The 115343-nt window shown below is 71.1% G+C and carries 99 protein-coding genes and 1 riboswitch (1 of these 100 running past the window's edge); of the genes, 47 read left to right on the top strand and 52 right to left on the bottom strand.

Translation table 11 applies throughout. The annotated features are described in order from the left end of the window. Positions 1-72 precede the first annotated feature (72 nt). Positions 73-918: an alpha/beta fold hydrolase gene (locus ACQPWZ_RS03885; RefSeq protein WP_433570635.1), complete on the top strand. Its 846-nt coding sequence runs from the start codon at positions 73-75 to the stop codon at positions 916-918. A 14-nt stretch (positions 919-932) separates the two neighbouring features. Then, positions 933-1748 carry an inositol monophosphatase family protein gene (locus ACQPWZ_RS03880; protein WP_433570634.1) on the top strand — a complete coding sequence of 272 codons (816 nt, stop codon included), beginning with the start codon at positions 933-935 and terminating at the stop codon, positions 1746-1748. Positions 1749-2067: 319 nt separating this feature from the next. Here the strand turns inward: ACQPWZ_RS03880 and ACQPWZ_RS03875 are convergent, their stop codons facing one another. The 7 genes from ACQPWZ_RS03875 to ACQPWZ_RS03845 form a co-directional block, all read right to left on the bottom strand. After that, positions 2068-3531, bottom strand: coding sequence for an extracellular catalytic domain type 2 short-chain-length polyhydroxyalkanoate depolymerase (locus ACQPWZ_RS03875; RefSeq protein WP_433570633.1), 1464 nt, complete (start codon positions 3529-3531; stop codon positions 2068-2070). Between the two features lie 404 nt (positions 3532-3935). Then, a complete protein-coding gene (gene sbnA, locus ACQPWZ_RS03870; protein ID WP_383234046.1) occupies positions 3936-5018 on the bottom strand; it encodes a 2,3-diaminopropionate biosynthesis protein SbnA in 1083 nt (360 codons plus the stop codon). Positions 5019-5054: 36 nt separating this feature from the next. Continuing rightward, entirely contained in the window at positions 5055-6125 is a 1071-nt protein-coding gene (gene sbnB / locus ACQPWZ_RS03865; RefSeq protein WP_356702795.1) for a 2,3-diaminopropionate biosynthesis protein SbnB, read from the bottom strand. Beyond that, the gene (locus tag ACQPWZ_RS03860; protein WP_356702797.1) at positions 6122-7126 is read right to left on the bottom strand and encodes a TauD/TfdA family dioxygenase; all 1005 of its coding nucleotides are present in this window, start codon (positions 7124-7126) and stop codon (positions 6122-6124) included. The genes sbnB and ACQPWZ_RS03860 overlap by 4 nt, the downstream gene beginning before the upstream one ends. A 13-nt stretch (positions 7127-7139) precedes the next feature. Next, positions 7140-9845 carry a non-ribosomal peptide synthetase gene (locus tag ACQPWZ_RS03855; protein WP_433570632.1) on the bottom strand — a complete coding sequence of 902 codons (2706 nt, stop codon included), beginning with the start codon at positions 9843-9845 and terminating at the stop codon, positions 7140-7142. 5 nt (positions 9846-9850) lie between these two features. Continuing rightward, positions 9851-12475: a Pls/PosA family non-ribosomal peptide synthetase gene (locus ACQPWZ_RS03850; protein WP_433570631.1), complete on the bottom strand. Its 2625-nt coding sequence runs from the start codon at positions 12473-12475 to the stop codon at positions 9851-9853. Positions 12476-12844: 369 nt separating this feature from the next. Then, on the bottom strand, positions 12845-14257 hold the full coding sequence (locus ACQPWZ_RS03845; protein ID WP_433570630.1) for an MFS transporter: 1413 nt from the start codon (positions 14255-14257) through the stop codon (positions 12845-12847). Positions 14258-14440: 183 nt separating this feature from the next. On the opposite strand from ACQPWZ_RS03845, the gene ACQPWZ_RS03840 reads away from it, so the two are divergent. Beyond that, entirely contained in the window at positions 14441-15637 is a 1197-nt protein-coding gene (locus ACQPWZ_RS03840) for an MFS transporter (RefSeq protein WP_433570629.1), read from the top strand. A 262-nt stretch (positions 15638-15899) separates the two neighbouring features. On the opposite strand, the gene ACQPWZ_RS03835 is transcribed toward ACQPWZ_RS03840, so the two are convergent. Continuing rightward, entirely contained in the window at positions 15900-16622 is a 723-nt protein-coding gene (locus tag ACQPWZ_RS03835; RefSeq protein ID WP_433570628.1) for a transporter substrate-binding domain-containing protein, read from the bottom strand. Positions 16623-16945: 323 nt separating this feature from the next. On the opposite strand from ACQPWZ_RS03835, the gene ACQPWZ_RS03830 reads away from it, so the two are divergent. After that, positions 16946-19765: a carbohydrate-binding protein gene (locus tag ACQPWZ_RS03830; protein WP_433570627.1), complete on the top strand. Its 2820-nt coding sequence runs from the start codon at positions 16946-16948 to the stop codon at positions 19763-19765. Between the two features lie 27 nt (positions 19766-19792). Beyond that, positions 19793-21955: a ThuA domain-containing protein gene (locus ACQPWZ_RS03825; RefSeq protein ID WP_433573763.1), complete on the top strand. Its 2163-nt coding sequence runs from the start codon at positions 19793-19795 to the stop codon at positions 21953-21955. 90 nt (positions 21956-22045) lie between these two features. On the opposite strand, the gene ACQPWZ_RS03820 is transcribed toward ACQPWZ_RS03825, so the two are convergent. From ACQPWZ_RS03820 to ACQPWZ_RS03810, 3 genes are all read right to left on the bottom strand, one after another. Next, entirely contained in the window at positions 22046-23308 is a 1263-nt protein-coding gene (locus ACQPWZ_RS03820; protein WP_433570626.1) for a globin domain-containing protein, read from the bottom strand. Positions 23309-23510: 202 nt separating this feature from the next. Next, a complete protein-coding gene (nagB, locus tag ACQPWZ_RS03815; RefSeq protein ID WP_340477718.1) occupies positions 23511-24293 on the bottom strand; it encodes a glucosamine-6-phosphate deaminase in 783 nt (260 codons plus the stop codon). Between the two features lie 153 nt (positions 24294-24446). Next, positions 24447-24662, bottom strand: a complete 216-nt coding sequence (locus ACQPWZ_RS03810) for a hypothetical protein (RefSeq protein ID WP_313947907.1) — start codon at positions 24660-24662, stop codon at positions 24447-24449. A gap of 492 nt (positions 24663-25154) precedes the next feature. Here ACQPWZ_RS03810 and ACQPWZ_RS03805 point away from each other — a divergent pair, with 492 nt between their 5' ends. After that, a complete protein-coding gene (locus ACQPWZ_RS03805; RefSeq protein WP_433570625.1) occupies positions 25155-28421 on the top strand; it encodes an ATP-binding protein in 3267 nt (1088 codons plus the stop codon). A gap of 1 nt (position 28422) precedes the next feature. Here ACQPWZ_RS03805 and ACQPWZ_RS03800 read toward each other — a convergent pair whose 3' ends face one another. The 6 genes from ACQPWZ_RS03800 to ACQPWZ_RS03775 form a co-directional block, all read right to left on the bottom strand. Further along, positions 28423-29055 (bottom strand): class F sortase, encoded by a 633-nt coding sequence (locus ACQPWZ_RS03800; protein WP_433570624.1) that lies wholly within the window; start codon positions 29053-29055, stop codon positions 28423-28425. 11 nt (positions 29056-29066) lie between these two features. Then, positions 29067-29627 (bottom strand): hypothetical protein, encoded by a 561-nt coding sequence (locus ACQPWZ_RS03795; protein ID WP_383246143.1) that lies wholly within the window; start codon positions 29625-29627, stop codon positions 29067-29069. A 121-nt stretch (positions 29628-29748) separates the two neighbouring features. Further along, positions 29749-30156, bottom strand: coding sequence for a PTS-dependent dihydroxyacetone kinase phosphotransferase subunit DhaM (locus tag ACQPWZ_RS03790; protein WP_340471697.1), 408 nt, complete (start codon positions 30154-30156; stop codon positions 29749-29751). Further along, positions 30153-30758 (bottom strand): dihydroxyacetone kinase subunit DhaL, encoded by a 606-nt coding sequence (dhaL, locus tag ACQPWZ_RS03785; protein ID WP_356702823.1) that lies wholly within the window; start codon positions 30756-30758, stop codon positions 30153-30155. Before dhaL ends, ACQPWZ_RS03790 begins: the two co-directional genes overlap by 4 nt. A 34-nt stretch (positions 30759-30792) precedes the next feature. Beyond that, positions 30793-31785 carry a dihydroxyacetone kinase subunit DhaK gene (gene dhaK / locus ACQPWZ_RS03780; RefSeq protein WP_340471695.1) on the bottom strand — a complete coding sequence of 331 codons (993 nt, stop codon included), beginning with the start codon at positions 31783-31785 and terminating at the stop codon, positions 30793-30795. Between the two features lie 260 nt (positions 31786-32045). Beyond that, the gene (locus ACQPWZ_RS03775) at positions 32046-32936 is read right to left on the bottom strand and encodes an ATP-grasp domain-containing protein (protein WP_433570623.1); all 891 of its coding nucleotides are present in this window, start codon (positions 32934-32936) and stop codon (positions 32046-32048) included. 101 nt (positions 32937-33037) lie between these two features. On the opposite strand from ACQPWZ_RS03775, the gene ACQPWZ_RS03770 reads away from it, so the two are divergent. Next, positions 33038-33799: a class E sortase gene (locus ACQPWZ_RS03770; RefSeq protein WP_433573762.1), complete on the top strand. Its 762-nt coding sequence runs from the start codon at positions 33038-33040 to the stop codon at positions 33797-33799. Between the two features lie 37 nt (positions 33800-33836). On the opposite strand, the gene ACQPWZ_RS03765 is transcribed toward ACQPWZ_RS03770, so the two are convergent. From ACQPWZ_RS03765 to ACQPWZ_RS03750, 4 genes are all read right to left on the bottom strand, one after another. After that, positions 33837-34964, bottom strand: a complete 1128-nt coding sequence (locus ACQPWZ_RS03765; protein WP_433570622.1) for an LCP family protein — start codon at positions 34962-34964, stop codon at positions 33837-33839. Between the two features lie 387 nt (positions 34965-35351). After that, positions 35352-37409 carry a phosphocholine-specific phospholipase C gene (locus ACQPWZ_RS03760; RefSeq protein ID WP_433570621.1) on the bottom strand — a complete coding sequence of 686 codons (2058 nt, stop codon included), beginning with the start codon at positions 37407-37409 and terminating at the stop codon, positions 35352-35354. Positions 37410-37764: 355 nt separating this feature from the next. After that, positions 37765-38223 carry a VOC family protein gene (locus ACQPWZ_RS03755; protein WP_433570620.1) on the bottom strand — a complete coding sequence of 153 codons (459 nt, stop codon included), beginning with the start codon at positions 38221-38223 and terminating at the stop codon, positions 37765-37767. A gap of 162 nt (positions 38224-38385) precedes the next feature. Continuing rightward, positions 38386-39390 carry a PHP domain-containing protein gene (locus tag ACQPWZ_RS03750; RefSeq protein ID WP_433570619.1) on the bottom strand — a complete coding sequence of 335 codons (1005 nt, stop codon included), beginning with the start codon at positions 39388-39390 and terminating at the stop codon, positions 38386-38388. Positions 39391-39527: 137 nt separating this feature from the next. Here ACQPWZ_RS03750 and ACQPWZ_RS03745 point away from each other — a divergent pair, with 137 nt between their 5' ends. From ACQPWZ_RS03745 to ACQPWZ_RS03690, 12 genes are all read left to right on the top strand, one after another. Then, positions 39528-39836, top strand: a complete 309-nt coding sequence (locus ACQPWZ_RS03745; RefSeq protein ID WP_340471687.1) for a gas vesicle protein — start codon at positions 39528-39530, stop codon at positions 39834-39836. A 41-nt stretch (positions 39837-39877) separates the two neighbouring features. Further along, on the top strand, positions 39878-40315 hold the full coding sequence (locus tag ACQPWZ_RS03740; RefSeq protein ID WP_340471686.1) for a gas vesicle structural protein GvpA: 438 nt from the start codon (positions 39878-39880) through the stop codon (positions 40313-40315). After that, positions 40312-41028, top strand: a complete 717-nt coding sequence (locus ACQPWZ_RS03735; protein ID WP_433570618.1) for a GvpL/GvpF family gas vesicle protein — start codon at positions 40312-40314, stop codon at positions 41026-41028. Before ACQPWZ_RS03740 ends, ACQPWZ_RS03735 begins: the two co-directional genes overlap by 4 nt. 3 nt (positions 41029-41031) lie before the next feature. Next, complete coding sequence (locus ACQPWZ_RS03730; RefSeq protein ID WP_340471684.1) at positions 41032-41274, top strand: gas vesicle protein GvpG; 243 nt, start codon at positions 41032-41034, stop codon at positions 41272-41274. Beyond that, positions 41274-41870 (top strand): DNA primase, encoded by a 597-nt coding sequence (locus ACQPWZ_RS03725; RefSeq protein WP_433570617.1) that lies wholly within the window; start codon positions 41274-41276, stop codon positions 41868-41870. Before ACQPWZ_RS03730 ends, ACQPWZ_RS03725 begins: the two co-directional genes overlap by 1 nt. After that, complete coding sequence (locus ACQPWZ_RS03720; RefSeq protein WP_433570616.1) at positions 41863-42948, top strand: SRPBCC family protein; 1086 nt, start codon at positions 41863-41865, stop codon at positions 42946-42948. Before ACQPWZ_RS03725 ends, ACQPWZ_RS03720 begins: the two co-directional genes overlap by 8 nt. Next, positions 42945-43304 (top strand): gas vesicle protein, encoded by a 360-nt coding sequence (locus ACQPWZ_RS03715; protein ID WP_340471681.1) that lies wholly within the window; start codon positions 42945-42947, stop codon positions 43302-43304. The genes ACQPWZ_RS03720 and ACQPWZ_RS03715 overlap by 4 nt, the downstream gene beginning before the upstream one ends. Then, complete coding sequence (locus ACQPWZ_RS03710; protein ID WP_433570615.1) at positions 43301-44062, top strand: GvpL/GvpF family gas vesicle protein; 762 nt, start codon at positions 43301-43303, stop codon at positions 44060-44062. The genes ACQPWZ_RS03715 and ACQPWZ_RS03710 overlap by 4 nt, the downstream gene beginning before the upstream one ends. Further along, positions 44059-44262 (top strand): gas vesicle protein, encoded by a 204-nt coding sequence (locus ACQPWZ_RS03705; protein WP_313947929.1) that lies wholly within the window; start codon positions 44059-44061, stop codon positions 44260-44262. The genes ACQPWZ_RS03710 and ACQPWZ_RS03705 overlap by 4 nt, the downstream gene beginning before the upstream one ends. Then, the gene (locus ACQPWZ_RS03700; protein WP_327685595.1) at positions 44259-44543 is read left to right on the top strand and encodes a gas vesicle protein K; all 285 of its coding nucleotides are present in this window, start codon (positions 44259-44261) and stop codon (positions 44541-44543) included. Before ACQPWZ_RS03705 ends, ACQPWZ_RS03700 begins: the two co-directional genes overlap by 4 nt. 97 nt (positions 44544-44640) lie before the next feature. Then, complete coding sequence (locus ACQPWZ_RS03695; RefSeq protein ID WP_433570614.1) at positions 44641-45246, top strand: flavodoxin family protein; 606 nt, start codon at positions 44641-44643, stop codon at positions 45244-45246. A gap of 41 nt (positions 45247-45287) precedes the next feature. Then, entirely contained in the window at positions 45288-45968 is a 681-nt protein-coding gene (locus tag ACQPWZ_RS03690; RefSeq protein WP_433570613.1) for an HAD family hydrolase, read from the top strand. Positions 45969-46112: 144 nt separating this feature from the next. Here the strand turns inward: ACQPWZ_RS03690 and ACQPWZ_RS03685 are convergent, their stop codons facing one another. Beyond that, a complete protein-coding gene (locus ACQPWZ_RS03685; protein ID WP_433570612.1) occupies positions 46113-47150 on the bottom strand; it encodes an NAD-dependent epimerase/dehydratase family protein in 1038 nt (345 codons plus the stop codon). A gap of 172 nt (positions 47151-47322) precedes the next feature. On the opposite strand from ACQPWZ_RS03685, the gene ACQPWZ_RS03680 reads away from it, so the two are divergent. The 5 genes from ACQPWZ_RS03680 to ACQPWZ_RS03660 all read left to right on the top strand — a co-directional run bounded on the left by ACQPWZ_RS03680 (position 47323) and on the right by ACQPWZ_RS03660 (position 51542). Further along, positions 47323-47562 carry a CDGSH iron-sulfur domain-containing protein gene (locus tag ACQPWZ_RS03680; protein ID WP_313947934.1) on the top strand — a complete coding sequence of 80 codons (240 nt, stop codon included), beginning with the start codon at positions 47323-47325 and terminating at the stop codon, positions 47560-47562. A 24-nt stretch (positions 47563-47586) separates the two neighbouring features. Beyond that, complete coding sequence (locus ACQPWZ_RS03675) at positions 47587-48813, top strand: FUSC family protein (RefSeq protein WP_340471676.1); 1227 nt, start codon at positions 47587-47589, stop codon at positions 48811-48813. A 129-nt stretch (positions 48814-48942) separates the two neighbouring features. Beyond that, positions 48943-50478, top strand: a complete 1536-nt coding sequence (locus ACQPWZ_RS03670) for an MFS transporter (protein WP_433570611.1) — start codon at positions 48943-48945, stop codon at positions 50476-50478. 213 nt (positions 50479-50691) lie between these two features. Continuing rightward, complete coding sequence (locus ACQPWZ_RS03665) at positions 50692-51087, top strand: STAS domain-containing protein (protein WP_433570610.1); 396 nt, start codon at positions 50692-50694, stop codon at positions 51085-51087. 11 nt (positions 51088-51098) lie between these two features. Continuing rightward, positions 51099-51542, top strand: coding sequence for an ATP-binding protein (locus tag ACQPWZ_RS03660; RefSeq protein ID WP_327685602.1), 444 nt, complete (start codon positions 51099-51101; stop codon positions 51540-51542). Here ACQPWZ_RS03660 and ACQPWZ_RS03655 read toward each other — a convergent pair. Continuing rightward, positions 51502-52380, bottom strand: a complete 879-nt coding sequence (locus ACQPWZ_RS03655) for a SigB/SigF/SigG family RNA polymerase sigma factor (protein ID WP_433570609.1) — start codon at positions 52378-52380, stop codon at positions 51502-51504. The two genes, ACQPWZ_RS03660 and ACQPWZ_RS03655, sit on opposite strands and share 41 nt — an antisense overlap. A 317-nt stretch (positions 52381-52697) precedes the next feature. Here ACQPWZ_RS03655 and ACQPWZ_RS03650 point away from each other — a divergent pair, with 317 nt between their 5' ends. Continuing rightward, a complete protein-coding gene (locus ACQPWZ_RS03650; protein ID WP_433570608.1) occupies positions 52698-55661 on the top strand; it encodes a HAMP domain-containing protein in 2964 nt (987 codons plus the stop codon). Between the two features lie 61 nt (positions 55662-55722). Here the strand turns inward: ACQPWZ_RS03650 and ACQPWZ_RS03645 are convergent, their stop codons facing one another. The 4 genes from ACQPWZ_RS03645 to ACQPWZ_RS03630 form a co-directional block, all read right to left on the bottom strand. Further along, positions 55723-58023 carry a PP2C family protein-serine/threonine phosphatase gene (locus ACQPWZ_RS03645; RefSeq protein ID WP_433570607.1) on the bottom strand — a complete coding sequence of 767 codons (2301 nt, stop codon included), beginning with the start codon at positions 58021-58023 and terminating at the stop codon, positions 55723-55725. Between the two features lie 123 nt (positions 58024-58146). Further along, entirely contained in the window at positions 58147-58524 is a 378-nt protein-coding gene (locus ACQPWZ_RS03640; protein ID WP_433570606.1) for an ANTAR domain-containing protein, read from the bottom strand. A 200-nt stretch (positions 58525-58724) separates the two neighbouring features. Next, positions 58725-59552, bottom strand: coding sequence for a VOC family protein (locus ACQPWZ_RS03635; protein ID WP_340471668.1), 828 nt, complete (start codon positions 59550-59552; stop codon positions 58725-58727). A 181-nt stretch (positions 59553-59733) separates the two neighbouring features. Next, positions 59734-60855 carry a Vms1/Ankzf1 family peptidyl-tRNA hydrolase gene (locus ACQPWZ_RS03630; protein WP_433570605.1) on the bottom strand — a complete coding sequence of 374 codons (1122 nt, stop codon included), beginning with the start codon at positions 60853-60855 and terminating at the stop codon, positions 59734-59736. A gap of 97 nt (positions 60856-60952) precedes the next feature. On the opposite strand from ACQPWZ_RS03630, the gene ACQPWZ_RS03625 reads away from it, so the two are divergent. Next, positions 60953-61216 (top strand): DUF6158 family protein, encoded by a 264-nt coding sequence (locus ACQPWZ_RS03625; protein WP_313947945.1) that lies wholly within the window; start codon positions 60953-60955, stop codon positions 61214-61216. 163 nt (positions 61217-61379) lie between these two features. On the opposite strand, the gene ACQPWZ_RS03620 is transcribed toward ACQPWZ_RS03625, so the two are convergent. Both ACQPWZ_RS03620 and ACQPWZ_RS03615 read right to left on the bottom strand, forming a co-directional pair. Further along, positions 61380-61925: a type 1 glutamine amidotransferase domain-containing protein gene (locus tag ACQPWZ_RS03620; RefSeq protein WP_433570604.1), complete on the bottom strand. Its 546-nt coding sequence runs from the start codon at positions 61923-61925 to the stop codon at positions 61380-61382. 37 nt (positions 61926-61962) lie between these two features. After that, on the bottom strand, positions 61963-62382 hold the full coding sequence (locus ACQPWZ_RS03615; RefSeq protein ID WP_433570603.1) for a CBS domain-containing protein: 420 nt from the start codon (positions 62380-62382) through the stop codon (positions 61963-61965). A gap of 366 nt (positions 62383-62748) precedes the next feature. Between ACQPWZ_RS03615 and ACQPWZ_RS03610 the strand changes: the two genes are divergently transcribed. From ACQPWZ_RS03610 to ACQPWZ_RS03585, 6 genes are all read left to right on the top strand, one after another. Beyond that, positions 62749-62970 carry a DUF6458 family protein gene (locus tag ACQPWZ_RS03610; protein ID WP_356702873.1) on the top strand — a complete coding sequence of 74 codons (222 nt, stop codon included), beginning with the start codon at positions 62749-62751 and terminating at the stop codon, positions 62968-62970. An 89-nt stretch (positions 62971-63059) separates the two neighbouring features. Next, positions 63060-64385, top strand: a complete 1326-nt coding sequence (locus ACQPWZ_RS03605) for an NAD(P)/FAD-dependent oxidoreductase (RefSeq protein ID WP_433570602.1) — start codon at positions 63060-63062, stop codon at positions 64383-64385. Position 64386: 1 nt separating this feature from the next. Further along, positions 64387-66231, top strand: a complete 1845-nt coding sequence (locus ACQPWZ_RS03600) for a transketolase (RefSeq protein ID WP_433570601.1) — start codon at positions 64387-64389, stop codon at positions 66229-66231. A gap of 40 nt (positions 66232-66271) precedes the next feature. Beyond that, complete coding sequence (ligD, locus tag ACQPWZ_RS03595) at positions 66272-67174, top strand: non-homologous end-joining DNA ligase (RefSeq protein ID WP_433570600.1); 903 nt, start codon at positions 66272-66274, stop codon at positions 67172-67174. 241 nt (positions 67175-67415) lie between these two features. Beyond that, entirely contained in the window at positions 67416-68207 is a 792-nt protein-coding gene (locus ACQPWZ_RS03590; RefSeq protein ID WP_340471661.1) for a SigB/SigF/SigG family RNA polymerase sigma factor, read from the top strand. Between the two features lie 40 nt (positions 68208-68247). Next, positions 68248-68769, top strand: coding sequence for a DUF6328 family protein (locus ACQPWZ_RS03585; RefSeq protein WP_433570599.1), 522 nt, complete (start codon positions 68248-68250; stop codon positions 68767-68769). Positions 68770-68856: 87 nt separating this feature from the next. On the opposite strand, the gene ACQPWZ_RS03580 is transcribed toward ACQPWZ_RS03585, so the two are convergent. Further along, complete coding sequence (locus ACQPWZ_RS03580; protein WP_433570598.1) at positions 68857-69762, bottom strand: cation diffusion facilitator family transporter; 906 nt, start codon at positions 69760-69762, stop codon at positions 68857-68859. Between the two features lie 260 nt (positions 69763-70022). Here ACQPWZ_RS03580 and ACQPWZ_RS03575 point away from each other — a divergent pair, with 260 nt between their 5' ends. After that, positions 70023-70646, top strand: a complete 624-nt coding sequence (locus tag ACQPWZ_RS03575) for an LAETG motif-containing sortase-dependent surface protein (protein WP_433570597.1) — start codon at positions 70023-70025, stop codon at positions 70644-70646. 94 nt (positions 70647-70740) lie between these two features. Here ACQPWZ_RS03575 and ACQPWZ_RS03570 read toward each other — a convergent pair whose 3' ends face one another. From ACQPWZ_RS03570 to ACQPWZ_RS03545, 6 genes are all read right to left on the bottom strand, one after another. Next, positions 70741-71637, bottom strand: a complete 897-nt coding sequence (locus ACQPWZ_RS03570) for a TauD/TfdA dioxygenase family protein (protein WP_340471657.1) — start codon at positions 71635-71637, stop codon at positions 70741-70743. Positions 71638-71716: 79 nt separating this feature from the next. Beyond that, a complete protein-coding gene (locus ACQPWZ_RS03565; protein ID WP_433570596.1) occupies positions 71717-73051 on the bottom strand; it encodes an LLM class flavin-dependent oxidoreductase in 1335 nt (444 codons plus the stop codon). A 12-nt stretch (positions 73052-73063) separates the two neighbouring features. Continuing rightward, a complete protein-coding gene (locus tag ACQPWZ_RS03560) occupies positions 73064-73978 on the bottom strand; it encodes an ABC transporter permease (protein WP_433570595.1) in 915 nt (304 codons plus the stop codon). Beyond that, positions 73975-74784 carry an ABC transporter ATP-binding protein gene (locus tag ACQPWZ_RS03555; protein WP_433570594.1) on the bottom strand — a complete coding sequence of 270 codons (810 nt, stop codon included), beginning with the start codon at positions 74782-74784 and terminating at the stop codon, positions 73975-73977. The genes ACQPWZ_RS03560 and ACQPWZ_RS03555 overlap by 4 nt, the downstream gene beginning before the upstream one ends. Before the next feature lie 3 nt (positions 74785-74787). Then, positions 74788-75801, bottom strand: a complete 1014-nt coding sequence (locus ACQPWZ_RS03550) for an ABC transporter substrate-binding protein (protein ID WP_433570593.1) — start codon at positions 75799-75801, stop codon at positions 74788-74790. 210 nt (positions 75802-76011) lie between these two features. Next, positions 76012-76155: a putative leader peptide gene (locus ACQPWZ_RS03545; protein ID WP_383233353.1), complete on the bottom strand. Its 144-nt coding sequence runs from the start codon at positions 76153-76155 to the stop codon at positions 76012-76014. Positions 76156-76349: 194 nt separating this feature from the next. Here ACQPWZ_RS03545 and ACQPWZ_RS03540 point away from each other — a divergent pair, with 194 nt between their 5' ends. Continuing rightward, complete coding sequence (locus ACQPWZ_RS03540) at positions 76350-79832, top strand: phosphodiester glycosidase family protein (protein ID WP_433570592.1); 3483 nt, start codon at positions 76350-76352, stop codon at positions 79830-79832. A gap of 218 nt (positions 79833-80050) precedes the next feature. Here ACQPWZ_RS03540 and ACQPWZ_RS03535 read toward each other — a convergent pair whose 3' ends face one another. Continuing rightward, positions 80051-81097 (bottom strand): enoyl-CoA hydratase/isomerase family protein, encoded by a 1047-nt coding sequence (locus tag ACQPWZ_RS03535; RefSeq protein ID WP_433570591.1) that lies wholly within the window; start codon positions 81095-81097, stop codon positions 80051-80053. A 161-nt stretch (positions 81098-81258) separates the two neighbouring features. On the opposite strand from ACQPWZ_RS03535, the gene ACQPWZ_RS03530 reads away from it, so the two are divergent. From ACQPWZ_RS03530 to ACQPWZ_RS03520, 3 genes are all read left to right on the top strand, one after another. Continuing rightward, positions 81259-82425: a serine hydrolase domain-containing protein gene (locus tag ACQPWZ_RS03530; RefSeq protein ID WP_433570590.1), complete on the top strand. Its 1167-nt coding sequence runs from the start codon at positions 81259-81261 to the stop codon at positions 82423-82425. Positions 82426-82571: 146 nt separating this feature from the next. Then, positions 82572-83762: an acyl-CoA dehydrogenase family protein gene (locus tag ACQPWZ_RS03525; protein ID WP_340471650.1), complete on the top strand. Its 1191-nt coding sequence runs from the start codon at positions 82572-82574 to the stop codon at positions 83760-83762. A gap of 265 nt (positions 83763-84027) precedes the next feature. Next, on the top strand, positions 84028-84600 hold the full coding sequence (locus ACQPWZ_RS03520; protein WP_433570589.1) for a dihydrofolate reductase family protein: 573 nt from the start codon (positions 84028-84030) through the stop codon (positions 84598-84600). Between the two features lie 101 nt (positions 84601-84701). Here the strand turns inward: ACQPWZ_RS03520 and ACQPWZ_RS03515 are convergent, their stop codons facing one another. Both ACQPWZ_RS03515 and ACQPWZ_RS03510 read right to left on the bottom strand, forming a co-directional pair. Continuing rightward, positions 84702-85400, bottom strand: coding sequence for a sigma-70 family RNA polymerase sigma factor (locus tag ACQPWZ_RS03515; RefSeq protein ID WP_433570588.1), 699 nt, complete (start codon positions 85398-85400; stop codon positions 84702-84704). A gap of 138 nt (positions 85401-85538) precedes the next feature. Then, positions 85539-86315: a hypothetical protein gene (locus ACQPWZ_RS03510; protein WP_433570587.1), complete on the bottom strand. Its 777-nt coding sequence runs from the start codon at positions 86313-86315 to the stop codon at positions 85539-85541. Between the two features lie 185 nt (positions 86316-86500). Between ACQPWZ_RS03510 and ACQPWZ_RS03505 the strand changes: the two genes are divergently transcribed. Both ACQPWZ_RS03505 and ACQPWZ_RS03500 read left to right on the top strand, forming a co-directional pair. Beyond that, positions 86501-87718, top strand: coding sequence for an MFS transporter (locus ACQPWZ_RS03505; RefSeq protein ID WP_433570586.1), 1218 nt, complete (start codon positions 86501-86503; stop codon positions 87716-87718). Next, positions 87715-88806, top strand: coding sequence for a sugar ABC transporter permease (locus ACQPWZ_RS03500; RefSeq protein ID WP_433570585.1), 1092 nt, complete (start codon positions 87715-87717; stop codon positions 88804-88806). The genes ACQPWZ_RS03505 and ACQPWZ_RS03500 overlap by 4 nt, the downstream gene beginning before the upstream one ends. On the opposite strand, the gene ACQPWZ_RS03495 is transcribed toward ACQPWZ_RS03500, so the two are convergent. Next, complete coding sequence (locus tag ACQPWZ_RS03495) at positions 88793-90001, bottom strand: acyl-CoA dehydrogenase family protein (protein ID WP_433570584.1); 1209 nt, start codon at positions 89999-90001, stop codon at positions 88793-88795. The two genes, ACQPWZ_RS03500 and ACQPWZ_RS03495, sit on opposite strands and share 14 nt — an antisense overlap. Positions 90002-90142: 141 nt before the next feature. Between ACQPWZ_RS03495 and ACQPWZ_RS03490 the strand changes: the two genes are divergently transcribed. The 3 genes from ACQPWZ_RS03490 (at position 90143) to ACQPWZ_RS03480 (ending at position 94459) form a co-directional block, all read left to right on the top strand. Continuing rightward, positions 90143-91921 carry a CoA transferase gene (locus ACQPWZ_RS03490; RefSeq protein WP_405567839.1) on the top strand — a complete coding sequence of 593 codons (1779 nt, stop codon included), beginning with the start codon at positions 90143-90145 and terminating at the stop codon, positions 91919-91921. Next, on the top strand, positions 91918-93636 hold the full coding sequence (locus tag ACQPWZ_RS03485; RefSeq protein ID WP_433570583.1) for a class I adenylate-forming enzyme family protein: 1719 nt from the start codon (positions 91918-91920) through the stop codon (positions 93634-93636). The genes ACQPWZ_RS03490 and ACQPWZ_RS03485 overlap by 4 nt, the downstream gene beginning before the upstream one ends. 70 nt (positions 93637-93706) lie before the next feature. Continuing rightward, entirely contained in the window at positions 93707-94459 is a 753-nt protein-coding gene (locus tag ACQPWZ_RS03480) for a DJ-1/PfpI family protein (protein WP_433570582.1), read from the top strand. A gap of 89 nt (positions 94460-94548) precedes the next feature. Here the strand turns inward: ACQPWZ_RS03480 and ACQPWZ_RS03475 are convergent, their stop codons facing one another. The 7 genes from ACQPWZ_RS03475 to ACQPWZ_RS03445 form a co-directional block, all read right to left on the bottom strand. Further along, positions 94549-95358: an ABC transporter substrate-binding protein gene (locus ACQPWZ_RS03475; protein ID WP_433570581.1), complete on the bottom strand. Its 810-nt coding sequence runs from the start codon at positions 95356-95358 to the stop codon at positions 94549-94551. Beyond that, on the bottom strand, positions 95316-96182 hold the full coding sequence (locus ACQPWZ_RS03470; RefSeq protein ID WP_383246746.1) for a metal ABC transporter permease: 867 nt from the start codon (positions 96180-96182) through the stop codon (positions 95316-95318). Before ACQPWZ_RS03470 ends, ACQPWZ_RS03475 begins: the two co-directional genes overlap by 43 nt. After that, the gene (locus ACQPWZ_RS03465; protein ID WP_433570580.1) at positions 96179-96814 is read right to left on the bottom strand and encodes a metal ABC transporter ATP-binding protein; all 636 of its coding nucleotides are present in this window, start codon (positions 96812-96814) and stop codon (positions 96179-96181) included. The genes ACQPWZ_RS03470 and ACQPWZ_RS03465 overlap by 4 nt, the downstream gene beginning before the upstream one ends. Positions 96815-96921: 107 nt before the next feature. Then, a complete protein-coding gene (locus ACQPWZ_RS03460) occupies positions 96922-97791 on the bottom strand; it encodes an SDR family NAD(P)-dependent oxidoreductase (RefSeq protein WP_433570579.1) in 870 nt (289 codons plus the stop codon). Positions 97792-97894: 103 nt separating this feature from the next. Continuing rightward, complete coding sequence (locus ACQPWZ_RS03455) at positions 97895-98722, bottom strand: alpha/beta fold hydrolase (RefSeq protein ID WP_433570578.1); 828 nt, start codon at positions 98720-98722, stop codon at positions 97895-97897. Between the two features lie 267 nt (positions 98723-98989). Next, on the bottom strand, positions 98990-99589 hold the full coding sequence (locus ACQPWZ_RS03450; protein WP_340471635.1) for a dihydrofolate reductase family protein: 600 nt from the start codon (positions 99587-99589) through the stop codon (positions 98990-98992). Positions 99590-99757: 168 nt separating this feature from the next. Next, on the bottom strand, positions 99758-100729 hold the full coding sequence (locus ACQPWZ_RS03445; protein WP_433570577.1) for a pyridoxal-phosphate dependent enzyme: 972 nt from the start codon (positions 100727-100729) through the stop codon (positions 99758-99760). 433 nt (positions 100730-101162) lie between these two features. Between ACQPWZ_RS03445 and ACQPWZ_RS03440 the strand changes: the two genes are divergently transcribed. Beyond that, on the top strand, positions 101163-101438 hold the full coding sequence (locus tag ACQPWZ_RS03440; RefSeq protein ID WP_356702939.1) for a hypothetical protein: 276 nt from the start codon (positions 101163-101165) through the stop codon (positions 101436-101438). Positions 101439-101493: 55 nt separating this feature from the next. Here ACQPWZ_RS03440 and metE read toward each other — a convergent pair whose 3' ends face one another. Together metE and ACQPWZ_RS03430 are read right to left on the bottom strand one after the other, a co-directional pair. Then, the gene (gene metE / locus ACQPWZ_RS03435; RefSeq protein WP_433570576.1) at positions 101494-103812 is read right to left on the bottom strand and encodes a 5-methyltetrahydropteroyltriglutamate--homocysteine S-methyltransferase; all 2319 of its coding nucleotides are present in this window, start codon (positions 103810-103812) and stop codon (positions 101494-101496) included. A 153-nt stretch (positions 103813-103965) separates the two neighbouring features. Further along, a riboswitch (cobalamin riboswitch) is annotated at positions 103966-104191 on the bottom strand. 116 nt (positions 104192-104307) lie between these two features. Continuing rightward, the gene (locus tag ACQPWZ_RS03430; protein WP_433570575.1) at positions 104308-105225 is read right to left on the bottom strand and encodes a hypothetical protein; all 918 of its coding nucleotides are present in this window, start codon (positions 105223-105225) and stop codon (positions 104308-104310) included. 180 nt (positions 105226-105405) lie between these two features. On the opposite strand from ACQPWZ_RS03430, the gene ACQPWZ_RS03425 reads away from it, so the two are divergent. Together ACQPWZ_RS03425 and ACQPWZ_RS03420 are read left to right on the top strand one after the other, a co-directional pair. Continuing rightward, entirely contained in the window at positions 105406-106398 is a 993-nt protein-coding gene (locus tag ACQPWZ_RS03425; protein WP_433570574.1) for an ATP-binding cassette domain-containing protein, read from the top strand. Continuing rightward, entirely contained in the window at positions 106395-107186 is a 792-nt protein-coding gene (locus tag ACQPWZ_RS03420) for an ABC transporter permease (protein ID WP_356706536.1), read from the top strand. The genes ACQPWZ_RS03425 and ACQPWZ_RS03420 overlap by 4 nt, the downstream gene beginning before the upstream one ends. On the opposite strand, the gene ACQPWZ_RS03415 is transcribed toward ACQPWZ_RS03420, so the two are convergent. Both ACQPWZ_RS03415 and ACQPWZ_RS03410 read right to left on the bottom strand, forming a co-directional pair. After that, entirely contained in the window at positions 107167-110319 is a 3153-nt protein-coding gene (locus ACQPWZ_RS03415) for an ATP-binding protein (RefSeq protein ID WP_433570573.1), read from the bottom strand. The genes ACQPWZ_RS03420 and ACQPWZ_RS03415 overlap by 20 nt on opposite strands. A gap of 134 nt (positions 110320-110453) precedes the next feature. Then, positions 110454-111167 (bottom strand): serine hydrolase, encoded by a 714-nt coding sequence (locus ACQPWZ_RS03410; protein ID WP_383244137.1) that lies wholly within the window; start codon positions 111165-111167, stop codon positions 110454-110456. Positions 111168-111683: 516 nt separating this feature from the next. On the opposite strand from ACQPWZ_RS03410, the gene ACQPWZ_RS03405 reads away from it, so the two are divergent. Further along, positions 111684-112265, top strand: a complete 582-nt coding sequence (locus tag ACQPWZ_RS03405; RefSeq protein WP_433570572.1) for a sigma-70 family RNA polymerase sigma factor — start codon at positions 111684-111686, stop codon at positions 112263-112265. 102 nt (positions 112266-112367) lie between these two features. Here the strand turns inward: ACQPWZ_RS03405 and ACQPWZ_RS03400 are convergent, their stop codons facing one another. After that, complete coding sequence (locus ACQPWZ_RS03400) at positions 112368-114641, bottom strand: ATP-binding protein (RefSeq protein ID WP_433570571.1); 2274 nt, start codon at positions 114639-114641, stop codon at positions 112368-112370. Between the two features lie 649 nt (positions 114642-115290). On the opposite strand from ACQPWZ_RS03400, the gene ACQPWZ_RS03395 reads away from it, so the two are divergent. Then, positions 115291-115343 carry the beginning of an ArsR/SmtB family transcription factor gene (locus ACQPWZ_RS03395; RefSeq protein ID WP_313947991.1) on the top strand. 304 nt of this gene lie beyond the right edge of the window, so only the first 53 of its 357 coding nucleotides appear in the window; the start codon lies at positions 115291-115293; the stop codon falls past the right edge of the window.

Genomic DNA, 115343 nt, shown 5'->3' with positions numbered 1-115343 from the left:
CTGCGGTCCGTGCCTCTGCGAGGGCCAGGAATTGAGTTGCCGGGAGCGGATGCCGCTGACAAGGTCGTCGCCATGCCCACCCTCCCCGCGTACGACGGCACCGAACTCGCCTACCACGTGGTCGGCGACGGTCCTCCCGTGGTCTGCCTGCCCGGCGGACCGATGCAGGCGTCGGCCTACCTCGGTGACCTCGGCGGCCTGCCCGCGCACCGGCAGCTGATCCTGCCGGACCTCCGGGGGACCGGGGAGTCCGCGGTGCCGCAGAGCGCCGACTCCTACCGCTGCGACCGGCTGGTCGATGACGTCGAGGCGCTGCGCGAGCATCTCGGCCTCGACCGGATGGACCTGCTCGCCCACTCCGCGGGCACGAACCTCGCGGTGCTCTATGCGGCCCGTCACCCCGAGCGGGTCGGCAGGCTCGCGCTGATCACACCGAGCGCCACGGGCCTCGGTATCGCCGTCCCCGGAGAGGCCCGACGCGAGACCGCGCAACTGCGCAGCGAGGAGCCGTGGTTCCCGACCGCCTTCGCGGCCCTGGAGGCGATCACCTCGGGCAAGGCGACGGACGACAGTTGGCAGGCCATCGAGCCGTTCTTCTACGGCCGTTGGGACGACACCGCCCGCGCCCATCAGGCGGCGAAGGACGGTCAGAAGAACGAGGAGGCAGCGGCCGTCTTCGGCGCCGAGGGTGCCTTCGATCCGGATGCCACGCGTGCGGCGCTCGCGCGCTTCGGTGGGCCGGTGCTGGTGCTCGCGGGAGAGTTCGATCTGAACTCTCCTCCCGGACCGACGGCTGAGTTCGCGACGTTGTTCCCGGACGCCGCATACGTCGTCCAGGCTGGAGCCGGTCACTTTCCGTGGCTCGACGACCCGGACCGTTTCGTCGCGACCACCGCCCGCTTTCTCGGCCGGCAGTAGTGACCGGACCAGTCATGACCGACTCGACTGCGCGCCGGGACGATGCCGAGGTCGCGACGGCTGCGGCGCGTGCCGGTGCGGAGGTTGTGCTCGCCAGGTACGGGCGGCGGCTCTCCCGCATCGACAAAGGTGCCGGGGACTTCGCCACCGACGCCGATGTGGCGGCCGAGGAGGCGATCCTCGGCGTCATCCGCGCCGCCCGGCCCGACGATGCGGTGCACGGCGAGGAGGGCGGCCGACGGGGCCCGGCGGACGCGTCGCGCCAGTGGTTGGTGGATCCCCTGTGCGGGACGCTCAACTACGCGGTCGGCAACATGCTGGTCGCGGTGAACGTGGCGCTGCGCGACGGCCCGGCGGCGGTGGCCGATCCGTTCAGCGGCGAGGTCTTCTTCACCGACGGCACGACGGCGTGGGTGCGGCGCGACGGGGTGGACGAGCTGTTGGCACCCACGGCCGCCACCGGGTTGGTGGACGTGAACCTGGATCCGCCCTTTCCGAGCGCCCCCGGATTCAGGGCGGTGGACCTGCTCGCTCACCCGGATTTCGTCGCGGGGTTCCGACCGCGGGTGGTGTCGAGCACGCTGGCGCTTGCCTGGGTCGCGGCCGGCAAGCGCGCCGCGTACGTCACCGACGGCGGTGACCTGACCGAGAGCGTGCACTTCGCGGCCGGAATCGCCCTGTGCCGGGCCGCCGGCTGCGTCGTCACCGGAGTCGACGGCGCACTGATCGGACAGACCGGTTCGGCCGGCCAGGGAGGCCGCGGTCTCGTGGTGGCCTCGGACGCGGAGACGCACGGGCTGCTGCTGTCGATGATCCGCGGACAGCGCTAGGTCGTGTCCGCAAAGTCTCGTCTGGTTCGCGACGCCCTGCACTCCCCCGTAGCCCTTCGGGCACGGGAGGTGCCCCCATGCCGCGTTGCCGATACGCCCAAGTGGTTCCGCTACGAGGGCGCACCGGCGCCTTGCGATCGCACGCACCGGACGCCGCGACCCCCGCCCTCCGGGCGGACGACGATACTTTGCGGACACTCCCTGCTACGTGCCGCCACAGCTCGTCGCACGGGCGGCAGGTCCGCGTGGCCCCGGAGCCCACTGCCGGTGCCTCGGCATCCCCGACGGCACCGGCAGGCCCTCCGCACCGCCGTAACCCCTACTCGTACTCCACCGTCAGTGTGGCCCTCGTGTCCTTGTTGACGAACACATAGGCGTTCGACGTCTGGTTCGCCGCGAAACGCAGTCGCAGGTGTGTCACCCCCGTACGGTTCACCGCCGCAAGTCCCGCCGTCGACAGGTTCGTCGAGGATCTGGTGCCCGCGGTGAACGCGGTGACCTCCGCCGACCCCGGGGCCGTCGCGGTGGCCGACCAGTCCGCTGGTTCGACCGCGCAGGCGCCCAGGCAGCCATGGTGGACATCGACCAGCAGGCGGTTGCCCGTGGGGCTGGTCCACGGGGAACCGGAGCCGCTGCTGTGGGTGAGCGTCACGTGGGCGCGGGTGAGCTGTTTGCCGGCCGGGATGCGGGAGGTGTCGAAGGACAGCACGCTCCGGTTGTACTTGCCGTCGCTTCCGCGGCCCAGAGCGAGACCGTACGTGGTTTCCAGCGTGCCGACGGACGGGCCCGAGCCGTCCGCCGCGGCCTTGATGTAGCCGTCCTGCGCGTCCGTGCTCTCCAACGTCATCCGGTTCCCGGCCGGCGGCGGTGTGCCGTCGCCGCCGAGTGCCCTCACCATCGCCATGACGGTCTCGATCTGCTTGCCGCCGTGCCGGGCGTAGGCGGAGTCGCCCTGGTAACCCCACCAGTTCCAGCAGCCGTTGGGGTTGTCGAGCGTGGTGGTCGGGACGGCCTGCGGGTACAGCACGATCAGGTTGTTGGTGTCGGCGTACTCGTTGAGATACGCCTTGTCGATGAACTGGCTGCCGAAGCCCTGGTAGGAGTAACCCTGCTTGCAGCCGTGCAGCGCGACCACCAGTTTGCAGGCGGCGCCGTCCGCGCAGCTGTCGGGTACGTACACGAAGCCCTTCTCGTCCAGGGAGATCGACCGTGCCTGGCCACCGGGGGCGTACGCATTCTGGTCGAACTGGGTCAGGGTTCCGCCGGGTGTGCCCGCGGGGGCGGTGACGCTGCCGAGGAGATGGCCGAGCAGGTCGCGTTCCGCGTCGAAGCCGCAGTTGTTGATCCACGGATTCGCCGTGACCGTACAGGAGTTGGGGCCGAGCGGGCTGATCCACGCGTGGCCGGCCGCCGTGCTGTTGTTGTAGCGGACGCGCGCGCCGAACCGGCCGTAGTACTCGGACAGCGCGTCGGCCACCGGGCGCTTGACGGTGGTGTCACCCGATCCGCTGAAGACGTAGACCGGGTCTCCGGCGAGATGGGACACCGGGTCCACGAGTCCCTGCGCCGACCAGTCGCGTGTGGTCTGTTCGAGTGTGTCGAGCTGGAGATCCTGAAGGGTGTCCATGCAGGCCAGCAGGGCCTTGTTGAGGTCGTTCTGGGCGCAGTGGTTCGGGCCGGACGCGAATGCCGCCGAGCCGTCGAACGTGCCGGAGTACGCGACATGCAGCTGGGTGGCCATGTAGCCGCCGGACGAGATGCCGACGCTGTAGACATCGCTCACGTCGTGCGGCCGGAGCGCTCCCGGTACCGGCGCAGGGGCCGATGCGGGCGCAGATGCCGGTACCGGTACCGGGGCGGCGGCTGGCGCGGAGGTGGGGAACACGAGCGCCGCGACCATCAACACCATGAGCGCGGCGGGCCGGAGAAGACGGGCAGCGGGCGACGATCTCATGGACCCTCCCGGGTGAGGTGCGGCTCACGTCGGAATCCCGTCCGTGGATTCCGTGGATGCCGGGAGATTAGGAGCCCGTCACCGGGCCGGATATGTCGCTCGCACCTACAAAGCACCGAGGAGCCATGTGCCCACCGCGTGGACCATGACGACGAAGTGGCGCACCGGGCAAGTCACTTGGCGCCGCAGCGGGCGGCCGAGGCACCAGCGCCCCGGCCGCCGCCCTCAGCTCCTCACCACGCCCCGCGGCGTGGCCGCCCCTCCGGTGAGGCGGGGGTCCAGGAGTCGTCCCTCTCCTGCCGGGAGCGCGTGTTCGGGCCCGGAGATCGCACGGGCTCCGAGGGGCCCGCGGCCTGTCCGTCGGGGTCCAGTACGTCCGCGCCGTACAGGGCCTGCACCCAGTTGGCCTGGTACACGGTGTCGAGGTAGCGCTCGCCGAGGTCCGGGGCGACGGCCACGGCCGTGAGGTCGCGCGCGTCGTGCCGGGCCAGCCAGCCCATGGCGCCGCTGACCACCGTGCCCGTCGAGCCGCCGAACAGGAATCCGCGTTTGGCCAGGCGGCGGCACGCGCGAACGGTGTCGGCCTCCTCGACGCGGACCGCCTCGTCCACGAACGACTCGTCCAGCAGGGGCGGACGGACGCTCATGCCGAGGCCCGGGATCATCCGGCGCGCCGGAGGGCCGCCGAAGCTCACCGAGCCGACACTGTCCACGGCGACGATGTGCACCGGCCGGCGCGACTCGCGGAAATACCGTGCGCAGCCCATCAGGGTTCCCGTGGTGCCCGCGCCGACGAACAGGACGTCGAGCTTCGGGAAGGCGCGGGCGATGGCGGGGGCGGTCCGCTGATAGTGCGCCTTCCAGTTGGCCGGATTGGTGTACTGGCTCAGCCATACGTAGCGGTCGTCGGACGCACACATGGCGCGGACGTAGTCGAGGCGCGCGCCGAGGAGTCCGCCGTTGGACCGCTGGCCGGCGACGATGTGCACCTGGCTGCCCAGGGCCTCCATCATCAGCCTGGTCGCCAGATTGCAGCGGGAGTCCGTCACGCACAGAAACCGGTAGCCCTTGCTGGCGGCGATCATGCTCAGTGCGACGCCGAGGTTGCCGGACGAGGACTCGATCAGGATCGAGTCCGGCGTCAGGATGCCCTCCCGCTCCGCGGTCTCGACCATCTCGGTCGCCGCCTTGAGTTTGATCGAACCGGCGAAGTTGAAGCCCTCGCACTTGAGGAAGAGTGAGCGCCCGTAGATCGCTGAGAGGTCGACATAGAGCTCCTCCTCGTTGAAGGCCTGGGGTACGGAGATGACAGGCACGATGGCCTCCGTGTGGTGGGGGGCGCGGTGGGCTGCTCAGCCGTACCGGCGCAGTTCGTGGAAGAAACCGTCGGCGACCCGGAGTTCTCCGGTGCGGGCCACCTCGTCGTACACGTATTTGCCGACCGCCAGATCGAGTACTCCGAGGCCGAAGGGAGAGAACACGACGGGCCGGTCCGGCGGTACCGTGACCCGTCCGGCCATCACGTCGTCCAGCGTGCCGTGCACGAAGTCCCGGTTACCGGTGCGCTGTTCGGTCAGGTGCGGTGAGGTGCCGGCCCGCAGACAGTGCTCGATGTCGTCGACGATGTTCGTCGACGCGAGCAGGATCTCCGGGTCGAGGTCGCGCAGCGACACATGCAGGACCACGGGGTTGTGGTCGAACCACGACAGGTCGCTGACATGCGGCTGGCCCGCGACGGTCGCGAAGACCACCAGGTCGCTGAGCCGGATCAGGTCCTCGGCGCTGCTGTGCACGGTGACACGTCCGCCGCTGCCCGACTGTTCGAGGTAGACGCGGAAGCCCGCCGCACTGTCGGCCGACAGGTCGTGCACCCCGATCTCGTCGAACGACCAGCCGGTCCCCACCAGGAAGCTGTGGATGTACCGGGCGATCAGACCCGCCCCGAAGAAGCCGACGCGCAACGGACGCGGCCGGTCACGGGTGAGCCGGTCGGCGGCCGACGCGGCCGACGCGGCGGTCCGGGTGGCGCTGATGATCGAGCTCTCCAGACAGGCGAACGGATAGCCGGTGTCCGGGTCGTTGAGGATCAGCACGGCCGAGGCCCGGGGGATACCGGAGGCCACGTTCTGCGGGAAGCTGGAGATCCACTTCAGTCCGTCCACCCGATCCCGGCCGCCGATCGACGCGGGCAGCGCGATGATCCGGGAGGTGGGACGGTCGTGGAAACGGAGGAAGGACGACGGCGGGTTCACCGACTCGCCGGCCCCGTGCAGCCGGTACGTCCCCTCGACCACCTCCACGATCTCCTTTTCGCGTCCCTCCAGAGCGCGTTGGACCTGGTCGCCCGTGATCACGGCGAAGGACGGCGCGGAAAGCGGTTCTGGCATGGCGGGCTCCGTTGCGGGAGAGGGGGTGGTGGTCATCGGACAGCCGCTTCGACGGTCGGCGAACAGTCACCCAGGCGCACCGGGTCGGCCATCGCCACGACCACGTCCCGGGGCCCTTCGAAGGGCTCCCTGCTGTGCGCGGTACGGATGTTGTCGACGAGCAGCAGGTCACCGGCCAGCCAGGGCTGCCGGGCGGTGTGGGTCTCGTACACCGCGTTGATCAGCTGGACGGTGTCCTCGGTGAGGGGATCGCCGTTGCCGTAGCGGGTGTTGAACGGCAGACCGTCGGCGCCGTACTCGTCGATCAGGTACTCCCGCACCTCGGGGGCCGTCGTCCACTCGTTGAGGAACGCGATCTGGTTGAACCAGCAGCGCATGCCGGTGACCGGGTGACGCACCACGGCGCTGCGCAGCTGCCGGGTGCGCAGCCCGCCGTCGGGCTGCCAGGCGAACTCGATCGCGTTGGCGCGGCAGTAGTTCTCGACGGCGACGCGGTCCTCGGTGCCGAACGCCTCCGCGACGGAGGCCCCGATCTCGTCGTTGTAGCTGCGGGTGAGCAGCCATCCCTCGCGCTCGAACCGTTCGGTCAGGGCAGGGGGCAGGTCGTCGAGCACGGCAGCCGAGTCGGCGACCGCGGTGGCCCCGCCCTCGGTGGGTGCGGTCAGACACGCGAACATCATCAGGCCGGGGAACTCCTGTGTGTAGCTCAGCTCGTGATGCATGCACATCGGCTGGTTCGACGGCCAGGCCGTCGACGAGTAGACGCCGTCGGAGTAGGTCTCCCGCAGTGCGAAGGCCTCCTTGTCGGCCGCCGGCCCGGTGGCGAGCTGCCGGAGCACCGCGGCGACGTCGTCCGCGTCGCGCAGCCCGAGGCCGCGGACCAGGACCGCGCCGTGCTCGGCGACGGCGGCGCGCAGTGCGTCCCGCTGCTGGACCGGCCAGCTCATGGTGTCGGTGCCGGGTTCCAGTTCCAGCACGGGAGGCCGGCCTGGGCGCGATTCCAGGCCCGGCAGCGTGGTGGTGAGCGAGGAGGGCATGGTGGGCTTCCTTTCAGGCGGGGGGCCGGACGGATGCGGCGGAGGGTTGGTCGTGCCGGGAGACGGCACCGTCCTGTGGACCGTCCGGCACCGGCACAGGCCTCAGCAGTGGCGAGTTCCGTGGGGAGGGGGCGTCGGCGGTATCGGCGGCCGCGGCTCGTTCGTCGACGAGGGCGGCCAGGTCGGCGAGGACCGGGTGACGGGTGATGTCCTTGAGGGAGACGACGCGGTCCAGGGACACCACGAGCTTGACCGCCGTCAGCGAGGTGCCGCCGTGGTCGAAGAAGTGGTCGAGCCGGCCGACGCGCTCCTGCGGTACGCCGAGCACCGGGGCCCAGGCCGCGGCCAGCCGCTGTTCGGTCGGTGTCTGCGGTGCGCGGTCGCCGTTGTCGGTCGCCTCGGGCGGCCCGGCCGCGTCGAGCTGTTCGGCAAGGGCCGTCAGCGCCTTCTTGTCGATCTTGCCGTTGGCGGTCAGGGGCAGGCTCTCCTGCCAGTGGAAGGACGACGGAACCATGTACGGGGGCAGTGACCGGCTCAGCCGGTGGCGCAGGTCGTCGGCCTCCAGCGGGCCGGGGCCGGAGTAGAACGCCACCAGGTGCGCACTGCGGCCCGCGGATCGGGTGATGACGACCGCACCGTCGCGGACACCGGGTGCCCGCAGCAGGGTGTTCTCGATCTCGCCGATCTCGATCCGGAAGCCGCGGATCTTGACCTGACTGTCCCGGCGGCCGAGGAACTCCAGCTTTCCCCCGGGCAGCCAGCGGCCGTAGTCGCCGCCGCGGTGCAGCCGCAGGCCGGGACGGTGCGGATCCTCCATGAAGGCGGGCCGGGTGCGTTCCGGGTCGTTGATGTAGCCCCGGCCGACGCAGACGCCGGAGAAGACGATGGCGCCGGGAGCCCCCAGCGGCACCGGGGAGAGGTGCTCGTCGACGACGTAGATGTGCACGTTGTTGACGGGGCGGCCGAGCGGTACGCGGTCGGTGTCCGGCGCCCGGTCCATGACCTCGTGGTTGGTGTCGTCGGAGGTCTCGGTCAGTCCGTAGGCGTTGACCAGTGCGATCCCCGGCTGCGCGGCGAACCAGCGCTGGACGAGTTCCGTCTTCAGCGCCTCGCCGGTCACCGACACCCGTCGCAGGTCCGGGAGTTCGCGGGGGTGGCGCTCCAGAGCGGAGAGCACGGCGTCGAGGTAGGACGGCACGACCTGGAGCACGGCGACCCGGCCGTCGACGACGGTGTCGAGGAACTGCCGGGCGTCGAGGACCGCTTCCTGTCCGACGAGCAGGGTGCGCCCGCCGGCCAGCACGGGCGCCAGCAACTGCCACAGGGAGATGTCGAAGCACTGGGGCGCGGTCTGGGCGACGACATCTCCCTCGTCGATGCCCAGGTCGTCGATCTTGGCGTAGAGGTGGTTGAGCATGCCGGCGTGCTCGCACATCGCGCCCTTGGGTTCACCGGTGGATCCGGAGGTGAAGAAGACGTAGGCGAGCTGGTCGGGCGCGACGCGGACACCGGGGTCGGCGTCGGAGTGGTCCTCCGCGTAGGCGGCCTCGATGAGGAGCGTCTGAACTCCGGAGCGCGACTCTGCGGCCGCCGACCGGCCGGGCTGCGATGCGTCGGACCCCGCCTCCCGGGCCCCCGACTCTCGGCGCTGCGACTCCAGCGCCTCGTCGAGCGTCGCGGTGCTGCCGGGTTCGGTCAGGACGAGCCGGCATGCGGCGCGGTCGAGCATGGCGGCGATCCGGCCGGCGGGGAAGTGCGGTTCGACGGGCAGATAGACGCCGCCCGCCTTGAAGACGGCGATCACCGCCGCCATCCAGTCGAGATTGCGCTCGGTCACGACCGCGACGACGTCCTGGCGGCGCAGTCCGCGCGCCAGGAGGGCGCCCGCCAGGCGATTGGCGCGGGTGTTGAGTTCCTCGTACGTCCACTGCCGCTCGCCCTGTTCGGCGGCGACCGTGTCCGGACGGATCCGCACCTGCTCTTCGAACAGTTCGTGGAACCGGCGGTCCGGCAGCTCCCGGTGGGGTCCGGCGAGCCCGTCGAGCTGGAGATGGAGTTCCCCGGCGGACAGCAGGCTCTGCCGCCCGTGATCGGCGTTCGGATCGGCGGCGACGAGCGCGAGCGCGGTGAGGTGGTAGCCGGCGATCCTGGCGGCGCACTCGGCGTCCAGCACATCGGTCCGGTACATCAGCCGCAGGCCGCGACCGGCGCCGTGGTGGGGGAGTGCCACGCGCAGTACGGTGTCCCGCTCCCGGCCGTCGCCGTCGCCGTCGCCGTACGGATCGAAGAGGGTCTCGGGCAGCGGCTCAACCAGACCCAGCTCGCGCCTGAACTCGTCGACGGGGAAGTCCTGGTGCGCCAGCAGCTCCGTCTGCGCCCGGTCGGTGTCCTCGATCAGCGCACGCCAGGAGCCTGACGCGGTCGACAGCCGGCACGGCAGCGGCGTGCCGTCCGGCGTGCGGACGTACGTCGCGACCGCCTGCTCGCCGGACAGTGCCGCGAGCACCTTGGCGTGCGCGGCCAGCAGCACCGAACTCAGTGGCAGGCCCGCCTCGTCCGCCCACCGGCGCAGCGATGCCAGCAGCTCGTCCGGTACGGCCGTCCGGTACTCGGCGGTCCCCGGCACGCGGTCGCCCGACCAGCGGGGGATCGCGGTGAAGGTGCCGGCGGTGAGCACCCCGCGCCAGAACTCGGCGTCGGTCTGCGTGGACGTTGCCATCACTCCTACCTCCCCTGCTCGCCGGTGTCCCGGCCGACAGGCCGAGCCGGATTCCCGGTCCACCGGGCGTTCTGCGGGACTGCCTCGCCCTTCATGAGGAAGGAGTCGGGGGCCAGCTCCGCGCCGTCGCCCACCGTCACGCCGTAGTGGACGAAGGCGCCGACCCCGAGCGTGCAGCCGGCGCCGATGCTGCTGCGGTCGGACTTGAACGTGCCGTCCTCCTGGGAGTGGCACTGGAGGACGCTCCCCGCGTTGAGCGTGCAGTGGTCGCCGACGGCGACCAGGGGGCGCTCCGTGAACGAGCAGCCGTCGTCGAAGACCCTGCGGCCGAGCCGGACTCCCAGCAGCCGCCAGATCAGGTTCTTGTACGGGGTGCCGTTGTAGATGCGCAGCCAGGTCTCGTTGGGCACCTTCCAGTACCGCTCACGCCGCCAGAAGCGGCGGTCGTAGATCGAGCAGAACACCGGACTCAGCGGGTGCAGAGCGGTGACGGCCCGCTCGACCAGTACGTAGTACACGGCGCCGGACAGGAGGAGGAGGACGTTGCCCAGCGCGATCGACAGCGCGCCGAGCGATGTGTAGAGCTCCGCGGTCACCGCGACGAGGAGCGTGAACCAGGTGAAGTAGAACCACCGCACCAGCAGATACAGCACCATGGTGACGACGTTGTGCTTGCTCTTGGCGGCGAGGTTGGCGGGCAGCTCCTGTTCGTTCTTGAGCTGGTCGAACGTGCTGTCCCGGTGGACGGATCGGGGGATCTCGAAGCTGGGTGAGCCGAGCAGCCCGACGCCTTCGCGGACCGTTCCGTCGATGGGGACCATCACCTTCGTGGCGAGCAGGCAGTTGTCGCCGGTCCGGCCCCGTGACGGGTAGGCGATCCTGTTCCCGAGGAAGTTGTGGGGGCCGATCGAGGTGCGGGAGACGCTGAAGGATGTGTTCGAGAAGTCGGCGTTGACCATCGACAGGCCGTCGGCGATCATCGTCCCGGTTCCGACGGAACTCATGTACGGCGTTTCGTGCTTCACGTCCGTGCCGAAGTTCGATCCGGTCTGTTCGACCGGCGAGAGGCTGTACCCGAGCGTCCGCAGATAGTGGACGATGGCGGAGCTGTCGCCGAACAGCCGGGTCATGAATTTCCTGTTGGTGATGAGGACGATCGCCCGGTGCATCCCGTAGTGGATTCCGTACAGGGGATAGACGCGGCCAGGTGTCATCGCGCGGTTGAACAGCCGGGGCACCGTGGTCATGATCAGCAGGCCGACGGGTATGGCACCGAAGAAGAGGACGACAGAGGCCACCAGCGCCTCGACGTAGAACGTCCAGCTCGTCAGCGCCGCGGGCCCGGGCTCCAACGCCGCGGCGAACTGGGGCACCTCGGCGAACATCACGCCGACGACGCCCACCGCGAGCGGCATGTAGACGAGCAGCGCTGTCAGCAGTTGAAGGACGCTGTGCACGGCCCGTCGCAGGACACCGCAGCCGGCCGGTCCCACTCCACGGAAGTCCACCGCGCTGTCGGCCGGGACGGCGGGGGACCCGTGCCAGTGTTCTCCGGCTGGGACGGTCTGTCCGCTGTGCAGCGAGGAGGCGTGGGCCAGTTGGGCCCCGTCCTCCATGGAGCTCCCGATGTCGAGCACGGTCGCCTCGCTGACGGTCACGTCCCGCCCGAGTGTGACCGGGCCCGTCTGGATCCGGCCGGCGTGGGCCCGGTAGCAGGCGAAGAACGAGTCCTTGCGGATGACGGTTCCGTCGCCGACCGCGAAGAGGTCGGTGCACACCGGCATGTTCCGGGAGAAGATCACGACACCCCGGCCGACCTTCGCTCCCAGCAGCCGCAGATAGAAGGTGTAGAGCGGTGACCCGACGAACAGCACCAGCGGGTTCGCCCGCACCAGCGTCTTGACGAGCCAGAAGCGTACGTATCCCAGGCTCCAGACCCGGATCTCGCGCGGCTTCCACCGGCCGATGACCGTCCACTTCACCACGACCGGAAGGGCGCACAGCACCAGGAAGCCGACGGCGCCGAACACGACCGACCGCAGATAGACGTCGGCGACTCCCGACGCGGCGGAGATCCACTCGTAGCCCTGCGCGGTGATGTACGCGATGACGCAGGAGTAGCCGACGAACGCGAGCAGTTGCAGCGCGCCGCACAGGACGTACTCCCGCAGGCTCGTCCGGGCTGCCGGTAGGGGGGCAGGCGGTGGTTCGACGGGTGCGGAGGGCTGTGGTGCGTCGGTGAGCGCCGTGGCGAGGCTGTGGATCGTCGGATTCCGGTAGACGTCCTTCATGGAGACCGACGGCAGGTCCGCCCGCTTTCTGATGCGGGCGCAGAAGTGTGCCATCACCAGTGAGTCGGCGCCGAGTTCGTCGAAGAAGTGGCTGTCGGCCGACACCTCCGGGAGGCCCGCGACGTCGGCCAGCATCTCGGCGAGGATCTGCTCGGTTCCGACGGCGGACAGTTCGGCCGGCGCGGTGGGTGTCTGCCCGGCCGGGACTGCTGAAGTCTGTTCGCTGGGGACGGTGGCGGTGTCGTACCCGTTTTTCCGGACCACGGCGGATTTCGCCGTTCCGGGTGCCGGGCCGGGTGTCGGTCCGGGGGCCAGTGCTTCAACGGGCTTTCCCACCATGCGAGCTCCTCGGAAGGTCGTGACGGCCGGACCGCTACGGGCCCATGCGCCTGGCCCGGGCGTCGCCCCCGCGACGCGTTGAGCGTGCGATCCGTACGGCGGGTGGCGTATCGAGCACGGACGGCAAGCCGGTCGGCACTTCACCCGACCCGGTGCCCATGGGCTCGACGCCGGACTCTGCCGGACGTCTTGACCTGTATTCGACACGGGCAGTGGGACGGATTGGCCAAATCATCACTTGTCTCGCATATCGGTCTTGATCTCGAAGCGTGGACGGTGCGGGGCCGTCCCGGGGGTGGAGGCGGCGGGAAGCCTGTACCGTCCGCGCAGCGCCTGGACCCGGGGCGACGAGAGGTGCGCGGGCGTCCCTCAGTCCCGCCCGCGCAGCAGCAGGGTCTGGGTGACTGCCGCCGCGGCCAGGACGCCGGCCGTGACGAAGAAGCCCCCGGCGAAGGCCTCGCCCGGCAGCGGCGGCGGCCCCGAGTGGGCCCGCACGAGCATCGCCCCCACGAGCGCGGTGCCGAGCGTCCCGCCCACCTGGAGACAGGTCTCGAGCAGCCCCGACGCGCCGCCGCGCCGACCGGCCGGCGGGGCCGCCATCGCGACCGACATGGCCGGGTTGTAGACAAGCGGGATGGAGGTGCCCCACACCAGCAGCGCGGCACCGAACGGCACGTAGCTGTGACTGCCCACGGCCGCGCCCATGAGGGCGAAGCCGAGCGCTCCGCCCGCAGCACCCGCCACCGTCAGGCGGCGGGCGCCGAAGCGGCGGGACAGCGCCCCGGTGGCCGGCGCCAGAGCCACGGTGGGAGCCATCGCCGGAAGCATGGCGAGTCCGGCGACCGCGGGGCTGAGCCCCAGTGAGTCCTGCACATAGACGGCGCCGTAGACGACGGCGGCGAGAAAGCTGAACTGCGCGCAGAGCACCAGCACCGCCGAACCGAGAAACCGCCGGTCGGCGAGCAGGTCCAGATCCACCAGCGGCGCCCGGTTCCGCGTCTCGACACGGACGAAGGCGTACAGCAGCACCAGCCCGGCCGCGAGCAGGGTGAGGACGACGGTCGTGGGCAGGCCGGGGCCGCCGGACTCCATCACCGCGGTCACCACCAGGCCGAGGCCCGCGACCAGGGTCACCATGCCGCAGGTGTCGAAGCCGCTCCGCGACCGGGAGGGCGGCGTCCGGGGCACCGTTCGCCAGGCCAGGAGGAGGACGGCCGCCGCCGGAACGAGGTTCAGGAGGAAGACCGAACGCCACCCGAGATCCTCGGTGAGCACCCCGCCCACCAGCGGACCCGCGGCCAGGGCGACGGACGCGGTACCGACGTACATCCCGATCGCCCGTCCCAGACGCTCCGGCGGGAACGTGTTCGTGATGATCGCCATCGTCTGGGGCAGCATGGCGGCCGCGGCGGCCCCCTGAACAGCGCGTGCCGCCACCAGCGCTCCACCGCTCTCGGCGAACGCGCAGAACAGCGACGCGGCGGCGAAGCCCAGGGTGCCGAGCAGGAAGATCCGCCGCGACCCGAAGAGATCGCCGAACCGGCCCCCCGCGGCGGCGAGGGCGGCGAAAGCGAGGATGTACGCGTTGGGCACCCAGTGGGAGAGCGGGACGCTCATCCCGAGGTCGCCCCTGATCGTCGGAAGCGCCACGCCCACGACCGTCTCGTCCAGAAACGTCATGGCGAGGGCGAGACTCGTCGCCGCGAGCACCACGTGCTGCCGACGGCGGCCGGGCTCGGCCTCCCCCTGCTGTGGTGTGAGCGGCGGCGGATCCGGAACCATGGGCCGACTCTACGAAGACCGACCGCAATGCGCCGTATGTCCTGTAGGGGACGTCATGCCTGCGTGTGCCTATTGGTTCGTTTGCGGCACAGGCGCGGCGTGGTCATGCTGGACAGGACGCCTCAAGCGTCGGGCCCGCGCCGGGCGGACGCCATCCCTTTCGGAGCGGACCAGGAGGCCGACGTGGTCGTGACGGCCGGGCGCCGACGCCGGGACTTCGCGCTGCTGGCCGGAATCCTGGTCATCGTGCTCACCGGGGCGAACATCCCCGCCCCTCTCTACGTCGTCTACGAGTCCCTCTTCCACTTCCGGCCCGACCTCACGACACTGATCTTCGCCGTGTACGCCGTCGGCGTGCTGATGTCGCTCCTCTTCTTCGGCAGGGCGTCGGACCACCTGGGCAGACGGCCGGTGATCGGAGCCGCGCTGGCGCTGATGGCGGCGAGCGCGGCGGTGTTCCTGGCGGCCGAGAACGTCGCCATGCTCTGTCTGGCCCGCTGGGTCTCCGGTCTCGCCATCGGTCTCGTCGTGGCGCCCGCGACCGCGGGGCTCAGCGAGCTGGAGCCCACGGGGAACGCACGCAGGGCCGCGCTGACGGCGACCTGCGCGAGCATGCTGGGTCTCGGATTCGGCCCGCTGCTCTCCGGCATTCTGAGCGAGTACGCCCCGGCTCCCACCCGCCTGGTGTACGCGGTCTATCTGGGACTTCTCGCACTCGCGGCGCTCGCGCTCCTCCTGCTTCCCGAGACGGTGACCGGGCGGGAGCGGCGCTATGTGCCCCGTATCGACATCCGCCTCCCGGCCGCGGTCCGCACGGAGTTCCTCCCTGCGGCGATGGGGGTGTTCTCGGGCTTCTTCGTCCTGGGCCTCTTCGTCGGGCTGATCCCGTCCTTCCTCGGCAACGATCTGCACTGGACGAGCCACGCGCTCGGCGGAGCCGTCGTGTTCCTGCTCTTCGGCGTCGCCGCGGCGGCCGAACTCCGGGCACGCGAACTGCCCGACCGGCGCGCCCTCGGCCGGGGACTGCTGGTGCTGCCGGTGGGCCTCGTGGTGATCGTGCTCGCCTTCGCGCACGCCAGTCTGCCCGCCTTCCTCGTGGGCACGGTGCTGGGCGGCACCGCTGTGGGCCTGGTCTTCATCGGCGGCCAGGCGACCGTGAACCGCATCGCCCCCGCGGCAGCACGTGCCGGTGTGACCGCCGCACTGTTCACCGCCGCCTACACGGGCTTCTCCGTGCCGGTGGTCGTGGTGGGGGTGGCATCCGTGCAGGTGGGCACATTGCGCGCCACGACGGGGGCGACGATCGGCTTCGCGGTCATCTGCTCCATCGCCCTGTGGGTGCTCAGCCGGGCGGGCCGTCGTTCCTCACGGACAGGGTGAAGGCCGCCGCGCACGGAACCGGCCGCGCCTTCCCGCGACCGACCGGAAAGGCGGCCACACGCTGTGCCCCGACCGGGCGGGGTCGACGCAGAACGTCGCCCCGCCCGCCGACGAGCCCCTCGCGAGAGGCCGTGCACGGCGCGCTCATCCCCGAGCTGCGGTCACTGCCGGCCGTGCAAACCCCGCGTGCCCCCGGGGCGCGGCATCAGGCGCGGCCGATCAGGTGAATCCCGGAGGCCGCCTGCCACCTGGCGGACCGTGCCTACGCGGGAGGGGCGACCAGACTGTCCGCCTGGTTCGCCCTGCGCAGCGCATCGGCGATGAACCCGCGCGCTTTGAGATCCTCGACGAGCTCCCGGAGGAACTCGACGGTCTCGGTCCGCCGGGTGACGGTCGTGCCCACCGCCTGCTGGATCTGCATGAACCGGTCCTCGATCAGACGCACGTCGGGATGCGCGGCGACGAACTCGGTCATCGGCTGCCTGATGCCTGCCGCGACCTCCAGTCCCTCGCTGCGGAACGCGTCGGTCCCCTCGTCTGCGCGCACCACCGTCGCGTGCTGGAGCGTGCGGGAGAGGAAGAGGTCGTAGGCCGATCCCTTCTTCACTCCGATGCGCACACCGGGGCGGTCGATGTCGGCGGCCGAGGTGAAGGCCGAGTCGCGCGGGACGGCGTACACGCCCTCGATCACGACGTACGGGGCGGTGAAGGCCACTTCGGCCTCCCGTGCGGGATCGACGGCGAGGAAGCACAGGTCGGCGCGGCCCGAGGTCATCGCCTCGTACGACTTCCGCGCCGCGTCGAAGCAGAGGAGTTCCACCGCGACGCCCAGCCGCCTGCCGACCTCACGCGCGATGTCGACCGTGATGCCGGACGGCGCCTCCGGCGTGCCCTGGGCCAGTACCGGGTTGCCCAGATTGATCGAGGCCCGCAACACGCCACTCGGGGCCAGGTCCTCGGTGATGGCAGCAGTCGTGATCCTCATGAAGGGGAGTGTAGGTGCCGGACCGGCGCCACCGGCCGGGCGGACGGTCCTCCACCCCGACCGGACGATCACCGCGCTCCGGCAACGCTCCTGGACGCCCCAACTCCCCACCGCCACAAACACGGTGGGGGTCGGAACGGTGATTTTGACATAGCCTTGACAAATTACGATTGCGTTGCGAACATGCAAAACACTCGCACGAGGTAGACAAGAATCTTGCGATCCATGCAAGAACTCCGCAGGGCCGTATGCCCCTTGACGGTGGACGCATGCCGTCGCGCGCCTTGCCTGACGCACCCCCACCAGGTCAGGAAGGAACCTCCATGTCCTTACGCCGTCTTTCGGCATGGGCGGCACCACTCGCCGCCCTCGCGCTGGTGCTGTCCGGCGCACCCGTGACCGGCGCGGCTGCCGCAGCACCGGCCGCCATCCCGCCCTCCGACTACCAGCAGGTCCAACTCGCCTACGGGGCAGCCGAACTGGGCGAGGCGATGTCCCTCGCCGTCCTTCCGGACCGCTCCGTCCTGCACACCGCGCGCGACGGCACGGTCCGGTACACGGACCCCGCGGGCAACACCAAGGTCGCCGGCAAACTGGACGTCTACACCCATGACGAGGAAGGTCTCCAGGGCGTGGCGGCCGACCCCGGCTTCGCCGCCAACCGTCAGGTCTACCTCTACTACTCGCCCAAGCTGAGCACCCCCGCCGGCGACGCCCCGGTCACCGGCACCGCCGCCGACTTCGAGCGGTGGAAGGGACATCTGAATCTGTCCCGGTTCACGCTCAGGAGCGACGGCACACTCGACCCCGCCAGCGAGAAGGTCGTCCTCGAAGTCCCCAACGACCGTGGACAGTGCTGCCATGTCGGAGGTGACATCGACTTCGACGCTGCCGGGAACCTCTATCTGACCACCGGCGACGACACCAACCCGTTCGAGTCCAGCGGCTACAGCCCCATCGACGAACGGACCGACCGCAACCCGCAGTTCGACGCCCAGCGCTCCTCCGGGAACACCAACGACCTGCGTGGCAAGGTCCTGCGGATCACGCCGCAGCCCGACGGCAGTTACACCGTCCCGGCCGGCAACCTCTTCGCGCCCGGCACCGCCAGGACCCGGCCGGAGATCTACGCGATGGGATTCCGCAACCCGTTCCGGATGTCCGTCGACCGTGCCACCGGAGTCGTCTACCTCGGCGACTACGGCCCCGACGCCGGCGGTACCGACCCCAACCGGGGCCCCGGCGGCCAGGTGGAGTTCGACCGCATCACCGGTCCCGGCAACTACGGGTGGCCGTACTGCACCGGCACCAACACCGCCTCGGAGACGTACAACGAGTACACCTTCCCGAGCGGACCGGGCGCCGCCAAGTACAACTGCGCCGGCGGACCGGCCAACAACTCCTTCCGCAACACCGGACTCGCCACCCTCCCGGCTGCGAAGTCCAGTTGGATCAAGTACGGAGACGCGGGCTCCCCGCCCGAGTTCGGCAGCGGCTCCGAGTCGCCCATGGGTGGTGAGGTGTACCGGTACGACGCGGGCCTCAACTCCTCGGTGAAGTTCCCGCAGTCGCTCGACGGGCGCTACTTCGCCTCCGAGTACGGACGCCGCTGGATCAAGGCCGTGGAGGTCAAGTCCGACGGCTCGTACGGCCTGATCGAGGACTTCCCCTGGACCGGCACGCAGGTCATGGACTCCGACTTCGGACCCGACGGCGCCCTGTACGTCCTCGACTACGGCTCAGGCAGCGGCAATCAGGCGCTGTACCGCATCGAGTACATCGGCGGCAGCAACCGCAACCCCATCGCCAAGGCCGCCGTCGACAAGACATCCGGGCCCACACCGCTCACGGTCGCCTTCTCCTCGCAGGGCAGTTCCGACCCCGAGGGCAAAGCGCTGACGTACTCCTGGAACTTCGGTGACGGCACGACGTCGACGGCCGCCAACCCCAGCCACACGTACACGACGTCGGGTACCTACCGGCCGACGCTGACCGTACGCGACCCCGAGGGGCTGACCGGAACCGCGAGCCTCGTCGTCACGGCGGGCAACACCGCACCGACCGTCACGCTGACAACTCCCGCGGACGGAGCGCTGTTCTCCTTCGGCGACACCGTGCCCTTCGCCGTCACCGTCACCGATCCCGACGACGGGCCGGTCGACTGCGCCAAGGTGAAGGTCACCTATCTGCTCGGCCACGACAGCCACCGGCATCAGATCACCTCGAAGAACGGCTGCTCCGGTTCCATCGCCGTCCCGGCCGACGGCGAGCACGACAGCGCCGCCAACCTCTACGGCGTCTTCGACGCCGAGTACACCGACAACGGCGGACTGACCTCCCACAGCGTCCGCATCCTCCAGCCCAGGCATCGGCAGGCGGAGCACTTCAGTGCTCAGTCCGGTATCCAGACGGCGGACCACGGGGCCGCCGAGGGTGCCAAGACGGTCGGCTTCACCGACAACGGGGACTGGGTCTCCTTCCAGCCGTACGCGCTGTCGAACGCCAGGAGCGTGACGGCCCGGGTCTCCTCCGGCGGCGTCGGCGGAACCATCGACGTGAGGGCGGGCTCGCCGACCGGCACCCTGCTGGGCAGTATGGCCGTCGCGCCGACCGGTGGCTGGGAGAACTTCACCGACGTGTCGACGAACCTGGCGAACGCCCCTGCCGGCACGACCACCCTGTACTTCGTGTTCAAGGGAGTGACGGGCCAGGGGAACCTCTTCGACGTCGATGCGTTCACCTTCGTCACCGGCGCGCCCACCGGACCGAAGACCGTCGAAGGTGAGGCGTTCACCTCCGGGTCGGGCGTGCAGCCCGCGGCCCACGGCAACGCGAGCGGCGGCCAGACGCTCGGCTACATCGAGAACGGTGACTGGGCCGGCTACGCCTCCGTCGCCACGGCCGGCGCGAAGACCTTCTCCGCCAAGGTGTCGTCCGGCGGAGCCGGCGGCACCGTCGAGATCCGCGCCGGCTCCGCCACCGGCACCCTGCTCGGCACGGTCGCGGTCGCGCCGACCGGCGGCTGGGAGACCTTCACCACCGTCTCCACCACGCTCACCGCCACGGGCACCGGACCCCTGTTCCTCCGGTTCACCGGCGGGTCCGGCTCCCTCCTCGACATCGACACCTTCACCCTCGGCTGACGGGTGGAAGGAGACATCGTGAAACGCATCCACCGCACGCCCGGACGCCGCTCCCTGGCGTTACTCGCCACCCTGGCGCTCGGATTCGCCGGGGCAGTGACCATGCCCGCCACCGCGGCCGCGGCCGACTACGACGTGCTCGTGTTCTCCAAGACGGCCGGCTTCCGGCACGACTCCATCCCGGCCGGCATCGACGCCGTCCGCTCGCTCGGCACCGCCGACAACTTCTCCGTCACCGCCACCGAGGACAGTGCCGCCTTCACCGCCTCCAACCTCGCGGGCTACGAAGCCGTCGTCTTCCTCAACACGACGGGCGACGTGCTCGGCGACGCGCAGCAGAACGCGCTCCAGTCGTACGTCGACGGGGGCGGCGGCTTCCTCGGCGTCCACGCGGCCGCCGACACCGAGTACGGCTGGCCGCACTACGAACAGCTCGTCGGCGCCCGCTTCCAGAGCCATCCCGCGATCCAGCGGGCCACGGTGAGGACCGAGGACCGGTCGCATCCCGCGACCGCCCACCTCGGAGCCGACTGGAGCCGGACCGACGAGTGGTACAACTACCGCTCGAACCCCCGTGCCGGGGTCCGCGTCCTGCAGAGTCTCGACGAATCCTCCTACAGCGGCGGCGAGATGGGCGGGGACCACCCCATCACCTGGTGCCATCCGCAGGGTTCGGGACGCTCGTTCTACACCGGGCTCGGCCATACCGCCGAGTCGTACGCCGACCCCGCGTTCCGCTCGCTGCTGCTCGGCGGCATCCGCTACGCGGCAGGCACCGCCCCCGCCGACTGCAGCCCGCGGGGCGGTACCGGGCCGAAGACCGTCGAGGGGGAGTCCTACACCTCGGGGTCGGGCGTGCAGCCCGCGGCCCACGGCAACGCGAGCGGCGGCCAGACGCTCGGCTACATCGAGAACGGTGACTGGGCGGGCTACGCGTCTGTCGCCACGGCCGGCGCCCGGACCTTCACCGCGAAGGTCTCCTCGGCAGGAGCCGGCGGCACCGTCGAGCTACGGGCGGGGTCCGCGACGGGCACGCTGCTCGGCTCGGTGCGCGTCGCGCCGACCGGCGGCTGGGAGACCTTCACCACCGTCTCCACGACCCTCACCGCGACCGGCAGCGGACCCCTTTTCCTCCGCTTCACCGGCGGCTCGGGTGCCCTGTTCGACATCGACACCTTCACCCTCGCGACGGCGCCACCCGTGACCGAGGCCCTCTCGCAGAACGTGCACCTCTTCTACTACCCCTGGTACGGCACGCCCGCGGGCCAGGGAAGCTGGCGGCACTGGCAGCAGGGCGGCCGCACCCCGCCCGACGACATCGGCGCCGACCTCTACCCGGCCCTCGGGCCGTACGACTCCGGGGACACCGCCGGAGCGGTGGACCAGCACATGCGCTGGACGGCGCAGTCGGGTGCGGGCGTGCTCGTCTACAGCTGGTGGGGCCGCGGCGGTTACGAGGACGGCATCGCCCGCCGGGTCATGGATGCCGCCCAGCGACACGGGATCAAGGTGGCCTGGCACATCGAGCCGTACGCCGGGCGCACCGCGCAGTCCGTCGTCGACGACATCCGCTACCTGAACTCGACCTACGGCAGCCACCCCGCCTTCTACCGGGACGCCGCCCACGGCGACCGCTCGGCCTTCTACATCTTCGAGAACCTGCGGATCGCCGACTGGACGGCGCTCGACCAGGTCACGGCGAGCAGCATCGTTCTCGCCCAGACCACCGACACGACGAAGATCGCCCACTTCTCCGGTCTCTACACCTACGACGGCATCGCGGGGGCCACCGCCCCCGGCTGGAAGCAGGCCGGTGACTACGCCCGCGCGAACAACCTCATCTGGGCTCCCTCGGTCGCGCCCGGCTATGTCGACGACCGTGCCGTGCCCGGCAACACCACACCGACACTGGGCCGTTCGAACGGCGCCACCTACGACAAGGAGTGGAACAACGCGCTCGATCCGGCGATCGGCGGCTCCCCGGCATGGGTCTCCGTGACGTCCTTCAACGAGTGGCACGAGGGCAGCTCCATCGAGCCCGCCAAGGCCGACCCGCCTGCCGGGCACGGCTATCAGACCTACTCGGGCGCATACGGGAAGACCGGCGCCGCGGCCGAGACGGCATATCTCGACCGTACGAAGTACTGGGTCGGTGAGTTCGAGAAACAGCGAGTCGCGCGACGCCCCTGAGATGAGCCCGTCCGGTCCTGCCGCGGCGCCGGATTCCGTATCCGGCGCTGCGGTGCGCCTGTTGGTGCCGCGCTGTCCGGGGCCGGCCGGTCAGTGACCGATCGTGCTCTGTGGCAGGGGGAGCGGGAGATCGAGCGGGCGGGTGCGGGCGTCCGGGTCGATCCAGTTCACCGGCGGCGGGTCGAGAAAGGCTTCCGCGTGGGAGACGTGACCGCGCGCTCTGACCGACGCGGGCAGCGGATCACGGATGAGTGCGCCCTCCGGCAGCCCGCATTCGTGCAGTAACTCCGCGGTCTCGTGCACGAACATCACCGGCCCGCAGAGATAGACCGTCTCGTCGGCCCAGTCCCGGCGTTCCCGCAGATGTGTGTGCAGCCGTTCCGCGGCCCGCATCCGGCCCTCGCCGCGTTCCTGGTACCACCAATAGGCGCTCAGACAGGGGTGCTTGCGCAGGATGTCGTCGAGCGCGGCGCCGTCGTAGAAGTGCGCCTCGCCGCGCGCCACGACGTCGATACGGATACGGGGTGCGGGCCTGCGGGAGAGCAGTGCGTCCAGAACGGACTTGACCGGGGACCAGCCCGTGCCGGCGGCGACGAGGGTGACGGCGCCGGTGTCGGGCGGCGGGGTGAGCGCGGAACCCGAGGCGGCGCCGAGCCGCAGCACCTGGCCCGGCTCGGTCCGGTCGCACAGCACATTGCTGAGCTGTCCGTCCGGCACGCGGCCTACATGGAATTCGAGCACATGGCTGTCGCCCGGGCGTCCCGCGAGCGAGTAGGGCCGCCACACACCCGGCAGCTCCGGGTGTTCGATCGTCGCGTACTGGCCGGGGAGCCAGGGGTAGGGCTCGGACACGGAAGCGTGCACGACGGCCGTGTGATCGCCGTGGAGCCGGTGCGACAAGACGGTCGCCTCCCACCAGGCCGGCTCGCCGGTGACTGAGGACCGGCGCGCCCCGCCGGTCATGGCGCCGGCGGCGTAGTCGTAGACCCGTTGCCAGGACGCCTCGGTGCGACGGTCCCACGAACCCGGGCTGTGGTGGCCTATCGCGGCGACGAGGCTCTCGCCGACCGCCCGGTAGTCCTCGTCCAGAATCCCGAACTTGCGGTGGTCGCGGCCCAGGAGCTCCAGATGTGCGGGGAGTCCCGGGTGCCCGAGGTGCTCCACGACATGGACGAGGGCGGTGAACAGCCGGTCGTACTGGTCGTCCATGGCGGTTGGGAACAGCGGGCGCAGCTCGGGATGGTGGGTGAACAAATGTGCGTAGAAGTACCGGACCACATGAGCGGCCCGGCGTCGGACCCGCTCCAGACTGGCTCTGACCACATGAATGTCGTCATATATGTCGTCGTCCATGGAATTCCCCCGGGGCTGCACGTACGTGCGTCAGTTGAACGCGCGTCAAGTGCCGAGCCAGCGCACCGTATCAACTGGGGGGCGGATAAGGGCCGTTCGGAGCGGAATATGTTCTGAACAGGACAATATTGTGAGCGGTTCGGACAGGGCGGCCGTCTGCCGTTCGGATCGGCCCGGCGTGATCCGAACGACGGGACAGCCCTTAGAGCCCCTGCCAGGCGGGCTTGGCGGCGTAGGTCGCGCGGAAGTAGTCGCCGAGCTTCAGCCGGGACGCCGCCGCCTCGTCGACCACCACCGTGGCGTGCGGATGCAGTTGCAGGGCGGAGGCCGGGACCAGCGCGGACAGCGGGCCCTCGACGGCGAGCGCCACGGCGTCTGCCTTGGCCTCGCCGGTGGCCAGCAGGACCAGATGGCGGGCTTCCAGGATGGTGCCGATGCCCTGGGTGATCACGTGGTGCGGGACCTCGTCGAGACCGCTGAAGAACCGGGCGTTGTCCTGGCGGGTCTGCTGCGTGAGCGTCTTGATCCGGGTGCGCGAGGCGAGCGAGGAGCACGGCTCGTTGAAGCCGATGTGCCCGTCCGTGCCGATGCCGAGGAGCTGGAGATCGACTCCGCCCGCCTCGGCGAGCGCCCGGTCGTAGTCGGCGCAGGCGGCGGCGACATCCTCGGCGGTGCCGTCGGGGCCCATGAACGCCTCGTCGGTCAGTCCGAGCGGTTCGACGACCTCGCGCAGAACCACCGACCGGTACGACTCGGGGTGGCCGTACGGCAGGCCCACGTACTCGTCGAGCTGGCAGATCCGGGCCCGGGAGGTGTCCACCTCCCCGGCGCGCACCTTGGCGGCGAGGGCTTCGTAGACCGGCAGCGGGGTCGACCCCGTGGCGACCCCGAGCAGGGCGTCGGGCTTGCGTCGCAGCAGGTCGGCCATGGCTTCGGCGATGAGATCGCCGCCCGCGGCGGAATCCGGAACGATGACAACTTCCACGAAGATCCCTGTCTCTGAAGACATCACTGGTGTAGACCAATCTACCCGGTGAGCGGGGGTGCTGTCGCGCGAAGTCCTGCGGTACCTCCGGGGAACGCGGGATGGCCGGTCCGGAACACTCGTGGGCACGGCCGCGGATGTCCCGCCGTGCGGTCAGAACAGCGGCAGCTGGCCGGGGAAGGCGGGCACCACGGAGCCGTCGAGCGACGGTTGCACCGCCGGGTCGTACGGCGCCTGCCGCAGCGAGCCGGGGCAGGAGACCAACTCGGCGGCGGTGCGCGAGGCGGCGGGGTCGTGGCGGGCGAAACGGCCGCCGACGACGGCGATCTCGCGGCGGCAGACCGGGCACAGCCGGCGGGGAGCGGACATGCGTCCAGTCTGCCAGCACGGTCGGAGGAGGGGCGTTGCCGGACGCGCGCGACGTGCGGGTGGCTGCACGGGGGGACGCCCGCGCGGCCTGCCGGTGCCCGGCCCCGGACGCCCGCGAGCTGCCGGTGCCCGGCCCCGGACGCGCTGCCCGTTCCCGTACCCGGACGCCCGGCCCGCCGGTGCGGCGTATCCGGCCCGCCCGCTCTCCCATCCCCGCGCACCCGGCCCGCCCGCTCCCTCTTCCCCGCGCACCCGGCCCGCCCGCTCTCCCATCCCCGCGCACCCGGCCCGCCCGCTCCCTCTTCCCCGCGCACCCGGCCCGCCCGCTCTCCCATCCCCGCGCACCCGGCCCGCCCGCTCCCTCTTCCCCGCGCACCCGGCCCGCCCGCTCCCCCTTCCCCGCGCACCCGGCCCGCCCGCTCCCCTCCGCCGCGCGCCTCGCACCCGGCAGGCCATGGACCGACCGCACCGATCAACGGGGACAATGGGCCCGTGACCCACCGCTACCACGTGCTCGGCCCCACGCAGGTGCTGCGCCCGGACGGCACCGAGGCCCGGCTCGGCGGGGCGCGGCTCCGGGCGCTGCTCACCGCGCTCGCGGCCGGCGGCGGGCGTGCCGTCTCCCCGGCCGAGCTGAGCGCACAGCTGTGGGAGGACGACGAACAGCGGCCCGCCGACGCGCCGGCCGCCCTTCAGGCGCTGGTGGGACGGCTGCGCCGGACGCTGGGCGCCCCATCCGTGGATCTTCTCCCCGGCGGATACCGGCTCGCCGCCGTCCGGGACGACATCGACCTCTTCCGCTTCGAGCGGCTGGCCGCGCAGGGTGCGGCGGCGCTCGACGCCGGTCACGCCGAGGAGGCGGCCGCCGTGCTGGACGAGGCGCTCGCCCTGTGGCGCGGTCCGGCCCTCGCCGATCTGCCGGGCCGGGAGTCCGATCCGCTCGCGGTGCGGGCGGAACGTCGGCGGACGGAAGCGCGCCGCGCCAGGATCGCCGCCGACATCGCGCTCGGCCGCGCGGCAGCCGTTCTCCCCGAGCTCGCCGCGCTCGCCGCCGAGTCCCCGCTCGACGAGCCCCTCCAGGTGCTGCACATCCGAGCCCTCGCCGCGACGGGCCGCACGGCGCAGGCCCTTCAGGAGTACGAGGGCGTACGGGTGCGCATCGCGAAGCAGCTGGGCGCCGATCCGGGCCCCGAACTGCGCACTCTGCACAGCCGGTTGCTGTCCGGGGACGCCCGGCCGTCCCCGCCCGCGGCCACAGCCCGCCGGGGAAATCTCCCCGCCGGGCTCACCTCCTTCGTGGGCCGCACGAACGAACTCGCCGAACTGGCCGGGGCGTTGGAGGCCCGGCGACTGGTGACACTGACCGGCCCCGGCGGCGCGGGCAAGACCCGGCTCGCCCTGGAGGCCGCCCGCGCCGCCGCCGCGACCTGGCCCGACGGCGTGTGGGTGGCCGCGCTGGCCAGTGCGGGTGACGAGAGCACCGTCGCCGAAGCCGTGCTGACCGCACTCGGCGCCCGCGAGACCCAGGTCCGCGGGCCGTCCGCCGCCGAGAGTGTCGTCCGCGACCCGCTCACGCATCTGATCGAGCACTGCGCACGGCGGCGGATGCTGCTCGTCCTGGACAACTGTGAGCATGTGATCGGCGCCGCCGCCCGGCTGGCCGAAGCACTCCTCACCGGCTGCCCCGGCGTACGCGTCCTGGCCACCAGCCGCGAGCCGCTCGGCCTACCCGGAGAGACCGTGCAGGGCGTCGGGCCGCTGCCGCAGGACGTCGCTCTCGTCCTCCTCGGCGACCGCGGCGCGGCCGTGCGCGCGGGTTTCCGTACGGACGAGGACCCGGCGGCCTGCGCCGAGATCTGCCGACGGCTCGACGGCCTTCCACTTGCCCTCGAACTGGCCGCCGCCCGGCTGCGCGCCCTGACGCCGCGGCAGATCGCCGACCGGCTCGACGACCGGTTCCGCCTGCTCACCGGCGGAGGCCGCACGGTGCTGCCCCGTCAGCAGACGCTGCGTGCGGTTGTCGACTGGTCGTGGGACCTGCTGGACGCTCAGGAACGGACCGTACTGCGCAGGCTCGCCGTCTTCTCCGGTGGCTGCGCGCTGCCCCAGGCCGAGGAGGTGTGCGGTCCGTCCGCCCTCGACGGGCTGGCCGGCCTTGTCGACAAGTCGCTGGTGGTCGCCGTCCCGGACGGACCGGACGGGATGCGCTACCGACTGCTCGAGACCGTCGCCGAGTACGCGGGGGAGCGGCTCACCGAGGCCGGCGAACGCAGCGCCGTGGAACGGCGCCATCTGCGCACCTACCGGGAGCTGGCCCGCGCCGGCGAGCCGGAGCTGAGAGGTCCGGGGCAGGCCGACTGGCTGGACCGGTTCGAGGCCGAGCACGACAACGTACGCGCCGCCCTTCGCACCGCGGTGCGGCTGCACGACGAGCAGGAAGCGCTCTGCCTGGCGCTGTCGATGAGCTGGTTCTGGCAGCAGCGCGCCCACCAGGCCGACGCCCGCGCCTGGTCGGCCGCCGTGGCGGAGCTCGGACCCGACCCGTTCCGGGCACCGGTCCGGGCGGCGGAGCCCATGCCCGCACGCTGCACGGACCTCGCCCCGCCCTGGCCCGATGAGGTCCTGTGGGAGGCCCGGCGCGGCCTACGGCTGATGGTGATCGCGAGCGACGACCGGATCGGCACGGCCATGGACGATCCGGCGACCCAGGAGTATCTGCGCGCAGTGGTCGCCGCGTACCGGCCCGGCCTGCCGCAGCTGTGCCGCCAGCCGGCCACGATGTGGTTCTTCGCGCGTCTGATGACCGGTGAGTTCGCTGGGCTCGCCGAGACCTTCGACGCCATCGTCGCCGGAAGCGACGGGCAGGCCGAGGGCTGGGATCTGGCCCTTCTGCTGCTGATGCGGGCCAAGGTGATCGGACAGAACCCCGCCGACCCGGCACGGCCGGCCACGGACGCCGACCGCGCGCTGGCACTCTTCCGGCGGTCAGGGGACCAGTGGGGCATCGCCGAGTCGCTGTCGGCGCGGGGCGAGGAGTACGACAGACGGGGGAGGTACGAGGAGGCCGCCGCGGACTTCGAGGCGGCCATGCGCAGTTCCGCCCGTGTCGGGGCCGGCGCCCAGGTCCTCGTGCTCCGGTCCCGGCTCGCGGGCCTGGCGCTGAAGACCGCGGGGAACGACGAGGAGCGCGCCGACGCCGAGCGGCAGCTCCTCGAGGTGATCGACCGCTCCGAGGGCTTCACCGGGGAGGTGCTCAGCACCGCCCGTATGGCGCTGACCCGGTACTACGGCGCGATCGGCCGCACCGGACCCGCACGCGGTCAGCTGGAGGGGATGGAGCGGGAGCTGTCCGCCTCCGCGCCCGCGCTGTTCCGCGGCCTGCTCGTCGGTATGCACGGCTGGCTGGCCTGCGTCGACGGCGCGTACGCGCAGGCCAGGGACCGGATCAGGGACGCGGTGGGGCTACTGGACACCATGGCGCATCTCGTGGCCCCGCACCTGGTCGCCGATCAGTTCCTGTGCGCGGCCTGGGCGATGGCCCACCTCGACGCGGCCGAGGACGGAGCGCGGCTGCTCGGCGCCTACGACAGCACCGGCCGGCAGCCCGGCGGGTTCGGCTTCCAGCCCTTCGACGACCAGCACGAAGTGCGCCGGCTTGCCGAGAGCGACCTCAGAAGGGTGCTCGGCGACGAGCGCTACACACGGGCCCACCGCGCGGGCCGCGGACTGTCCGGGCAGGAGGCCTGCGTGCTGATCTGAGTCAGCGCACGTCGACGAGGCGGGCGAAGGCGACCACGTTGGCGTCGTAACCCGTCTTCGCGGAGTAGCCGCCACCGCAGGTGATCAGGCGGAGTTCCGGGTCCGGCCCGTCCCGGTAGACGCGGTCGGCGGGGAAGTCCTTCTTGGCGTACATCTCGACGCCGTAGACGGAGAAGACCGCGGTGCGTCCGTCCTCGCGGGCGACCTCGATCCGGTTGCCCGGCTCCAGCGAGCCGAGCAGATAGAACACCGCGGGGCCGGTGGCGTTGTCGACATGACCCACCATCACGGAGGTGCCGCGCTCGCCGGGGGAGGCGGCGCCCATGTACCAGCCGGTCAGGTTGTTGTCCGTCAGCGGCGGTGTCGCCACCCAGCCGTCGTCGTCGAGCCCGACACGGGTCACCGGGGCGTCGAGCCGCAGGGAGGACACGCTGATCCGCCTCGGCGGCGAGTGCGGCAGGGGACCGGGCGCGGGCGGCAGCGGTCCTGCGGCCCGGTGCGGGGCGGCGGCAGCGGCGACGGGGCGGGGTGGCCCCTCGGCGGTCTCCGTCGACCCGTTGCGCAGGAAGAACAGGCCGAGCAGCAGCACACACACGAGGGTGAACCACGAACTGCGCCGGGCGGTCGCGTGCACGGATGCGCCGCTCAGACGCCGTCCCCGGCACGCCGGCGCAGCATGACGACGCCGCCGCCGAGCGCACCCGCGACCAGCAGGGAACCCAGGGCGATCTGCGTCGGGCTGAGGCCGGAGAGACTGCCGCCCGACCCGGCCTGCACACCGCCGCCGGGCTTCGTCAGCCCGCTCGGGGCGTGCGTGGGACCGGTGTGCGTCCCGGCGGAGGGAGTCGTGTGGGGGACCCCGGCGGCGCCGACGCTGAGCGTCGTCGTGCCCTTCTCACCCTCGCAGTCGAAGGTGACGTCGTACTCGGCACCCGGCTTGGCGTCCTCGAAGACGGTCGCCGTGGCGGGCAGACCCTCGGAGAGCGTCACGGTGTCGAAGACACCCGACGAGGCGGTGACGGTGGGCGATTCGCACTCCGTGGCGTTGAGCGTCACGGTGCCGCCGGGCTCGACGTCCTCGGGGCTGACGGTGAAGCCGAACGAGGAGACGGTGCCCTCGTCCTCGGCGAGAGCGGCCGGGGCGCCGAGGGCCAGCGCGGCGGCGGTGCCGGCGAGGGCCAGGGACGCGACACGTAGGGCACGCATGGTCAGGTCTCCGTTGGTAGGAAATGCACCACAACGAGACCGACGCTAGGAGCGCCGTCCGGCCCCTGCCACTCCTGGGGGGCCGAACGGCCCCCACGCCCCCGGGCGTGGGGGCCGCGGCTCACACCTTCCGGTAGCCGTACGCCTCCGAGGCCGCGGCCTCCACCGCGTCCAGGTCGCCCCCCGCCGACGCGGTGACCACCGCGGCCACCGCCCCCTCGAGGAACGGCGCGTCGATCAGCCGCGTGGCGTCCGGGAGTTCGTCGCCCTCGGCGAGCAGGGCCTTCACCGTCAGGACGGCGCTGCCCAGATCGACGAGTACGGCCACCCCGGCGCCCTCGTCGACCGAGGCCGCCGCCTCGGCGATCAGTTCGGAGCTGGTGCCGAGACCGCCGTCGGGCGTGCCGCCGGCCGGAGCGACGGGCGCGGCCCGGCCGCCCGCCAGACCGGTGGCCAGGGCGGCGACGGCCGCCGCCACCTCCTTGCTGTGCGAGACGAGGACGACCCCGACCGTGCCCCCCTCGCTCATGCCGCCACCTCCGCGAGGGCCGCCAGCAGGAGCGCCGACGAGGTCGCCCCCGGATCCTGGTGCCCGATGCTGCGCTCACCCAGATAGCTGGCCCTGCCCTTGCGGGCCTGCAGGGGCACCGTGGCCAGGGCGCCCTCCCGCGCGGCGTCGCGGGCCGCGGCGAAGGACGCGGTCGTGTCGCCGAGCGCCGCGACCGCCGGTTCGAGCGCGTCCAGCATCGTCTTGTCGCCGGCCTTGGCACCACCGAGCTGCGCCACGGCTGCGACGCCTGCCCGCAGCGCCTCGGCCAGCTGTGCCGGAGTCACCTCGGCGTCATCGCCGAGGGCTTTGCCGGTGCGCCGCAGCAGCGTCCCGTACAGCGGCCCGGACGCGCCGCCCACGGTGGAGATCAACTGCCGCCCGGCCAGGGTCAGTACGGCTCCGGGCGTCTGCGGCGCGTCCTTGTTCAGCGTCGCGGTCACCGCCGTGAAACCGCGCTGGAGGTTGCTGCCGTGGTCGGCGTCGCCGATCGCCGAGTCCAGCTCCGTGAGATGCGCCGCCTCGCGGTCGACCAGTACCGCGACCGCGGTCAGCCAGCGGTGGAAGAAGTCGGCGTCGAGCACATGTACTCCCTGAGGTGAGTCGGTCCCGGTCGGTTCAACGGCCCCAGCGGAGCGCGGGGGTCTCCACCGGTGCGTCCCACAGCCGCAGCATGTCCTCGTCGACCTGGCACAGCGTCACCGAGCAGCCCGCCATGTCGAGCGAGGTCACGTAGTTCCCGACGAGCGTACGGGCGACGGACACACCGCGCTCCGCCAGCACGCGCTGGACCTCGGCGTTGAAGCCGTACAGCTCCAGCAGAGGCGTGCTGCCCATGCCGTTGACGAGCACCAGCACCGGACCCGTCGGCGGCCGGTCCACGAGAACGGCGTCGACGGCGAAGTCGGCGATCTCCCGCGAGGTCATCATCGGGCGCCGCTCACGGCCCGGCTCGCCGTGGATGCCGATGCCCAGTTCCAGCTCGCCCGAGGGGAGATCGAAGGTCGGGGAGCCCTTGGCGGGGGTGGTGACCGCGGTGAGCGCGACACCGAAGCTGCGGGAGTTCTCGTTGACCTGCCGGGCGATCGACTCCACCCGCTCCAGCGGCATCCCCGCCTCGGCGGCCGCCCCGGCGATCTTCTCGACGAAGAGGGTCGCGCCGGTACCGCGCCGGCCCGCCGTGAACAGGCTGTCGATCACCGCCACATCGTCGTTGACCAGGACCTTCGCCACCTGCACGCCTTCGTCCTCGGCAAGCTCGGCGGCCATGTCGAAGTTGAGCACGTCCCCGGTGTAGTTCTTCACGATGAACAGCACGCCCTGGCCGCTGTCGACCGCGGCTGCGGCGCGCGCCATCTGGTCCGGGACCGGGCTGGTGAAGACCTCCCCGGGACACGCTGCGGAGAGCATGCCGGGCCCGACGAATCCGCCGTGCAGCGGCTCGTGGCCGGACCCGCCTCCGGAGATCAGACCGACCTTTCCGGCGACCGGCGCGTCCCGCCGTACGATCACCCGGTTCTCGACGTCCACGCTCAGCTCGGGGTGCGCTGCCGCCATCCCGCGGAGGGCGTCCTCGACCACGGTCTCCGGGACATTGATGAGCATCCTCATGGGTTCCTCCTGATGACGCGGACGGCTGGGACTCTGTACAGAAACCCAGCACTGTCGGGCCCCGCCGTCAAGCGCGGGAACCTTCGCGGCGTGCCCGGCGATCCCGGTCATGGGTCCCGTCACACATACCCAGGATCGCGGCGGCGCGGGCGTTCGTCCAAGGGAAGGACCGCGGCGCGGCTCGCCGATCGGTCCGAGGCCCCGCGCGCTGCCCCCGGCGCGGAGCCCGGACTCACCTGTCTCCGCCCCTGTACGGCGCCTCAGTCGCCGCGCGCCTCGTCCACCAGCAAGCCCGCGAGCGCCGTGTCCGCCACGTCCTGGTGGACATCGCTCACCTGGCCCTCCCCCACCTCCACCACCCGCCAGACCCCGTCCGTGCGCAGGGCGAGGTCGGTGGTGACGAAACGGCAGCCGAGACGCCGCACCGCGGCCCGCACATGCCCCAGCTCGGGCTCCGGAGCATGCGGGGAGACGCTGTCGGGGTGCGCCGTCACCAGGCGGGGTTCGCCGTCCAGCCACCACACCCGCGCCTCGGTCGCGGTGGACCGGGGCGCCACGAACGACTCGTACGCGCGCAGGACGAGCCCTCCGGCCAGATCGTCGCCCTGGAGATCCATGAAGCGCCGCACGACCTGCGCCAGCCGGGCGGTGTCGGCGAGGTCGGGGACGAAGCACGCCTCGTCCCACTCGTGCTTGCGGGACTTCACGTAGTCCTTCACGATCCCCGGCCCGCCGGGCAGTTTCCCGGCAGCCGCGGCAAGGTCCTCCTGCGCCGGGACGCGGCCAGGCGTGGACGGGAGCCACACGCTCTCGGGGGTGATCCCGGAGAACGCGGCGTACCAGCCCGGCAGCTCATGGGCGGACCGGTACTGCCCGGGCGCGACGACCAGGCTGCCGCCTCGCAGGCGTAGGGCTTCCGCCAGTGACTCGTACCGGTCGGACGGCATCATCCAGCCCCGGTACCAGGCCGCGGCCGGCCCACGCGGGACTCTGGCGACCGCCTGTTCCATGTCGCCGCCGATCAGCGCGTCGTGGTCGATCAGCGCCACCTCGCCGCCGCGCTCACGGACCGCGCGCGCCTCCGCCGCGAAGTGCTCGTCCACGCGGCGGGGTGCGAGGACATCGCTGCAGTACAGGACCGCTCTTGCCATGGCGGCCACCCTATGGGGAACGCCTGATCGAGTCCGGGCGTTTTATGCTCGAAGTGGCGGCCACGCCGTGGCCGGCCCTCTACCGGATCCCCGGGAAGTTCATGCACCTGTCCCGAGCAGTCCCCGCAGCCCTCGCCGGCGCACTCGTCGTGGTGATCGCCGGCTGTTCGACGGGCGCCGCCGACACCTCCGACGCGCTGCGGACCGCGACCACCACGGCTCCCGCGGCCGCTGCCGCGTCCGAGCCCCCTGCGCCCGCCCCGGGCGCGGCGAAGGAGCCGGTGAAAGCGCCGGCGACGAGCTCTGCGTCGGCGGAGCCCGCCGACCGGACCACCCCGCGGACCGAGACCGCCCTGCTGTCCATCCCGGCGATCGGACTCGAGGACCTCCGTGTCGTGCCCTACGAAGGCACGACCGACGACTGGCCGGGCACCCGCATCCAGAACCGTGGCGTAGGCGCCAGCCCGTACGGCGAGAACGGCGGCGTCGGCCCCGGCGACATCGGAAACTACCTGGTCACCGCCCACCGGCTGTCCTCGGGCGGACCTCTGCGGGACCTTCCCTCGCTCAAGAACGGCGACTCGGTGATCGTCGAGGAGGACGGTCTCGTCTACGAGTACGAGATCACCGGCACCCGGCAGACGTCCTTCCGCTCGGACAGCTCCCTCGCCGCGCAGCGTGCCCCCGTTCCGGGGAAGCCGGGCGAGAAGCCCACACAGGCGATGATCACGGTCTCGACCTGTGCCACCCCCGAGGACGACGCCGCCGGCAACTTCTGGCGCGACGACCGGCACAACCCCGAGCACCGCATCGACAAGATCGGTGTGCTGAAGAAGGCACCCTCCCCGGCCGCGGGCAACTGACCCGGCAGCAAGCGGTCGGCTCAGGCCATCGCCGTCGTCAGCCGGCCGGCTTCACGGCCTTCGGCGCGCACCGCAGTTCGTTCCCGTGGACCGGTGCGCCCTCCACGCTGCTGCGGTCGTGGACGACCTTGATCACGGTCGACGCCCTGGCGCCGACCCGCACATCGAAGATCGGGCCCTGGCCGGGAAGGGCACGGAGCCGGGCTCCCGGGATCGCGGCGGCGAGCGAGGCCGCGTAGCGCTCCCGGTGAGGGTCGTACGTGATCACGGTCGGACCCGGCGGCCGCGGCCTTGCCGGTGCATTTTCGATGACGAAGCCGCTGGCCCGCAGAGCCCTCGCCACGGCGGGATCGTCGACCCGAGCGTGGATCGAGTCCGGTGCCATCTCGACGGGCGTGTCCGTACTGGGCCGGATGTGCGTGTCACCGACGATGGACCGGTCCTCGCGCAGTGCCGCCCACAGGGCCGCCGACCGGGGCTCGTCCCACAGCAGCGTCGAGCCCCATGCGGGCACCGGGTGGTCGAAGTCCGCGATCGGCACGGTCGCGAACTCCGTCTGCTCGGCCGTCAGCCGCCCGAGCGCGACTCCGAGATGCATCAGATCGTCGAGCCCGGTGTGCGCGTCGGTGCGGACCGCCTTCGTCAGCTCCAAGGCGGTGAGCACCGAGGACGCCGGGTTCGCGAAGGCCCCCTCGCCGCGCAGCCGGGTCACCATCTCGATCAGCAGACGCTGCTGGCGGCGTACCCGGCCGAGGTCGCCCGGCGGTGTGACGTGCCGGGCGCGGGCGTAGCGCAGAGCCCGGTTGCCGTCCACATGGTGGGTGCCCCTCGGGAGTCTCAGCCCGGAGCCGGTGTCCACCAGGGTCTTGTCCGTGCACACCGTGGCGCCGCCCAGCCGGTCCACGGTGTCGGCGAAGCCGGTGAAGTCGGTCTCCAGATAGTGGTCGATCCGCAGCCCGGTCGCCTTCTCCACCGTCCGTACGGCCAGGTCGCCGCCACCGTGCTGGAAGGCGCCGTTGATCTTCCCGGAGTGGCGGGGATGGTCGTGGTCGGCGAACTCGACGTACGAGTCGCGGGGGACGGACACCACGGTCGCCCGCCGCTCGTCCTCGGCGAGATGGACCACCATCATCACGTCCGTGCAGTTGCACTCCTTGCCGCCCACATGGAGGCGTTTGCGGTCCTCGGGGGAGATGCCGGTACGGCGGTCCAGCCCGACGACAAGGATGTTGGTGCCGTTGGCCTTGTCGCCGATGTCCCGGGGGATGGGGCGCCTTCGGCCGCAAGGAGGGAGCCACCCGACGCCAGGGCGGCGATCAGAACAGCCGTGACAGCGAAACTGCGCATGGATGACTCCTCCGGCACCGGGTCTCGGGTGGACCGATGAAAGGAAGAAATCATGAAGGTGGTGCAAAAGGTGCGTCGGCACGCCAGGAGCCGCCTGCCGGGCGCCGCGCAGGGGGCCGTCCGCCGTAACGGAGAACGGCCCCCTGCCCGGTGAAGAGCGGCCCCGAGCGGAAGAGCTCCGCGCAGAGGGGCCTGTGACAGCGGCTCAGGCGGTGAGGATCGCCGGGTCGCTGACGCCGGGGCTGCCGTTCTCGACATGACCGGCGAAGCGCCGCAGGAAGCCCGCGTCCTTGTCGGACACCACGCTCAGGTCGTACCAGCGCTTACCGGCCTTGAGGTCCACGACATGCACGACGCGTCCGCCGGCTCCCACGGTGAACGTCTGCTTCTTGCCGTCGTAGGCGTTCGTGACCGTCAGCCGGCAGGTCGTGCTGCCCGCGTTCGTCAGGGTGAGTTCGACGGAACCGGTACCCGCCACATGGCGGGCCGTCACCTCGGGGCCGGCCGTCGTGCCCGGCCCCTTGAAGCCGCGCACAAAGCCGTTCGGGCCGTACACGGTGAGGTCGTACGCGCCCTTGGAGTAGGAGGTGTTCCAGGTGTCGGAGACCTTCTGGCCCGCGGCCGTGGTGTACGTCCACGGCCCGTCGGTCCGGTTGCCGGCCGCCACCAGGAAGAAGGCACCCGCCGTCGCTCCACCGCTGAACGTCAGCGTGAAACGCCCGGTGGACGGCGTCGAGGCGCCGTCGACCAGCGGTGCGTACGGCAGCGGACGCGCCGGCCTCGACCCCTTCTCCTGCCGGGGCAGCACGGCCGTGGCGGGCGGCTTCGGCACATAGTCCGGGTGCCGGTCGTTGTCCGGCGGTTCGTAGGCGTCGGTGTCCGGGAGCCCGGCGGGATCGGTGTTGCGCAGGCCGAAGTCGAAGGCCGAGGTGAGGTCGCCGCAGATCGCGCGCCGCCACGGCGAGATGTTCGGCTCGGCCACGCCGAAGCGTGCCTCCATGAAACGGAGGATCGACGTGTGGTCGAACGTCTCCGAGCAGACGAACCCGCCCGTGCTCCACGGGGACACGACGAGCATCGGAACGCGCTGGCCGAGGCCGTAGGGACCGGCGGCGTAGCTGCCGTTGCCGGCGAACCGGTCGAGTGCGGTGTCCACCGTCGAGCGCCCCTGCGCGGCGGAGGCCGGCGGATAGGGCGGGGTCACATGGTCGAAGTACCCGTCGTTCTCGTCGTACGTGATGAACAGCGCGGTCCTGCTCCACACCTCCGGGTTGGAGGTGAGCGCGTCCAGGATCTGTGCGATGTACCAGGCGCCGTAGTTCGCGGGCCAGTTGGGGTGTTCGGTGAAGGCCTCGGGAGCGGCGATCCAGGAGATCTGCGGCAGCTTCCCGGCCTTGACGTCGGCCTTGAGGTGATCGAAGTAGCCGTCGCCGTTCTTGACGTCCGTTCCGGTACGGGCCTTGTCGAAGAGCGGGTCGCCGGGCTTGGCGTTGCGGTACTTGTTGAAGTAGAGCAGCGAGTTGTCGCCGTAGTTCCCGCGGTACGCGTCCTCGATCCAGCCCCAGGAACCGCCGGCGTCGAGGCCGTTGCCGATGTCCTGGTAGATCTTCCAGGAGACACCGGCCCGTTCGAGACGCTCGGGGTAGGTCGTCCAGTCGTAGCCGAGTTCGTCGTTGCCGAGGACCGGGCCGCCGCCCTTGCCGTCGTTGCCCGTGTGACCCGACCACATGTAGTAGCGGTTGGGGTCGGTGGCACCGATGAACGAGCAGTGGTAGGCGTCGCACACGGTGAAGGCGTCGGCCAGTGCGTAGTGGAACGGGATGTCCTGGCGGGTCAGATAGGCCATCGTCCCCGCGGACTTGGCGGGGATCCACTGGTCGTACTTGCCGTTGTTCCAGGCCTTGTGGCCGCCCGCCCAGTCGTGGTTGAGACCCGCGATGAACTGCATGCCGAGGTCTTCGGCGTCCGGGTGGTAGGGGAGCACGTCCTTCGTGCCGTTCGACTGGTGCCACACCGACTTGCCCGGGCCGGTGGTCACCGGACGGGGGTCGCCGAATCCCCGCACTCCCTTCAGCGCGCCGAAGTAGTGGTCGAAGGAACGGTTCTCCTGCATCAGGACGACGATGTGCTCGACGTCCTTGATGGTGCCGGAGCGGCGCCCGGCCGGGATGGCCGCCGCGCGGTCGATGCTGCTCGACAGTGCGGAGAAGCCCGCGGTCGCGCCGGCGATCTGGAGAAAACGGCGCCGATTGAGTTCAGGCATGAAGATGGGCCCTCTTGGAGTAGGGGGAAGGGTCTGGCGGAGTGTCCAAGAGGAGCGAAGGGAAGGGAAGGGACGCGGCGGTGTCAGGGGTGTGAAGGACCGCGGTACGGGCCGCGAACAGCCGTCCTGAGCCGCTGGTCAGGGAGGTGGGGGAGCGCGTCGCGGGGCCGGTCGCCCGGTCCGTTCGGGCCCGCGCGCGGCCTCCACGTGTGGGCGCGCAGGCGGGCGGTCCCACAGGCGCGGCGCGGGCAACGACAACGGGCCGACCGTCACACGGTCGGTCCGTCGCGCGGGACGTCGGGACGGTGGACCGGATGGTGCCGGCTCTGCCCGACCCCGTTCAGTACTTCGTCGGTCACGTGGCGGTGCCCCGTTCGGCCTCGACGATCGCCGTCAGCTCGTCCTTGCGCGTCTGGCGCGTACTGCGGCGCGGCTGCGGCGAGACGGCCAGCGAGAACGAATGACCGGCCGGGTCGGAGTAGATACGGACATCGCGCGGACCGCTGTTGTCCTTCGTGTCCACCGGCCTCGCCCCGAGACTCACGGCTTCACGCTCCGCCTCGTCCATGTCGCCGCGCTCCACGAGGATGCGCAGATGGGCCTGTTGGGAGTCCTCGGGCCGCGGCCAGCTCGGGGGTGCGTAGCCGAAGTCGCGGTGGATGGCCATGTGGACACCGTCGTGACCGACGATCTCCACGAAGTCGGGATCGGTCCCGACGTGAACCTCTGCGCCGAACAGGCCGGCGTAGAACTCCGCCAGTTCCATCGGTTCGGCGCAGTCCAGTACGAGCACGCTTGTCTTGTGGACTGTCATGCGCCTCGCGTACCCGCGGTCGTCGCGGACACACGGCGCGTGCACCGGACGGTCATTCCTTCGGCAGCCGGTTCTCGGCCCGGAGCATCCGGCTCTGCTGCTCCGGCACAGCGGTCAGCCCGATGATGTCGTTCCTGGCTCACACTCTGCGCGAGACAGACCCTAAGCCACCGTGTCGAGCAGATCCGCCGCACTCAGGGTGTTGATGACACGCTCCGCCGGAACGCCCGCGCGCTCCGCCCGGTCGCAGCCGAGGATCTGCCAGTCCAGCTGGCCCGGCGCGTGCGCGTCCGTGTCGATGGCGAACCGCACACCTGCCTCGACCGCGGTCCGCAGCAGACGCATCGGCGGATCCAGCCTCTCCGGCCTGCTGTTGATCTCCACGGCCGTATCGTGCGCGGCGCAGGCCTCGAAGACCGCGGTCTCGTCGAACCGGGACTCCGGCCGGCCCCGGCCGGTGACCAGCCGGCCCGTGCAGTGGCCGAGGACGTCGACCAGCGGATTCTGTACCGCCCTGATCATGCGCGGGGTCATCTTCGCGGGCTCCATCCGCAGTTCCGAGTGGACGGAGGCCACCACGAGATCGAGCCTGTCCAGCAACTCGTCCTCCTGGTCGAGCGAGCCGTCCAGCAGGATGTCGCACTCGATGCCCGTGAGAAGCCGGAAGGGCGCCCACTGCCGGTTCAGCTCGGCCACCACCTCCAGCTGCTCGCGCAGCCGCTCGGCGGACAGCCCCCGCGCCACCGTCAGCCGGGGCGAGTGGTCGGTGAGCACCACCCACTCGTGCCCCAGCGCGATCGCCGCCCGGCCCATCTCCTCGATGGAGCTGCCGCCGTCCGACCAGTCCGAGTGCACATGGCAGTCTCCGCGCAGCAGGGCCCGCAGCTCGCCGCCGCCGTCCGCGAGGGGCGCGGACGCCTCCTCCTCCAGGCGCTCCAGATAGGACGGCACCCCACCGGCGAGGGCCTCCCGGACGACCTTCGCGGTCTTCGGGCCGATGCCCTTGACCGCTTCCAGAGTCCCCGCCTCGGCCCGTTCGGTGATCTCTTTCCGCGGCATCGTCGCGAGGGCCGCCGCCGCGTTGCGGAAGGCACGGACCCGGTAGGTCTCCGCGAGCGAGCGCTCCAGCAGAAAAGCCACTCTGTCCAGCGCCTCCACCGGATCCATCACTGCTCCTTCCTGTGCGGCCGTCGTTGCCTCCACTCTCGCCCGCACCAGCGGTGACGGCATGCCGAAAGAACGCGACCGGTGCTTGTCCAGGGTTTGGACGGGCGCAGACGTGCAACACGCAGTCGGGAGGAGCCATGGCGAATTCAGCAGAGAACACAGACAACAAGAGCCGGAGCGAGGCTTCCAGGCCGGGCCCGATGGATGTGCTGCGCCAGGCATGCGCACAGCTGACGGAGCTCACCGGCCGGGAAGCCGAATCGGTCTCGTCGTTCGAGCGGACGGAGGACGGCTGGAAGCTGGAGGTGGAGGTGCTCGAAATGGAGCGCGTGCCCACCACGACCAGCCTTCTGGCCACCTACCAGGTGACGCTCGACGAACAGGGCGAGCTGAGCGGATACCGGCGCATACGCCGATACGAGCGCGGCAGGGCCGACCCCAAGTAGGCGGCCGCCGTGCATCACTTCATTGAGGAGGGCTGACGGCAATGACCGTTGTGCCGGCACAGCAGCAGCAGGGACGTGGCGGTGGCTCGAGTGGCCTCTACGACGTCCTGGAACTCATTCTCGACCGGGGGCTCGTCATCGACGCGTTCGTGAGGGTCTCCCTCGTCGGTATCGAGATTCTGAAGATCGACATACGTGTCGTGGTGGCCAGCGTGGACACGTATCTGCGCTTCGCCGAGGCGTGCAACCGCCTCGACCTGGAGTCCGGACCGCACAAGGACCCGGGTCTGCCCGAGCTGGTCGGCGAGATGACCGAGTCGGGTGCCCGCGGCAAGACCAAGGGCGCGCTCTCGGGTGCCGCACAGACGATCTCGGACTCCTTCCAGCAGGCACGTGACGAGGGCCAGACCGAGTCCAAGCCGCGCACGTCCCGTACCCGCCGCCCGGCGGCACGCAAGAAGGAGGAGGAGACGGAGTGAGTACCTATGTCTACGGCATAGCCAGGAGCTCGCACCCGAGCCTCCCGGACAAGGCGGACGGCATCGGTGACCCGCCGCGGCCCGTACGGGTCATCCGCCAGGGGCAGCTCGCCGCGCTGGTCAGCGACGCCCCCGACAACCTGAGGCCCAAGCGGCGCGATCTGCTGGCGCACCAGAACGTGCTGCGCCAGGCCGGTGAGGCCGGCTCCGTCCTCCCCTTGCGGTTCGGCGGAGTGTCACCCGACGACGAGACGCTCGCCGCCGTCCTCGCCGAGCGCGAGGAGCACTATCTGGAGCGCCTGGGCGCACTCGACGGCAAGGTCGAGTACAACGTGAAGGCCTCGCACGACGAGGAGTCCGTGCTGCACCGGGTACTCGCCGACGACGCCGAGCTGCGCTCCCTGGCCGAGGCGAACCGGGCCGCGGGCGGCGGCTCCCACGAGCAGAAGATCCAGCTCGGCGAGCGCATCGCGGCGGCCGTGCAGCATCGCGAGGCCCGCGACGGCGATCTGGTGCGGGCGACGCTGGAAGGCGTCTGTGAGGAGGCGAGCGCCGGGCCGCAGAGCGTCGGCTGGCTCGCGAACCTCTCCTTCCTGGTGAACCGCGAGCGCAGCGCCGACTTCGTGAACGCGGTCGACGCGCTCCGTGTGGATCAGCCGCACCTCGTCCTGACGGTCACCGGACCGCTTCCTCCCTACAGCTTCGTGGAGTGAGTCATGGGCCTCATCTCCGAACTGCTGCTCCTGCCCGCCGCCCCGGTGCGCGGCACCTTCTGGGTGCTGCAGCAGGTGGTGGACGAGGCCGAGCGGCAGTACTACGACCCTTCGGCCATTCAGAGCGAACTCGCCCGGCTGTCGGACCAACTGGACGCGGGCGAGATCGACGAAGCCGAATTCGACCGCCGGGAGGACGAGCTCCTCGACCGGCTCGAGACGATGCAGAACAGAGAGCAGGGATGATGAACAACAGGCTGGTTCTTGGCCTCGCGATGGGGGCGGGGTACGTGCTCGGGCGTACGAAGAAGGCGAAACTGGCGTTTGCCGTCGGCACGCTGGTGGCGGGCAAGCGACTCCAGCTGAGCCCCAAGGCCATCGGGGAGTTCGTCACTCATCAGCTGCAGAACAACCCGCAGTTCAAGGAGTTGGGCGATCAGCTGAGGCAGGACCTCGGCGGCGTGGGCAAGGCCGCGACCGGCGCGCTCGTCAACCGGCAGCTCGAAGGGTTCGCCGACCGGCTGCACGGCCGCACCCTGGGCGTCCAGGACCGGCTCCAGGGCGTCGTCCCCGGTCCCCGGGACGAGGACGAGGGACACGCAGAGGACGCAGAGGACGCAGAGGCGCGGGACAGCGCCGATGACGAGGACGGCGGCGACGAGGAAGAACGCCGCGAGCGCCGGGAGCCGCAGAAGAAGGCGGCCCCGCAGAAGAAGACCGCCGCACGACGGACGACGGCCAAGAAGACGGCCGCGCCCGCGCGGCGCGCCACGAAGAAGACGGCGTCCAAGACGACCGCCGCGAAGCGGGCCGCCTCGAAGGGAGGCCGGGACCGTGGCTGAGAAGACGTCGCCGCTGAGCGGGGACAACCCCGCTGTCCAGCGGGTGAAGGAAGAACTGCAGAGCTTCCTGGCGGCGCAGGCACAGCATGCGCTCATGTCCGCCGGCCGGAAGCTCGGCCAGAGCACCAACAAGCTCAACGACATCGCGGAAGGCAGAAGCCCCGGCTTCGCCAAGCTCGCGCTGGAAGGCGGCCGCAAGGCGATGGAGGGCAAGGGCCCGGTCCGCAGCGCGGTCGAGCTCGGCGCCTCCCACCTCAAGGACAAGGTCACTGGCGTGTTCAAGAACCTCGGCGGCAAGGGCAAGTCCAAGAGCGGCGGCGGCAACAAGCCGATCGTCATCATCGAGTCCATCGACGTCGGCGTATCCGTCCGTGACGCGTACGACCAGTGGACCCGTTACCAGGACTTCTCCACCTTCGCCAAGGGCGTCAAGAGCGCGACGGTGGCCGACGACACCTCGTCCGACTGGCAGCTGAAGGTGTTCTGGTCCAGCCGCAGCTGGAAGGCCCGGACGACCGAACAGGTGCCGGACAGCCGCATCCAGTGGACGTCCGAGGGCGCCAAGGGCAGCACCAAGGGCGTCGTCACCTTCCACTCGCTCGGCGAGAACCTGACCCGGGTGCTGCTGGTCATGGAGTACTACCCCAAGGGTCTCTTCGAGAAGACCGGCAACATCTGGCGCGCCCAGGGCCGCCGGGCCCGGCTCGACCTCAAGAACTTCGCCCGCCACATATCGATGCGCGGCGAGGCCGAGGACGGCTGGCGCGGTGAGATCCGGGACGGCGAGGTCGTCGTCAGCCACGACGACGCCGTCGCCGAGGAGCAGGAGCAGGAGGAGCAGGACCAGCGCGACGAGGCCGAGGGCGACGAGCCCGAGGAGGAGTACGCGGACGAGGACCTTCCGGAGGAGGAGGAAGAGGAGCCGGAAGAGGAGTACGTCTACGAGGGCGAGGACGAGGAGCCCGTGGACGAGGAGGAGCCGGCCGAGGAGGACGGGCTCCGCGAGGAAGAAGAGGAAGACGTCGAAGAGGACGCGGTGCGTGAACCGGCCGGGTCCGGAGGCCGTGGACGCCGATGACCACTGCAAGCAGGCTCCCTGATCCCTACGGCTCCGGCGGAGGCGCGAACCTCGCCGACATCCTCGAGCGCGTGCTCGACAAGGGGATCGTCATCGCCGGTGACATCCGTATCAATCTGCTCGACATCGAGCTGCTCACCATCAAGCTGCGGCTGATCGTCGCCTCCGTCGACAAGGCGAAGGAGATGGGCATCAACTGGTGGGAGGACGATCCCGGACTGTCCACCGGTGCCCGCCGCAACGAACTGGCCGCCGAGAACGAGCGGCTCCAGCGCCGTATCGCCGAGCTGGAAGAGGCGGCGCATCCGGCGGTGGACAGCGCCGAGACGAAGAAGGAGCGTAGGGAATCCGCATGAACGAACTGCGCTATGTGTACGCCGTGTCCCGGCCCTTCCAGGCCGCGCTCCCCAAGGACCTCCTGGGGGTGGCCGGGGCCCCGGTGTACGCGCTCGGCCACGGCGACCTCGTCGCCGTGGTGTCGGCGGTGTCGCCCGACGACTTCGACGAGGCTCCGCTCAAGGCGCATCTGGAGAACCTGGACTGGCTGAGCGACACCGCCCGGGCACACGAGTCCGTGGTCGCGGCCCTCGCCTCGGTCACCAGCCCGCTGCCGCTCCGGCTCGCGACCGTGTGCCGGGACGACGACGGGGTGCGGCGCCTGCTGGACTCCGGGCACGCCCGGTTCCTGCGCACCCTCGAGCGGCTCGACGGCCGGGTGGAGTGGGGCGTCAAGGTCTACGCCGAGGCGCCCGCGCAGTCGCCGGACTCGGCCGGGCCGGCCCCCGCGACCGGCCGCGACTATCTGCGCCGCCGGCTGCAGGAGCGCCGGACGAGCGAGCGGTCGTGGGAGTCGGCGGACGTGGTGTCGCGCCGGCTGCACGAGGAACTGGCCCGCCACGCGGAGGCGGTACGGCTGCACCGGCCGCAGCAGGCCCAGCTCTCCCAGGCGGCGGGCCACAACGTGCTCAACGCCGCCTACCTCGTACCGCGTGAGGAGAGTGCCGCCTTCGTCGAGACGGTGAACCGTCTGAAGCCCGAGGAGCCGGGGCTGAGCGCGGAGCTGACGGGTCCCTGGGTGCCGTACTCCTTCGCCGGCGACGAGGACGAGCAGTGACCGCCGGTGACGGGTCGCCCCTCGCGCAGCGTCAGGTCGCCCTGGTCGACCTGCTGGACAGGCTGCTCGCCGGCGGTGTCGTGATCAGCGGCGACATCACGCTGAGGATCGCGGACGTCGACCTCGTCCGCATCGATCTCAAGGCCCTCATCAGCTCGGTCACCGAGCAGGTGCGGTCGCCCTGGGAGGGAGCACCATGAGCGAAGAATCGCGGAAACTCGATCTCGACGCCGACACCGTCGAACGCGACCTGGCGAAACTCGTCCTGACCGTGGTGGAACTCCTCCGCCAGCTCATGGAGCGCCAGGCACTGCGCCGGGTCGACCAGGGAGACCTGAGCGAGGAGCAGGAGGAGCGGATCGGCCTGACGCTGATGCTCCTGGAGGACCGGATGGGCGTGCTGCGGGACGAGTTCGGGCTCAAGCCCAGCGACCTGAACATCGACCTCGGCCCGCTCGGCCCCCTGCTGCCCAGGTCGTGACCGCCGCCCGCCGCTCGGGTTCAAAGAGCCCCCGGCACCGTTCGCTCCGGAACCGATTCACCCGTCCGGACGCCCTTTCGCGGGGAAGGAAGGCTGCATGAAGGCACTCGTCGTCAACTGCACCCTCAAGCAGTCGCCCGACCCCTCCAACACGCATGCCCTCGCGGAGGTCGTCGGTCACCGCCTCATCGAGCTGGGGTGCGACGTCGAGTACGTCCGGGCGGTCGACCTGGACATCAGGCCCGGGGTCGTCTCGGACGCGGGGGACGGGGACGAGTGGCCCGCGGTGCACCGGAAGCTGCTCGGCGCACAGATCCTGATCCTGGCGTCGCCGACCTGGGTCGGCAGGCCCTCGTCCGTGGCGCAGCGCGTCCTGGAGCGGATGAGCGCGCTGATGTCCGAGCAGGACCACGAGGGGCGGCCGGTCGCCTACAACCGCGTCGCGGGCGTGGTGGTCACGGGCAGCGAGGACGGCGCGCACCATGTCATCAGCGAGATCACGGGCGCGCTCGGCGACATCGGCTACACGATCCCGGGTCAGTCCTGGACGTACTGGCATCTCGGCCCCGGACCGGGACCCGACTATCTCGACGACGAACGCGGGCACGAGTGGGCCCACCGGACCGGACGCACGATGGCGGCCAATCTGTACCGGACCGCCTACGCGCTGATCGCCCACCCGCTCGACGTACCCGAGCAGTAGACCTGCCGAGCAGCACCCCCGAGCGGAAGAAGGAGCAGACCATGGATCGCGCGGCGGTCTTCGACGTGGACGGCACCCTTGCCGACACCAACCACCTCCATGTGACGGCCTGGTGGGAGGCGTTCAGACAGTCCGGCCACCGGGTGGAGATGTGGGACATCCATCAAGCTCTGGGGCTGCCGAGCCGTCAACTGGTCGCCCGGCTGCTCGGGGACGACCGGGACACCGACGGGGACGACGCCGTCATCACCGCGCACAAGGTGCTCTACGCGACCTTCTTCGACCGCATCGCGCCGCTGGAAAGAGCGCCCGACCTGCTGCGGGAGCTCGCCGAGTCCGGGTGGAAGGTGGTGCTCGCCACCTCGGCGGCGGGGGACGAACTCGCGGCGCTGCGGCACGCGATCGACGCCGACGACGCCATCACCGCGACGACGAGCGCGGATGACGTCCAGCAGGGCAAGCCCGCCCCCGAACCGGTGGAACGCGCCCTGGAGCTCGCGGGGGTGTCCGCGGACCGTGCCGTGTTCATCGGCGACTCCGTGTGGGACATGAAGGCGGCCACAGCCGCGAACGTCGTCGGGGTGGGGCTGCTCAGCGGTGGCATCTCACGGGCGGATCTGGAGACGGCCGGCGCGAGGGCCGTCTACCGGAACCCCGCGGACCTGCTGGAACAGCTGGGCAGCAGCCCCATCGCGAACATCGAGCGGCGCCGGAGCAGCTGAGCGGGCCCTCGGCCCGGTGACCTGATGCCGCAGGCTCGCGACCTCTCCCTCGGCTGATCGCGGTGTCCTGGTGTCAGTACCCGCCTCGGCTGATCCCGGGCTTGAAGAGGGCGAAGAGGGCTGGGTCTCCTTGCCGCCTGCGCCTCAGGCCGCCTTGTGCCCCTGAAGCGGTTCGGTCGCCTCGCCGGAACCCTTCCGCACGCCGCGCAGGAACTCCTCGATCGCCTCGGTCGCGGACCACTCCGGCCGCCACCTCAGCTCTTCCCGCGCGCGGGTCGTGTCCAGCAGCGGCAGACGCAGCACCGCGTCGAACAGATGCGGTGACGCCGGCACGGCATGCAGCCCCCAGGCCGCCGCCAGTGCCGCGCGTACCGCCCGGCGGGGCAGCCGTACGATCCGGGCGTCCAGCAGTTCGGCCAGCACCTTCGCATCGACGGGCGGATCGGCGGCGAGATTGAACGCCCCGCGCACGTCGTTCAGCAGTGCCAGCCGGCAGGCCTCGGCGGCGTCGTCGGTGTGCATCACCTGGAATCGCAGTCCCTCCAGGTCCGGAACGAACGGCAGCAGGTCGGGCCGGATCAGCGGCCCCGGCAGATGGCGGCCGCCGAAGATGCGGCGCTGTTCGCTCGCCGCTGTCTCCTTGAAGAGGAACCCGGGCCGCATCCTGACGACCCGGATCTGCGGATGCTGCCGCTCATAGGTGTCCAGCACCCGCTCGAGGTAGGCCTTCTCCCGGCAGTACGCGGCGTCCGGCCACCCGTGCGTGGGCCAGGACTCGTCGACTCCCGGGGCGGTCTTCGGGCCGGGGGAGTATGCCCCCACCGATGAGGCGTGGACCAGGGCGGGCACGCCCGCGGCCACGACGGCGTCGAACACGGCGAGCGAGCCGAGGACGTTGCTCTGCCAGGTGACCACGGGGTCGTGTGTCGGCTGGAAGCGCCAGGCGAGATGGACGACCGCGTCGGCGTCGGCGAAATGGCGGCGCAGCGCGCCCGGTGCCGACGTCTCGGACAGGTCGACGGACGCCCAGGTGGTCCGGGGAGCGGTCATGTCGGGGATCCGGCGCGCCAGCCCGAGGACGGAGGCGATCCGTGGATCGGTGCCGAGGGCCCTCACCACACTGGTGCCGACGTTCCCGGTGGCTCCGGTGACCACCACCCGCAGTCCTGTTTCCGCGCTCATCAGGCACTCCGTACTGTTGGGGCGGTATCGGGGAGACAGGTGCTCCGCGCGCTCCGAGTCCCCCGCGCGCAGCCGGTGAAACGGGGCCATCCGGAGGATCGGCCGCTTGTAGGTTCATCCGAAAACCCGCCGCTCACCGTGACGGCGCCATCTCAACGGGCACCTCAGTCACATGAGGAACGCGAACGAGCCGCACCCGACGGACCGGCGGGACGACGAGGCGGCCGAGCGGCCGCGCCGTGTGACCGTGACCGAGAACGGCCCGGTGCTCGTCGAAGGTCCGGTCGAGGTCGTCCTCGACGACGGCACCACGGTGACGTCCGACCGGTTCACCGTCGCGCTGTGCACCTGTCGGCGCAGTCGGACCTACCCCTGGTGCGACACCAGCCACCGACGTCGCACCAAGCGGTGAGCGCGCCCGGTCCACGTGCCTGACATGCGCGAATCCGCACGAACGCCGGTCGTCGAACTCTTCCACCGGTACCGCGAGCCTGTCGTCGTCCAGACCGTCCGGTCGACCGCCGCCGCTACCATCGCCTACGTCGTCGCCCTCCAGCTGAGCAGCGAACCGGCCCCGCTCACCGCACCGCTGACGGCCCTTCTCGTCGTCCAGGTGACCCTGTACTCCACGCTGACCACCGGCGTCCGACGGGTGAACGCGGTCGTCGCGGGGGTGCTCCTCGCCATCGGCTTCAGCGTGCTCGTCGGCCTCAGCTGGTGGAGCCTGGGGCTGATCATCCTGGCGTCCCTGGTCGTCGGCCGGGTGGTCCGGGTGAGTGAATTCGTTCCCGAGGTGGCGATCAGCGCCATGCTCGTCCTCGGCGTGACCCAGGTGGCCGACACCGCCTGGGACCGCATCCTGGAAACGGTCATCGGCGCCGCCGTCGGGCTGGCCTTCAACGTGCTGTTCGTGCCACCGGTGTGGGTGGGCACGGCGGGGGAGTCCATCTCGGATCTGGCCCGGCGGATGCGGCAGCTGCTGCTGCGCCTCGGTGAGGAGCTGACCACCCCCACTCCCGTCGCGGCCGCCGCGGCCCGGCTCCACGAGGCGCGCCGGCTCGACCACGACATCGCCGACGTCGACGCCGCCCTGCGCCAGGCCGAGGACAGTCTCAGGCTCAACCCCCGGGTCAAGGAGGGCCTGCTGCACCGCGTCGTGCTGCGGACCGGACTCGACACCCTGGAGATCTGCGCCGTCGTCCTGCGCGTCCTCGCCAGGACCATGACCGACCTCGCCAAGGCACGGGACGAGGAGGACCTCTTTCCCCCCGAGGTGGGCCGCGAGCTGGAGGACCTGCTGGGGCATGCCGCCGACGCGCTCGTCAGCTTCGCCGTCCTCGTCACCACACAGACGAGCGAGGCCGCCGAAGCGGCGGAGAGCCGGCTGGCCGGTGACCTGGCGGCGGCCGCCACCCGTCGCGAACGCGCGGCTCAACTGCTCCTCCAGGGCGTGCAACGCCACCCGCGCCACTGGCAGCTCCACGGCGCACTCCTCACCGAGATCGACCGCATCCTCGATGAACTGGCCCCGGAACACCGCTCCCAGCGTCTGATGGAGGAGCTCGACCGCAGCGCACGTGAGCAGCGCGAGAAGTACCCGAGGATCGCCGCGGCCCGCGAGTGGGTCAAGGAACGGCGGCGCGAGCGCGCGGCGGCCCGCTGATCCGTGAGGGCCCGGTGAGGGCCCGGCCCACGGCCCGTGTGCGGCCCCGTTTACCGGGTTTGGCCCTCGGGTACCCGCATGCGGCGCCATGGGCGGTGACGGAAGGCCGCCCCCGAGGAGGCACTGCCCATGAGCTCTGGCGGAGAAGCGACCACCGGGACCATCACCACCAAGGTCCCCGCGAGACTGGACCGGCTGCCCTGGTCGCGCTGGCACTGGATGATCGTGATCGGCCTCGGCACCGTGTGGATCCTCGACGGTCTGGAAGTGACCGTCGTCGGCAATATCGCGAGCCGGCTCTCCGAGGACGGCAGCGGACTGCCCATCAGCGACGCCCAGGTCACCGGTATGGCCGCGGCCCTCTACGTGGCGGGCGCCTGTTCGGGCGCCCTCTTCTTCGGCTGGCTGACCGATCGCTACGGCCGCAAGAAGCTGTTCCTGATCACCCTGGCCGTCTACCTCGCGGCGACCGCGCTGACCGCCGTCTCGTTCTCCGTCTGGTGGTTCTTCCTCTTCCGCTTCCTGACCGGCTTCGGCATCGGCGGTGAGTACGCGGCCATCAACTCGGCCATCGACGAGCTGATCCCCAGCAAGTACCGCGGGCGCGTCGACCTGATCATCAACGGCAGTTACTGGCTCGGCGCCATGGGTGGCGCGCTGCTGTCGGTCCTCGCCCTGAACACCGACATCTTCCCCAAGGACCTCGGCTGGCGGCTGACGTTCGCCCTCGGGGTCGTCCTCGGCCTCGTCATCCTGCTCGTACGCCGCCATGTGCCGGAGAGCCCGCGCTGGATGTTCATCCACGGGCAGTCGAAGGATGCGGAGAAACTCGTCGACCAGGTCGAGCGCGAGATCGAGGAGGAGACCGGCCGGCCGCTGCCGGAGCCGGCGACCGAGATCACCATCGAACAGCGGCGCAGCGTCGGGTTCGTCGAGATCGGCAGAAGCGTTTTCCGCGACTATCCCCGGCGGGCGACCCTCGGCTTCGCGCTCTTCATCGGCCAGGCGTTCCTCTACAACGCGATCACCTTCGGTTTCGGCTCGATCCTGGTGAAGTTCTTCGACGTCTCCAGCAGCACGACCGGCTACTTCTTCGCCGTCATCGCCTTCGGCAACTTCCTCGGCCCGCTGCTGCTGGGCCGGCTGTTCGACACCTGGGGCCGGCGCCCGATGATCGCGGGCACGTACATCCTCTCCGGTGTCCTGCTGTTCGTCACGGCCTGGCTGTTCGGGGCCGGCTGGCTCAACGCGACGACGATGACCCTGTGCTGGTGCGTCGTGCTCTTCTTCGCGTCGGCCGGCGCCAGCTCGGCGTACCTCACGGTGAGTGAGATCTTCCCGATGGAGACCCGGGCCATGTCGATCGCGTTCTTCTACGCCATCGGCACGGCGGCCGGCGGTATCTCCGGCCCGCTGATCTTCGCCGAACTGACGGAGAGCGGAGTCGTCGCCGACGCTGTGCTCGCCTTCTGCATCGGAGCCGCGCTGATGGTGCTGGCGGGCCTGGTGGCCGTGTTCTTCGCCGTGGCCGCCGAACAGAAGTCCCTGGAGGACATCGCCACCCCGCTGTCCGCGGTGAAGGCCAAGGGCGGCGAGCTGCGGGGCAAGGCCGGCGACCTGCGGCCGAAGGAGCCCGGTGGACCTCCGAGTGCGCCGGCCGTGTGACCGCGCGTCAGGAGGCGGGTCCGGCGTGCGCTCCCGGGCCCGTACGCGGTCGGCGCGTTTTGAGGCAGCCGTGCCGGGCACTGTTGCGTACATCCGGGGAAGCACCGGGAGCGCTGTCCCACCGGTGACGGCGGGTGCGTTCTGCCGGTCTCGACGCGGCGCGCACGGTGCGGGTGCGCGGCCGGATTCGCGGCAGAAAGGCGGGAGAGCCCCATGGTCTCGGGAGTATCCGGGCAGCCACCGGGGGAGGGCGCGGCGGACGGACGCTTCGGCGTCGAGGTGCGCCCCGGCGGGACGACCGTGGTCGTGCTGCTCACGGGCGAACTCGACCACGACACCGCCGAGCCCCTGCGGGAGGCCCTTCAGCAGTGTCTGGAAACCGCTCCTGAGCGCGTCGTGGTGGACTGCGGGGATCTCCAGTTCTGCGACTCGACCGGCCTGAACGTCCTGCTCCGGGCGCGTCTGACGGCGCGCGAAGCGGGGAGCCGCTTGGAGCTCGCCGCACTCCGCCCCCCGGTGGCACGCATGTTCGACATCACCGGCGCCCATGCGGTGTTCCGGGTGTACGCCGGCCTGGACGAGGCTCTGGCGGACGACCGGCCGACCTAGCGGAGGATCTTATGGGTGCAAGCCTCCGTGGACAGGGGCAGACACGTCGTCTCGCGCTGTTCGGGACGAAGGGCGTGGTGAGCCGATGCCGCGACTTCACCGCCGAAGCCCTCGACGACTGGGGATGGACGCCCGCGGTGGGGGAGCGGGGAGCAGTGGTCGAGGATGTGCTGCTGCTCGTCTCCGAAATGGCCACCAATGCCTGTCTGCACGCCGGCGGGCCGACCGAGCTGGTGCTGCGCCACGGCCCCGACGGTCTGCGGATCGAGGTCGCCGACGCCAGCGCGCAGCCGCCGCATCCGCGGCCCAGGGAGGTGTCCCTGCCGGGTGGTCACGGGCTGATCGTGCTGGAGCGCCTGTCGCAGAGCTGGGGCTGGGCCCCGACGGACGGCGGAAAGATCGTCTGGGTCCAGGTCACGTCGCCGGACCGGCAGGCGGGGCCGCCGGATCGGTAGGGCCGTCGGCGGGAGGCTCGTCGCTCAGCAGCCCGGCGCGCAGCGCGGCGAGGATGCGGGCCAGCAGACGCGACACATGCATCTGCGAGAGGCCGAGCCGGTCGCCGATCTCCGACTGCGTCAGCTCGTCGCCGAAGCGCAGGGACAGCACGAGCCGGTCCCGCTCGTCCAGCGCGGCGATGAGCGGTTTCAGGGATTCCAGGGAGTCCACGATGTCGTAGGACCTGTCCTCGCAGCCGAGGCTGCGGGTGAGCGTTCCCACCGTGCCGTCGTCCTCGTTCGCCGGGACGTCCAGGGAGCGTGCGACATAGCCGTTCGACGCCCGCTCGCCCTCGACGATCTCCTCCTCGGTGACGTCGAGCCGCTCGGCGAGCTCGGCGGTCGTCGGGCGGCGCCCCAGGTCCTGTTCCATCACATCGACGGCCTTGGCCAGGTCGATCCGCAGCTCCTGGAGCCGGCGCGGCACTCTGACGGCCCAGCTGGTGTCCCGGAAGAAGCGCTTCATCTCGCCCACGATGGTCGGCAGGGCGAAGCACGCGAATTCCACGCCGCGGCCGGTGTCGAACCGGTTGATCGCCTTGATCAGCCCGATCGTGCCCACCTGGATGATGTCCTCCATGGGCTCCGCCCGGTTGCGGAACCGGGTCGCGGCGAACTTCACCAGGCTGAGATTGAGCTCCACGAGGGTGTTCCGGGCGTAGGCGTACTCCGCTGTTCCCTCGTCCAGCGTTGACATGCGCTCGAACAGTGCCGCCGAGAGTTCCTTGGCGTCCGTCGTGCTGAGGGAACCGGGCTCGGGGAGGTCCACGGTCGCCGGTACGGCGAGGGTGCTGGACATGCGGCTCCTTCGACGGGGCGGAGGCCGGCGCTGTCGGATACAGCGGGACCGTCGTCTGAGCTACCTGCTGAGAAACTCCTATTTTAGACGCTTCGCCATGTTTCGGTCGTGGTTCGTGCCTGAGCGGGCGCCCCACGGGACGGCACGGGCCGAGGCGCCGCCCGGAGGGGAACATCTGTACGCAGTTCCGGGTGTCGCGGGGATGGCGGCGTGCCACAGTGGAGTCGAAAACCGCCGTTCACCGCGGTCAACCCCAGGACAGTCCTCTCACGGCCGGGCCGGTGCGGCGCCGTGAATGACGACAGGCGAGGTCGACGATGGATGTGCCGGACCGGACGCCCGATCCGCGCCGGACACCCCCCGCTGCCCAGCTCAGCGAGGAGGGGCTGCGCAAGCTGCTTGCCGGGCTCACGGCCGTACGCGACGGCGATCTCTCCGCCCGGCTGCCCGACGACGCCGAGGGTCTCCTGGGCGAGATCGCGATCGTCTACAACGGCATGGTGGAGCAGCTCTCGCTGGTCACCTCCGAGGTCACCCGCGTCGCCAACGAGGTCGGGGGCCAGGGGCTGCTCGGCGGCCACGCGCGCGAGCCCCGCGTCAGCGGTGTCTGGAAGGAGCTGACGACCGGCGTCAACACCATGGCGGACAACCTCACCTCGCAGGTCCGCAACATCTCGCAGGTCGCCACCGCGGTCGCGCGCGGTGACCTCACCCAGAAGATCAGGGTCGACGCCCGCGGGGAGATCCTGGAACTCAAGGAGACCATCAACACGATGGTGGACCGGCTGTCCTCGTTCGCCGAGGAGGTCACCCGGGTCGCCCGCGAGGTGGGGACCGAGGGAAACCTGGGCGGTCAGGCGACCGTCCGCGGTGTGTCCGGGACCTGGAAGGACCTCACCGACAACGTCAACTCCATGGCGAACAACCTCACCAACCAGGTCCGCAACATCGCCCAGGTGACGACGGCGGTGGCACGCGGTGACCTGACCCGCAAGATCGACGTCGACGCCCGCGGGGAGATCCTGGAGCTCAAGACCACCATCAACACCATGGTCGAGCAGCTCTCCTCGTTCGCGGCCGAGGTCACCCGGGTGGCCCGCGAGGTCGGCCGGGAGGGCCGTCTCGGCGGCCAGGCCGAGGTCGAGGGTGTCTCCGGCACCTGGAAGCGTCTCACCGAGAACGTGAACGAGCTGGCCGGGAACCTCACCCGGCAGGTCCGTGCCATCGCCGAAGTGACCAGCGCAGTCGCCGAGGGCGACCTCACGCGGTCCATCACCGTCGTGGCGCCCGGCGAGGTCGGAGACCTCAAGGACAACATCAACGCCATGGTCGAGTCGTTGCGGCAGACCATCCGGGCCAACGAGGAACAGGACTGGCTGAAGACGAACCTGGCCCGCGTCTCCGGCCTGATGCAGGGCACCCGCAGCCTGCCCGCCATCGCCGAACTCATCATGGACGACGTACCGCCGCTGGTCTCCGCACAGTACGGCGGCTTCTTCCTCACCCACGAGAGCGACCGCGGTCCGGAACTTGTCATGACCGCCGCCTACGGCTCACCCGACGACCCCTCGTCCGGCCCGCGCCGCTTTCTGTTCGGGCAGTCCCTCGTCGGACAGGCCGCCCGCAGCCGGCGCACCATCGCCGTCGACGACGTTCCGTCCGGATACTCCACCATCGCGTCCGGCTCCGGCAGCATGGAGCCGAGCAGCCTCCTCGTCCTCCCCATCGTGGTCGAGGACCAGGTGCTGGGAGTCATCGAACTGGCGGCCCTGCGCCCTTTCACCCGCATCCACCGCGACTTCCTCGACCAGTTCATCGAGACCGTCGGGGTCAACGTCAGCTCGCTGATCGCCAACCTGCGCACCGACGAGCTGCTGGAGCAGTCCCAGCGGCTCACCGCCGAACTGAGTACCCGGTCCGCGGAGTTGCAGTCACGGCAGGAGGAACTCCAGCGCTCCAACGCGGCGTTCCGCGAGAAGGCGGCGCTGCTCGCCGACCGCAACCGTGACATCGAGCGCAAGAACCTGGAGATCGAGCAGGCCCGGCAGGAACTGGAGGACCGCGCGCAGCAGCTGTCGCGGACCTCGATGTACAAGTCCGAGTTCCTCGCCAATATGAGTCATGAGCTGCGGACACCGCTCAACAGCCTGCTGATCCTGGCCCAGTTGCTCGCCCAGAACCTGGAGGGCAACCTCACGGAGAAGCAGGTCGACTACGCCGAGGTCATCCACTCGGCCGGCTCCGACCTGCTCCAGCTGATCAACGACATCCTGGATCTCTCCAAGGTCGAGGCAGGAAAGATGGACGTCCACCCGGAGGCGTTCGAGCTGGCGCAGCTCCTCGACTACGTCGAGGCGACCTTCCGGCCGGTGGCCGGCGAGCGCGAGCTGGAGTTCCGGGTGACGGCCGCCGCGGACATACCGGCCCAGCTGACCACCGACGAGTCCCGGCTCCGCCAGGTGCTGCGCAATCTGCTGTCGAACGCGCTGAAGTTCACCGAGCGGGGCCGGGTCGAGCTGCGCATCGAGAACGCCGACGCCGACGAACTGCCGCTCGCCCTGCGCGACAGCGGGGCGACCCTGGCCTTCCGGGTCACCGATACCGGCATCGGTATCCCCGCGGACCGGCTGCAGACCGTCTTCGGCGCCTTCCAGCAGGGGGACGGCACCACGTCACGGCGGTACGGCGGCACCGGTCTAGGGCTCTCCATCAGCCGCGAGGTCGCCCAGCTCCTCGGCGGCACCATCACCGCCGAGAGCACCCTGGGAGAGGGCAGCCGCTTCACCCTCTATCTGCCGGTCCACGCCCTGGCCGCACCGCGGGTGCCCGTCACTGCGGAACGGGCACAAGCGCACGCCCGGGCCCTCCCGCGGACGGGCCGTCAGGCTTCGGGAGCCACGGTCCTGGTCGTCGACGACGACACCCGCAATGTCTTCGCCCTCACCGAAGTCCTGGAGCACGAGGGAATGCTGGTGCTCCAGGCGGCCGGCGGCGAGGAGGGGATCGAGGTACTGCAAGCCCATGAGGACGTCGATCTGATCGTGATGGACGTGATGATGGCCGGCATGGACGGCGTCGCCACCATGGGCGCCATCCGGCGGATCCCCCGGTTCGCCGAGGTGCCGATCATCGCGGTCACGGCCAAGGTCATGCCCGGTGACCGGGCCGAGGTGCTGGCCGCGGGAGCCAACGACTATGTGGCCAAGCCGGTGGACACGGACCATCTGATGACGAAGATCCGCAGCTGGCTGGCCCGGGACGGCCACGGCTCCGCGGAGTGAGCACCTTCGGCGGGACCGTCGGACGCATGTGCCGCTCCCGGCAGGATCCGAGCGACGCTCCTCAGCGGACCCGTACCGCGATCAGGCTCGTGTCGTCGTCGGTGTCGCCGGTCGCGGCGCCCAGCAGCCGGTCGACCTGGTCGTCGATCTCCCGGCCGGCCAGTTCCTCCGCCGTGCGCAGCAGCGCCTGGAGGCCTTCGTCGAGGGCGTCGTGCCGGCGCTCGATGAGACCGTCGGTGAACAGCAGCAGGGTGTCGCCCGGCTTCAGTTGGGTCGTGATCTCCTCGTACCGGGCGTCCGGAGTCGCCCCCAGAAGGATGTTCTTCGGCGGGGCCAGCAACCGCGCGTGCCCCTCGCGGAGCAGCAGCAGCGGCAGATGGCCGGCGCTCGCCCAGCGCAGGGTGCGGTCCGCCGGGTCGTAGAGCGCGCACACGGCGGTCGCGGTCGGGCGTCCCTGGGTATGGATCGTCACCTCGTTCAGCCAGGACATCAGACGTCCGGGCGTGTGACCGGTGAAGGCCAGACCGCGCAGCGCGTTGCGCAGGGCGACCATGCCGGTGGCGGAGTCGATGCCGTGCCCGGCGATGTCCCCCACGGCCACGAGGACCTTCCCGTCCGGCAGCGGCAGTACGTCGTACCAGTCGCCTCCGACGCGGTACTCCTGCACCGCGGGCCGGTAGCGGGCGGTGGCCTGGAGACCGGGCAGCACCTCCAGGGCGGGCATCTCCGGAACGATCGCCTGTTGCAGCTGGAGCGCGAGGCGATGACGCAGCGCCGCCTGCGCCTGGACGGCGGTCAGTTGGTCGAAGGTCGCCGACAGGGCCACCTCGGTGTGGAACTCGGCGGAGACGTCCTGGTAGATGCCGGAGATCCCGATGAGAGTCCTCTGGTCGAGCAGCGGTTCGGCGGTGATGCGCACATGCCGCTGCCGGCCGTCGTCCCGGACCACACGGATCACCGTGGCGGCGCCTCTGCGCCGCTGGGTGAGGTTCCGCAGCAGCTCGGTCAGGTCCTCGTCGTCCTCCGGATGGACCCGCTGGTACAGCTCCGTGAGCGGGATCGGCGGAGCGTCCCGGGGGGTGCCGAAGATGCCGTATGCCTGCTCGCCCCATGTGGACGTGCCGGTCAGCAGGTTGTCCTCGAACGGTGCGACGCCCTGGAGCCTGGCAACGGCACGCGTGGCCGCCGTGCCCCGGTCGGTGCTGGTGTGCCACAGGACGACGGTCCGCTCGGCCCCGGCGGGCAGCACCCGCACATCGAGCAGCGGAGCAGCCGCGTCGGCGTGGTCCACCGCGGGCAGCCTGGACACCCGCTGGAGCGACGAGGTGGAGTGCGCGAGCTCGGCCAGCCCGGCGAGCGGTGCGTGCAGCAGGGGAAGGGCCCTGCTCAGGAGCTGACCGGCGGTCTGTCCCGCGATGCCGAGGGCTTCCACGGCCGCCTGGTTGAGGTGCTCGACGGCAAGGGCACCCGTCTCCGGGTCGCGCATCAGCGTGAGCGCGGGGTGGGCCATCGCGTCGAGCAGCTCGTCCAGCGCCGGCAGCGGTGCGGGCTCCCACACGGGAGCCGTCAGGACCCGCGCGGCCACGTCCATCAGATCGGTGACCGCGCGGCGCACCGGCCCGTCGAGGTCGGCGCGGTCGGGCCAGACCGCAAGGGCCACCCCGACGGTCGTGCCGCGCAGCCGCAGGGGCAGCACCGCACGGGCCGCCTGCGGTGCCGGGCCCGGCAGCACGTCGTCGGGTGGCGGCCCCGCCGCGAGCCAGACCGGCGAGTCCTCCAGCAGAGCCGGCCGGAACGACGCGGGAAGCGACGGCGGGATCCACCGCCACTGCGACGCCTCGGTGGCCCCGACGCCGGCATGCCCGGCGAGCTGGAGACATCCTGAGCCGGTCCGCCGCCACAGCCACAGACTCTGCACGCCCAGATGCCTGAGCCCGCCGTCGAGGAGGGCGGCTGCGGCCTCCTCGACCGTATGGTGCGCCTCCGCGTCCGTCATCGCACGACGCATCCGGCGCGCCTCGTCGCCGCGCGGTCCCCGGTCGGCGTACGCGGCGGACGACGGGTTCGCCGTGGCCGGCGGGGGCGTGACCGCGACCGTACCGGCGACGCCGTTGACGACGTCGGCGGCGAAGTCCTCCGTGCTCAGGCCGGTTTCGGCGGCCATCCGGGCCAGCTGCTCGGCGGCCTCGGAGGGGGAGGTGGCCAGCCGGGTCACCAGCACTCCGGTCGCCAGGTCCAGCAGATGCCGTCGCACGAGCTCGGCCCGCAGATCCGCGTTCCGCGCGGACAGCTCGGCCACGGCCGCGGCCAGATCGTCCCGCTCCCGGCCTGCGCCGGAAGGATCCTGTGCGGACGTGCTCACGGACTCTCCCATCCCGGGCAGAGAGCTGCGACACCGTGTGATCGCACCCGATCCGGATTCTACGGGGACGGGCCCGGCGCGGCACTGCCTGCGAGGGCCCGACAGGAGGCCGGCCGGGCCGCCCTACCCGGTGCTGCCGTGCAGGGCCGCGATCGCGGCGCGCAGTGCGGTGCGTACGGCCGGGGGCGGCGGCGGCCCGTTGACGCTGTCCACGATGTGCCGTGCCACCTCGCGCAGCTTGACGTTGCTGTGCTGGGAGACGTCCACCAGCAGCTGCCAGGCCTGCTCCGGTGTGCAGGCCGCGGTGGCCATGACGATTCCTCGCGCCATGTCGATGACCGGGTGCGAGGCGAGTGCCTGCCGCAGTCCGTCGACCTCTTTGCGCAGCTCTTCGGACTCGGTCTCCGCACTCACGGCGCGGTACTGCTCCTCGTTCGAGGCAGCCCATGACGCGTCGGCGGCGTTCTCGGTGCCCGCCTGCTCGTCTCTCATCCCCGACATGCCCGCATTCCCTTCCGGCCAGGCCGAGCCGTCCCGCACGGTGGACGGCATCCTCGTTCCGCTCATTCCCCCGGCCGGAGCGGACACGCACACCGCGGGGTCCGTCCACTCCGACGGGTTTCGGTCCGCCGGACCGCGGTACCCCCCTCAGCACGTTCCCTTCGCGCGAGGAAGCGCAGGCGCCGGGCAGGTTGGACCCATCAGCTCCCGGCGCCGCTTCCCGTCTCGGTGCGGCTGGTGAGGGTGAAGAGGGCGCCGTCGGGGTCGCGGACCGCGGCCTCCCTGCCCTCGCGTGTCAGCCGCTCCGCCATCACGGTGCCGCCCTGGTCGCGTACGGCACGTGTCGTGGCGTCGAGGTCGGCGACGGGGAAGTGCACGTCCCAGCGGGGCCTGACGAGCGGGTCGGGTGCCGCCTCCACCGCGCCCGAGTTCAGCCGCGCCAGCACATGACCGTTGCTGAGGAGGACCACTTCGTCGTTCTCGTAGCTGACGTCGCAGCCGCCCGGGCTGTCGCCGGCCCAGTCCAGGACCTCGCCGTAGAAGATCGCGGCGTCGAAGGCGTCGCGGGTGCGCAGCAGCAGCCAGGCGGGCGCGTCCTTGTGGCCGGACTGCCAGTCGGGCAGCAGCGCACCCTCCCAGATGCCGAAGACGGCACCGTCGCGGTCGGCGGCGAGGGCTCCGCGACCGAGGGAGAAGGCGAGCGGGCCGACGGCGACGGTGCCGCTGCGCTCGCGGATGCGTGAGGCCGCCACGTCCGCGTCGGCGACGGCGAAGTACGGCGTCCAGGCGACGGCGACCTGAAGGCGGGGCGCCAGCGCGCCGATGCCGGCGACCGGCGTCCCGTCGGCGAAGGCGACACTGAACTCGTCACCGAGGGCCGCCCGGCGGAACTTCCAGCCGAGGACGGCACCGTAGAAGTCCTGGGAGGCGCGGAGGTCGCGGGCCATGAGGCTGACCCAGCAGGGTGCGCCGAGCATGTCCGCGCTCGACGCCGTGCCGGCGGCATGGGCAAATCTCTTCTTGTCCATCACAACACTCGTGTCCTGAGGTTACGCGGCGTCCTCGATGTGCCCCGGGACGTGCGGCCGCGGGCCAGGGGGCGGGTGCAGCCGGGATCCGGCTCCTCCTCATAGTCCCCTCAGCTCCGCGTCCCCGCGAGTCGCGCACCGGCTGCCGGGCCGGGAGCCCGGCAGCCGGGCAGCGGAGCGCTCAGGCGCGTTCCTCGTCCTGATACGGCCAGCGCAGCAGGGCGCCGAGCCCGCCGACGGGCACGCTGTGGCCGCCCACCGGCGGCACCCGAAGGACCTCCGCGTTCGTCACGACGGCCGAACGGATCAACGCGTCGTCCGCCCGCGCCGACGACGGGTGGACCTCACCCAGGTACTGCGATTCCGTACGCCGGACGGCCAGCTGGTCGGGGCCGTCGCCGACCCACACCTCGCGATTGCCGTCCGGGCCCTCGGGCCGTACGAACAGGGCCGCGATCCGGTGCTCACGCGCGGCCTCGACCAGCGCGGGCACCCCCTCCGCGGTGGCGTCCCGCGCGGACAGATAGCGGTCCAGCTCGTCGTCGGCCCGCTGGTGCAGCCGGTCCGCACGAGCCCGCTCCACGTCCTTGTCGAGCAGCCGGCTGCCGCCGTCCGAGCGGCTGCCGTGTTCCGTCTCGACGACATGGGCGTGCAGCCCCGCGGGGAGCTTGTGGTGCACGGCGCGCCGCTGCCGCAGGTCACCGGCGAGGACGACCAGATCGGCGTCGTGCCGGTCGCAGGCGCCGGCCACCGCGGCCGCGGTCGTGGCGGCGTTCTCGTCCCAGGTGTTCTCGACGCTCTGCTGGAAATGCTGCTCCGACCAGTCGGCGCTCGGGCTGCGGTGCAGCGGCCAGTCCCTGCCCTCGGCCCGTCCGGCGCTGCGGTGGCCGTGGGTGCTGCGGACCTCCAGATCCGCACCCTGGCGGTCGATGTAGGCCACGAGGCAGACCGGTTCCTGTTCGGCGAGGTCCAGCAGGGGTGCCACGCGGGGCACGGCCGACCAGGTGACGTCGTCGTTCCCGGGCGGCCGGGCGGTGAGCACGGGGTCCAGAACGACCTCCCCGCCCGCGGCGAAGACGGCACGACCGGCCTCGCCGGGCAGAGTCTCGGGCGCGATGAGCGCCTCGTACACGGCCTGGCCGGTCGCCTCGTCCGCGCCCTGTGCGCTCAGCTCGCGGCAGGCCGCGCGGGCCTGGAGCTCACGCCGGCCGGGGTGCGCCTCGTCGGCCCGGTCCGTGCCCAGATAGACACTGGCCCAGGGGCCGGGACGCTCATAGAGGGGCGCGAGAAATCCGAGTTGCATGGGCTACCTCCAAGAGGGCCGGATAGTGCGTCGGGGGCGGGTACCCGTCTGCACAGGAGCAACACGGAAACCGCTGTACGGAAGGAGCACGGCTGTCATGACGCAGGCCGAGAAGGAGCCCAGGGGCATCGACGCCGGCAGCCTCGGCGAGCACGAGCTCATCCGGGAGCTGGAGACCATCCACCGCAGCCGGCACGACACGCTGCTGCACGGCTCGCCCGCCGCGCTCTCCGCACACACCACCCGGATGGCGCAGTTGGAGGAGGAGTATCTGCGCCGCCACCCCGAGCGTTCGGTGTCACCGGGCCGGACCCGGGCGGGTGCGCGCGACCGGTCGGAGGCGGGACCCGACGCAGGGTGAGCTCGGGCGGTCATCTGCGGTCAGGGCATGGTCGGGCCGGCCGCGCTTCCCGCTGAACGGGAGCACGGCCGGCCGGTGGTGGCCCGTCCGGCGGCGGGCCGTGGTGTCCTGCACGGCGGCCGCCCAGTGGTGTCCTGCACGGCGGCCGCCCGCCGACGGTTCGTCAGCCTGCCGAGACCTTGGCGAACGCCTCGGTGAACGCGGCGTTGAACGCCTTCAGATCGTCCGGCTTGCGGCTCGTGATCAGGGTGTTCGGACCCGACGTGCAGACCTGCACCTGCTCGTCCACCCAGGTGGCGCCGGCGTTGCGCAGGTCCGTCTGCAGGCTCGGCCAGGACGTCACCGTCCGGCCGCCCACCACATCCGCCTCGATCAGGGTCCAGGGGGCGTGGCAGATGGCCGCCACAGGCTTGCCCGCGTCGAAGAACGCGCGGACGAAGGCGACCGCCTGCTCGTCCATGCGCAGGGCATCCGGATTCGCGACGCCGCCCGGCAGGACGAGTCCACCGAACTCGTCGACGGAGGCCTCGCCCACGACCTGGTCCACGGGGAACGTGTCCGCCTTGTCGAGATGGTTGAAGGCCTGGACGCGGCCGGACCGGGTCGAGACGAGCCTCGGGGTGTCGCCCGCGGCCTCGACGGCCTGCCACGGCTCCGTGAGTTCGACCTGCTCGATGCCTTCGGGCGCCACGAGAAATGCGATCTTCATGAGTGTCGCTCCTTCGATGAGGCGGCCGGGGAGCCGGTCAGGCCTTCCCCTCCGCCATGCTGATGTCCGCGAGTGCTGACTCCGGGTCCTGCGCCACGGCGAGATCGCCGATGCTCACCATCCCCAGGGGGCGGCCGTCCTCGACCACGGGCAGCCGCCGCACCGCATGCGTCCGCATGAGCCGGACGGCGGTCGAGACCTCCGCGTCGGGATCGATGCACACGGGATCCGCCGTGCACACGGACTCCGCGCTGACGGTCACCGGGTCGATCCCGTGCGCGACGGCGCGCACGGCGATGTCGCGATCGGTGACGACGCCGACGATCCGGTCGCCGTGGGCCACCAGGACGTCGCCCACGTTCAGGGTGCGCATCAGACGCGCCGCTTCGACGAGGGAGGCGTCCGGGCGGACAGCGGCCACGCCGGCGGTCATGACGTCCCGCACGAGTTGTGCCATGGCTCCTCGCTTTCTCCGCGGGTCCTGCTGGGGGCCGGCAGGGGACCGGACAGCGTCCGTCGCGCCCCGCAGTACCCGCCGTCGGCCGCTGTATGCCGCCAAGCGGGCGCGGGATCGGAGATCGACGCGATCGTGGACCGGGGGTTTGAGGGCGATCCGCGCGGAGACCCGCTGGACGGGCCGAGCGGCCGTGGGAAAAGGGATGAGGGGTGCTTCGGGTGCGGACGGCGGTCCGCACCCGAAGCCTTCCCGCACCCGTTCCCCGACCTGCCGGCCGACACAGCTCGGCAAGCCTTCCGCAAGCATGACGGGCCCCTCCGGGGGTACTCGCGGAAGACCAACCGTCCGTACAGGAAGGTGAGTCAGATGGGCCTAGGTGGGTGCATCATCCTCATCGCCGTCGGTGCGATCCTCACATTCGCCACCGACTGGGAGATGAAAGGCGCCAACCTCGATGTGATCGGCCTGATTCTGATGGCCGTCGGCATCATCGGGGTCGTCACGTTCAGCAGCATCGCGAGGCGCCGGCGCGTCGTCGTACCGCCGACCGCGCCCGTGGTGTCCGAGGAGCGCCGCCCGTACGAGTGACGGAACACGCGGCCGCCGGGTTTGGCGGGGGGTCTCACGGGCACTCGGGAGGCCGTTGACCAGTCCATACTCCAGCGCCGGAGTCGATCGTGAATCGTTCCCGTGTCGTCGTCGTAGGAGCCGGATTCGCCGGTTTCCAAGCCGCCCGCTCTCTCTCCCGGACCCTTCGGGGCGAGGCCGAGATCGTGCTGCTGAACCCCACCGACTACTTCCTGTATCTGCCGCTGCTGCCACAGGTCGCCGCGGGGATACTGGAACCGCGTCGGGTGACGGTCTCGCTGCCCGACACGCTGCCGGGGGTGCGGCTGGTCCTGGGCGAGGCGGACCGCGTCGATCTCGAGGGGCGTACGGTCCACTACACGGATCCCGAGGACGTCCGCGGCGAGCTGCGCTACGACCGCCTCGTCCTGGCCGTGGGAAGCGTGAACAAGCTGCTGCCCGTGCCCGGCGTAGCCGAGCACGCGCACGGTTTCCGGGGTCTCCCCGAGGCGCTGTACCTGCGCGACCACATCACGCGCCAGATCGAGCTGGCCGGCCCCGGTCCCTTCACCGAGGAGGACGTCGCACGGCGCACCTTCGTGGTCGTCGGCGCCGGATACACGGGCACCGAAGTCGCCGCGCAGGGACAGCTGTTCACCGACGCCCTCGCCCGCAAGCAGAGCGGGCAGGGGGTCGGCGGCCGGCCGCGCTGGATGCTCCTCGACATCGCCGACCGCGTCCTGCCCGAGCTCGACCGCAGGCTCTCCCGCACGGCGGACCGGGTGCTGCGCGAGCGGGGCGTCCAGGTATGCACCAACACCTCGGTCCGCGAGGCGACGCGCGACGGCGTGCAGCTGGACACCGGGGAGTTCGTCCCCACCCGGACACTCATCTGGTGCGTGGGCGTGCGCCCCGATCCGCTGGTGTCCGGCGTCGGACTGCCGGTGGAGCGCGGACGTCTGCTCGTGGAGCGCGATCTGGGAGTTCCGGGCCGTCCCGAGGTCTTCGCCTGCGGTGACGCCGCGGCGGTGCCCGACGTGACCAGGCCCGGCGAGTACACGCCGATGACGGCCCAGCACGCCTCGCGCCAGGGCAAGCTGGCGGGCCACAACGTCGCCGCCTCCCTCGGCCATGGTGAAAAGCGACCGTACGAACACCACGATCTGGGATTCCTCGTCGACCTCGGCGGCGTCAAGGCGGCCGCCAACCCACTGGGCATACCGCTGTCCGGGCCGCTCGCAGGAGCGGTCACCCGCGGCTACCACCTCGCCGCCATGCCGGGCAATCGCGTACGCGTCGCGGCCGACTGGCTGCTCGACGCCGCACTGCCGCGCCAGTCCGTCCAGTTGGGCCTCGTGCGCTCCTGGTCGGTCCCGCTGGACAGTGCCTCACCGGAGCTGGCAAGGGTCCCGGGCGGTTCCTCCAAGGAGCATTGAGATGCGAAACGACCAACTCGCAGAACTCGGGCAGCAGTTGCGGGTGGACGCCGTCCGCGCCGCCGACGCCGCGCAATCCGGTCACCCGACCTCCTCCATGTCGGCCGCCGATCTCGGTGCCGTACTGCTCGCCAACCATCTGCGCTACGACTTCGCGCAGCCCGACCATCCCGGCAACGACCGGCTGATCCTCTCCAAGGGGCACGCCTCACCGCTGCTGTACGCCATGTACCGCGCCGCGGGCGTCATCGACGACGAGGAACTGCTCACCTTCCGCCGGCTCGGCAGCCGCATGGAAGGACATCCGACACCCCGCCTGCCCTGGGTCGACGTGGCCACCGGATCGCTGGGCCAGGGGCTGCCCGTCGGCGTCGGCATGGCCCTCGCGGGCAAGCGGCTCGACCAGATCCCCTACCGCGTCTGGGTTCTGTCGGGCGACAGCGAGATGGCCGAGGGTTCGGTGTGGGAGGCCGTGGAGCACGCCGCCTACGAGCATCTCGACAACGTGACACTGATCATCGACGTCAACCGGCTGGGGCAGCGCGGGCCCACCCGCCACGAGTGGGACCTCGACGCCTACGCCCGCCGCCTGCACGCCTTCGGCTGGCACACCATCGAGATCGACGGCCACGACGTGGGCGCCATCGACTCGGCCTTCGCCGAGGCGGAGTCGACGCTCCAGAAGCCGACCGCGATCATCGCCCGGACCCACAAGGGACGCGGAGTCCACGACGTCGACGACCGTGAGGGCAAGCACGGCAAGCCCCTGCCCGACGCCGAGAAGGCCATCGAGGAGCTGGGCGGACCGCGCTTCATCACGGTGGACGTGGCGGCGCCGCCCGCGGCACGCGTCCTGTACGGATCACGCGGCGGCCGGGCGGAGATGCCGGCGTACGACGTCGGCACCTCGGTCGCCACCCGTGATGCCTTCGGGGACGCGCTCGCCGCACTCGGCTCCGTACGCCCGGAAGTCGTCGCGCTGGACGGGGAGGTGGCCGACTCGACCCGCACAGCCGCCTTCGCGAAGGAGCACCCCGACCGCTTCTTCGAGTGCTACATCGCCGAACAGCAGCTGGTCGCTGCGGCGGTGGGGATGCGCACCCGGGGCTACATCCCGTTCGCGTCCACCTTCGCCGCCTTCCTGACCCGGGCCTATGACTTCGTCCGGATGGCGGCGGTGTCCCACGCGCCGATCAATCTGGTCGGCTCGCACGCCGGCGTGGCGATCGGAGAGGACGGCCCCTCCCAGATGGGCCTCGAAGACCTGGCCATGTTCCGTGCGGTGTACGGCAGTACGGTGCTGTACCCGTGCGACGCCAACCAGACCGCCCGGCTGGTCGAGGCCATGGCCGACCTGCCCGGCATCGGCTATCTGCGTACCAGCAGGGGCGAGACACCGGTCCTGTACGGGCCCGACGAGGACTTCCCCGTCGGCGGCTCCCGGGTGCTGCGCTCCGGCGATCAGGACCGGGTCACCGTCGTCGCCGCCGGCGTCACCGTCCATGAGGCCCTGCGGGCCGCCGACCTGCTGGAGGCGCAGGGCATCGGCGTCCGGGTCATCGACCTGTACTCGGTCAAGCCGGTCGACGCCGCGACCCTCCAGGAGGCGGCCGACGCCACCGGCTGTCTCATGACGGTGGAGGACCACCGACCCCAGGGCGGTATCGGCGACGCCGTGGCTTCGGCCCTGTCGGACGGCCGCCCGCTGCCCCGCCTGATCCGGCTCGGCGTGCAGAACATGCCCGGATCCGCCACCTCCGCGGAGCAGCTGCATCTCTCGGGCATCGACGCCGAGTCCATCGCGGCCGCGGTGCAACTGCTGGTGGAGGAGGCCGTGGTGCGCTGACCACGCGCACCGCTGCCGTACGGGAAACGAGGGAGGCACGATGGGTACGAAGAGCGTGCGGGCCGGACAGCACACCGTGGAGATCCACCGGCCCGACAAGAAGCTCTTCCCCGACGACGGCCTCACCAAGGAGGACATCGTCGGCTACTACCGCAGCATCGCGCCCTTCATGGTCCCCCACCTGAAGGACAGGCCGCTGATGCTGGAGCGGCATCCCGACGGCATCGGCGGCCTGCGCTTCATGCAGAAGCAGACACCCGACACCTACCCGGAGTGGATCCACCGTGTGGAGGTGGACAAGGCCGACGGGACGGTGGTTCACCCGGTCTGCGACAGCACGGCCACCCTGCTCTTCCTCGCCGACCAGGCCACGCTCACGTTCCACCGCTGGCAGTCGAAGGTGAAGCGGCTGGAGCGGCCCGACCGGATGGTCTTCGATCTGGACCCCGCCGAGGACGACTTCGAGGCCGTACGCCGGGCGGCCCGGCAGCTCGGTGAGCTGCTCGACGAGCTCCGGCTGCCGTCGGCGCTGATGACGACCGGGTCCAGGGGACTGCATGTGATCGTGCCGCTGTCCGCAGACGCGGACTTCGACGAGACCCGCGCCTTCGCCCGTGACGTGGCGGAGAAACTCGCCGAGCGCGATCCGGACCGGCTGACCACCGCCGTACGGAAAAAGGCCCGGGAAGGCCGCCTCTATCTGGACATCCAGCGCAACGCCTATGCCCAGACGGCTGTTGCGCCCTACTCGATCCGAGCGAAGCCGGGCGCGCCCGTCGCCACCCCGATCACCTGGGAGCAGGTGAAGGACCCCGAACTGACCGCGCAGCGCTGGACGGTGACGGACGTTCTGGAACAGGCCCGGACCAAACCGTGGGAAGGGATTCTGTCGCGCGGCCGGTCGCTGGCGCCCGCTCGCAGGCGGCTCGATTCGCTCGGCTGAATATGCGGTGCGGCATTTTCCGGGGAGATGGCGATGCCCACCCGTCGACGTTTCTGTTTGAAGGGTGAAGGGAATCGACCCGGGAACGCCGCGTTTGATGCGATGCGACAGGGGCAGGCGCAGTTTGTGCTTCGGACCGGAGGCACGTCCGTGGAGCGGAATCACGCCCCCGGCGTGAGCGAGTCCAGCGGCCATGGACGCCATTCATCCCCGTTCGCACGGTAAGGGAGTGGCGCGCATCATGCGCACACACGCGAGCACGAAGCACATGCACAACGATGCCCCCGACACCGCGGCCGCATTCGACCGGCTCTCCAAACTCCCCGAAGGCCACGAGCGCGATATTCTGCGCCAGGAACTGGTGAACGCCTGGCTTCCCATGGCGGAACGCCTCGCCGGCCGGTTCAAGAACCGCGGCGAGACGCTGGAGGACCTGCGCCAGGTGGCGGCCCTCGGCCTCGTCAAGGCCATCGACCGGTACGACCCCGAACGCGGCTGCGCCTTCGTCAGCTACGCCGTGCCCACGATCACCGGAGAAGTGAAGCGGCACTTCCGGGACCACATGTGGTCACTGCACGTACCGCGGCGGGTCCAGGACCAGCGCAATCGCGTCCGGACCGCCCAGCACGAGCTCGCCCAGACCGTCTCGGGCCGCCCGCCGACCGAGGAGGAGATCGCGGCCAGGGCAGGGCTTTCGCTGGAGGAGACCAGAGCCGGACTGGAGGCCATCGGATCCTTCAGCACCCTCTCCCTCGACGCGGAGATCCCGGGTACCGAGCGGGGTTACACGATGGCCGACGCCATGGGCACCTCGGACCCGGCGCTCGACGTGGTCATCGACCGCGAGGCCGTCAAACCGAAACTGCGCCGTCTGCCCGAGAGGGAGCGGCGCATTCTCTATATGCGCTTCTTCCGGGACATGACGCAGAGCAGCATCGCCGAGGATCTCGGAATCTCCCAGATGCACGTGTCGAGGCTGATCAGCCATTCCTGCGACCGGCTGCGCAGAGAAATCATGCAGGACGCCGCATAGGGCCGGGCGTGCGGATCCATGACGGAACGGGAGGCTCCCGATGGCGCGGACAGAGGCCGACCGGGATCGCGGCCGTGAGGAGACGGAGGAGGAAAGGGCCGACCGGAAATGGTCCGATCTCCTCCAGGAACTGCGCGTCGCCCAGACCGGTGTACAGATCCTGTTCGGTTTTCTGCTGACCGTGGTCTTCCAGCCCCGGTTCACCGGTCTGTCGGAGACCGATCAGGACATCTATGTGGCGACCGTCATGCTGGGTGCGGCCACCACCGCGGCGCTCATAGGGCCCGTGTCCTTCCATCGTCTGCTGACCGGCAAGCGACTGAAGCCGCAGACGGTGGTGTGGGCCTCCCGCCTCACCGTCCTCGGGCTCGTCCTCCTGCTCTGCACCATGGCCTCCGCACTGCTGCTCATCCTGCGGGTGGCGCTGCACAACTCCCTGGCCATCTGGCTCGTGGTCGCGATGGTTCTCTGGTTCGTCATCTGCTGGTTCCTGCTGCCTGCCTGGGCCCGCATCCGGCACGCCGACGACGTGCAGTCCCAGCCGAACAAGCCGGAAGACTGATGCGACGACACGGCACAGGCACTGATCCGACGACGCTGCGGGGGCGTTGATCCGACCACCTCCGGTGCCGCGGGCGCCTCGGTCCTTTCAGGCCGCGGGCGCCTCCGTGATGTCCAGGAAGACATGGTCGGCCTGCGGCCAGGTGGCGGCGATCCTCCCCTTGATCCGCACACAGACGAGTTCGACCTCCTCGCTGTCGAACCCCGGTGTCAGATCGACCCGGGCGGCAACCAGGGTCGAGTCCATCCCGAGCCGCATGGTGAGCAGCTCTGCGACGTTGTCGATCTCGGGCTGGCCGTCGAGGAATTCCCTGAGGGACTCCCGCAGTTCGGGAGTCACCGCCTCGCCGATCAGCCGGTCACGGGCCTCGCGGCCGAGCCGGTAGGCGACGTACACCAGCAGCAGGCCGATGGCGAGGGAGGCGGACGCTTCCCAGACGACCTGACCGGTGATCATGTGCAGGCCCATTCCGGCCATCGCGAGCAGCACACCGAGCACGGCCGTACCGTCCTCCGCGATGACCGTGCGCAGGGCGGGATCGGCCGCCCCCTCCTTCTGCCTGCGCAACTGGTAGAGCGCGCGCACCAGTGAACTGCCCTCGGCGATCAGGGCGACGGCGAGGACCGCCAGCCCCGCGAGATAGCCGGCGTGCGACTCCTGCTGGTCCTCGCCGAGCGCGTGGACGCCCTGGTAGAAGGAGAAGCAGCCGCCCATCACGAAGATGCCGACGGCGGCCAGCAGTGACCAGAAGTAGCGCTCCTTGCCGTAGCCGAACGGATGCCTGGCGTCGGGCGAGCGGCGACTGCGGCGCAGTGCGACCAGCAGGAAGACTTCGTTGACGCTGTCCGCGACGGAGTGTGCCGCCTCGGAGAGCAGTGCGGGCGACGCCGTGACGAGCCCACCGACCGCTTTTGCGGCGGCGATCACCAGGTTGGCCGCGAGCGCGACCAGCACGGTGATCCGGGTCCTGGCGTCGGTTTGTCGGCGATCCACTGTCCTCACCGTATGTAGGGGGCCGGTTGAGCACCGGCCGTGCCGGGCGGCATGGACGAGTGCCGTGACCAGGTACCCCGGGACAATCTGCGCGAACTCCTGCGCGGCCGATCGCTTCACGTCAACTGCTGTGACAAGCCCGGGTAATAAGGAGGTTTAGAAACCGGATGAGGGGGGTGGGGTGGGTGCCCACAGTTGAGGTGGTGGCGGTACTGTGCGCGCACCGCCAGAAGGGTGGCGCGGCAACAGTGGAGGAATCAGTGACAACCAGCAACACATCGCGGCGGCGTTCCGGGGCCCTCATAGCGGCCGCGGCCGCCGGCGTCCTCGGCGTCGGCCTGGCCGCAGGACCGGCGTTCGCCCACACGCCGAAGTGGTCGGCGACCTGCACCGAGGTGAGCGTCGATCTGACCGCTTACGGCGCCAGGTCCGAGAACACCGTGACGATCACCGCGGACGGCAAGGACCTGCTGCCCACCGAGACGTTCCAGAACGAGTTCCACAAGAAGCTCGAGCTTCCGAAGCACGACAAGGAGCTCACCCTCCGACTCGTCGTGAAGGCGAGCGACGGCGAGAAGTTCTCGGTCGACGACACCAAGACGGCGCCGGTGTGCGAGGACGACGACAACCCGCCGCCGTCGGCGACGCCGTCGAACACCCCGAGTTCCTCCGCTCCGACCCCGTCCGAGGCGCCGAGCTCCACGCCGCCCACCTCCGACGCCCCGGTCCCCTCCAGCGCGCCGACCCCCAACGCGGGCAGCGACGACCTGGCCGAGACCGGCTCCTCCAGCTCCACCCCGCTGATCGCCGGCGCTGCCGCCGTGGTCATCGTCGCGGGCGGCGGCATCATGTGGGCCGCGCGCAAGCGCCGCAACACCGCCTGACACCGCACGCCGGCCCCGTGACGGGCCGGTGAGAGCGACCTGAGAAGCGGGCCGGACGTCACAGGACGTCCGGCCCGCCGTGTGGTGCGGAGCGTCAGGCCACGGCCGGGGTGTAGTGGGCGGCCTCGTCACCCTCGACGATCCGGCTCGCCGTGCCGTCGATGCCGACCGGAACGTCTCCCGCGACCGTCACCCGGTGCAGCAGGCGCGGCAGGTCGCCGTAGTCGTCCGGGGCGTAGTGCTGGGTGATGCGGTTGTCGAACAGGACCAGGTCGCCCGGAGCCCACGTCCAGCGCACCACGTTCTCCGGGCGGGTCACGTACGCCTGGAGGATCCGCAGGATGTCGCGGGACTCGGACGGCGACAGACCCACCAGGGACTGGGCGAACCCTCCGATGAACAGGCCCCGTTCGCCCGACTCGGGGTGGACGCGCACCACCGGGTGCTCGGTGCGGTACTTGGTGGACACGAACTGCCGCCGGTGCTCGGCCGCCTTCTCGGACTTCGGCGCCGCGTAGTCGTAGGCGTTGGTGTGCACGGCCCACAGCCGGTCGGCCAGCTCACGCAGCGCGTCGGGCAGATCCCGGTAGGCGGCTGCGGAGTTGGCGATCAGGGTGTTGCCGCCGTACGGAGGGACGACCAGGCTGCGCAGCGTGGACGCCTTCGGCGGGGTGCGGACGAAGGTGACATCGGTGTGCCACTGGTTGGCGCGGATGCCTTCGTCGCCGTCCACTGGGAGGATGTTCGGCCGGCCGTCGACGGACGGCACCGTCGGATGGGCGGTGGTCAGTTCGCCGAAGAGCGAGGCGAAGCGTATCTGGGCCGCGTCGTCGAGGTCCTGGTCACGGAAGAAGAGCGCTTTGTGCTCCAGGAGCGCCGCGTTGATCTCGGCGGTGATCGCGGGGTCGAGCTCCCCGGAGATGTCGACGCCGAGGATCTCCGCGCCGATGCGGCCGCCGATGCGGCGGATGTCGAAACCGGTGCTGCTCATGCGGATGCTGCCTTTCGGTAGGGCTTTTCGACAGGGCTTGGGCAGTGCTGTGGCAGGGCTGTGCAGTGGGCGGGAGGGGTCAGGAGGCGACAGCGGTCCGGCCCGCGGGGCGCTCCAGGCCGTAGTGGTCGCGCAGAGTGCGCCCGGTGTACTCGGTGCGGAACAGACCGCGGTCCTGAAGCAGCGGGACCACCTGGTCCACGAAGTCGTCGAGCCCTCCCGGGAGATACGGCGGCATGATGTTGAAGCCGTCCGCGGCGCCCTCGGTGAACCACGTCTCCAGCTGGTCCGCGATCTGCTCCGGCGTCCCGGCGAAGACGCGGTGGCCGCGACCGCCGCCCAGGCGGGCGATGAGCTGCCGGATGGTGAGCTCCTCGCGCCGGGCGAGCTCCGCCACCAGCGTGAAGCGGGACTTGTTGCCGTTGATGTCCTGCTCTTCCGGGAGGTCGGGCAGCGGGCCGTCCAGTGGCAGTCCGGTCAGATCGGTGCCGAGCATCCCCGACAGCTGCTGGAGCCCGTACGCGGGTACCTGTAGCTCCGTCAGTTCGTCTTCGAGTGCCAGCGCTTCGGCCTCCGTACCGCCGATGACCGGGCAGATGCCGGGCAGGATCTTGAGCTGCTGCGGTCCGCGGCCGTACTTCGCGAGCCGTGACTTCAGGTCTTTGTAGAAGGTCTGCCCGTCGGCCAGCGTCTGCTGGGCGGTGAAGACGGCCTCCGCGTACCGGGCCGCGAACTCCTTGCCGTCCTCGGACGATCCGGCCTGCACCAGCAGCGGATGGCCCTGGGGGGAGCGCTGGACATTGAGCGGTCCGTCGACCCGGAAGTGGGTACCGCGATGGCCGATGGCACTGACCGCACCCTCCTCGGAGTAGACCCCGCGCTCGCGGTCGATGACGGGCGCGTCGTCCCGCCAGCTGTCCCAGAGTTGTTTCGTCACATCGAGGAACTCGGAGGCACGCTCGTAGCGCAGCGCGTGCTCCGGATGCTCCGCGCGGCCGAAGTTCCTGGCCTCGGCGACATTGCCCGAGGTGACGATGTTCCAGCCGGCGCGGCCGCCGCTCAGATGGTCCAGCGAGGCGAACTTCCGTGCCACGTGGAAGGGTTCGTTGAAGGTGGTCGAGACGGTGGCGATCAGTCCGATGTGCTCGGTGGCGACGGCCAGCGCGGAGAGCAGGGTGAGCGGTTCGAAACCGCCGACCGCGTTGTAACGGGCGTTGCCCCACAGAGCGACGCCGTCCGCGAGGAACAGCGAGTCCAGCTTCCCGCGCTCGGCGGTGCGGGCCAGCTCCTGGAAGTAGGACAGATCGGTGATGCGCTCCGGATGGGTGCGCGGATGGCGCCAGGCGGCGTCGTGGTGGCCGGCGTTCATGAGGAACGCGTTGAGATGGAACTGACGGGGAGTCTCGGCTGGCATCTGCTGTTTCCTCTAGTTTCCGGTCGGGGTGCGCCAGGAGGTGAAGCGGCGCTCCAGGGCCACGAGCAGCTGGTTGAAGGCCACACCGATGGCGGAGATGGTGATGATCCCGGCGTACATCTCGGGGATCGCGAAGTTGAACTGGGAGGAGTTGACGAGGTAGCCGAGGCCGGCCTTGGCGCCCACCATCTCGGCGGCGACCAGGACGAGGATGGCGACCGCGCCGGCCAGCCGGATGCCCGTGAAGACGGTGGGCACCGAGGCGGGCAGGATGACCTTCTGGAAGATCTTCGGGGCGGGCAGGTCCATCGACCGGGCGAGCCGCAGAAGCGTCGGATCGACGCTGCGTACGGCGCTGATGGTGTTCAGCAGGATGGGCCAGGTGCACGCGTAGAGCACGATCGAGATCTTCGAGGTCTCCCCGATGCCGAGCAGCAGGACGAAGACCGGCAGCAGCGCCAGCGCTGCGGTGTTGCGGAACACCTCCAGCAGCGGTCCGAGGAGGTCGGCCAGCGGCCGGTACCAGCCGATGAGCAGTCCCAGCGGTACGGCGAGCGCCACCGCGAGCCCGAATCCGGACAGCGACCGCACCAAGCTGGCCTGGGCGTGCTGGGCGAGCAGACCGTCGGTCAGCAGTCCCCACCAGGCGACGGCGACCTCGGAGAAGGGCGGCAGGAACGTCCGGTCGACGAGACCGAGGCGTGGGGCGATCTCCCACAGGGCCAGGAGCGCGGCGACGGCGACCGTCCTGGTGGCCACGGTCAGCAGCACGCGCCCGGTGAAGCCGGCCACGCGGGGGAGTGTGCCCTTGCGGACGGGGGCCGCCGGCGTCGCATCCCCGCTCCGTGCCGGGACGGCCGTCTCGGGGACCTTCGTCGGAGCCTGCTCGGCAGTCGCCGTGGCGGCTTTCTCGGTGGTGATGCTCATGGTGTGACGGCCTCCCTCTCCTGCTGCTGGGCGCGGCTGACCTCGTCGCGCAGCAGGCTCCAGATCTGATGGCGGTGGTGCGCGAACGCGAGGCTGGAACGCGGATCGGCGGCGGCATCGCGGTCACCGAGGTCGATCGGTACGACCTCCTTGATCCGGCCGGGCCGGGAGGTGAGCACCGCGACGCGCTGCCCGAGGTGCACCGCCTCGTCGATGCCGTGCGTGATGAACACGATCGTCTTGCCGGTGCGCTGCCAGATCCGCAGCAGCTCGTCCTGGAGCGACTCGCGGGTCTGGGCGTCGAGCGCCGCGAACGGTTCGTCCATCAGCAGCACATCGGGGTCGTATGCAAGGCTGCGGGCGATCGCCACGCGCTGGCGCATACCGCCGGACAGCTCGTGCGGATGCCGGTCCTCGAAGCCGTCGAGACCGACCAGCGCGAGGTACTCCCGGGCCCGGGCGGCCCGCTCGCGGCGCGGCACCCGGGTCGCCTCCAGCCCGAACTCCACGTTGCCCTGAGCGGTCCGCCAGGGGAGCAGGGCGTACTGCTGGAAGACGATGCCGCGGTCGAGACCCGGTCCGGAGACCGGCCGGCCGTCCAGCAGGATGCGGCCCTCGGAGGGCTCGGCCAGTCCGCCGAGGAGATCGAGGAGTGTGGACTTCCCGCAGCCGCTCGGGCCCACCACCACCAGGAACTCGCCGGCGGCGATGTCGAGGTCGATACCGTCCAGAGCTGTCACCGGGGTCTGCTTTCCGCGTACGGGAAAGGTCTTGCCGACACCCTGGAAACTGATTTTCGCCGTCATCGGTCAGCTCCCCGTCTTCTTGCCCGCGTTGAACTCGTTGGTGTAGAGATCCGGCACCTTCACCCGGCCGGACTCGAGGTCGCCGCGCTCGGTGAGCCAGTCCGCCCAGTCCGACAGCTCCTTCTCCGCGATCCGGCCGCCGGGCGCGGACACGCCGTAGGAGCGCCAGTACTTGAGCGCGGCGTCGGTCTCGTTCCTCTTCCGCTGGGCGACGATCTCGGTCATCCTCGCGACGACCTCCTCGCGGGGTGTCGTACGGGACCAGTCCAGGGCCCTGCCCACCCCGGTGACGAAGGTCTTCGCCGTCTCGGGGTTCTGCTTGATGAAGCGCTCGGTGAAGACGTAGGTGCCGGCGCTGAAGGCACCGCGGAGGTCGAAGTCGCTGAACAGCTTGCGCACCCCGCCCGCCTCCAGGGCCTTGTCGCGCAGGATGCCGCCGAGGACACCCACGTCGATCTGCCGCTGGCGCAGCGACTGCTCGGTGTTGACGGGCGGTATGACGATGCGCTCGACCTGCTTGGCCTCGGCGCGGCTCAGCCCGTGCTTCTTGAGGTAGATGTCGAGCATCGCCTCGTGATGGGCGCCGAGGGTGTTCATTCCGACCTTTTTGCCGATGAGGTCGCGCGGGGAACGAATCGCGCTGTTCTCGGTGACGTAGAAGCCGCTGAAGGCGTATTTGTCGGAGCCGTAATAGCTGATGACCGCCTTGATGGGAGCCTTGCGGGACGCCAGTTTGACCACGGCCCCGTTGAACGCGCCGCCGAAGTCGGTCTGGCCCGAGGCGGCGGTCTGGATGTCCTGGGGCCCGCTGATGGTGTCGCCCACCCAGTCGAGTTTCAGATCGCCCAGATAGCCGAGTGATGCGGCGAGTTCGGGCGGGGTGACGGCGCCGGCCGAGCCCTGATAGCGGAGTGTCTTGGTATTACGGATGCCGCTGCCACTCGCGGTGCCGCACCCGGCGGCCGCGAGTGCGGAGATGCCGGAGAGCACGAGGAAGCTTCGCCTGGAGAAAGTCATGTCATTCCGTTTCGGGTACGCGAAGGTGCCTGAAAAGCGCGCGAGAAGGACGCAATGCATTCAGGAAAGAATCGGCGCAAGGCGGCAGGGAAATGCCGGGAAAGGTCCTGCCGGGTGTCATCACCGCGTGACGGGCGCGAAAGGTTTCAGGCCGTCAGAAGTCCACTGGAGGAGGGACGTGCGCGGGAAGAGAGGTCAGCTGGGCGTGTTTCAGCGGCCGGCGGCACAGAGTGCGCTGGCGTGCCGTCGAAGGTCGACGTGCAGGCGCGATACGAGAATGTCAGCTTGACTCACATCGGCGAGAATGGCAGCGATTTCAGGTCGCGTCAATGCGCTGTGGGAGTCGTCTCGCATGGTGAATTGTTACGGCATTCTTTCGCGAATGTGGCCCGGCCGGGGCCGTCAGGATCGCGAGGCGTCCACGATCATGACAGCGCCTGTTCTCCCGACGGTCCCTCAAGCCCTCTGGTGCAACGGCCCGAGCGCCGCGATGCTGTCCGCCGACAGCGCTTACTGCGCGCTCAACCAGCCGTGATCCAGGAGTAGTTGTGATCCCAGGCAGAGCAAGACGGGCCGTCGTGCTGATCGCGACGGCGTCCGCCCTGGCGGCGGGGGTCTCCCCGGCCGCCGCCGACTCGACCCCCGACCCCCGCCCGCGCGACGCGGCGGAAATGTTGCGTCCCGTTGCGCCGCCCCCTGCGAGCGGACCGCCCGGCAGCGCGAGATCCGTCGCCGACGGCGACGGCATCGAGACGGCGCGCAGCTCCCGGCCGATCGCTCCGGGCGTCCGGCTCACCTCGTACGACCGGCTCGAGTCCGACACATGGCTCCGGGTCGACGCGCTCTCCGTCGACCTCGACGACGGCCGGGTGCGGGCCGACTACCTGTCCTCGGGCAAGGTCTCCGAACGCTCCACGGTGTCCCGGCTCGCGGCCGCGCACGACGCGGGCCCCGGCCGGCGCACGGTCGCCGCGATCAACGCGGACTTCTTCGACATCAACCAGACCGGCGCCCCGCAGGGCCCCGGCATCAAGGACGGCAAGGTCACCCACTCGCCGGCCGACGGAGCCAACCGTGCCGTCGGCATCGGGCCGGAAGGCGCGGGACGCGTCCTCCAGCTCTACTTCGAGGGCACGCTCACCCTGCCCGGCGGGCAGCACCCGCTCGCGGCCTACAACGCCGCGAACGTCCCGCCCGGCGGCATCGGGGCCTACAACGCGGCATGGGGCAGCGCCGACCGTGCGCTGACCGTGGATGCGGCAACCCCCGTCGCCGAGGCGCTCGTACAGGACGGCAAGGTCGTCTCCGTCACCGACCGGCCGGGCAGCGGACCCGTCGCCGACGGCATCACCGTGCTCGTCGGGCGGGAGGCCGGCGCGACCGCGCTCGCCGCGCTGCGGCCCGGCGACCCGGTGTCGACGGAGTACCGGCCGCGCACCGACAGCGGCCCCGTCCCGCGCACCGCGGTCGGCGGCCGCGAACTCCTCGTCGTCGACGGCACACCGCAGAACCACGAGGGCGAGGGCAACAACATCGCCGCCCCCCGCACGGCCGTCGGCTTCTCCCAGGACGGCAGCGCCATGCAGGTCATCACCGTCGACGGACGGCAGACCGACAGCGGCGGAGTCACCCTCACCGAACTCGGTCTGATGATGAAGCGGGCCGGCGCCTACAGTGCGCTCAACCTCGACGGCGGCGGCTCGTCCACGCTGCTCGCCCGCGAACCCGGCAGCGACGCGCTCCAGGTGGAGAACAGTCCCTCCGACGGCAGCGAGCGGACCGTCCCCAACGGACTTGCGTTCACCGCGCCCGACGGCAGCGGCAGGCTCCGTGGCTTCTGGGTGGAGACCCGCACCCCGCCCGGCTCGGCGCCCACCGCCGACCCGGTCAGGGGCGGCCACCCGGAGCGGGTGTTCCCGGGGCTGACCCGCCGCCTGACCGCCGCCGGATACGACGAGAGCTACGGGCCGGCGGCCGGGGCACCCCGGTGGCGGTCGCTGCGGCCCTCCGTCGGCCGGGTCGACGAGCGAGGAATCTTCCACGCCCGCGGCAGCGGTACGGCCGTGATACGCGCCGAACGAGCCGGTGCGCAGGGCAGTGCGGAACTCACCGTGCTCGACGATCTCGCCCGTATCGAGCCGACCACCCGGCGCATCGGGCTCGCCGACGGCGACGCCACCGGAAGCTTCGGCATCGTCGGTCACGACGCACAGGGCAACAGTGCCCCCGTCGAACCCGCCGATGTGGAACTCACCTACGACCACACGAGGTTCGACGTCGAGGACGACGGCGCCGGTGCCTTCACGGTGACCTCCCGCACGGGTGGCGGCGCCGGGCAGATCACCGCCACGGCCGCGGGCGTCACCACATCCCTGGCCGTCAGTGTGGGCCTGGCCGAACAGCCGGTCTCCTCCTTCGACGACGCCGGCTCCTGGACCTTCACCCACGCCCGCGCGGCCGGCGCGGTCGCGGCCGTCCCCGACGGGCAGAGCGGCACCGGACTGGAACTCACCTACGACTTCACCCGCTCCACCGCCACACGAGCCGCCTACGCCAACCCGCCGCAGCCGATTCCCGTACCGGGGCGCCCGCAGTCCTTCACCCTGTGGATCGACGGAGACGGCAACGGCGCCTGGCCGACCCTGCATCTGAAGGACGCGGCGGGCTCGGACCAGTTGCTGCGAGGGCCGTACGTCGACTGGACCGGCTGGCGTCAGGTCACCTTCAGCGTGCCGGCGGGCGTCGCCATACCGTTGTCGGTGCACCGCTTCTACCTCGCGGAGACCGCCGCGGCCCGGCAGTACACCGGACGCGTCGTGATCGACGGACTGTCCGCGCAGGTCCCGCCCGACACCGCGCTGCCGGACCAGCCGCGTGGCGCCGATCCGCTGATCGACTCCGCTGCCGAGACCGGGGACCGGGACTGGCGGTTCGCCGTCATGTCCGACGCCCAGTTCGTCGCCCGCGACCCCGACAGCGCGATCGTCCGGCAGGCCCGGCGCACCCTGAGGGAGATCAAGGCGTCCGGGGCGGACTTCGTCGTCGTCAACGGCGACCTCGTGGACGAGGGATCACCAGCGGACCTGGCGTTCGCCCGGCAGGTGCTCACCGAGGAACTGGGCGGCGATCTGCCCTGGTACTACGTGCCCGGCAATCACGAGGTGATGGGCGGCAGAATCGACAACTTCATCGCCGAGTTCGGCCCCGCCCACCGCACCTTCGACCATCGCGGCACCCGCTTCCTGACGCTCGACACATCGAGCCTGACGCTGCGCGGGGGCGGCTTCGAGCAGATCAAGGCGGTACGCGCCCAGCTGGACGCGGCGGCGAAGGACCCGTCCGTGGGTTCGGTGATGGTCGTCGAGCATGTGCCGCCGCGCGATCCCACCGTGCAGAAGGGCAGTCAGCTCGGCGACCGCAAGGAAGCGGCGTTGATCGAGCGGTGGCTCGCGGACTTCCGCCGTACGACAGGAAAGGGCGCGGGGCTGATCGGCAGCCATGTGGGCGTCTTCCACGCCGAGCACGTGGACGGGGTCCCGTATCTCGTCAACGGCAACTCGGGGAAGGCACCGGCGGGCCCGGCCGGCGAGGGCGGCTTCACCGGATGGTCGCTCGTCGGGGTCGACGAGGTGAGCTCGGCCGAGCAGCTGATCGCCCGGCACCGTCCGTGGGAGGGGCGGCCGGACTGGGTGTCCGTCCAGACGCGGGCCCATGTCGACGCCCTCACTCTGGAGGCGCCCACATCGCTGCCTCCCGGGAACAGTGCGGACGTCCGGGCGACGATCGTGCAGGGCACGCGCACGGTCCCGGTCGCCTTCCCCGTCAGCGCGGACTGGACGGGATCGCTGAATCTGTACATCGGCGACCCCGACGACGCCCGCCGGCGGCACGCGGCGGCGTTCGACCCGGCGACGGGACGGCTCACGGCGCTCAGACCGGGCACGGTGACGCTCGCGGTGACCGTGGGCGGAAACACCCGGAGCGTGGAGCTGCGGATCGCCCGGCAGGCGGCGGGAGCACGGGCGTCGTAGCCGGAGGACGGCAGGCATGACCGCACGGCGGGCGGGGACGCGCGAACCCCGCGGACCCCGCTCGCCGTGCGGGAAGCCCCCGCAGCGGGCAGCCTTGGCCTGGGCCGTGTCCGGAATCGTCAGTCGATGTCGCCACTCCGGCCGTGAGTACGGGGGTTGCGACCGCGGCTCCGGCCCGGACGCGGGTCGCGCCGTCGCCGGCCCGCCCGGGACTCCGGTCAGCCCTTCGCCAGCCCGAGTTCGTCATTCCCCAGCGGCTCGAAGAACCGCTCCACGTCCTCGTCCGTCACCTGCGACAGCAGCGCCGGTGACCACTGCGGCCTGCGGTCCTTGTCGACGACCTGGGCACGCACGCCCTCGGCCAGATCCGGCCGGGAGAAGGCCGCCGACGACACCCGGAACTCCTGGTCCAGGACCGGTTCGAGCGCGCCGAGTGCCCGGGCCCGCTGCAGTGCCGCCAGGGTCACCTTCACCGCGGTGGGCGACCGCGTCAGGATCGTCTCGGCGGCTTCCTTCGCCGCCGGCTCGCCATACGCGACCAGCCGGTCGAGGACCTCCTCCACCGAGTCGCTCGCGTAGCAGGCGTCGATCCACCCGCGGTGCGCGGCCAGTTCACCCTCGGGGGCGGGTCCGGCGTAGGTGTGCAGCACGTCCGCCACCTCCAGCCGGGCGAGCGATGCGGTGAGCTCCGGCAGACGCCCGGACGGCACGAAGTGATCGGCGAGGCCGCACAGCAGCGCGTCGGCCGCTCCCACCGGAAGCCCGGTGAGCGCGAGATGGGTGCCGAGTTCGCCCGGCGCCCTGGCCAGCAGATGCGTACCGCCGACGTCGGGTACGAAGCCGATGCCGGTCTCGGGCATGGCGACCCTGGACCGCTCGGTGACGATCCGGACGTCGCCGTGCGCGGAGATGCCGACCCCGCCGCCCATGACGATGCCGTCCATCACGGCGACGTACGGCTTGGGGTAGCGCGCGATACGGGCGTTGAGCCGGTACTCGTCCCGCCAGAAGGCCGTGGCGGTCCGGTCTCCGGCGAGCGCCGCCGTGCGGATGGCCCGGATGTCGCCTCCCGCGCACAGCCCCCGCTCGCCCGCTCCGGCGATCACGACGACGCGCACGGCGTCGTCGTGCTCCCATGCGGTGAGCGCCTCGTCGACGGCGTGAACCATGGGATGGGTCAGGGCGTTGATCGCCCGGGGGCGATGGAGCGTGATGTACGCGGCGTGGCCCTCGGTGTGCAGGAGTACGGAGTCGTCGCGGGCCATCGGTAGGGTCCTTCCCGGGTGCGGATCTTCGGTCCCATCCTCGCGCACGCGACCCCGTGCACACGAAGCGGAAACCCTTCCCGGCAGTCCGACCAGTCGGTATGTTCGGTATCAGTCGGACACGGCAGGCCGGACCACCCGGCCGAGGCGATGGAGGGCCCATGTCTCAGAGCGCACCCACGATCGACGGACACTGCGACGACCGGTTCCGGTCGGTGCGCGAGGCCTTCGAGGAGAACTTCCGCGACCGGGGCGAGCTGGGGGCCGCCGTGTCCGTGATCCACGACGGCGAAACCGTGGTCGACCTGTGGGGCGGCTGGGCGGACGAGGCCCGCACCCGGCCCTGGGAGCGGGAGACCCTGGTCAACGTCTGGTCGACCACCAAGGGGGCCACCGCCCTGTGCGCCCATCTGCTCGCCGACCGCGGCGAGTTGGACCTGGACGCGCCCGTCGCCACGTACTGGCCCGAGTTCGCCGCGGCCGGCAAGGGCGGCATCCTCGTCCGCCATCTCCTCTCCCACCGCGCCGGACTCGCGGGACTGCGCGAACTGCACACCGTCGAGGACCTCTACGACTGGGAACTGACCTGCGACGCCCTCGCCGCCGAGGAGCCGTGGTGGGAGCCCGGCACGCAGTCCGGCTACCACGCCATGACGTACGGCTTCCTGGTCGGCGAGGTCGTCAGACGTGTCTGCGGGCTGCTCCCGGGGGAGTTGCTCCAGAAGGAGGTCACCGGACCGCTCGGCATCGACTTCACCATCGGGCTGCCGGAGAAGGAGGCGGGACGCGCCGCCGACCTGGTGCATCCTCCGGCCGCGCCGTCGAGCGAACAGGCCGCGATCTTCGCCCAGATGACTCCTGTCGCGCTGGCCGCGCTGGTCAACCCGATCGTCGGTGCGGCGGAGGCCAACACCCCCGCCTGGCGCGCGGCCCAGATCCCGGCGGCCAACGGACACGGCACGGCCCGTGGAGTCGCCGCCCTTTACGGGATCGTCGCCGGACGGGGTGAGCACGGCGGCCGGCGAATCCTGTCCCCGGAGGCCGCCGAACGGGTCCGCGAGGGCCAGGGCAGCTGTCGTGACCTGGTCCTCGGCAGGGGCTTCCAGCACGACACCGAAGTGGCGCTCGGCCTCTGGCTCAGCGGCGAGAACGGTTCGTACGGCCCCAACCCCCGTGCCGTCGGCCACGACGGCTTCGGCGGCTCGTGCGGTCTGGCCGATCCGGAGGCGGGTCTCAGTCTGGGGTATGTGATGAACCGTATGGGCCCGCACATCGCGGACGACCCCCGGAAGATGGCTCTGGTGACCGCCGCGTACGCGTCGCTGTAGGCGGGTTCGACGGCCGGGACCGGGCGGTTCGACGGCCGGGACCGGGAGGAATCCCGCCCCTCCGCCGGCCGTGGCCCTTCCGGATTCTTGCAACACGTTCTACCGTGTGCGCCGCGCCGTGACGGTCGCGAGACTCTGGAGGGGCCGTGCACCTCGAATACACGCCTGAACAGCAGCAGTTGCGCGCCGAACTGCGCATCTACTTCGCCCGGCTCGTGCCGGACAACGTGTACGCCCGCTACGCCGACCCCGGCGAGCAGAAGCGCTTCTACCGCGAGACCGTCCGCCGCCTCGGCACGGACGGCTGGCTCGGCGTCGGCTGGCCGACGGAGTACGGCGGGCGCGGGCTGAGCCCCATGGAGCAGTTCATCTTCTTCGACGAGGCGGCCCAGGCGGGCGTACCGCTGCCGCTGATGGCCCTGAACACGGTCGGTCCGACGATCATGCAGTTCGGCACCGAGGAGCAGAAGGCGTACTTCCTGCCGAAGATCCTCTCCGGCGAGATCGACTTCGCCATCGGCTACAGCGAACCCGACGCCGGCACCGACCTCGCCGCCCTCAAGACCCGCGCGGTGCGCGAGGGCGACGAGGACACCGGCCACTACACCGTCAACGGACAGAAGATCTGGACCACCAACGGCGACACGGCCGACTGGGTGTGGCTCGCCGTGCGCACCGACCCCGGCGCGCCGCCCCACAAGGGCATCACCATGCTCCTCGTGCCGACGTCCGACCCCGGCTACTCCTGCACCCTGATCAACACCCTGGCCTCCCACGACACGACGGCCAGCTACTACGAGAACATCCGGGTCCCCGCCTCCCGCCGCGTCGGCCAGGAGAACAAGGGCTGGCGGCTGATCACCAACCAGCTCAACCACGAACGCGTCACCCTGGCCGCCCACGGGACCATGGCGATCCGGGCACTCCACAACGTCCAGCGCTGGGCGGCCGACACCAAACTCGCCGACGGCCGCCGGGTCATCGACCTCGGCTGGGTCCGCGGCCGTCTGGCGCGCACCCACACCCGGCTGGACGCGATGAAACTGCTCAACTGGCAGATGGTGAACGCCGTCCAGCAGGGCACGCTCACCCCGCAGGACGCCTCAGCGGTCAAGGTCTTCGGCTCCGAGGCCCGCCGCGACGCCTACGCCTGGCTGATGGAAGTGGTGGGCGCGGCCGGCCCGCTCAAGGAGGGCTCGGCCGGCACGGTGCTCCACGGCGAGCTGGAGCGCGGATACCGGTCGGCCGTGATCTTCACCTTCGGCGGCGGGAACAACGAGATCCAGCGCGAGATCATCTCGTGGATCGGGCTGGGGATGCCGCGGGTGCGGCGATGACGAGCCACGTAACCGGGTTCGCCGGCCGGCATCAGGGAGTCTCAGCGACCTGACAACGGCGCAGGGTGCAGGAGACGTGGTCTGGCAGTGGCGCGCATCGTCTGCTGGGGCGCGAGTTGCATCGAGGCCCGCCGCGCGGAGTGGCGATGATCGATGAGTTTCGCCACGATCAGCAGTCAGTGAGGGAAAGCGGGCACAGTGGAAGGCCGAAGCCGGCCCACGGAACCTGCTGCCACCAGATCACGAGACACCCTGGAGACGTTCGATGCGCACCCTGATCAGCACTGCTTTCGTCTCGCTCGACGGCGTCGTGGAGGCCCCGGGCGGTGAGCCGGGTTACCGGAACTCGGGCTGGACCTTCAAGAACATGGAGTTCCTCCCGGAGGCGTACGACATCAAGGGCCGGGAGCAGCAGGAAGCCACCGCGATGCTGCTGGGGCGGACCAGCTACCAGGCGTTCAGCCCGGTCTGGCCGGGCATGGAGGACTTCTCCTCCTACAAGGAGATGCCGAAGTACGTCGTCTCCACCACCCTGACCGACGACGACCTGGCGTCGGACTGGGGCCGGACCACGATCCTGCGTTCGCTCGACGAGGTCGCCGCGCTGAAGGAGACCGAGGGCGGACCGATCATCATGCACGGCAGCGCCACCCTGAACCGGAACCTCTCGGACGCCGGCCTGATCGACCGTTACCACCTGCTTGTCTTCCCGCTCCTGCTCGGCGCGGGCAAGCGTCTGTTCAGCGATACCGACAAGGACATGCAGAAGCTGGAGCTCGTCGAGCACGAGGCCTACGCCAACGGTCTGCAGAAGAACGTCTTCGACGTCGTCCGCTGACAACTCCCGGGCGTGGTGCGCGAGTACGGCCAGGGGGCATCGGGCCGCGCCCGGGCACCTGAGGCACGTGGCGCGCCGCAGGTCCCCGGGCGACTCGGTGGTCAGCCGGTCACGGCCATGAGCTCGGGACCGTTCGTGAACCGGCCTCCGGTGTCGCTTTTCCTTCCTGCCCGTCCTTCGGGTGCGGTGAGGGGAAGGTCCGGTTCGCCGAGCAGTTTGATGAGCGAGGCGCGGGCGCGGGCCACCCGGGAACGGACGGTTCCCACCGGGCAGTTGAGGGCCAGGGCGGCCTCGGCGTAGGGCAGACCCAGGAGCTGCGTGAGGATGAAGGCCTCGCGGCGTTCGGCCGGGATCGTGGCCAGGAGCTCCGCGAGAGCGATGCCGTCCTCGAAGCCGGGGCTGTGCCGTGGCTGGGCCTGTTCCGCAGCGGTCTGCCAGTCGGTCCTGTCGGAGAGCCTCGGCCGGGCAGCCGCGTGACGCAGGCTGTCCACCACGGTGCGGCGAGCGATGGACAGCAGCCAGGTGCGGGCGGACGAACGGCCCTCGAAACGGTGGAGGCTGCCGAGCGCCCGGAGGAACACATCCTGCGTGAGATCGTCGGCTGCCTGGGGGTCGGCGCTGAGGTAGGCCACATAGCGCCAGACGTCGCGGTGCAGCGCGCGGACGAAGCGGTCGACCCGCGCCGGATCACCGTCGCGAGCGGAGAGTGCCAGGCGGGTCACGGCCGCGTCGTCTTCGGGGGTATGGCGCGGCGGCCTGGTTGCGACGGGAGGTTGCACGGGGTACGAGGCAGGGGTCATCGCCAGAAGTCCTCACGGGAAATCGGGTTCCGGCGTCGCGCCGAGGGGCGAGGCCGGTGAGGGGTACGGCCTGCCGGACGGCACGGCCGATGCCCGGTGCGCGTCGTGGAAGACTCCGCGGCACCGGGGAACCAGCTGTCACAGGACAGCGATCCCCGGTGGTGGACCCCGTGAGGTGATGGCGTGGGCGAGAAGGAGCCGTCGTGGCGCGTGGGTCCGCCTGCTCCGGCGTACGCGGATGCGTGTCCCGTGCACCGGCGCGGGCTGAGGGAGCATCAGCCGCAGGGGAGCGACCAGCCATCCGGCGAGCGAGCGCAGAACGCGGAACGCAGCCCGCTCTCCGTACGCGAGCCACAGACCGCAGAGCAATGACGCCAGCAGGTGAGCCGACAGCATTCCCGTCGGTGACATGTCACCCATGTCGTGCCCGCTCAACGCCGTCGTGCCGGTGGCGCCGTCCGCCACCCCGTGCAGGGCGTGATCGTGGACGTCCATGCCGTCATGGAGCATCGTCATGCCGGGCTGCTGAGCCGGGCCGCCATCGCCTACGCCCCGAAGGACCGCACCGGAGGCCGGTGCGGTGGATTCCCCCGTCCCGAGAGCCAGGGACCGGGCCCATTGCCGGGCCAACGAGCTGTCCGTCGGCGGCGACGGGTACACCATGGCCTGGGCCAGGGAGAAGCACGCGTGCATCCCCGCCTGAGCCACGACCGTCGCAGAGGTGACGACGAGAAGTCCGCGTTCGCGCCCGCCGAGGGCCCAGGCCGCGGCCGTCGTCACGCCGAACGCGGTGGACATCGCCCACCAGGGAACGGATGTCCCGGACATGAGGATGTGGCCGAAGGCAGCGAGCAGCACACAGACGGCGGCGAACACCGCGGCCCGTAACGCTCGACACCCCCGGCCTGACATCATGGCGGGCTCATCCTTGCATTCCCCCTCGTGGCCGGGCACCCGTCGGTACGGAATTCACCACGCGCCCCCTCATCCCGGGCCGGATGTGTGGCCCAGGCCACAACTACCCCGGGGAACCGAGGTGTTGGGCTGTCCGACTCCTGTTGCGGCGGGTCGGGACAGTCAGCGGCGGGAACGGAGACACGGTGGCGGCAGAGGGCACAGCGGCGACGGCGTCGGCACCGCTGCCGGACAAGCGGCAGGCCCCAGCACTCACTGCACTGCTGACCTGTGCCATGGCCTTCTCGATGCTCCAGTTGTTCCTGCTGGGCGCGCTCGGACCTCGGCTCGTGGACGAACTGGGGATATCGCCCACCGTGTTGGGCCTCACCACCACGATCGGGTTCGGGACGGCGGCCGTACTGTCCCCCATGGGCGGGCGCATCGTGGACCGGATCGGTCCGCGGCGCGCACTGGTCGTCCTGCTGGTGGTGTCCGCGGTCGCACTCGCCCTCATCGGCGCCGCGCCCGGCGCCGGTCTGCTGCTGGCAGCGGTCGCGCTGGGCGGTGTTCCCCAGGCGCTCGCCAACCCGGCCACGAACAAGGCCATTCTCGCGTCGGTCCCGCCCGCCCGGCGCGGCTCGGTGACAGGGACGAAGCAGTCCGGTGTCCAACTGGGGGCGTTCGCGGCCGGGTTGCCGCTCGCCGCCGTGGCCGGCGGCATCGGGTGGCGGGGCGCGGTGTGGACGGCCGCGGGCACCGCCCTGCTGACCGGGTTGTGGGCGCTGCGCACTCTTCCGTCCGACCCACCGCCGCCGGCCACCACCATGCGGCCGTCCCCGGTGCCACGTGGTTTCGTCGCCTGGCTGGCTGTCTTCTCACTGTTTCTGGGCAGCGGTATCGCTTCGGTGAACACCTACCTCGCGCTGTTCGGCGTACGGGAGTTGGAGATGGGCCCCGGCACGGCTGCCGCTCTGGTGGCCGTGCTCGGCGTGGCGGGGATCGTCGGCCGGGTGGGATGGTCGAGGGCGGCCCGGCCGGGGCGCGCCGAGTGGCTGCCGGGATGGCTTGCGGTGGGCGCCGTGGGCGCGGCCGCTCTCCTCGCTGCGGCGCTGTCGGCACCTCCTCTTGCCTGGGCCGCTGCCGTCGCCGTCGGGGTCTTCGCCGTGTCGGGCAACGCGGTCTCCATGGTGCTGGTCATGCAACGGGCCGCACCGGGCCGGGCGGGGCAGGACTCGGCGCTGGTCGCCGCGGGATTCTTCGCCGGGTTCGCCGTGGGGCCTTTGCTCTTCGGCCTGTTCGCGGAGGCGGGACGTTACGGCTTCGGCTGGATGCTGGTGGCAGGGGAATTCGCCGCCGCCGGTGCCGTCGCCTTCGCCTGGGCCGTACGGGACCGGCGAGGACGCGCGGGCCGGTCGTCGTGACGTCGGCGGACTGGGCCGGCGACGCCCTGAAGGCGGTGATCGAGCGCGTGACGGTCACCGAGTACGAGGTGGGCCCACGCTTTCCCCTGTTCGCCGACCCGGACAGCGGGCGGTGGACCACGACGGGGCGCGGGTCGTGGACGGGCGGATTCTGGGCCGGGCTGCTGTGGTTGCGGGCGCGGTGCACAGGCGCCGAGGCCGACCGGGCGGCAGCGTCCCGGTGCACCGCGCGCCTCGCGCCGTGGGCGGACGCCGACACCGCCACCCGGGGTCTGATCCTCTGGTACGGGACCGCCCTGGCCTCCCACGACGCGGACGCCACAGCGCTGCGTGAGCGGTCCGCGCGCACCTGCCTGGAGGCCATGGACCCCGAACTCGGCCTCGTCCCCTGGGGATCGGCGCTGGGAGGCCCTCGCCTCCTCGCCCGCGCGGACGGTGTGCCGGGAATGGTGCCCTTGCTGGCAGGGGCCGGGCCCGAGGGTGCCGCGGCAGCAGACGCACATCTGCACCGCCACGTCGAACTCTGCCTCGGAGACGGCAGCGAACACCGGCCCTGGACACAGCCCGCCTGGCGCTTCGACGCGGGGTCGGGATGGCAGCCCTGCGAGGACCCGCCCCAGGGCTGGAGCCGGGGCAGGGCGTGGCTGCTCCTGGCGGTCGCCGACGCCCTGCATCTCCCGACCCTCCCCGGACCGCGGGCCGAGGCTCTCGCGGGGGCGACCGAGCACCTGTTGCGGCACGGGGCCGCGCTGGACGGACCGCTCGTCCCGCATGCCGATGCGTCCCGTCCCGACGGCCCCCTCGACACGTCGGCCGCCGCGATCACCGCTGTCGCTCTGCTGAAACTCGCGCGTCTGCCGGGCCCGAGGGCGACGGAGTACGCGCACCGGGGCTCTGCGATCCTGAGCCGCCTGGTCGGCACCCATCTGTCCGGACCTCGCGCACACCGGCCCGCCGGCAGGTTGCTCGACGGCTGCTACGACGCCGGCCGGGGCACCGCCGTACGGCACGAACTGATCTGGGGCGACTTCTTCCTCGCCCTGGGGCTGGCCGCGCTCACCGGCTCGCTCGACATCACGGACGTGTAGGACTCGGCCCGCCGTACCCGCGCAGCACCCGCCGCGCCACAGCGGTGATGTGCAGCTCGTCCGGCCCGTCCAGGATGCGAGCGGCCCGGCCCGTGCGGAAGAGTGCGGGCAGTGCCGTGTCCGGGCCGAGGCCGGCGGCGCCATGGACCTGGATCGCCGCATCCGTGACCTGCTGGAGCATGCGGGCCGCCGCGACCTTGGCGAGGCCCACCTCGATGTGTGCGTCCTTCCCCGCGTCGATGAGAGCGACTGCCTCATGGACGAGAGGGCGCGTGGTACGCAGGGCGAGGAGGGCGTCGAACACCTGCTGCTGGACCAGCTGGTGGCCGGCGAGCGGGCCGCGGGATCCGCCGCGGGCGACCGCCCGCTCACACATCAGATCGAACGCCCGCTGGGCCTGGCCGAGCCAGCGCAGACACCGCAGGGTGCGGCCTCGCTGGAGGCGCTCACCGGCAATGGCGAGCGCCTGGCCGCGTGCACCGACGAGATGGTCGGCGGGTACGCCGACCTGGTCGAATTCGATCTCCCACTGGCCGGTCGCGCCGAGAACCGGGAGTTCGCGGACGACGCGGAAACCGGGGGAGTCGGTGGGCACCAGCAGCAGGGAGAGTCCCTCGCGGTCGCCGGTCTGCCCGTCGGTGCGGGCCAGCACGGTGACGAGGTCCGCGCCGGCGGCTCCGGAGGTGAACCACTTGCGCCCGGTGACGGCCCACCGGCCGTCCGGTTGCCGCACGGCACGGGTTCCGGTCATGAACGGGTCCGTGCCGGGAACCTCGGGCTCCGTCATCGCGTAGCAGGTCCGCGTCTCCCCGGCCACGAGCCGGCGCAGATACCGGTCACGGACACCGCTCTGCGCGTGCCGCTCCAGCATCGACACATCCAGCAGGGGAGCGGAGCCCAGTGCCGCGGGACCGTGGTCGCTCGCCCCCTCCGCCTCCGCCAGTTCGGCGTACTCGCCGAACGCGAGGCCGCGGCCGCCCAGATGCGCGGGCAACGGCAGCGCCCACAGCCCCTCCTGCTTCGCCCGGCCCTGCAACGCGCCCAAGGCCGCCACGGCATCGGGTCCGCCCGCGTCCAACACCGGTTCGTACGGAATCACGCGATCGCGGACGAACTCTCCGACGCGCTCACGCAACTCGGCCGTCCGCCCGCCCGGTTGGCCGTGCGGTGCGCCCTCACTGCCTCGACCTGCCATGCCTCTCCTCGAGTTGCCGGGAACTTGTGCGAACGGCTGTCCGACTGTCTCCACACGGAACTGGTCGGGCGCGGACGCTCCCGAGTTCCCGGGTTCCGGACGACCGGGCGCCGGCCACCGCCGCGCCAGGAGAGGAGAGGCATGGCATCACCCGTCACCACGCAGGCGGTCCGGCCACTCGACACGCTGCGTTTCGACATCTTGGGACCGCCGCAGCTCATGACCGTGGTCTCGGAGCATCTGCGCCTTCTCGGCGCGCAGGCGGCCGACACCGCGCCGGGGACCGGGCCGGCCGGCCGCGCGGTGCTGAGCGGAGAGGACTTCGCGCCCGTTCAGGCCCGCACGACGTGGGCCTCCCCCGGGACCGGGATCAACGACGAGGCCACCGTGCAGGCCGCCACCGGCATCATGACCGTGCACGGCCGCCGCGACGGCGACCCGCGTGGCCTGGGCGTCGACTATGCGTCCGTCGCCACCGGCGTGCTCACGGTGCAGGGCCTCCTCGCCGGGCTGCTGGCCCAGGCCCGCGGTGGCGATGCCCCTGCCGACGTCACCACCAGCGCGCAGCGTGCAGGGCTGCTCGCCGTCTCGCAGTACCTCGCCGCCTCCGGGGCCGACGAGGGCGAGGCAGCCGAACTTGCCCCCGGCGGGCCGCCGTTCGTCTCGTCCGAAGGCCTCCTTTTCGAACTGGAGACCCTGGACCCGGGTGCCTGGGCCGCGTTCTGGCGTGCTCTGGGCGCGCCGCCGGAGGCGATACGCGCCGGCTGGCGGCCCTTCCAGTTCCGGTACGCCACGGCCTGTGCTCCCTTCCCGCAGGTGCTGCACACCACGGCGCGGGCGCATCCCTGGCAGCGGATCCTCCAGGCCGCCTCCGTGTCGGGGGCCGAGGTCTGCGCCCTGCGCACGCTCGCCGAACGGGCGGTCGAGTACGAGGGCGCCCCGCCCTGGTCCGTGGACCTGCTCCGCCCCGGCCGCACCCACCCGGTGTCCGCCCCCTCGCCGGAACGCCCCCTCGCCGGTCTGACCGTGCTGGAGGCAGGACGCCGGATCCAGGCCCCGCTCGCCGCGCACCTGCTGGGACTGCTCGGCGCCGACGTGATCCGTATCGAGCCGCCGGGCGGTGATCCACTGCGGGGCATGCCGCCGGCGTGCTCCGGTGTCTCCGCCCGCTGGCTCGCGCTCAATCGCGGCAAGCAGGCTGCGGAGGTCGACATCAAGGCGCCCGCCGGACGCCGCCTGCTGCGGGAGATGGCGGCGGAAGCCGATGTGTTCCTGCACAACTGGGCCCCGGGCAAGGCCGCCGAACTCGGTCTGGACGCAGACGACTTCGCCTCCGTGAACCCCGCCCTGGTCTACGCGTACACCAGCGGCTGGGCCGGCCGGCTGTCCGATGCCCCCATGGGTACCGACTTCATGGTCCAGGCCCGTACCGGTGTCGGCGAGGCGGTCCGCCCGGACGGGGAGACCCCCGCGCCCTCCCTGATGACACTGCTCGACGTACTCGGCGGACTGCTCGGCACGGAAGCGGTGCTCGCAGGGCTGCTCCTGCGGGAACGCACCGGGCACGGTGTGCGCGTCGGCTCCTCGCTGCTCGGTGCGGCGGACACACTGACAACCCCCTTCCTGGGCCGGGCGGCTCGCGGCGAGGGCCCGAGACAGCCTGCCGGGTTCCGGCGTCCGCTGCCCACGGCCGACGGCTGGGTCGCGCCGAGCGACACGTGCGCGGCCGCGGCAGCCGCGTACGACCTGCGTGACCTTCCGACGGACGACGCGCTGCGGCAGCTGCGTGCGCACGGTCTCACCGCCACCCGTGTCACCACGGACCTGTCCGCACTGCACGACGACCCGCGCTTCGCCGGCTCGATCAGCCGCGACGCGCACGGTGCCCCCGCCGTTCCCGACCCCTGGAGCTTCACATGACCGTCGAACTGCACGACCTGCTGCCCGCCGAGCTGCGCCGGTCCTGGGTGGTCGACGGCACCTGCCCCGACCTGGACCTCTACAGCCTCTTCCGGGCCCGTCAGATCATGGACCTGCACCACACCGCGGTCCTCGATGCCAAGGGGAAACTCTGTTACACCGCGCTGGACCGCAAAGTGCGATGTCTGGCCACCGGCCTCAGAGACCTCGGCATACGCCCGGGTGACGTGGTCGGCGTCCAGCTCCCCAACCACCGCAACGCCGTCATCGCCGATCTGGCGCTCGCCGCCCTCGGCGCGGTCGCCCTGCCGTTCCCCGTCGGCCGCGGCAGCCTGGAGGCCGAGTGCCTGCTGCGCCGCGCCGAAGCGGTGGCCGTCATCGCGGCCACCGAGCACCGGGGCGCCCACCACGCGGCCGAACTGCACGCCCTGTCTCCCGTGCTGCCCGCCCTGCGGCACGTGATCGCCGCGGGGCCGGGCACCGCCCCTGAAGGAACGGTTCCGCTCGCCACGCTGCTGCGCGGCGACCCGAGCGGCTTCGTCCCCGCCCGGCCCGACCCCGACAGCGCGGCCCGCATCCTCGTGTCCTCCGGCTCGGAGGCCGAGCCCAAGATGGTGGCGTACTCGCACAACGCACTCGCGGGCGGACGCGGCAACTTCCTCGCCTCACTCATTCCCGACAGGACCCCGCCCCGCTGTCTGTTCCTGGTACCGCTCGCCTCCGCCTTCGGCTCCAACGGCACCGCGGTCACGCTCGCCCGGCACGGCGGAACGCTGATCCTCCTCGACCACTTCACCCCCGAAGCCGCCCTCGCGGCCGTGGCCGAACACGAGCCGACGCACATCCTCGGCGTGCCCACCATGGTGCGCATGATGCTCGAACGGCTCGACGCCACGAGCGAGAAGCCGGCCGCCGACAGGAAGCCGGTCACCGGCGAGCGTCAGCGTGAGACGCTCACCGCTCTGATCCTCGGTGGGGCGCCGCTCGACGAGCCCACCGCGGCTGCCGCGGCGCAGGCTTTCGGCTGCCACGTCGTCAACCTCTACGGCTCCGCCGACGGCGTCAACTGCCACACCGGGCTGGACAGTACGACCCCGCCCACCGACGATGCCGGTGTGGTCGCCGGCCGCCCCGACCCCCGGGTGGCCGAGATCCGTATCGCCGACACCGACACCCACGCCGAGGTACCGGACGGCGGTATCGGCGAGATCATCGCCCGCGGTCCGATGACCCCCCTCTGCTACGTCGGCGCCCCCGACCTCGACGCCCGCTACCGCACGCCCGACGGCTGGGTGCGCACCGGAGACCTCGGCTTCCTCGACGAGGACGGCACCCTGCACATCGTGGGACGGCTCAAGGACGTCGTCATCCGGGGCGGCGCCAACATCAGCCCGGCCGAAGTGGAGCGGGAGTTGCGCTCCCATCCCCACATACGGGACGTGGTGTGCGTCGGCGTTCCGGACCACCTGATGGGTGAGCGCCTCGCCGCGTGCGTCGTCCCCCGCTCCGGCGAGGTGCCCACGCTCGACTCGCTCGGACAGCATCTGACACAGCGGGGTCTGGAGCAGCGCAAGCACCCCGAACGGCTGCTGGTGGTCGCCGAGTTGCCGCTGACCCCGGCGGGCAAGTCCGACCGCGCCGCCCTGCGTGAGCACCTGGCGCAGGCCTCCGTCCACGAGGCACCCGCCGCGCCGTCACTCGCCCCGGCCGGCTGAGCCGGACTCCAGGCGCGGCGCGCGGCGCCCACGCCCATCCGTACGACGACCATCGGGACAGGAGAACCGAATGAACCGCAGGAAACTGCTCCGGGCCTCGACCGCGATCGGAGCCGCGGGTGCGATGGCGGGAGTCACCGCCGCACCTGCCGCACCTGCCGCGGCGGCGCCCGTCCAGCCCGTCCAGGAGACCGGTGGACCCCTGAGGGTGCACATCGTGATGTACGACGGTGTGGAGGAGCTCGACTTCGCCGCTCCCTACGAAGTCTTCTCCGCGGCCCGCTTCTTCACGGACCGCGAGATCGACGTCCGCTACGTCACCGCGTCCGGCCCCGGCGCCGTGCAGGCCGCCTACGGAACGAAGGTCCGCGTCGAACACGGCTGGGCCCCGCGCATCGCGGACGTCCTGGTCGTCCCCGGAGGCGGGTACGCACGTCACGAAGGCCCGGGCGTCCGGGCGGAGATCGCGCGCGGCACCCTCCCGCGCGCCCTGGCTTCGGCGGTGCGCCCCGGCCTCACCGTCAGCGCCGTGTGCACGGGCACCATGCTGCTGTCCGCAGCAGGACTGACGAAAAGCCGCCCGTGCACCACCCACCACAAGGCCCGGCCCGACCTCGAGCAGCAGGGAGGACTGCTGAAGATCGCACGCGTGGTGGACGACGGCGACCTGGTCACCGCCGGCGGCATCACGTCGGGCCTGGACCTCGCCCTGTGGCTCGTACGCCGTGAACTGGGCGCGGACGTGGCGACCGGCGTGGAGGTCATGCTCGAATACGAGGCCCGCGGCACGGTCTGGACCCCGCCCGCGCCCCGACCGCGGTAGTCGCGCGCGACCACAAGAGGCGGGAGGGCGGCACGCTGCCCTCCCGCCTCTGTACGGCCGACACGTGGGCCGGCCCGGCAACGCGCCGCTCAGGAGGCGCCCATGGCCTTCTTCAGCTCGGCCGCGGCATTGCTGTAGACGGGCAGCAGGTCGAGGTCGTCGCCCGGATAGTTGACGATCTTCACCTGCTTCGCGCCGGAGTCCGGCAGGACCGTCCCCGTCGACATGTGCGCGTTGTCCAGGACGAAGGCCGGCTTCTTCTCCGAGAGCTCCGCGAGCTGCGCCGGGGTCACGGCCTCCGGCCCGTAGGTCCCGACGGTGGTGGCACCCGCCAGCTCGGCCGACCAGCCCGTGAAGACCTGGCTGACGACGTTCGGGCTCTTCCCGCCGGGCCAGGCGGCCTTGAGGTCCTTCGCGAGCTGGGCGTACTCGGTGTCGAAGGCGGCCTTCCACGTCGCCGCGGCCTTGTCCGTGCCGAACAGCTTCGCCAGCTTGTCGACCTCCGCCTTCACCTTGTCGGCGTCGTTGTCCAGATTCACCTCGACCAGCTCGGCCTCGGAGCCGGCGGCTTCCTTGATCTTCTCGGCGTACGGCTCGAAGGGCGCGTACAGCACGAAGTCGGCCTCGGCCACGGCCGCCAGGACCGACGGCTTCGGGTCGTAATCGGGCGCGTGGTGCACGGACTTGGGGACGATGACCTTGATGTCCTCGGCGCCGGCGGCCTTGGCGAAGGCGCCTTCCCAGGTGGTGGTCACGACCACCGACGGCTTGCCCTTCCCCTTGGCCTTGCCGCTGTCGCTGCCCGCCGACGTGTCACTGTCGCCCCCGCAGCCGGTGACCAGGGCCAGTGCCGCGCTCAGTGCGACGAGGGAAGGGATACGGAGGCGGTTGCGCGCCATGAGGTGTTTCTCCGTTCGGGTACGAGATGGACGGCGAGGACCACGGCCCCCGCCGTCAGGACGAGGACCGGGCCGGGCGGCCAGTCCAGCCACAGGGCCACAAGGAACCCCGTCAGATTCACGACGATGCCGATGCCGACCGCCCACAGAGTGATCGACTTCAGCGAGCCGCCGAGGCGGCGTGCCGCGAGTGCGGGCAGGAGCGTGAGGGCGTCGACCAGCAGCGCGCCGGTCAGCTTGATCGCCCCGGCGACCGCGACCGCGACCAGGACCAGCAGGACGACGGTCAGCCCGCGAACCGGTACGCCCGAGCACTCGGCCAGTTCACGGTCGTACAGGAGCAGGCCCACGTCACGGCGACGCCACCAGAACAGACCGGGAACGACGACCGCCAGCACGGCGAGGACGACGAGATCCGCGGTGCCCACGGACAGGATGGAGCCCCACAACAGCGCGAACGCGCCGGAGGCGTTGACGCCCGAGACCGCGAGGACGAGCAGCGCTGCCGCGATGGCCAGACTCATCAACAACCCCATGGCCCCTGACAGGCCGTCGGGGGTACGGGCGAGCGGGGCCACGCCCGCGCCCGACAGAGCACACGCGACGAGCGCGCACAGCATCGGATCGAGCCCGGTCAGCAGGCCGACCGCGATCCCCAGCAGCGCCACGTGCATCATCGCGAACCGCACCGGCATGATGTCCAGGCCGACGATCACCACGCCGATCACGGGCAGGCCGATCGCCGCGAGCAGGAGGGCGAAGCCGGCCCGCTGGACGGGCAGGAGCTGGAGGAGGGCGCCCACATCGGCGGCAGCCAGAGTCACCGGACCTCCCGCAGCCGTCCGGCGGCCATGTCCAGCACCCGGTCGCACCGCTCGGCGAGCGTCCGGTCGTGGGTCACCACGAGCAGGGTGACGGGCAGCGCGGTGAGGACGTCGGCGGCCTCCTCCTGACCGGTGAAGTCGAGCGCCGCGGTGGGCTCGTCGGCGAGCAGCACCTGGGCACCCGCCGCGACACAGCCGATCGCCCGCGCGAGGTACATGCGCTGCAACTGGCCGCCGGAGAGGGTGTGCAACGGCCGTCCGGTCAGCGCCCCCACGCCGAGCCGCTCCGCGGCCTCCCCGGCTTCGGTGGGCGCCGCGCTGCTGGCCAGCAACTCCTCACCCAGGAGCGGAAACCGGCCCGCTGCCGGCTTCTGCGGAATCCAGGCGCAGACCCGCCGCCGCCAGGCCCACTCGGCCGATGTGCGCGTACCGCGGCCCCCGACCAGGATGGTGCCGGTCACCTTCCGGTGCAGACCCAGGACGGCGCGGAGCAGGGTGGTCTTTCCCGAGCCGTTGGTGCCGGTCAGCGCCACCCGCTCACCGGCCGCGATCTCCAGATCCACGGCGGCGACGGCGTCCACCCGGCCGTGACGGCACGCGACCTCCCGCATGCGCACATCCAGCCCACCCATCCCATGCCCCTCTTCGCTCCGGCTCCGAGCGGGAGAGGCCGGATGCTGCGCCCTCCCACGCGGCAGTAGTCGGACGGCGGGGCCGGGGAGTTCCCGGAAGTCGGGCGTCAGCTCTCGCCGTGGCCCAGGGGGTCCAACTGGGCCGCCGTCGCGTCGTCGGCGCTGGTGGACTCGCTCAGGACGCGCCGGCTCTCATCCGCGGCGAGTTGCTCGCGTGCGGCGGCCGTCGCATAGCGGAAGGCGTCCGCGCCGACGAGAAGACGCAAGGGCGGATCGTCCATGGCCACGACGTCGAGGAGAAGGCGGGCCACTTTCGCCGGGTCGCTGGCAGTCAGCGTGTCCGTGTTGTGCATGGCCGCCGAGGCGCCCACGGTGTCGGCGTACTCGGGCCGTATCGGTGCCACCTTCATGGACGACCCCGACCAGTCGGTCGCCATCCCGCCCGGCTCCAGCACGGTGACCTTGATGCCCAGCGGCGCGACCTCCTTGGCGAGGACCCAGGAGAAGCCGCCCACCGCCCACTTGGCGCTCTGGTACGCGGCAAGTCCCGGGGTCGCCAGGCGGCCGCCGACCGACGACACCTGGACGATGTGGCCCGATCGCTGCTCGCGCATGACCGGCAGCGCGGCCTGAGTAAGCCGCACGACGCCGAAGAGGTTGGTGTCCACCTGTGCCGAGAAGTCGTCGAAGTCGACATCCTCGACGGAGGCGATGTTGGCGTATCCGGCGTTGTTCACCAGCACATCGAGTCTGCCGAACCGGTCGAGGGCGGTGCGCACGGCAGCCTTCGCCTGGGCCGCGTCGGTGACGTCGAGAGGTGCGACCGCGATCCGGTCGCCGAACTCGGCCACCAGATCATCCAGAGCCCGCGGGTTGCGCAGGCCGGCCACGACCTGGTGGCCGGCCTGCGCCGCCGCGCGGACGATCTCGCGCCCCAGACCTCGGGAGGCTCCGCTGATGAGGAAGACGGACGGCATGGGACACACTCCAGCCCATCGTCAGGGCGGCAGGGCGGACACGTCCGACACGGGTGGTGCGATATCCCGCCCTCACCTGGTCCCGCTCGGGCGCGTGCCTGCCTCAGCCGCGCGCGAAGTCGAGGAGGTCGGCGTTGAACCGCTCGGCGTACTTGGGGACCATCGCCAGGCCGTGAGGTGCGCCCTCGTAGACCTTGTAGACCGCGTCCTTGACGATCTTGGACGACTTCTCGCCCGAGGCCACGATCGGAACGATCTGGTCGTCGTCGCCGTGGACGATCAGCGTGGGGACGTCGATCTTCTTGAGATCCTCGGTCGTGTCGGTCTCGGAGAACGCCTTCACACAGTCGTAGGCACCCTTGATACCCACCGTCATCGACCAGAGCCAGAACGCGTCACGGGTCCCCTGCGTCACGGTCGAGCCGTCACGGTTGGCGCCGAAGAAGGTGGCACTGAGATCCTTGTAGAACTGGGAGCGGTCCGTCGCCACACCCGCCCGGATCTCGTCGAAGACGTCGACCGGGAGGCCTTCGGGGTTCGCCTCCGTCTTGAGCATCAGCGGGGGGATCGCTCCGAGCAGCACCACCTTGGCGACGCGGCCCGTGCCGTGCCGGCCGACGTAGCGCGTGACCTCGCCGCCGCCGGTCGAATGGCCGACCAGGATGACGTTCTGCAGGTCCAGGCCCTCGATGACCGCCGCCAGGTCGTCGGCGTACGTGTCGAGGTTGTTCCCGTCCCAGGGCTGGCCGGAGCGTCCGCCGCCACGCCGGTCGTGAGCGATGGCACGGAAGCCGTTCTCCGCCATCAGCTTCAGCTGCGGGTCCCACGCATCGGCGGTGAGAGGCCAGCCGTGGGAGAAGACGACAGGCTGGCCCGCCCCCCAGTCCTTGTAGTAGATCTCTGTGCCGTCCTTGGCGGTGACGAAGGGCATGTCCGTTCCTTTCGCGCTGGTCCTGAACCCGGCGCTTCCGCGGAACTCGGCCCCCGGGCGGAACGCCGGATGTCACGCCGCGAACCAGCAGCAGACGTGCAAGGGAGCGACGGAGAGGAGGTCGGCAGCGAAGGGCGACCGGGATGGGCACGTCGTGCGAACAACGGTATCCGAGTGTCGGCGCCTCGTCGCGTCGAGCGGGCGCGCGTACGGCGCTGTGCCGGGCACAGCGCCGAACCGGCTGGCCGCTGGGCGACCACCGTCGCCCTACTTCTTCACCCGGTACCGCAAGTGGGTGACGCCGGTGCCTTCGACGACCGCGACGGGGCCCTCGAACTCCACCGGCGTGGCGCCGAGTTCGCCGAACAGCGTCTTCCCGCCGCCCAGGACGACCGGTACGAGCTCGACGCCGACCTCGTCGAGCAGCCCGGCCTCCAGGCACTGCCGCGCCATCTGCCCACCGTTGACGACGACGTTCTTGTCCCCTGCCACCTCCTTCGCCCTGGTCACCGCGGCCTCGATGCCCTCGGTGACGAAGACGAAGTTCTCGTCGTCCTCGGGGCGGTCGTCAGGGCGCTGGTGGGTGAGCACGACGGTGGTCACGTCCATCGGGTGGCGCCCGCCCCAGGCGTTCGTCATGTCGTAGAGGTACCGCCCGACGACGAGTGCACCGGTGCTCTCCCACTCCGGCTTGACCAGCCCCGCGCTCGCGGCGGAGACGCGGATCGGCGGCACATCGGGACTGGCGGACGGGATCTCGACGTCGCCGTTGCCGTACCACTGGAACAGCAGGTCGAAGCCGCTCTCTCCGGGGCCGGCGATGTAGCCGTCGAGGGACATCGTGGCGCCGGTGACGATCTTGCTCATGGCGTTGTCTCCTTCGGTGTCTGTGGCTCTCACGGACAGGTCGTAGCCAGGGCCCTCGTTTTCGACATCCTGCGCGAAAAAATCTTGGCGCGGTCGGACGCATCACCGGCGTGGCCGGCCGGCTACCGAACGCGCACGAGGCCATGGCCGTCCGCCGACCCGCCCCGTTCAGCTCGCGCAGAGTTCCGCGAAGCGACGTGTGCTGATGTTGCCCCCGGAGAGGATCAGGCCGACGCGGCCCGGCAGGCGGTCCACCGCACCTGCCAGCAGGGCCGCCAGGGCAGTCGCGCCGCTGGGTTCGAGGACGATCTTCAGGCGTTCGAAGGCGAACCGCATCGCCTCACGGATCTCGTCGTCGCTGACAAGGGCGATCCCGTCGACGAGGCGCCGGTTGACGGAGAACGTCAGCTCGCCCGGTGTCTCCGCCGCCTGGCCGTCGGCGATCGTGCGCGGTACGGGAACGGCGACCCGTGTGCCCGCCTCCAGGGACCGCTTGGTGTCGTCCCCGGCCTCCGGTTCGACCCCGATGACGCGGGTCCGTGGATGCACGCCCTTCGCCGCGGTCGCACTGCCCGCGATCAGTCCGCCGCCGCCGACCGGCACCACCAGGGCGCCGAGTTCGCCCACCTCGTCCATCAACTCCAGGGCTGCGGTGCCCTGTCCGGCGATGACATGGGGATGCTCGTAGGGCGGGACGAGCGCGAGGCCGCGCTCGGCGGCCAGGGCGTTGCCGATGGCGACCCGGTCGCCGGTGTAGCGGTCGTAGGTGACGATCTCCGCGCCGTAGCCGACGGCGGCGTCGGTCTTGGACTGAGGGGTGTCCTCCGGCATGAGGATCACCGCCGTGGTGCCCAATTCCCGCGCCGCGAGGGCGACCGCCTGGGCATGGTTGCCCGAGGAGTACGCGGCGATGCCGCGGGAGAGCTGATCGGGCGTCAGGCGCGAGGCGGCGTTGTACGCACCCCGGAACTTGAAGGCGCCGATGCGCTGGAAGTTCTCGCACTTGAGGAAGACCTCGGCGCCGACGAGCGCGTCCAGCGTCCGCGAGTGCACCACAGGGGTGCGGTGTGCGACGCCCTCGATACGAGCGGCGGCGTCCCGGACGTCGTCCAGAGTGACCGGCGGTTTGTTCACCGTCATGCTTGTCCTCCATGGGTAGTGGTGGGGGAACGGGACGACCGGGCCGGCTGGCGGCGACAGGAAGTGGCTGCCCAGAACCAGCCTGTCACTGTCGGCGAGCGACTTCGGCAACTGCTCGCGCGTACGCGGGGTGGGTGGCCGGGCGCGGCGATCCACCGAAGTCACAGGCGTTGAGGATCGCGATGGCGAAGGGGAGCCCGCAGGAGGGCTTCCGCGCAAAACGCCCACCGGGAAGCACATCTGCAGAACCTGGCCCGCGATACGCCAACCTCGTCTGTCCCAGGGCCATTCGGCCGTAGCCAAGTGATCAATGCGAAGGTAAAGTCCCCTGCGTGCTCGGCGCCCGGACCACACAGGTGCCGGACATGGTCGAGACCTCCGTGACCACGAGGGGCGCGACACAACAACCGGGGGAACGAGTCCGGGGGGACCTGTGACCGACATCAAGACCACGCGCCGAGCGAACGACAGCACATGGGCCCGGCCTCTGCTGGCGCTGGCCCCGCTGGCGCTGCTCAGGCTGCTGACCGAGCCGTCCACGCCGTGGCTCGCCCTGTCCTGGGCCCTGTGCGTGGCCTCCGCGCTGCTGCTGGCCGCCGGATGGGCCGCGGTGCGGCAGAACGGGATCCGGGGAAACACCGCTTGGGGCACCTGCGTTCTGGTCCACCTCGTGTGGGCCTGGCAGTTCGTCGCGCTCATCGCGGAGTAGGAAAGAAGCCGACAGGGTGGGGAGGAACGGCGGTTCCTCCCCACCCCGCACCGCCTCAGGAGGCGGGCAGTTCCGACCTCACCTCGCGTGCCGCGGCGACGAGGTTCTCGAGGGACGCACGGGTCTCCGGCCAGTCGCGCGTCTTGAGGCCGCAGTCGGGGTTGACCCACAGGCGCTCGGCCGGGATGGCCTGAAGGCCCTTGCGGAGCAGGTCTGCCGCCTCGGAGACACCGGGGATGCGCGGTGAGTGGATGTCGTACACACCGGGACCGGCTTCGCGCGGGTATCCGTGCTCGGCGAGTTCACGCGCCACCTGCATGTGCGAGCGAGCGGCCTCCAGGCTGATCACGTCGGCGTCGAGGTCGTCGATGGCCTGCACGATGTCGCCGAACTCGGCGTAGCACATATGGGTGTGGATCTGGGTGTCCGGACGCACGCCGCTGGTCGCCAGTCGGAAGGACTCCGTGGCCCAGGCCAGGTAGTCCGCATGGTCGGCCGAGCGCAGCGGAAGGGTCTCCCGCAGGGCCGGCTCGTCGACCTGGATCACCGAACTTCCCGCATTCTCCAGGTCGTTCACCTCGTCGCGGAGGGCGAGGGCGACCTGGCGCGCGGTGTCGCCGAGCGGCTGGTCGTCGCGGACGAAGGACCAGGCGAGCATCGTGACGGGGCCGGTGAGCATGCCCTTGACCGGACGGCCGGTCAGGGACTGCGCGTACGAGGTCCAGCGAACCGTCATCGGCTCGGGGCGGGAGATGTCGCCCGCGAGGATCGGCGGCCGGACGTAGCGCGTGCCGTAGGACTGGACCCAGCCGTGCTGGGTGGCGAGGTAGCCCGTGAGCTGCTCGGCGAAGTACTGCACCATGTCGTTGCGTTCGGGCTCGCCGTGGACCAGGACGTCGATGCCGGTCTTCTCCTGGAAGGCGATCACCTCCTGGATCTCGGCCTTGATCCGCTCCTCGTAGGCCGCGGTGTCGATCCGTCCGCGGCGCAGGTCGGCGCGTGCGGTGCGCAGTTCGGTGGTCTGCGGGAACGAGCCGATCGTGGTGGTGGGCAGCAGGGGCAGGCCGAGGTGGGCACGCTGCGCCACGGCGCGTTCGGCGTACGGCTGGGAGCGGCGCCCGTCGGTGTCCGTCACCCCGGCAACCCGGGCCCGCACCGCCGGGTCGCGCGTGAGGGCGGAACCGGCGCGGGAGGCGAGGTCGGCGCGGTTGGCGGCGAGTTCGGCCGCGATGGTGTCGGTTCCCTCGCCGAGACCCCGGGCCAGGGTGACGATCTCGGAGGTCTTCTGCCGGGCGAAGGCGAGCCACCGGTGGATCTGCGGGTCGATGTCGCGTTCCGCGGAACTGTCCAGCGGGACGTGCAGCAGCGAGCAGGAGGAGGCCACGTCGACCCGGTCGGCGAGGCCGAGCAGCGTGCCGAGGATCGTCAGCGACTTCTCGAAGTCGTTGATCCAGATGTTGCGCCCGTTGACGACGCCCGCGACCAGGCGCTTGCCGGGCAGTCCGCCGACGGCGGCCAGGGCATCGAGATTGGCCGCGGCGGCGTCGGTGAAGTCGAGTGCCAGGCCGTCCACGGGAGCCTTGGCGAGTACGGGCAGCGCCTCGCCGAGGCGGTCGAAGTACGAGGCCACCAGCAGCTTGGGCCGGTCGGTGAGGGTGCCGAGGTCGCGGTAGGCGCGTTCGGCGGCGTTCAGTTCGGCCGGCGTGCGGTCCTGGACCAGTGCGGGCTCGTCCAACTGCACCCAGTCCGCCCCGGCCGCCCGCAGATCGGCGAGCACCTCCGCGTACACCGGCAGCAGCCGGTCGAGCAGGGTCAGGGGGTCGAAACCGGGCGCCACGCCGGGGGCGGGCTTGGCCAGCAGAAGGTAGGTGATCGGGCCGACCAGCACCGGCCGGGCCGTGTGACCGAGGGCCAGCGCTTCCTTCAACTCGGTGACCTGCTTGGTGGAGTCGGCGGTGAAGACGGTGCCGGGACCCAGTTCCGGTACGAGGTAGTGGTAGTTGGTGTCGAACCACTTGGTCATCTCGAGCGGGGCGACGTCCTGGGTACCGCGCGACATGGCGAAGTACCCGGCCAGGGCGTCCGCCTCGACGGCGGCGCGGTGGCGGGAGGGGAGAGCGCCGACCATCACGCTCGTGTCGAGGACGTGGTCGTAGTACGAGAAGTCACCGGTCGGGACCTCGTGGATCCCGGCTTCGGCCAGTTGCTGCCAGTTCGAACGACGCAGGTCCCGGGCGGTCTCTTCCAGGGCCGCGGCGGAGACGCGGCCCTTCCAATAGCCCTCGATGGCCTTCTTCAGTTCACGGTTCGGCCCCTGACGGGGGTATCCGTGGACGGTGGACCGTGCTGCCGCGGCTGCGGGCTTCGCTGTCACTGAACTCTCCTTCGCGAGTTTCCTGTCACCCGGCGAAGGTGAAGGCGAAGGGAGCACAGACCGGACGGGGGAGCGATGCGTCGGTGACGCATGTGCCCGTCGGTATGTACGCCGACCCGCCCTCGAGGTCACCGGGATTTCCGCGCACGATCGGTCGTGCGCGGACAGCGGGCAGGTCTTCGGACTCACGGGCACGCCTGCCGGACATCTCCCGGCGGACACCTACTGGCCGTCGCTTCCCGGGCCCGTACCGGACCCAGTGCGTATGACGGCGGTCGTTCCCGCTCACCGCTGCGGGGCAGTCCCGGATTCCCACCGGGTTCCCTCTTGCGACGCACGTACCTGGCAGGCACGGCGAACCAGCTGCACCCACCAGCCTAGAGCCCCGCAGGCCACACCGACACCACCGCTCATCATCCGGACGGTGATGCACGGCATGCGGGCGGACGAGGTACCGCTGCCCGACGGCGCTGTTCGGGTGTCGGCCCGACGCCCCTACGAAGTCAGCCGGACCGTCGCCAGGATCTTCCGCACCGTCGCGTCCGGAACCTCGTCCGCCACACCCTTCGCGCCCACGAAGGTCCAGGAGACGAAGTCGCCGCCCGGGTCCTTGAAGGCGAAGGTGGTGACCTTGCCGTCGGTGTCGCACTTGCCCTTCTTCGGCGCCCCCGTGGACACGCCCGTCGCCAGGCTTCCCTTGATCCCGGAGGCGGTGGTGTACGGCTCCACCGCACCCGCCTTGATGCTCTTCTTGTCCGGCTGGGTGTACGCGCCGTACAGCCACAGGGACACACTGCTGCGCGCCGCGTCCTCGATGGTCTTGGCGCCGCTGTCCCCGCGGGTGCCCGCCGACGCGAGTGCCGTGTCCTCGGGAGAGCCGTCCATGGCGGCGTCGGACCGGCACCACTTCTCCTTGAGCATCGCGGGGCTCGACATCCCGATGAGGGGCTTCTCCTCCGGATCCCGGTCGTCGGCAACGTAGTTGACCCAGCCAGGACCCTTCAGACCCCACTGCGGGGGAACGTCGAAGGCGATGCCCCGCTTGGGATTCACCACCACCTTCCAGCCCGCGACGACCGGCTTCGGGCCGTCCGTGTCACGCGGGTTGTCGTCGGCCGGGCTGCCCGAAGCGGACGTCGTCGGGCCGGGATCCGCGGTCTTTCCCTCGTCCCCGCCCAGGACCACGAATCCGGTCACTCCGGCGGCGACGACCACGACGAGAGCGGCAGCGACAGCGATGACCGTGGACGTACGACGGCCGCCACGAGGAGGCGGCTGCGGCGCACCGGCCGGCATCGTCGGCGAGCCCGCCCACGGCTCCTGCTGCGGAGGCCCGTAGGGGCCCGTCTGCTGATACGGATTGTTCTGCCCCGCGTACGGGTTCTGGCCGTCCCCCGGCTGCTGTGACCACATGAAGGGCACCCTAGAGGTCGCCTCTGGCCGGCGGAGACTCAGGTGTCTCCGCTGTGACCTGAGGAATTGGTCGGCACAAGGCCGCGGCGTACGTCGCGGCTGTTGCTCGGGCGGGCGGTTCCAGGGCGCTGAAACCGCGCTGAAACCGTGCTGAACCCGCTCTGCCGCAAGCTCTGCGGCATGACATCGACATCGAACGGACTCGCCATCGCAGCCAAGGGGCTGCACAAGGCCTTCGGCGAGAAGAAGGTCCTCGACGGCATCGACCTGGCCGTGCCGCAGGGCACGATCTTCTCCCTCCTGGGCCCGAACGGCGCCGGCAAGACCACCGCCGTGAAGATCCTCTCCACGCTCATCGCGGCCGACAGCGGCGAACTGCACGTCGGCGGCCACGATCTGGCTGCCGAGCCGCAGGCGGTGCGGGCCGCGATCGGTGTCACCGGGCAGTTCTCCGCTGTCGACGGTCTGATCACCGGCGAGGAGAACATGCTCCTGATGGCGGACCTGCACCACCTCTCCCGCACCGAAGGACGGCGTACCGCAGCCGAGTTGCTGGAGCGATTCGACCTCACGGACGCGGCGAAGAAGCCCGCATCCACCTACTCCGGTGGCATGAAGCGCCGGCTCGACATCGCCATGACGCTGGTCGGTGACCCGCGGATCATCTTTCTGGACGAGCCGACCACCGGACTCGACCCGCGGGCCCGGCACAACATGTGGGGCATCATCCGTGAGTTGGTCTCCGGCGGCGTCACCGTCTTCCTCACCACGCAGTATCTGGAAGAGGCGGACGAACTCGCCGACCGCATCGCCGTCCTGAGCGACGGGAGGCTCGTCGCCGAAGGGAGCGCCGACGAGCTGAAGCGGCGCATCCCGGGCGGGCACGTCCGGATCCGCTTCACCGATCCGACTGCCTATCAGGCGGCCGCCGTCGCCCTGCGCGAGGTCACCCGCGACGACGAGTCGCTGTCGTTGCAGATCCCGAGCGACGGCAGCCAGCGTGAGCTGCGCTCGATTCTCGACTGGCTGGACTCCGCCGGAGTCGAGGCGGACGAGCTGACCGTGCACACCCCCGACCTCGACGACGTGTTCTTCGCCCTGACCGGCCCCACCGCCGGCCCCTCTGCCGGCTCCACCGCCGTCCCCAACCAGTCCAAGGAGACCGTCCGATGAGCGCCCTCTCTCTCGCCGTCCGTGACTCGAACACGATGCTGCGGCGCAACCTGCTCCACGCCCGGCGCTATCCGTCGCTGACCCTGAACCTGCTGCTCACGCCGGTCATGCTGCTGCTGCTGTTCGTCTACATCTTCGGCGAGGTGATGAGCGCGGGCATCGGCGGCGGCGGAGCCGACAGATCCGAGTACATCGCCTATGTCGTCCCGGGCATCCTGCTGATGACCATCGGCAGCACGGTCATCGGGGCGGCGGTGTCCGTCTCCACGGACATGTCCGAGGGGATCATCGCCCGCTTCCGCACGATGGCGATCCACCGGGGCTCGGTGCTGATCGGACATGTTGTCGGCAGCGTCCTGCAGTCGGTTGCCAGTGTGGTCCTCGTCGGCGCCGTGGCGGTGGCCATCGGCTTCCGCTCCACCGACGCCACCGCCCTGGAGTGGCTCGCGGCATTCGGACTGCTCGTGCTCTTCGCCCTGGCGCTCACCTGGATCGCCGTCGGGATGGGTATGGCCAGCCCGAACGCCGAGGCCGCCAGCAACAGCGCGATGCCGCTGATCCTGCTCCCGCTCATCTCCAGCGCGTTCACGCCGATCGACGCGATGCCGGGCTGGTTCCAGCCCATCGCCGAGTACCAGCCCTTCACCCCGGCCATCGAGACCCTGCGCGGTCTGCTGCTCGGCACCGAGATCGGCCACAACGGGTGGCTCGCCATCGCCTGGTCCATCGGCCTGGCCGCGCTCGGCTACCGCTGGTCGACCGCGTCGTTCAACCGCGACCCGAGATGAGCTCGCGGGCTGCTTCCCGCAGCTCGTCCCGCTCCAGGGCGGCGTACTCCGACACCGCGTCGGCGTACGCCGCCCCGGCGGCGTTCCCGGCGGCTTCGACCGCCTGCCGGGCCCGGGCCGCCGACATGCTCGGGAACTCACGGAACACCCGCAGTTGTTCGGCCAGCGCGATCATCCGTACGGCATCGGCATCGGCATCGGCATCGGCATCGCCGGAGGCGAGTCCCGCCATGCCAAGGGCATGCAGCACCGTCCCGAACAGAACGAGCTCCATGGGTGAGCCCGACGGACCGGCGAGCAGAGTCCGCAGCCCTCGGCGCAGCCGGCCGAGCGGCTCCGCGACCATCTCGAGACGGGCGGCGTGCGCATGCGCCGTCACCGCCGCCGACTGGATCTGCACCGCCCACGGGTCCAGCCAGAGGTCGCCGCTGTGCGTCGAGGAGGCCCCGGGCATCCGGTCCACGGCGGCGCGCCACAGGTCGAGCCCGACCTCCGTCAGTCCCCGGGCGAGCGCGATCTCGGCTCGCCCGCCGAGGCCGGGCCGGTAGAAGGCGTCCAGCTCAGGGGTGTTGTCGTTCTCCGTCTGCCGCAGCCAGTAGTCGGCCTCGTCGGGGTCCCCGCGCTGCAGGCAGGCGAGGACGAGACTCGTACGGATGAAGACGTAGTCGTGCCCGTCGCCGAGCCGCGGCACGACCTCGAGCGCCGCCTTGAGGTGCTCGTACGCCTCCTCGCCCCGCCCCGTCCGCAAGCACAGCTCGCTCAGCCGGGAGTGCCCCATGAGCTGCATGGACGGATTGTCGGCCGAAGCCAGCTCCGCGAGTATCCGGCGGGCCGAGGCGAGCGCGCGGTCGATGTCGTGCCCGAACTCCCAGACATAGGTGGCGATGCATTCGGCGACACCGGCGACCAGCGGCTGCTCGTCGTCGCAGAGCCCTCGCAGCACGTCGTAGTCGGGCGGAAGCATCTCGGGTATCGCGCTCAGCACGACCGCGATGGCGCGCAGCAGCGTGTCCGGCGGGGCCGGGGGCAGCCGCCTGAGGGTGACCAGCTGGCGTACGGCGGCCGGGCCGTGCCCCATGAACAGGGCCGCCGTGCACAACACCGCAGCGGCGCGGGCGACTTCGACATCTTCGGGCTCGGGGTAGTAGTGCGAGAGCGGCGGGCCGGTGTCCGCGGCGAGGGCGGAGAGGCGGTGGAAGCTGGAGTCGGTGGACCACAGGGCGGCGAGGACGGCGGTGAGGGCGGCGATGGTGGGGCGGTCCGTACGGTCCAGGGCGTGCCGCAGGGCCGGCACGAGGTTGTCCTGCTCGTCCCTGATCCGCTCCCAGGCGGCCCGCGGTTCCGCGCCGAAGAACCAGTCGTGGTAGGCGACCCCGAAGTCCCGTGCCCAGGCGAGGAATCGGCTGACGGCCTCCTCGTCCTCGCCCGCCTCCGCGCGCCGGGCCGCGCTGAACTCCCGTACGGTCTCCAGCATCCGGAACCGCACCCCGGCCGGGGTGTCGGCGACGGTGATCAGCGACTGGTCGGCCAGCTGCTCCAGCAGAAACAGCGCGTCATCGCCGAGCACATGCTCCGCCGCCTCGCCCGAGCAGCCGCCGGGGAAGACGGACAGCGTGCGCAGCGCCGCCCTTGCGTCCTCGGCGAGAAGGTTCCAGCTCCACTCCACGACCGCGTGCAGCGTGCGGTGACGCTCCGGCACGTCCCGCGCACCGCCGCGCAGTAGCGCGAACCGGTCGCCGAGGCGCCGGGCGATCTCCGGAACCGACAGGACCCGCACCCGTGCCGCGGCCAGCTCGACGGCGAGCGGTAGCCCGTCGAGATGGCCGCACAGCTCGGCCACCGCGTCCGGCGGCAGCTGCACCCCGCTCCTGGCGGCCCGGGCCCGCTGTGTGAACAGCTCGGCCGAGGTGTCGGGCCCGAGCTCCGGCAGTGCGTACACCGCCTCCGATGTGAGCCCCAGCGGGGCCCGGCTGGTGGCGAGCACCCGCACGTCGTCGGAGGAGGAGACCAGGGTCCGTACGAGGGCCGCTGCGCCCCGGACGACCTGCTCGCAGTTGTCGAGGACCAGCAGCGCGGGCCCGGAGCCCAGCGCGCCGAGGATGCCGGGCACCGGATCGGCGGGGGAGTGGCCGCTGATGGCGGCATGCCGCCCGTCGCCCGCGCCGAGCGCGGATGCCACCTCCGCGGCCACGTCCTCGTCCGCCGTGACACCGGCGAGCGGCACGAAATACACCACGCGCTGCTCGGCCCGGCGGCTGACGGCGTGCGCGAGCCGGGTCTTGCCGAGGCCGCCGGGGCCGACGACGGTGACGGCGCGGGAGAGGCGCAGCAGCCGCTCCACCGCCGCGATGTCCTCGTCCCTGCCGAGGAGCGGATTCGGCTCGTGGGGCACGCCGTGCCTGACCACCGGCGCCTCGCCGCGCAGCAGCTCCTGCTGGACGGCCTTGAGCCCGGCGCCCGGATCCGTGCCGAGCTCGTCGCGCAGCTCGCGGCGGTACGCCTCGTACCGCGTGAGCGCGGCGGACGGGCCCGCCTTCGCCGCTTCGCCGCGCAGCAGCTCGGCGAGCAGCTCCTCGTCGCGCGGATGCTCCGCGGCGGCAAGGGCCAGCGGACCCGCCGCCTCCGCGTGCCGGCCCAGCCGGGCGAGCGCGAGCGCCTGCGCGCGTATGAGCGCGCCGCGGACGGGAGCGCGCTCGGAGCGCAACGCGGCCACGGGGTCGTCGGTGTCGCCGGCCTCGTCGGGGGTGCCGCGCCACAGCGCGAGCCCGGCTTCTGCCGCGGCCAGCGATCCGGCGTGGTCCCCGGCCCTGGCCCGGTCCGCGCCCGCGGCGGCGTGCAACAGCAGGGCGGAACTGTCGACCTGATCCTCGGCCAGGGCGAGCCGGTATCCGGTCGGCGTGCTCGCCAGGACGTCGGCGCCCAGCTGCGTCCGCGCCCTCGACACGAGGACCTGCACCGCCTTCCCCGGCCGCTCCGGCAATTCGGCCGGCCACAGCCCCGCCACCAGCCGCTCGGTGCTGCATCCCGTACGCAGGTCGCCCGCGAGCAGCGCGAGCAGGCCGCGGAGCCGGGGCGCTGTGACCTCCTGTCCGCGATAGGCGACACGCGGCAGCAGGGTCAGGTCGGTGGTCACCGGTGCAGACTAGCCAACGCCCCTACCGACCGGATTCCGCCTGCCCGAAGTGACGGCGGGCCACCAGTGCGCGGCCGGCCCCCTGTTGGCGGCGAGGCAGCGGCCGCCGCGATGTCACGGAAACCACCTGGGCGCTACCGTCCGCGCACCGTGGCGATCGCCTCCTTCGCCGTCTTCTCGACCAGCGAGATCCCGGACTCCATCGACGCATGGCCGTCGGAGAGCACGGCGATCAGATATCTGCGTCCGTCGATCGTCACGCGTCCCACGCTGTTGATGTCCCACAAGCCGGTCTTGGTGCGCGGAAGCCAGCCGTTCTTCAGAGCCCAGCCGGAACCTGCCGCGGCCGACACGCCCCAGTCCTGTTCCGCCTCTGTCCGGCTCATCAGCCTCTGGATATACGCACGAGAGGGTTGGCTCAGCTCCGGAGGCGTACGGGAGGAGGCCGCCGCCGAGTCCTCCGCGAACGCCGCCCGCAACAGGATGAGCTGGTCCTCCGCCGTGGTCTGGGTGAGACCCCAGTGCATTCCCTTGCCGCCCTTGGTCGACGTCAGGCCCAGGCGCTTGTTCGCCGCGTCCAGGCCCTCGGCGCGGCCGATCTTCCGCCACAGGGCATCCGCCGAGTCGTTGTCACTGTGCTCGATCATCGCGGTCGCGTACGTGTGCTCCCGTATGGTCAGTTTCCGGTCCTCGTCCTGAACCTTCAGCAGCAGCGCCGCGAGAATGTTGACCTTGACCACGCTCGCGGTGTCGTACGTGGAGCCGTCGCCGTACACCTCGACGCCCCAGTCGTCGCCGTCCAGCGCGGCCACGCCGACGGACATCCGCGCCTTCGCGACGGGCAACACGGACGCGGGATTCGGGGCCCCCGCTACGGGGGCTGCAGGTGGGTCTGCGGGCAAGGGGGCGGCCGTGCAGGCGGCCCCCAGAAGGACGGTGCCGGCGAGCAACACCCAACGCCGTCTGAATCTCTGATAATGCGTTTTCATGCTTAATGCGTCGCACCATTGCGGGGCGTCGGCCCGGGTCGGCACTCTTATGGGCGCGAGAAAGCACCCGTTGGGCTCAGCGACTCGCCGACAGGCGCTCTCCGGTTCCCCGGGCGACGTGGTGTATCGCCCTCCTGCCCGGCGCTGAGATGTGCCGGGAGCCGGCCGGGCACGTGATTGCGTAACGCCTCATTTCGTCACGCCCCTTCGCACGGCCCGGAACCGTGTCCTGGCGACACGGCATCACCCCTGGTCAGCGACGTTCCGTGGGCACCTCCGTGTCACGCAACCAACCGTGCGGTGATGCCCCATGTGTGCGCGTACCCGTCGATCGCATGCTGTGCGCATCGCCGATCGGGAGGAGACAGGGAAGCCATGGGGGTCATCGCGATGGAATGTGCGGCGCCGGGGAGCTGGAAGGTCATGGGGTCCGCAGGAGCCTCCTGCGAGCGGGAGAGAACTCTGCGGACGCTCTACGACGAGCACGCGGCGGTGCTGCTCCGGTTCGTCATCCGCCTGGTCGGTGGGGACCGGCAGCAGGCGGAGGACATCGTGCAGGAGACCCTGCTGCGCGCGTGGGACAAGGAGGTGTTCGACGGCACGCGGCCCGTACGGCCCTGGCTGTACACGGTGGCCCGCCGGCTCGCGATCGAGACCTATCGAAGGCGCAAGGCGCGCCCCGAGGAAGTGGACGGCAACGGACTGGACGAGCACGTCGTGGCCGAGGCGGACCACATCGACGCCATGCTCTGCTCGGTGGTCCTCACCGATGCCCTGGACGCGCTGTCGGAGCGGCATCGCGAGGTGCTGCGGGAGACGTACTTCCGGCAGCGGACGGTCCACGAGGCCGCCGCGACGCTCGGCATTCCGCCGGGCACCGTCAAATCGCGCATCTACTACGCTCTGCGGGCCCTGCGGGTGGCGCTCGACGAGCGGGACGTGCGCATCAGGCGCTGAGGGACCGCTGCCCGGCTGGGCGGAGCGCTCCGGAACCGGCCCGCGAGAAGACCGGCCCCGGGACCGTCGGCAGATCGGCCCCGGAGCACCCCTGGGCGGATCTCAGCCCCGGGCGGAGTCCGGGGCCCCGGCACCCAGATGACGCGTGGCCCACGCGGCCAGTTGGGCACGCGACCGCAGGTCCAGACGGGCGCGGATGTTCTCCAGATGCGATTCCACCGTCCGTTGGGACACATGGATCCGCTGGGCGAGTTCACGGTTCGTCAGCCCCACCGCCACGAGCCGGGCGATCTCGCGCTCGCGGTCGGTCAGCGGCAGGGGGCCGTCGCCACGCTCCTGCCAGACGTCGTGCACCGCGTAGTCGAGGGCCTGAGGCAGACTCAGCGCACGTCCCTCCCGCTCGGCCTCCCGCGCGCCGGCCGGTGAGAGGCGGGCGCGGGCCTCGGCCAGGGCCTGCCGCAGCTCACGTTCCGTGGCCGGGTCGCTGTGCAGACGACGGGCCCGCCGCAGAGCCGATGCCACCGCACCGAGTCGCAGCGCGCGGCGGGGCTGCTCGCGCTGGGAAGCCGCCACCGCGAGGCTCTCCAGCGTGAGCACGCCGGTGACCGGGAGGATTCCGGAGTCGGCCGAGACCAGATAGGCCCGGAGTCCTTGGCGGAGATGCTGCTCCGCGGCCTTCGCGTCCTCGCGCGCCAGCGCGTGGGCGCCCGCCGTGTGCAGCCACTCCGGGGGCAGCGGGTGCGGGGAGTGCCTGCGGTAGAGAGGCAGACAGCTCTCCATCAGCTCGCCTGCCCGGTCCGTGTTGCCGCACTGCAGTGCCGTCCAGGCCAGATTGTGCAGACACACGGCGGTGTCCAGGGGGCGGCCGAGTGGCTCCACGATCTCCAGGCACCGCGCCGATGCGGCATAGGCGTCCGCGTTCCGGTCGCAGGACAGATGGACCCGGGCCAGCGTGCTCAGAGCCCGGACGAGCGGGATGGGGTGCCCCGACCCGAGGGCGATCCGGGTCGCCTCGGTCACCAGGGCCATGGCTTCCGGGTGATCTCCCTGACCCGCGGCCAGCGCGGCCGCCTGTTCGAGTGCCGCGGCCCGGGCCGGGTGCGCCGGGCCGGTGCTCTCCAGCGCGGTCCGCAGCAGCGCGCGGCCCTCGGCGGCCTGTCCATGGTGCCGCCAGCACCGGCCGAGGGCGGCAGCGAGCGGCAGATGACGGCTGTCGCCGACGCGTGCCGCCCAGTCCACGGTCGCGGTGAGGTTGGCGCGCTCGACGTCGAGCGGTTCGAGCTCCTCGTAGCAGTGCAGCATGTCGTCACCGACGATCGGTTCGGCGAGCCGCAGCAGATGGCTCGCCAGCCGGTCGAACGTGGCGTCCGTTTCGTCGGCCGTGTCCAGCCGTTCGCGTCCGTACATCCGGATGGACTCCAGCTGTCGGAAACGGTTCGCCGCCGACGCTCGTTGCGGCACGATCAGTGAGCGCGCTTCCAGATCGGCCAGCAGGTCGATCATGTCTTCCGCCAGGACGGTCCGCCCGTCGGCGCACGCGGCTGTCGCGGTGCTCAGGCCGAACCCGCCGACCAGCACCGACAGCCGCCGCATCGCCGCCTGTTCGTGCGCCTCCAGGAGGTCGTGGCTCCACTCGATGGTGGTTCGCAGGTCCCGGTGCCGGTCCGCCGCGGTCCGTGAGCCACGGGTGAGCAGACGGAAACGGTCGTCCAGACGGGAGTTGATCTCTGCCACTGTCAGCAACCGCACGCGCCGGGCCGCCAGCTCGATGGCCAGGGGTATGCCGTCCAGGCGGGTGCACAGGGCGGCCACGTCGTCCACGTTCTCGTCGGTGAGCTGGAAGTCGGGGGCGGCGGCGCGTGCTCGCTCCACGAACAGCCGTACGGCGGCCGAGGTGAGCAGGTGGGTACGCGTGAGGTTCTGGCGGGAGCCCGGCAGCGGCAGTTCGCCGACCCGTACGACGGTCTCACCGGGGACGTCCAGCGGTTCCCGGCTCGTCGTCAGCACCCGCAAGTGCGGGCAGCGGCTCAGCAGCGCCTCGGTCAGCCGAGCCGCCGGCAGGACGAGGTGTTCACAGTTGTCGAGGAGCAGCACGGCACGGTGCGGGGCGAGCGTGTCGGTGACCGTGTCGAGTATGGGTCTGCCGACCTCCTCGGAGATGCCCAGGCAGTCCGCGACGCTCTGGACGAGCAGCGCGCCGTCGGTGAGTGCGGCGAGTTCGACGAGCCACACGCCGTCCGGGAAGCGGGGCTGCATCCGCAGGCCCAGTTCCACGGCCAGTCGCGTCTTGCCGGCGCCGCCGGGGCCGGTGAGCGTCACCAGCCGGTGGCGGGTCAACAAGGCCTGAAGTTCGGCCAGTTCGGTATCGCGACCCACGAAACTGTCGAGTGGAAGGGGCAGTCGGCCCACTGTCCCGGCTGCGTGTGCGGCGGTGTGGGCCCGATCGGACGACCCTGTTCGTTGCGTGTCTGTTCCTACGCCTGCGGGCTCCGGTGAGGACTCCTGCTGCGGTGGTGGCGAAGGCGCCGAGGCGGCGTTCTTGTTCCGGTCCGCGGACGCCCGTTGCCGATAGGCGCGTTGCCGGCAGGCGCTGGAGCAGTATCTGGCAGGGCGGCCCACACGACCGCCGGCCTTGGTGGGCCCGACGTCCAAGCCCACTCCACAGATGGCGCAGTGACCGGTCGCGGACGGCACGGGCCCCTACTCTCCGTCAGGCGCTGTGTCGGACTGCAGGCACCGTTTCCAGCATCAACGCCCTTGCATTGGCTCATGGTTGTTCGAGCCGTCACTCTAGCGGGGGCGGGTCATGAGCGTAACGGCGCCTGCCGCGGCCCGGGCGGCGAGCCCGCGCCCGGCCGTCCCTCGACCGGGTCGGACCTCACCGCGACACACCGCGCTTCCGGCCCGCACCCGGAGTCGCCCCTGACCGTTCCCCTAGGTTTCCCTGATATGTGTCAGCTTCCTTTGACAGGTGTTCGAGAGGGGTGTCAGCTTTGAGTGACAGGTACGCAGGAGGGGAGCCCCGATGACCGGAGTCCCGGACCCGCAGCCGAGCGGGGACGAACTGCTGAAGATCCT

Source organism: Streptomyces sp. CA-251247 (assembly GCF_050952975.1).
GTDB lineage: Bacteria > Actinomycetota > Actinomycetes > Streptomycetales > Streptomycetaceae > Streptomyces > Streptomyces achmelvichensis.
Note: the sequence above shows the minus strand (reverse complement) of the source record. Positions and strands in the feature narration are given on the sequence as shown.

Coding starts and splice junctions, on each gene's coding strand:
- ACQPWZ_RS03885 (WP_433570635.1), top strand. CDS start 73: ATGCCCACCCTCCCCGCGTACGACGGCACCGAACTCGCCTACCACGTG.
- ACQPWZ_RS03880 (WP_433570634.1), top strand. CDS start 933: ATGACCGACTCGACTGCGCGCCGGGACGATGCCGAGGTCGCGACGGCT.
- sbnB (WP_356702795.1), bottom strand. CDS start 6,125: ATGACCACCACCCCCTCTCCCGCAACGGAGCCCGCCATGCCAGAACCG.
- ACQPWZ_RS03860 (WP_356702797.1), bottom strand. CDS start 7,126: ATGCCCTCCTCGCTCACCACCACGCTGCCGGGCCTGGAATCGCGCCCA.
- ACQPWZ_RS03855 (WP_433570632.1), bottom strand. CDS start 9,845: ATGGCAACGTCCACGCAGACCGACGCCGAGTTCTGGCGCGGGGTGCTC.
- ACQPWZ_RS03850 (WP_433570631.1), bottom strand. CDS start 12,475: ATGGTGGGAAAGCCCGTTGAAGCACTGGCCCCCGGACCGACACCCGGC.
- ACQPWZ_RS03845 (WP_433570630.1), bottom strand. CDS start 14,257: ATGGTTCCGGATCCGCCGCCGCTCACACCACAGCAGGGGGAGGCCGAG.
- ACQPWZ_RS03835 (WP_433570628.1), bottom strand. CDS start 16,622: ATGAGGATCACGACTGCTGCCATCACCGAGGACCTGGCCCCGAGTGGC.
- ACQPWZ_RS03830 (WP_433570627.1), top strand. CDS start 16,946: ATGTCCTTACGCCGTCTTTCGGCATGGGCGGCACCACTCGCCGCCCTC.
- ACQPWZ_RS03820 (WP_433570626.1), bottom strand. CDS start 23,308: ATGGACGACGACATATATGACGACATTCATGTGGTCAGAGCCAGTCTG.
- ACQPWZ_RS03810 (WP_313947907.1), bottom strand. CDS start 24,662: ATGTCCGCTCCCCGCCGGCTGTGCCCGGTCTGCCGCCGCGAGATCGCC.
- ACQPWZ_RS03795 (WP_383246143.1), bottom strand. CDS start 29,627: ATGCGTGCCCTACGTGTCGCGTCCCTGGCCCTCGCCGGCACCGCCGCC.
- ACQPWZ_RS03790 (WP_340471697.1), bottom strand. CDS start 30,156: ATGAGCGAGGGGGGCACGGTCGGGGTCGTCCTCGTCTCGCACAGCAAG.
- dhaK (WP_340471695.1), bottom strand. CDS start 31,785: ATGAGGATGCTCATCAATGTCCCGGAGACCGTGGTCGAGGACGCCCTC.
- ACQPWZ_RS03775 (WP_433570623.1), bottom strand. CDS start 32,936: ATGGCAAGAGCGGTCCTGTACTGCAGCGATGTCCTCGCACCCCGCCGC.
- ACQPWZ_RS03770 (WP_433573762.1), top strand. CDS start 33,038: ATGCACCTGTCCCGAGCAGTCCCCGCAGCCCTCGCCGGCGCACTCGTC.
- ACQPWZ_RS03760 (WP_433570621.1), bottom strand. CDS start 37,409: ATGCCTGAACTCAATCGGCGCCGTTTTCTCCAGATCGCCGGCGCGACC.
- ACQPWZ_RS03755 (WP_433570620.1), bottom strand. CDS start 38,223: ATGACAGTCCACAAGACAAGCGTGCTCGTACTGGACTGCGCCGAACCG.
- ACQPWZ_RS03750 (WP_433570619.1), bottom strand. CDS start 39,390: ATGGATCCGGTGGAGGCGCTGGACAGAGTGGCTTTTCTGCTGGAGCGC.
- ACQPWZ_RS03745 (WP_340471687.1), top strand. CDS start 39,528: ATGGCGAATTCAGCAGAGAACACAGACAACAAGAGCCGGAGCGAGGCT.
- ACQPWZ_RS03740 (WP_340471686.1), top strand. CDS start 39,878: ATGACCGTTGTGCCGGCACAGCAGCAGCAGGGACGTGGCGGTGGCTCG.
- ACQPWZ_RS03730 (WP_340471684.1), top strand. CDS start 41,032: ATGGGCCTCATCTCCGAACTGCTGCTCCTGCCCGCCGCCCCGGTGCGC.
- ACQPWZ_RS03725 (WP_433570617.1), top strand. CDS start 41,274: ATGAACAACAGGCTGGTTCTTGGCCTCGCGATGGGGGCGGGGTACGTG.
- ACQPWZ_RS03715 (WP_340471681.1), top strand. CDS start 42,945: ATGACCACTGCAAGCAGGCTCCCTGATCCCTACGGCTCCGGCGGAGGC.
- ACQPWZ_RS03710 (WP_433570615.1), top strand. CDS start 43,301: ATGAACGAACTGCGCTATGTGTACGCCGTGTCCCGGCCCTTCCAGGCC.
- ACQPWZ_RS03700 (WP_327685595.1), top strand. CDS start 44,259: ATGAGCGAAGAATCGCGGAAACTCGATCTCGACGCCGACACCGTCGAA.
- ACQPWZ_RS03695 (WP_433570614.1), top strand. CDS start 44,641: ATGAAGGCACTCGTCGTCAACTGCACCCTCAAGCAGTCGCCCGACCCC.
- ACQPWZ_RS03690 (WP_433570613.1), top strand. CDS start 45,288: ATGGATCGCGCGGCGGTCTTCGACGTGGACGGCACCCTTGCCGACACC.
- ACQPWZ_RS03685 (WP_433570612.1), bottom strand. CDS start 47,150: ATGAGCGCGGAAACAGGACTGCGGGTGGTGGTCACCGGAGCCACCGGG.
- ACQPWZ_RS03680 (WP_313947934.1), top strand. CDS start 47,323: ATGAGGAACGCGAACGAGCCGCACCCGACGGACCGGCGGGACGACGAG.
- ACQPWZ_RS03675 (WP_340471676.1), top strand. CDS start 47,587: ATGCGCGAATCCGCACGAACGCCGGTCGTCGAACTCTTCCACCGGTAC.
- ACQPWZ_RS03670 (WP_433570611.1), top strand. CDS start 48,943: ATGAGCTCTGGCGGAGAAGCGACCACCGGGACCATCACCACCAAGGTC.
- ACQPWZ_RS03665 (WP_433570610.1), top strand. CDS start 50,692: ATGGTCTCGGGAGTATCCGGGCAGCCACCGGGGGAGGGCGCGGCGGAC.
- ACQPWZ_RS03660 (WP_327685602.1), top strand. CDS start 51,099: ATGGGTGCAAGCCTCCGTGGACAGGGGCAGACACGTCGTCTCGCGCTG.
- ACQPWZ_RS03655 (WP_433570609.1), bottom strand. CDS start 52,380: ATGTCCAGCACCCTCGCCGTACCGGCGACCGTGGACCTCCCCGAGCCC.
- ACQPWZ_RS03650 (WP_433570608.1), top strand. CDS start 52,698: ATGGATGTGCCGGACCGGACGCCCGATCCGCGCCGGACACCCCCCGCT.
- ACQPWZ_RS03640 (WP_433570606.1), bottom strand. CDS start 58,524: ATGTCGGGGATGAGAGACGAGCAGGCGGGCACCGAGAACGCCGCCGAC.
- ACQPWZ_RS03635 (WP_340471668.1), bottom strand. CDS start 59,552: ATGGACAAGAAGAGATTTGCCCATGCCGCCGGCACGGCGTCGAGCGCG.
- ACQPWZ_RS03630 (WP_433570605.1), bottom strand. CDS start 60,855: ATGCAACTCGGATTTCTCGCGCCCCTCTATGAGCGTCCCGGCCCCTGG.
- ACQPWZ_RS03625 (WP_313947945.1), top strand. CDS start 60,953: ATGACGCAGGCCGAGAAGGAGCCCAGGGGCATCGACGCCGGCAGCCTC.
- ACQPWZ_RS03620 (WP_433570604.1), bottom strand. CDS start 61,925: ATGAAGATCGCATTTCTCGTGGCGCCCGAAGGCATCGAGCAGGTCGAA.
- ACQPWZ_RS03615 (WP_433570603.1), bottom strand. CDS start 62,382: ATGGCACAACTCGTGCGGGACGTCATGACCGCCGGCGTGGCCGCTGTC.
- ACQPWZ_RS03610 (WP_356702873.1), top strand. CDS start 62,749: ATGGGCCTAGGTGGGTGCATCATCCTCATCGCCGTCGGTGCGATCCTC.
- ACQPWZ_RS03600 (WP_433570601.1), top strand. CDS start 64,387: ATGCGAAACGACCAACTCGCAGAACTCGGGCAGCAGTTGCGGGTGGAC.
- ligD (WP_433570600.1), top strand. CDS start 66,272: ATGGGTACGAAGAGCGTGCGGGCCGGACAGCACACCGTGGAGATCCAC.
- ACQPWZ_RS03590 (WP_340471661.1), top strand. CDS start 67,416: ATGCGCACACACGCGAGCACGAAGCACATGCACAACGATGCCCCCGAC.
- ACQPWZ_RS03585 (WP_433570599.1), top strand. CDS start 68,248: ATGGCGCGGACAGAGGCCGACCGGGATCGCGGCCGTGAGGAGACGGAG.
- ACQPWZ_RS03570 (WP_340471657.1), bottom strand. CDS start 71,637: ATGAGCAGCACCGGTTTCGACATCCGCCGCATCGGCGGCCGCATCGGC.
- ACQPWZ_RS03565 (WP_433570596.1), bottom strand. CDS start 73,051: ATGCCAGCCGAGACTCCCCGTCAGTTCCATCTCAACGCGTTCCTCATG.
- ACQPWZ_RS03560 (WP_433570595.1), bottom strand. CDS start 73,978: ATGAGCATCACCACCGAGAAAGCCGCCACGGCGACTGCCGAGCAGGCT.
- ACQPWZ_RS03555 (WP_433570594.1), bottom strand. CDS start 74,784: ATGACGGCGAAAATCAGTTTCCAGGGTGTCGGCAAGACCTTTCCCGTA.
- ACQPWZ_RS03550 (WP_433570593.1), bottom strand. CDS start 75,801: ATGACTTTCTCCAGGCGAAGCTTCCTCGTGCTCTCCGGCATCTCCGCA.
- ACQPWZ_RS03545 (WP_383233353.1), bottom strand. CDS start 76,155: ATGCGAGACGACTCCCACAGCGCATTGACGCGACCTGAAATCGCTGCC.
- ACQPWZ_RS03535 (WP_433570591.1), bottom strand. CDS start 81,097: ATGGCCCGCGACGACTCCGTACTCCTGCACACCGAGGGCCACGCCGCG.
- ACQPWZ_RS03530 (WP_433570590.1), top strand. CDS start 81,259: ATGTCTCAGAGCGCACCCACGATCGACGGACACTGCGACGACCGGTTC.
- ACQPWZ_RS03520 (WP_433570589.1), top strand. CDS start 84,028: ATGCGCACCCTGATCAGCACTGCTTTCGTCTCGCTCGACGGCGTCGTG.
- ACQPWZ_RS03515 (WP_433570588.1), bottom strand. CDS start 85,400: ATGACCCCTGCCTCGTACCCCGTGCAACCTCCCGTCGCAACCAGGCCG.
- ACQPWZ_RS03510 (WP_433570587.1), bottom strand. CDS start 86,315: ATGATGTCAGGCCGGGGGTGTCGAGCGTTACGGGCCGCGGTGTTCGCC.
- ACQPWZ_RS03495 (WP_433570584.1), bottom strand. CDS start 90,001: ATGGCAGGTCGAGGCAGTGAGGGCGCACCGCACGGCCAACCGGGCGGG.
- ACQPWZ_RS03490 (WP_405567839.1), top strand. CDS start 90,143: ATGGCATCACCCGTCACCACGCAGGCGGTCCGGCCACTCGACACGCTG.
- ACQPWZ_RS03485 (WP_433570583.1), top strand. CDS start 91,918: ATGACCGTCGAACTGCACGACCTGCTGCCCGCCGAGCTGCGCCGGTCC.
- ACQPWZ_RS03480 (WP_433570582.1), top strand. CDS start 93,707: ATGAACCGCAGGAAACTGCTCCGGGCCTCGACCGCGATCGGAGCCGCG.
- ACQPWZ_RS03475 (WP_433570581.1), bottom strand. CDS start 95,358: ATGGCGCGCAACCGCCTCCGTATCCCTTCCCTCGTCGCACTGAGCGCG.
- ACQPWZ_RS03465 (WP_433570580.1), bottom strand. CDS start 96,814: ATGGGTGGGCTGGATGTGCGCATGCGGGAGGTCGCGTGCCGTCACGGC.
- ACQPWZ_RS03460 (WP_433570579.1), bottom strand. CDS start 97,791: ATGCCGTCCGTCTTCCTCATCAGCGGAGCCTCCCGAGGTCTGGGGCGC.
- ACQPWZ_RS03455 (WP_433570578.1), bottom strand. CDS start 98,722: ATGCCCTTCGTCACCGCCAAGGACGGCACAGAGATCTACTACAAGGAC.
- ACQPWZ_RS03450 (WP_340471635.1), bottom strand. CDS start 99,589: ATGAGCAAGATCGTCACCGGCGCCACGATGTCCCTCGACGGCTACATC.
- ACQPWZ_RS03445 (WP_433570577.1), bottom strand. CDS start 100,729: ATGACGGTGAACAAACCGCCGGTCACTCTGGACGACGTCCGGGACGCC.
- ACQPWZ_RS03430 (WP_433570575.1), bottom strand. CDS start 105,225: ATGTGGTCACAGCAGCCGGGGGACGGCCAGAACCCGTACGCGGGGCAG.
- ACQPWZ_RS03425 (WP_433570574.1), top strand. CDS start 105,406: ATGACATCGACATCGAACGGACTCGCCATCGCAGCCAAGGGGCTGCAC.
- ACQPWZ_RS03420 (WP_356706536.1), top strand. CDS start 106,395: ATGAGCGCCCTCTCTCTCGCCGTCCGTGACTCGAACACGATGCTGCGG.
- ACQPWZ_RS03405 (WP_433570572.1), top strand. CDS start 111,684: ATGGGGGTCATCGCGATGGAATGTGCGGCGCCGGGGAGCTGGAAGGTC.